This is a genomic window from Nonomuraea glycinis, assembly GCF_014646515.1.
GTDB classification, from domain to species: domain Bacteria; phylum Actinomycetota; class Actinomycetes; order Streptosporangiales; family Streptosporangiaceae; genus Nonomuraea; species Nonomuraea glycinis.
On record NZ_BMNK01000003.1, the window covers coordinates 453,456 to 568,261 of the forward strand.

Annotated in this window: 104 protein-coding genes; 56 read left to right on the plus strand and 48 right to left on the minus strand. The window is 70.0% G+C overall.

Annotation, left to right across the window (positions count from 1 at the left end; all coding sequences use genetic code 11):
- Nucleotides 1-70: 70 nt before the first annotated feature.
- The 5 genes from IEY87_RS11630 to IEY87_RS11650 are packed head-to-tail and all read right to left on the minus strand — an operon-like array spanning nt 71 to nt 4,746.
- Entirely contained in the window at nt 71-1,351 is a 1,281-nt protein-coding gene (locus IEY87_RS11630; RefSeq protein WP_189138561.1) for an ABC transporter substrate-binding protein, read from the minus strand.
- Between the two features lie 5 nt (nt 1,352-1,356).
- Entirely contained in the window at nt 1,357-2,400 is a 1,044-nt protein-coding gene (locus IEY87_RS11635; RefSeq protein ID WP_189138562.1) for a branched-chain amino acid ABC transporter permease, read from the minus strand.
- A complete protein-coding gene (locus IEY87_RS11640; protein WP_189138563.1) occupies nt 2,397-3,278 on the minus strand; it encodes a branched-chain amino acid ABC transporter permease in 882 nt (293 codons plus the stop codon). The genes IEY87_RS11635 and IEY87_RS11640 overlap by 4 nt, the downstream gene beginning before the upstream one ends.
- Before the next feature lie 2 nt (nt 3,279-3,280).
- Entirely contained in the window at nt 3,281-3,991 is a 711-nt protein-coding gene (locus IEY87_RS11645; RefSeq protein WP_189138564.1) for an ABC transporter ATP-binding protein, read from the minus strand.
- Nucleotides 3,988-4,746 (minus strand): ABC transporter ATP-binding protein, encoded by a 759-nt coding sequence (locus IEY87_RS11650; protein ID WP_189138565.1) that lies wholly within the window; start codon nt 4,744-4,746, stop codon nt 3,988-3,990. The genes IEY87_RS11645 and IEY87_RS11650 overlap by 4 nt, the downstream gene beginning before the upstream one ends.
- Before the next feature lie 191 nt (nt 4,747-4,937).
- On the opposite strand from IEY87_RS11650, the gene IEY87_RS11655 reads away from it, so the two are divergent.
- The 6 genes from IEY87_RS11655 (at nt 4,938) to IEY87_RS11680 (ending at nt 12,890) form a co-directional block, all read left to right on the plus strand.
- Entirely contained in the window at nt 4,938-6,266 is a 1,329-nt protein-coding gene (locus IEY87_RS11655) for a PucR family transcriptional regulator (RefSeq protein ID WP_189138566.1), read from the plus strand.
- Nucleotides 6,267-6,306: 40 nt separating this feature from the next.
- Nucleotides 6,307-7,776, plus strand: a complete 1,470-nt coding sequence (locus IEY87_RS11660) for a long-chain-fatty-acid--CoA ligase (RefSeq protein WP_189138567.1) — start codon at nt 6,307-6,309, stop codon at nt 7,774-7,776.
- A 127-nt stretch (nt 7,777-7,903) separates the two neighbouring features.
- Nucleotides 7,904-9,769: a CASTOR/POLLUX-related putative ion channel gene (locus tag IEY87_RS11665; protein ID WP_189138568.1), complete on the plus strand. Its 1,866-nt coding sequence runs from the start codon at nt 7,904-7,906 to the stop codon at nt 9,767-9,769.
- Between the two features lie 45 nt (nt 9,770-9,814).
- Nucleotides 9,815-11,038 (plus strand): acyl-CoA dehydrogenase family protein, encoded by a 1,224-nt coding sequence (locus IEY87_RS11670; protein WP_189138569.1) that lies wholly within the window; start codon nt 9,815-9,817, stop codon nt 11,036-11,038.
- Nucleotides 11,039-11,106: 68 nt separating this feature from the next.
- Nucleotides 11,107-12,210: an AAA family ATPase gene (locus tag IEY87_RS11675; RefSeq protein ID WP_189138570.1), complete on the plus strand. Its 1,104-nt coding sequence runs from the start codon at nt 11,107-11,109 to the stop codon at nt 12,208-12,210.
- A gap of 23 nt (nt 12,211-12,233) precedes the next feature.
- Complete coding sequence (locus IEY87_RS11680; protein WP_225276942.1) at nt 12,234-12,890, plus strand: DUF4276 family protein; 657 nt, start codon at nt 12,234-12,236, stop codon at nt 12,888-12,890.
- Nucleotides 12,891-12,994: 104 nt separating this feature from the next.
- Here the strand turns inward: IEY87_RS11680 and IEY87_RS11685 are convergent, their stop codons facing one another.
- Entirely contained in the window at nt 12,995-14,602 is a 1,608-nt protein-coding gene (locus IEY87_RS11685) for an NsdA family TPR-like regulatory protein (protein ID WP_189138572.1), read from the minus strand.
- A 229-nt stretch (nt 14,603-14,831) separates the two neighbouring features.
- On the opposite strand from IEY87_RS11685, the gene IEY87_RS11690 reads away from it, so the two are divergent.
- Nucleotides 14,832-15,356 carry an ATP-binding protein gene (locus tag IEY87_RS11690; RefSeq protein ID WP_189138573.1) on the plus strand — a complete coding sequence of 175 codons (525 nt, stop codon included), beginning with the start codon at nt 14,832-14,834 and terminating at the stop codon, nt 15,354-15,356.
- 53 nt (nt 15,357-15,409) lie between these two features.
- On the opposite strand, the gene IEY87_RS11695 is transcribed toward IEY87_RS11690, so the two are convergent.
- Complete coding sequence (locus tag IEY87_RS11695; RefSeq protein WP_189138574.1) at nt 15,410-17,608, minus strand: hypothetical protein; 2,199 nt, start codon at nt 17,606-17,608, stop codon at nt 15,410-15,412.
- A gap of 86 nt (nt 17,609-17,694) precedes the next feature.
- On the opposite strand from IEY87_RS11695, the gene IEY87_RS11700 reads away from it, so the two are divergent.
- From IEY87_RS11700 to IEY87_RS11710, 3 genes are read left to right on the plus strand one after another with little or no spacing between them, the layout of a single operon-like run.
- Nucleotides 17,695-18,129 carry a nucleotide triphosphate diphosphatase NUDT15 gene (locus IEY87_RS11700; RefSeq protein ID WP_189138575.1) on the plus strand — a complete coding sequence of 145 codons (435 nt, stop codon included), beginning with the start codon at nt 17,695-17,697 and terminating at the stop codon, nt 18,127-18,129.
- 32 nt (nt 18,130-18,161) lie between these two features.
- On the plus strand, nt 18,162-18,875 hold the full coding sequence (locus IEY87_RS11705) for a hypothetical protein (RefSeq protein ID WP_189138576.1): 714 nt from the start codon (nt 18,162-18,164) through the stop codon (nt 18,873-18,875).
- A gap of 54 nt (nt 18,876-18,929) precedes the next feature.
- Nucleotides 18,930-20,084 carry a macrolide family glycosyltransferase gene (locus IEY87_RS11710; protein ID WP_189138916.1) on the plus strand — a complete coding sequence of 385 codons (1,155 nt, stop codon included), beginning with the start codon at nt 18,930-18,932 and terminating at the stop codon, nt 20,082-20,084.
- Nucleotides 20,085-20,193: 109 nt separating this feature from the next.
- On the opposite strand, the gene IEY87_RS11715 is transcribed toward IEY87_RS11710, so the two are convergent.
- Nucleotides 20,194-21,318, minus strand: a complete 1,125-nt coding sequence (locus IEY87_RS11715) for a hypothetical protein (protein WP_225276943.1) — start codon at nt 21,316-21,318, stop codon at nt 20,194-20,196.
- Between the two features lie 389 nt (nt 21,319-21,707).
- Between IEY87_RS11715 and IEY87_RS11720 the strand changes: the two genes are divergently transcribed.
- Entirely contained in the window at nt 21,708-24,203 is a 2,496-nt protein-coding gene (locus tag IEY87_RS11720) for a glycoside hydrolase family 9 protein (RefSeq protein WP_189138578.1), read from the plus strand.
- Nucleotides 24,204-24,226: 23 nt separating this feature from the next.
- Here the strand turns inward: IEY87_RS11720 and IEY87_RS11725 are convergent, their stop codons facing one another.
- The 4 genes from IEY87_RS11725 to IEY87_RS11740 form a co-directional block, all read right to left on the minus strand.
- Entirely contained in the window at nt 24,227-24,883 is a 657-nt protein-coding gene (locus IEY87_RS11725) for a hypothetical protein (protein WP_189138579.1), read from the minus strand.
- The gene (locus IEY87_RS11730; RefSeq protein WP_189138580.1) at nt 24,880-25,629 is read right to left on the minus strand and encodes a MerR family transcriptional regulator; all 750 of its coding nucleotides are present in this window, start codon (nt 25,627-25,629) and stop codon (nt 24,880-24,882) included. Before IEY87_RS11730 ends, IEY87_RS11725 begins: the two co-directional genes overlap by 4 nt.
- Before the next feature lie 120 nt (nt 25,630-25,749).
- A complete protein-coding gene (locus IEY87_RS11735; RefSeq protein ID WP_189138581.1) occupies nt 25,750-26,388 on the minus strand; it encodes a response regulator in 639 nt (212 codons plus the stop codon).
- Nucleotides 26,385-27,476 (minus strand): sensor histidine kinase, encoded by a 1,092-nt coding sequence (locus IEY87_RS11740; protein WP_189138582.1) that lies wholly within the window; start codon nt 27,474-27,476, stop codon nt 26,385-26,387. Before IEY87_RS11740 ends, IEY87_RS11735 begins: the two co-directional genes overlap by 4 nt.
- Nucleotides 27,477-27,599: 123 nt before the next feature.
- On the opposite strand from IEY87_RS11740, the gene IEY87_RS11745 reads away from it, so the two are divergent.
- Both IEY87_RS11745 and IEY87_RS11750 read left to right on the plus strand, forming a co-directional pair.
- Complete coding sequence (locus IEY87_RS11745; protein WP_189138583.1) at nt 27,600-28,364, plus strand: CPBP family intramembrane glutamic endopeptidase; 765 nt, start codon at nt 27,600-27,602, stop codon at nt 28,362-28,364.
- Between the two features lie 38 nt (nt 28,365-28,402).
- Nucleotides 28,403-28,867: a hypothetical protein gene (locus IEY87_RS11750; RefSeq protein ID WP_189138584.1), complete on the plus strand. Its 465-nt coding sequence runs from the start codon at nt 28,403-28,405 to the stop codon at nt 28,865-28,867.
- Between the two features lie 15 nt (nt 28,868-28,882).
- Here IEY87_RS11750 and IEY87_RS11755 read toward each other — a convergent pair whose 3' ends face one another.
- Both IEY87_RS11755 and IEY87_RS11760 read right to left on the minus strand, forming a co-directional pair.
- Nucleotides 28,883-29,629, minus strand: coding sequence for a class I SAM-dependent methyltransferase (locus tag IEY87_RS11755; RefSeq protein ID WP_189138585.1), 747 nt, complete (start codon nt 29,627-29,629; stop codon nt 28,883-28,885).
- A 92-nt stretch (nt 29,630-29,721) separates the two neighbouring features.
- Complete coding sequence (locus tag IEY87_RS11760; RefSeq protein WP_225276944.1) at nt 29,722-30,447, minus strand: MerR family transcriptional regulator; 726 nt, start codon at nt 30,445-30,447, stop codon at nt 29,722-29,724.
- A 42-nt stretch (nt 30,448-30,489) separates the two neighbouring features.
- On the opposite strand from IEY87_RS11760, the gene IEY87_RS11765 reads away from it, so the two are divergent.
- Entirely contained in the window at nt 30,490-30,981 is a 492-nt protein-coding gene (locus IEY87_RS11765; protein ID WP_189138586.1) for a DUF6194 family protein, read from the plus strand.
- Nucleotides 30,982-31,277: 296 nt separating this feature from the next.
- Nucleotides 31,278-31,679 carry a nuclear transport factor 2 family protein gene (locus tag IEY87_RS11770; RefSeq protein ID WP_189138587.1) on the plus strand — a complete coding sequence of 134 codons (402 nt, stop codon included), beginning with the start codon at nt 31,278-31,280 and terminating at the stop codon, nt 31,677-31,679.
- A gap of 235 nt (nt 31,680-31,914) precedes the next feature.
- On the opposite strand, the gene IEY87_RS11775 is transcribed toward IEY87_RS11770, so the two are convergent.
- The gene (locus IEY87_RS11775) at nt 31,915-33,117 is read right to left on the minus strand and encodes an erythromycin esterase family protein (RefSeq protein WP_189138588.1); all 1,203 of its coding nucleotides are present in this window, start codon (nt 33,115-33,117) and stop codon (nt 31,915-31,917) included.
- 72 nt (nt 33,118-33,189) lie between these two features.
- Nucleotides 33,190-34,266, minus strand: coding sequence for a serine hydrolase domain-containing protein (locus IEY87_RS11780; RefSeq protein ID WP_189138589.1), 1,077 nt, complete (start codon nt 34,264-34,266; stop codon nt 33,190-33,192).
- Between the two features lie 415 nt (nt 34,267-34,681).
- Here IEY87_RS11780 and IEY87_RS11785 point away from each other — a divergent pair, with 415 nt between their 5' ends.
- On the plus strand, nt 34,682-36,301 hold the full coding sequence (locus tag IEY87_RS11785) for an alpha/beta hydrolase (protein ID WP_189138590.1): 1,620 nt from the start codon (nt 34,682-34,684) through the stop codon (nt 36,299-36,301).
- Here IEY87_RS11785 and IEY87_RS11790 read toward each other — a convergent pair.
- Nucleotides 36,236-36,712 (minus strand): hypothetical protein, encoded by a 477-nt coding sequence (locus IEY87_RS11790; RefSeq protein WP_189138591.1) that lies wholly within the window; start codon nt 36,710-36,712, stop codon nt 36,236-36,238. The genes IEY87_RS11785 and IEY87_RS11790 overlap by 66 nt on opposite strands.
- Before the next feature lie 206 nt (nt 36,713-36,918).
- On the opposite strand from IEY87_RS11790, the gene IEY87_RS11795 reads away from it, so the two are divergent.
- A complete protein-coding gene (locus tag IEY87_RS11795; protein ID WP_189138592.1) occupies nt 36,919-37,746 on the plus strand; it encodes a helix-turn-helix domain-containing protein in 828 nt (275 codons plus the stop codon).
- Nucleotides 37,734-37,949 carry a DUF397 domain-containing protein gene (locus IEY87_RS11800; RefSeq protein ID WP_225276945.1) on the plus strand — a complete coding sequence of 72 codons (216 nt, stop codon included), beginning with the start codon at nt 37,734-37,736 and terminating at the stop codon, nt 37,947-37,949. The genes IEY87_RS11795 and IEY87_RS11800 overlap by 13 nt, the downstream gene beginning before the upstream one ends.
- A 61-nt stretch (nt 37,950-38,010) precedes the next feature.
- Here the strand turns inward: IEY87_RS11800 and IEY87_RS11805 are convergent, their stop codons facing one another.
- The 3 genes from IEY87_RS11805 to IEY87_RS11815 form a co-directional block, all read right to left on the minus strand.
- A complete protein-coding gene (locus IEY87_RS11805) occupies nt 38,011-38,337 on the minus strand; it encodes a restriction endonuclease subunit S domain-containing protein (RefSeq protein WP_189138593.1) in 327 nt (108 codons plus the stop codon).
- Between the two features lie 262 nt (nt 38,338-38,599).
- Nucleotides 38,600-39,730 (minus strand): M20 family metallopeptidase, encoded by a 1,131-nt coding sequence (locus tag IEY87_RS11810; RefSeq protein ID WP_189138594.1) that lies wholly within the window; start codon nt 39,728-39,730, stop codon nt 38,600-38,602.
- A 138-nt stretch (nt 39,731-39,868) separates the two neighbouring features.
- Nucleotides 39,869-40,849 carry a helix-turn-helix transcriptional regulator gene (locus IEY87_RS11815; protein ID WP_189138595.1) on the minus strand — a complete coding sequence of 327 codons (981 nt, stop codon included), beginning with the start codon at nt 40,847-40,849 and terminating at the stop codon, nt 39,869-39,871.
- A 91-nt stretch (nt 40,850-40,940) separates the two neighbouring features.
- Between IEY87_RS11815 and IEY87_RS11820 the strand changes: the two genes are divergently transcribed.
- From IEY87_RS11820 to IEY87_RS11830, 3 genes are all read left to right on the plus strand, one after another.
- Entirely contained in the window at nt 40,941-41,339 is a 399-nt protein-coding gene (locus IEY87_RS11820) for a VOC family protein (RefSeq protein ID WP_189138596.1), read from the plus strand.
- Between the two features lie 45 nt (nt 41,340-41,384).
- Nucleotides 41,385-42,095 (plus strand): SIR2 family NAD-dependent protein deacylase, encoded by a 711-nt coding sequence (locus IEY87_RS11825; protein WP_189138597.1) that lies wholly within the window; start codon nt 41,385-41,387, stop codon nt 42,093-42,095.
- Between the two features lie 206 nt (nt 42,096-42,301).
- Nucleotides 42,302-43,318, plus strand: coding sequence for a TerC/Alx family metal homeostasis membrane protein (locus IEY87_RS11830; RefSeq protein WP_189138598.1), 1,017 nt, complete (start codon nt 42,302-42,304; stop codon nt 43,316-43,318).
- Between the two features lie 130 nt (nt 43,319-43,448).
- Here the strand turns inward: IEY87_RS11830 and IEY87_RS11835 are convergent, their stop codons facing one another.
- The 3 genes from IEY87_RS11835 to IEY87_RS11845 form a co-directional block, all read right to left on the minus strand.
- Entirely contained in the window at nt 43,449-44,717 is a 1,269-nt protein-coding gene (locus tag IEY87_RS11835) for a serine hydrolase domain-containing protein (RefSeq protein ID WP_189138599.1), read from the minus strand.
- A gap of 934 nt (nt 44,718-45,651) precedes the next feature.
- On the minus strand, nt 45,652-46,203 hold the full coding sequence (locus IEY87_RS11840) for a DUF1707 SHOCT-like domain-containing protein (RefSeq protein ID WP_225276946.1): 552 nt from the start codon (nt 46,201-46,203) through the stop codon (nt 45,652-45,654).
- A gap of 169 nt (nt 46,204-46,372) precedes the next feature.
- The gene (locus tag IEY87_RS11845; protein WP_189138601.1) at nt 46,373-47,320 is read right to left on the minus strand and encodes a helix-turn-helix domain-containing protein; all 948 of its coding nucleotides are present in this window, start codon (nt 47,318-47,320) and stop codon (nt 46,373-46,375) included.
- A 101-nt stretch (nt 47,321-47,421) separates the two neighbouring features.
- Between IEY87_RS11845 and IEY87_RS11850 the strand changes: the two genes are divergently transcribed.
- Entirely contained in the window at nt 47,422-48,441 is a 1,020-nt protein-coding gene (locus IEY87_RS11850) for a saccharopine dehydrogenase family protein (protein WP_189138602.1), read from the plus strand.
- Between the two features lie 132 nt (nt 48,442-48,573).
- Here IEY87_RS11850 and IEY87_RS47155 read toward each other — a convergent pair whose 3' ends face one another.
- The gene (locus IEY87_RS47155) at nt 48,574-49,068 is read right to left on the minus strand and encodes an ATP-binding protein (protein ID WP_189138919.1); all 495 of its coding nucleotides are present in this window, start codon (nt 49,066-49,068) and stop codon (nt 48,574-48,576) included.
- Nucleotides 49,069-49,267: 199 nt separating this feature from the next.
- On the opposite strand from IEY87_RS47155, the gene IEY87_RS11860 reads away from it, so the two are divergent.
- Nucleotides 49,268-50,614, plus strand: coding sequence for a helix-turn-helix domain-containing protein (locus tag IEY87_RS11860; RefSeq protein WP_189138603.1), 1,347 nt, complete (start codon nt 49,268-49,270; stop codon nt 50,612-50,614).
- A 28-nt stretch (nt 50,615-50,642) separates the two neighbouring features.
- Here the strand turns inward: IEY87_RS11860 and IEY87_RS11865 are convergent, their stop codons facing one another.
- Nucleotides 50,643-51,194: a TetR/AcrR family transcriptional regulator gene (locus tag IEY87_RS11865; RefSeq protein ID WP_189138604.1), complete on the minus strand. Its 552-nt coding sequence runs from the start codon at nt 51,192-51,194 to the stop codon at nt 50,643-50,645.
- 87 nt (nt 51,195-51,281) lie between these two features.
- On the opposite strand from IEY87_RS11865, the gene IEY87_RS11870 reads away from it, so the two are divergent.
- Entirely contained in the window at nt 51,282-51,716 is a 435-nt protein-coding gene (locus IEY87_RS11870; protein WP_225276947.1) for a nuclear transport factor 2 family protein, read from the plus strand.
- Nucleotides 51,717-51,783: 67 nt separating this feature from the next.
- Here IEY87_RS11870 and IEY87_RS11875 read toward each other — a convergent pair whose 3' ends face one another.
- A complete protein-coding gene (locus IEY87_RS11875) occupies nt 51,784-53,469 on the minus strand; it encodes an amidohydrolase (RefSeq protein ID WP_189138605.1) in 1,686 nt (561 codons plus the stop codon).
- Between the two features lie 71 nt (nt 53,470-53,540).
- Nucleotides 53,541-57,095: a DNA polymerase III subunit alpha gene (gene dnaE, locus IEY87_RS11880; RefSeq protein WP_189138606.1), complete on the minus strand. Its 3,555-nt coding sequence runs from the start codon at nt 57,093-57,095 to the stop codon at nt 53,541-53,543.
- A gap of 129 nt (nt 57,096-57,224) precedes the next feature.
- Here dnaE and IEY87_RS11885 point away from each other — a divergent pair, with 129 nt between their 5' ends.
- From IEY87_RS11885 to IEY87_RS11920, 8 genes are all read left to right on the plus strand, one after another.
- Nucleotides 57,225-58,373: an FAD-dependent monooxygenase gene (locus IEY87_RS11885; RefSeq protein ID WP_189138607.1), complete on the plus strand. Its 1,149-nt coding sequence runs from the start codon at nt 57,225-57,227 to the stop codon at nt 58,371-58,373.
- Nucleotides 58,374-58,466: 93 nt separating this feature from the next.
- Nucleotides 58,467-59,108 (plus strand): class I SAM-dependent methyltransferase, encoded by a 642-nt coding sequence (locus IEY87_RS11890; protein WP_189138608.1) that lies wholly within the window; start codon nt 58,467-58,469, stop codon nt 59,106-59,108.
- Nucleotides 59,109-59,375: 267 nt separating this feature from the next.
- A complete protein-coding gene (locus IEY87_RS11895; RefSeq protein WP_189138609.1) occupies nt 59,376-59,771 on the plus strand; it encodes a hypothetical protein in 396 nt (131 codons plus the stop codon).
- A 70-nt stretch (nt 59,772-59,841) separates the two neighbouring features.
- Entirely contained in the window at nt 59,842-60,462 is a 621-nt protein-coding gene (locus tag IEY87_RS11900) for a dihydrofolate reductase family protein (RefSeq protein WP_189138610.1), read from the plus strand.
- Between the two features lie 20 nt (nt 60,463-60,482).
- Nucleotides 60,483-60,818, plus strand: a complete 336-nt coding sequence (locus IEY87_RS11905) for a YciI family protein (RefSeq protein WP_189138611.1) — start codon at nt 60,483-60,485, stop codon at nt 60,816-60,818.
- Complete coding sequence (locus IEY87_RS11910; RefSeq protein WP_189138612.1) at nt 60,815-62,038, plus strand: RNA polymerase sigma factor; 1,224 nt, start codon at nt 60,815-60,817, stop codon at nt 62,036-62,038. Before IEY87_RS11905 ends, IEY87_RS11910 begins: the two co-directional genes overlap by 4 nt.
- A gap of 78 nt (nt 62,039-62,116) precedes the next feature.
- A complete protein-coding gene (locus IEY87_RS11915) occupies nt 62,117-62,761 on the plus strand; it encodes a TetR/AcrR family transcriptional regulator (RefSeq protein ID WP_189138613.1) in 645 nt (214 codons plus the stop codon).
- A 59-nt stretch (nt 62,762-62,820) separates the two neighbouring features.
- A complete protein-coding gene (locus IEY87_RS11920; RefSeq protein WP_225276948.1) occupies nt 62,821-64,710 on the plus strand; it encodes an amino acid transporter in 1,890 nt (629 codons plus the stop codon).
- A gap of 6 nt (nt 64,711-64,716) precedes the next feature.
- Here the strand turns inward: IEY87_RS11920 and IEY87_RS11925 are convergent, their stop codons facing one another.
- Together IEY87_RS11925 and IEY87_RS11930 are read right to left on the minus strand one after the other, a co-directional pair.
- On the minus strand, nt 64,717-65,382 hold the full coding sequence (locus tag IEY87_RS11925) for a response regulator (RefSeq protein ID WP_189138614.1): 666 nt from the start codon (nt 65,380-65,382) through the stop codon (nt 64,717-64,719).
- The gene (locus IEY87_RS11930; RefSeq protein ID WP_189138615.1) at nt 65,379-67,319 is read right to left on the minus strand and encodes a DUF4118 domain-containing protein; all 1,941 of its coding nucleotides are present in this window, start codon (nt 67,317-67,319) and stop codon (nt 65,379-65,381) included. Before IEY87_RS11930 ends, IEY87_RS11925 begins: the two co-directional genes overlap by 4 nt.
- 77 nt (nt 67,320-67,396) lie before the next feature.
- On the opposite strand from IEY87_RS11930, the gene IEY87_RS11935 reads away from it, so the two are divergent.
- From IEY87_RS11935 to IEY87_RS11945, 3 genes are read left to right on the plus strand one after another with little or no spacing between them, the layout of a single operon-like run.
- Nucleotides 67,397-67,930 carry a PadR family transcriptional regulator gene (locus tag IEY87_RS11935; protein WP_189138616.1) on the plus strand — a complete coding sequence of 178 codons (534 nt, stop codon included), beginning with the start codon at nt 67,397-67,399 and terminating at the stop codon, nt 67,928-67,930.
- Nucleotides 67,927-68,667, plus strand: a complete 741-nt coding sequence (locus IEY87_RS11940) for an ABC transporter ATP-binding protein (protein WP_189138617.1) — start codon at nt 67,927-67,929, stop codon at nt 68,665-68,667. Before IEY87_RS11935 ends, IEY87_RS11940 begins: the two co-directional genes overlap by 4 nt.
- Before the next feature lie 6 nt (nt 68,668-68,673).
- Nucleotides 68,674-70,461, plus strand: a complete 1,788-nt coding sequence (locus IEY87_RS11945; protein ID WP_189138618.1) for an FtsX-like permease family protein — start codon at nt 68,674-68,676, stop codon at nt 70,459-70,461.
- A gap of 39 nt (nt 70,462-70,500) precedes the next feature.
- Here IEY87_RS11945 and IEY87_RS11950 read toward each other — a convergent pair whose 3' ends face one another.
- Both IEY87_RS11950 and IEY87_RS11955 read right to left on the minus strand, forming a co-directional pair.
- Nucleotides 70,501-71,523, minus strand: coding sequence for an NADPH:quinone reductase (locus IEY87_RS11950; RefSeq protein WP_189138619.1), 1,023 nt, complete (start codon nt 71,521-71,523; stop codon nt 70,501-70,503).
- Nucleotides 71,524-71,605: 82 nt separating this feature from the next.
- Nucleotides 71,606-72,307: an NADPH-dependent F420 reductase gene (locus IEY87_RS11955; protein WP_189138620.1), complete on the minus strand. Its 702-nt coding sequence runs from the start codon at nt 72,305-72,307 to the stop codon at nt 71,606-71,608.
- Between the two features lie 90 nt (nt 72,308-72,397).
- On the opposite strand from IEY87_RS11955, the gene IEY87_RS11960 reads away from it, so the two are divergent.
- The 3 genes from IEY87_RS11960 (at nt 72,398) to IEY87_RS11970 (ending at nt 78,710) form a co-directional block, all read left to right on the plus strand.
- Nucleotides 72,398-72,946, plus strand: a complete 549-nt coding sequence (locus tag IEY87_RS11960; protein WP_189138621.1) for a TetR/AcrR family transcriptional regulator — start codon at nt 72,398-72,400, stop codon at nt 72,944-72,946.
- A gap of 65 nt (nt 72,947-73,011) precedes the next feature.
- Nucleotides 73,012-73,740, plus strand: a complete 729-nt coding sequence (locus IEY87_RS11965; protein WP_189138622.1) for an AAA family ATPase — start codon at nt 73,012-73,014, stop codon at nt 73,738-73,740.
- A 179-nt stretch (nt 73,741-73,919) separates the two neighbouring features.
- Nucleotides 73,920-78,710: a GH92 family glycosyl hydrolase gene (locus IEY87_RS11970; RefSeq protein ID WP_189138623.1), complete on the plus strand. Its 4,791-nt coding sequence runs from the start codon at nt 73,920-73,922 to the stop codon at nt 78,708-78,710.
- Nucleotides 78,711-78,765: 55 nt separating this feature from the next.
- Here the strand turns inward: IEY87_RS11970 and IEY87_RS11975 are convergent, their stop codons facing one another.
- The 10 genes from IEY87_RS11975 to IEY87_RS12020 form a co-directional block, all read right to left on the minus strand.
- Complete coding sequence (locus IEY87_RS11975) at nt 78,766-79,014, minus strand: MerR family transcriptional regulator (RefSeq protein ID WP_225276994.1); 249 nt, start codon at nt 79,012-79,014, stop codon at nt 78,766-78,768.
- Between the two features lie 586 nt (nt 79,015-79,600).
- On the minus strand, nt 79,601-80,386 hold the full coding sequence (locus IEY87_RS11980; protein WP_189138625.1) for an SGNH/GDSL hydrolase family protein: 786 nt from the start codon (nt 80,384-80,386) through the stop codon (nt 79,601-79,603).
- Nucleotides 80,383-80,958: a PadR family transcriptional regulator gene (locus tag IEY87_RS11985; RefSeq protein ID WP_189138626.1), complete on the minus strand. Its 576-nt coding sequence runs from the start codon at nt 80,956-80,958 to the stop codon at nt 80,383-80,385. The genes IEY87_RS11980 and IEY87_RS11985 overlap by 4 nt, the downstream gene beginning before the upstream one ends.
- Before the next feature lie 261 nt (nt 80,959-81,219).
- Nucleotides 81,220-81,594, minus strand: coding sequence for a hypothetical protein (locus tag IEY87_RS11990; RefSeq protein WP_189138627.1), 375 nt, complete (start codon nt 81,592-81,594; stop codon nt 81,220-81,222).
- A gap of 226 nt (nt 81,595-81,820) precedes the next feature.
- On the minus strand, nt 81,821-82,999 hold the full coding sequence (locus IEY87_RS11995; protein ID WP_225276949.1) for an MFS transporter: 1,179 nt from the start codon (nt 82,997-82,999) through the stop codon (nt 81,821-81,823).
- 72 nt (nt 83,000-83,071) lie between these two features.
- Complete coding sequence (locus IEY87_RS12000; RefSeq protein WP_189138628.1) at nt 83,072-84,166, minus strand: hypothetical protein; 1,095 nt, start codon at nt 84,164-84,166, stop codon at nt 83,072-83,074.
- Complete coding sequence (locus tag IEY87_RS12005; RefSeq protein WP_189138629.1) at nt 84,163-84,669, minus strand: SigE family RNA polymerase sigma factor; 507 nt, start codon at nt 84,667-84,669, stop codon at nt 84,163-84,165. The genes IEY87_RS12000 and IEY87_RS12005 overlap by 4 nt, the downstream gene beginning before the upstream one ends.
- Nucleotides 84,670-84,927: 258 nt before the next feature.
- On the minus strand, nt 84,928-85,686 hold the full coding sequence (locus tag IEY87_RS12010) for a glucose 1-dehydrogenase (RefSeq protein ID WP_189138630.1): 759 nt from the start codon (nt 85,684-85,686) through the stop codon (nt 84,928-84,930).
- Nucleotides 85,687-85,756: 70 nt separating this feature from the next.
- Nucleotides 85,757-86,542 (minus strand): helix-turn-helix transcriptional regulator, encoded by a 786-nt coding sequence (locus IEY87_RS12015; RefSeq protein ID WP_189138631.1) that lies wholly within the window; start codon nt 86,540-86,542, stop codon nt 85,757-85,759.
- Nucleotides 86,539-86,973 carry an Lrp/AsnC family transcriptional regulator gene (locus IEY87_RS12020; RefSeq protein WP_189138632.1) on the minus strand — a complete coding sequence of 145 codons (435 nt, stop codon included), beginning with the start codon at nt 86,971-86,973 and terminating at the stop codon, nt 86,539-86,541. The genes IEY87_RS12015 and IEY87_RS12020 overlap by 4 nt, the downstream gene beginning before the upstream one ends.
- A 141-nt stretch (nt 86,974-87,114) precedes the next feature.
- On the opposite strand from IEY87_RS12020, the gene IEY87_RS12025 reads away from it, so the two are divergent.
- Nucleotides 87,115-88,167, plus strand: coding sequence for a Glu/Leu/Phe/Val dehydrogenase family protein (locus IEY87_RS12025; protein ID WP_189138633.1), 1,053 nt, complete (start codon nt 87,115-87,117; stop codon nt 88,165-88,167).
- Between the two features lie 35 nt (nt 88,168-88,202).
- Here IEY87_RS12025 and IEY87_RS12030 read toward each other — a convergent pair whose 3' ends face one another.
- A complete protein-coding gene (locus IEY87_RS12030; protein WP_189138634.1) occupies nt 88,203-89,510 on the minus strand; it encodes an FG-GAP repeat domain-containing protein in 1,308 nt (435 codons plus the stop codon).
- Between the two features lie 135 nt (nt 89,511-89,645).
- Between IEY87_RS12030 and IEY87_RS12035 the strand changes: the two genes are divergently transcribed.
- From IEY87_RS12035 to IEY87_RS12045, 3 genes are all read left to right on the plus strand, one after another.
- Nucleotides 89,646-90,467 (plus strand): helix-turn-helix domain-containing protein, encoded by an 822-nt coding sequence (locus tag IEY87_RS12035; protein ID WP_189138635.1) that lies wholly within the window; start codon nt 89,646-89,648, stop codon nt 90,465-90,467.
- Between the two features lie 136 nt (nt 90,468-90,603).
- Nucleotides 90,604-92,202, plus strand: coding sequence for an ATP-binding protein (locus IEY87_RS12040; RefSeq protein ID WP_225276950.1), 1,599 nt, complete (start codon nt 90,604-90,606; stop codon nt 92,200-92,202).
- A 154-nt stretch (nt 92,203-92,356) separates the two neighbouring features.
- Nucleotides 92,357-92,734, plus strand: coding sequence for a nuclear transport factor 2 family protein (locus IEY87_RS12045; RefSeq protein ID WP_225276951.1), 378 nt, complete (start codon nt 92,357-92,359; stop codon nt 92,732-92,734).
- Between the two features lie 21 nt (nt 92,735-92,755).
- Here the strand turns inward: IEY87_RS12045 and IEY87_RS12050 are convergent, their stop codons facing one another.
- The gene (locus IEY87_RS12050; RefSeq protein WP_189138637.1) at nt 92,756-94,255 is read right to left on the minus strand and encodes a hypothetical protein; all 1,500 of its coding nucleotides are present in this window, start codon (nt 94,253-94,255) and stop codon (nt 92,756-92,758) included.
- Nucleotides 94,256-94,538: 283 nt separating this feature from the next.
- On the opposite strand from IEY87_RS12050, the gene IEY87_RS47160 reads away from it, so the two are divergent.
- From IEY87_RS47160 to IEY87_RS12100, 10 genes are all read left to right on the plus strand, one after another.
- Complete coding sequence (locus IEY87_RS47160) at nt 94,539-94,814, plus strand: FmdB family zinc ribbon protein (RefSeq protein ID WP_189138638.1); 276 nt, start codon at nt 94,539-94,541, stop codon at nt 94,812-94,814.
- Nucleotides 94,815-94,857: 43 nt separating this feature from the next.
- The gene (locus tag IEY87_RS12060; RefSeq protein ID WP_189138639.1) at nt 94,858-95,520 is read left to right on the plus strand and encodes an AmiS/UreI family transporter; all 663 of its coding nucleotides are present in this window, start codon (nt 94,858-94,860) and stop codon (nt 95,518-95,520) included.
- 62 nt (nt 95,521-95,582) lie between these two features.
- Nucleotides 95,583-96,830: a formamidase gene (gene fmdA, locus IEY87_RS12065; protein ID WP_189138640.1), complete on the plus strand. Its 1,248-nt coding sequence runs from the start codon at nt 95,583-95,585 to the stop codon at nt 96,828-96,830.
- Nucleotides 96,831-97,089: 259 nt separating this feature from the next.
- A complete protein-coding gene (locus IEY87_RS12070) occupies nt 97,090-97,518 on the plus strand; it encodes a hypothetical protein (RefSeq protein WP_189138641.1) in 429 nt (142 codons plus the stop codon).
- Nucleotides 97,519-97,614: 96 nt separating this feature from the next.
- Nucleotides 97,615-98,016, plus strand: a complete 402-nt coding sequence (locus tag IEY87_RS12075) for a hypothetical protein (protein WP_189138642.1) — start codon at nt 97,615-97,617, stop codon at nt 98,014-98,016.
- Between the two features lie 13 nt (nt 98,017-98,029).
- Complete coding sequence (locus IEY87_RS12080) at nt 98,030-98,248, plus strand: helix-turn-helix transcriptional regulator (RefSeq protein WP_189138643.1); 219 nt, start codon at nt 98,030-98,032, stop codon at nt 98,246-98,248.
- A gap of 269 nt (nt 98,249-98,517) precedes the next feature.
- Nucleotides 98,518-99,171, plus strand: a complete 654-nt coding sequence (locus IEY87_RS12085; protein WP_189138644.1) for a sigma-70 family RNA polymerase sigma factor — start codon at nt 98,518-98,520, stop codon at nt 99,169-99,171.
- Nucleotides 99,172-100,721: 1,550 nt separating this feature from the next.
- Nucleotides 100,722-102,518: a putative T7SS-secreted protein gene (locus tag IEY87_RS12090; protein ID WP_189138645.1), complete on the plus strand. Its 1,797-nt coding sequence runs from the start codon at nt 100,722-100,724 to the stop codon at nt 102,516-102,518.
- 166 nt (nt 102,519-102,684) lie between these two features.
- On the plus strand, nt 102,685-102,978 hold the full coding sequence (locus IEY87_RS12095; RefSeq protein ID WP_189138646.1) for a WXG100 family type VII secretion target: 294 nt from the start codon (nt 102,685-102,687) through the stop codon (nt 102,976-102,978).
- A gap of 82 nt (nt 102,979-103,060) precedes the next feature.
- A complete protein-coding gene (locus tag IEY87_RS12100) occupies nt 103,061-107,416 on the plus strand; it encodes a type VII secretion EssC family protein (protein ID WP_225276952.1) in 4,356 nt (1,451 codons plus the stop codon).
- Nucleotides 107,417-107,450: 34 nt separating this feature from the next.
- Here the strand turns inward: IEY87_RS12100 and IEY87_RS12105 are convergent, their stop codons facing one another.
- On the minus strand, nt 107,451-108,065 hold the full coding sequence (locus tag IEY87_RS12105; RefSeq protein ID WP_189138647.1) for a hypothetical protein: 615 nt from the start codon (nt 108,063-108,065) through the stop codon (nt 107,451-107,453).
- The gene (locus IEY87_RS12110; RefSeq protein ID WP_229699326.1) at nt 108,065-108,349 is read right to left on the minus strand and encodes a hypothetical protein; all 285 of its coding nucleotides are present in this window, start codon (nt 108,347-108,349) and stop codon (nt 108,065-108,067) included. Before IEY87_RS12110 ends, IEY87_RS12105 begins: the two co-directional genes overlap by 1 nt.
- A gap of 143 nt (nt 108,350-108,492) precedes the next feature.
- Between IEY87_RS12110 and IEY87_RS12115 the strand changes: the two genes are divergently transcribed.
- The 3 genes from IEY87_RS12115 to IEY87_RS12125 all read left to right on the plus strand — a co-directional run bounded on the left by IEY87_RS12115 (nt 108,493) and on the right by IEY87_RS12125 (nt 111,500).
- Nucleotides 108,493-109,182, plus strand: a complete 690-nt coding sequence (locus tag IEY87_RS12115) for a COG4315 family predicted lipoprotein (RefSeq protein WP_189138649.1) — start codon at nt 108,493-108,495, stop codon at nt 109,180-109,182.
- A 186-nt stretch (nt 109,183-109,368) separates the two neighbouring features.
- A complete protein-coding gene (locus IEY87_RS12120; protein WP_189138650.1) occupies nt 109,369-110,700 on the plus strand; it encodes a GlnX family signal transduction membrane protein in 1,332 nt (443 codons plus the stop codon).
- Nucleotides 110,697-111,500 carry a substrate-binding periplasmic protein gene (locus tag IEY87_RS12125; RefSeq protein WP_189138651.1) on the plus strand — a complete coding sequence of 268 codons (804 nt, stop codon included), beginning with the start codon at nt 110,697-110,699 and terminating at the stop codon, nt 111,498-111,500. The genes IEY87_RS12120 and IEY87_RS12125 overlap by 4 nt, the downstream gene beginning before the upstream one ends.
- Here IEY87_RS12125 and IEY87_RS12130 read toward each other — a convergent pair.
- Together IEY87_RS12130 and IEY87_RS12135 are read right to left on the minus strand one after the other, a co-directional pair.
- The gene (locus tag IEY87_RS12130; RefSeq protein WP_189138652.1) at nt 111,497-112,510 is read right to left on the minus strand and encodes an ABC transporter substrate-binding protein; all 1,014 of its coding nucleotides are present in this window, start codon (nt 112,508-112,510) and stop codon (nt 111,497-111,499) included. The two genes, IEY87_RS12125 and IEY87_RS12130, sit on opposite strands and share 4 nt — an antisense overlap.
- A gap of 123 nt (nt 112,511-112,633) precedes the next feature.
- A complete protein-coding gene (locus tag IEY87_RS12135; RefSeq protein WP_189138653.1) occupies nt 112,634-113,602 on the minus strand; it encodes an NADP-dependent oxidoreductase in 969 nt (322 codons plus the stop codon).
- 89 nt (nt 113,603-113,691) lie between these two features.
- Here IEY87_RS12135 and IEY87_RS12140 point away from each other — a divergent pair, with 89 nt between their 5' ends.
- Nucleotides 113,692-114,291: a TetR/AcrR family transcriptional regulator gene (locus IEY87_RS12140; protein WP_189138654.1), complete on the plus strand. Its 600-nt coding sequence runs from the start codon at nt 113,692-113,694 to the stop codon at nt 114,289-114,291.
- Between the two features lie 78 nt (nt 114,292-114,369).
- Here the strand turns inward: IEY87_RS12140 and IEY87_RS12145 are convergent, their stop codons facing one another.
- The gene (locus tag IEY87_RS12145; protein ID WP_189138655.1) at nt 114,370-114,768 is read right to left on the minus strand and encodes a hypothetical protein; all 399 of its coding nucleotides are present in this window, start codon (nt 114,766-114,768) and stop codon (nt 114,370-114,372) included.
- Nucleotides 114,769-114,806: the final 38 nt, after the last annotated feature.

The window sequence follows — 114,806 nt, forward strand, 5'->3', positions numbered from 1 at the left end:
CTTCGCGGTCGTGACCGTGCGCGGATGCCGTGCTCGGATGCCGCAGCGGGTGCCGGCGGGTTTGTGCTGGTCAGCCGGTGAGGGGGCCGAACTCCTTGCGGGTGTCGATCACCTCGCCGAACAGCTCCCACCGCTCGCCCTTGAACTCCATGAGCTGCATCGACTCGATCGGGAAGCCGTCACCCTGCGCGGTGTCCAGCACCACACCCGGCAGCAGCATGTCGACCTGCACGCCCTTCAGATCGCGCACCGAGTCGCGCAGCCCTTCGCGCGTCGGGCACTTGGCCGCGGCCATCGCCTTGTGGAAGCTGCTCGCCACCGCCCAGCCGAAGGTGTGGTAGGGGACGTCGGCGTCGACACCGGGGGCGTACTGCTGCATCTTCTGCTTGTAGAGCTTCATCTCGGCGTCGTCCGCCCAGGTGGGGTCGAGCGGGTCCTTGTAGTAGGCGGAGGAGACGACGCCCTGCACGTTCTCGAAGCCGACCGGCTTGAGCACGGTGATGGAGGAGGAGACGTTGTTGACGATGTGCAGCGGGTTCCACGTCGTGTTCTTGGCGTCGGCGGCCAGCGCCTGCGAGCCGAACTTCGGGGTGGTGATGTTGAGGAACACCTCGGCCTTCGACCCGGCGAGGTTGCGCATCTGCGGGTCCACGCTGGGGTCGGAGACCTCGTAGCTCTGCTCGGCGGCGATGGTGATCTCGGTGCCCGCGATAGCGTTCTTGAAGCCGCCGAGCAGGTCCTTGCCGAAGTCGTCGTTCTGGTAGAGGACGGCGACCTTGGCCGCGGGCTTCTCCGTCTTGAGATACTGCGCGTAGACGCGGGCCTCGGAGACGTAGTTGGGCTGCCAGCCGATGGTCCACGGGTGCGCCGTGTCCAGGCCCCACTTGGAGGCGCCGGTGGCGACGAAGATCTGCGGCACCTTCCGCTGGGTGGCGTAGTCCCACGTCGCCGTGGTCGACGGCGTGCCCAGCGTCTGGAAGAGCGCGAACACCTGCTCCTGCTCGACCAGCCTGCGCGCCTCCTCGACCGCCTTGGGCGGCTGGTAGCCGTCGTCGCGGACGACGAACTCGACCTTGCGCCCGCCGATGCCGTTCTGCTCGGCGTTGACGTAGTCGAAGTAGGCCTTGATGCCCTTGGGTATGTCGCCGTACGCGGACGCGGGCCCCGACAGCGGATAGATGCCGCCGAGCTTGATGCTCGTGTCCGTGATCCCGGTCGTCTGCTGCCCCTGGCACTCCCCCGCGGCCGCCGTGGACGGTGTGCCGCCGCCGCTCTCCCGCCCCCCGCAGGCCGCCGCGGCGATCACCAGGGTGGCCGTCACGGCCGTACGGCCGATCGCAGATAAACGCATCCCTTTTACCCCTTCCGGAGGGTCTTCTTGAGCGAGTCGGCCGCGCGCCCCGCCAGCCCGGCGAGACCGGTCGGCGCGACGTACATCACCGCGATGATCAGCAGGCCGAAGATGACGCCGGGCGCGGCCTTGTTGACGTCCTGGGAGATGCTCGGCACGAACATCACGAACAGCGCGCCGAACAGCGGGCCGGCCTGCGACCCGAGCCCGCCGACGACGATGCCGGCCAGCAGGGTGATCGAGAGGGTGACCACGAACGAGTCCGGCGAGACGAACCCGATCACCCAGGTGTAGACGCACCCCGCCGCCCCGGCGAACAGCGCGCTCCAGGCGAAGGCGAGCGTCTTGTAGTACGACAGCCGCACGCCCATGACCTCGGCCGCGGCCTCGTTGTCGCGGATGGCGTGCAGGGCGCGCCCCACCCGCGACCGCAGCAGCCCGGCCGCCAGGCCGAACGCGACGAGCGCCACGGCCAGGGCCAGGAAGTACAGCCACTGGTCCTCGGCCAGGCCGGTCCACGCCGGTGGCGCCGGCTTGGGGAGCGTCAGCCCCATGGACCCGCCGGTCACCTCCTCGAACCGCTTGAGCAGCGGCACCAGGAAGATCGCGATGGCCAGGGTGACGAGGGCCAGGTAGAGCCCGCGCAGCCGCATGGCGGGCAGGCCCAGCGCGAGGCCGAGCAGGAACGCCACCCCGGCCGCGATCGGCAGCGTCACCAGGTGCGGCACGTCCCACCGGGCCAGCGGGATCGCGGTGGCGTAGGCGCCGACGGCGAAGAAGGCGCCGTGCCCGAGCGAGATCTGCCCGGCGTGCCCGACGAGCAGGTTCAGCCCGAGCAGCGCCAGCGCGTAGACCAGCACCATGGTGAGCTGGAAGACATGGAACGGAACGAGCTGGAACGGCGCGTACACCGCCGCCAAGAGCAGTAACCCCGCGACCGCCCAGCGCCACCGGGCCACGCCCGCCCGAGCCCGCGGCACCGCGCCCGCCGCCGATCCGCTGCTCACCGTGGCCGTGGATTCGCCCGTGCTCACCGGAGATTCGTTCATGCCCGCTCCACCACCGCTCGCCCGAACAGGCCCTGGGGCCGTAGCAGCAGGACGCCGAGGATGATGACCAGCGGCACCCCCACCTTGAGGTCGGGCCCGACGGCGCTCACGTACGCGCCGGCCAGGGTCTCGGCGACGCCCACGATCAGCCCGCCCACCACCGCCCCGATCGGGCTGTCGAAGCCGCCGAGCGTGGCCGCGGCGAAGGCGTAGATCAGGACGCCGCCCATCATGTTCGGCTCCAGGAACAGCAGCGGGGCCACCAGCACGCCGGAGACCGCGCCGACCGTGGCGGCCAGCCCCCAGCCGAGCGCCAGCGTCCAGCCGACCCGGATGCCCACGAGCCGCGCCGAGTCGGGGTTGGCCGACACCGCCCGCATCCCCAGCCCGATCTTGGTGTGCTGGAAGAGCAGGTACAGCAGCCCCATCACCACCCCGACGACCACGAACACGCCGAGCGTGGAGAAGCCGACGGTGAGCCCGCCGGCCTCGATCGCGCCGCTCGGGAACGGGTTGGGGAAGTCCTTGATGAGGAACGACCAGATCCAGCCCGCCGCCGCGTTGACGAAGATGAACAGCCCCACGGTGACGATCACCACGGTCAGCTCGGGAGCGCCCTCCACCGGCCGGATGATGACGCGTTCGATGAGCATCCCGCCGACGAACGACACCGCCAGGGCCAGCACCAGAGCCAGCCAGAACGGCACGCCGACGGCCATGAACTGCCAGGCGACGTACGCGGAGAACATCGCCAGCTCGCCCTGGGCGAAGTTGACGATCCCGGTGAACCGGTAGATCAGCACGAGGGCCAGGGCGAGGCTGGCGTAGATCGCGCCCGCGCCGAGCCCGACGACGATCTGCTGCAGGAATCCGGCCATCCCTACACCCGGTATCCGAGGTAGGACTGGGCGACCTGCTCGTCCGCCCTGATCCGCGCCGCCGTGCCCGACAGCACGATCCGGCCGGTCTCCAGGACATGCGCCTGCTGGGCGATGCCCAGGGCGAGATGGGCGTTCTGCTCGACGACGACCACGGTGGTGCGCTCCTGTTCGTTGATGGCCCGGACGATGCGGAACAGCTCCCGGGTGACCAGCGGGGCCAGGCCGAGCGACGGCTCGTCCAGCAGGAGCAGCCGGGGCCGCAGCATGAGCGCCCTGCCGAGGGCGAGCATCTGCTGCTCGCCGCCGCTGAGGCTGCCCGCCGCCTGCTTGAGCCGGGGTTTCAGGGCGGGGAAGTAGCCGTAGATCCGGTCCAGGTCGGCGTCCACGCCGGACCGCCGTACATAGGCGCCCAGCCGCAGGTTCTCCTCGACGGTCAGCGGCATGAACGTGCCCCGCCCCTCGGGGACGTGCGCCACCCCTCGCCTGGCGAGCGTGTCCGGCGAGCTGCCGAGCAGCTCGACGCCGTCGAGCCGGACGCTGCCGCGCCCCTTGACCATGCCCGACAGGGCGCGCAGCAGGGTGGTCTTGCCCGCGCCGTTCGGGCCGAGGATGGCGCCGATCTCCCCCTCGCCGACCGTGAAGCTCACGCCGTGCAGGACCTGCGCGCCCCCGTATCCGGCGTGCAGCTCCGACACCACCAGCTCGTTCATACGGCGGTCCCCAGGTAGGCCTCGATGACGCCGGGGTCGCGCTGCACCTCGGCCGGCGGCCCTTCGGCGATCTTCTTGCCGAAGTCCAGGCAGACGATCCGCTCGCAGGTGCTCATCACGAAGCCCATGTGGTGCTCGACCACGACCACGGTCAGGTCGAGCTCGTCGCGCAGGGCCCGCAGGGTGCCGGCGAACTCCGCCACCTCGGCGGAGTTGAGCCCGTTGACCGGCTCGTCGAGCAGCAGCAGCCGCGGCCGCCCGATCAGCGCCCTGGCCAGCTCGACCCGTTTGAGCGTGCCGAACGGCAGCCCGGCGGCCGGGTGGCCGGCGACCTCGGTCAGCGACAGCCGGGCGAGCATGGCGTCCGCCTCGGCGCGCAGCGTCCGCTCCTCCCGGCCGACGCCCGGCAGGCGCAGAGCCGCGGTGAGGAACCCGGACCGGCCCCGGTGGTGCGCGCCGACCAGCACGTTGTCCCGTACGGAGATGCGCGGGAACAGGCCGAGGTTCTGGAAGGTCCTGGCGATGCCGAGGGCCGCGATGGCGTGCGGGGCGACGGCCAGCAGGTCCGCGCCCTCGTACCGGACGCTGCCCTCGTCGGCGGTGTAGCGCCGGGTCAGGCAGTTGAACAGGGTGGTCTTGCCGGCGCCGTTCGGCCCGATGAGCCCCACCATCTCGCCGGGCGCCACGGAGAACCCGACGCCGTCGAGCGCGGTGATGCCTCCGAAACGGACCGTGAGATCGTGTACTTCCAGCATCCGGCCTCCTGAGGCGCTGCGAGCGGAAGAATGTTCTGAAGTTGGGGTCAGCGTAGGATCCGGCCGTCACCGCCCGCATTGGGTACGGTCACCCAACATGTGAGACGAAGGTTGTCCGCCGAGCACAGCCTCTGTCTCGGACCGGTTACAACCTGTTGACCTGTCCGCGACCGGCATGGATCATCCCGGACATGTCCAGTGGTTCCAGCACGGAAACGTTCACTGGTGCGGCGCCCGTACGTGCCGAACGCGCGCGGATCCTCGCCGAGTTGCTCGCGGACCTCGACGGACTGGCGGCCACGGCGGTCGCCACGATGCGCGCCGAGATCCCCGCCTACGCCGCGCGGGAGGAGGCGTTCCTGGCCGACGTGCGCGACCAGGTGGCGCGCCACTACCGCAGCAAGCTCGCCGTGCTGCTCGAAGACAGGACGGTGACCCTGGACGACATCGCCTTCGTCCGCCGGTCGGCGATGCGCCGGGCCCGCGCCGGGCTGGCCCTGGCCGACTACATCAACGCCTTCCGCGTCGGCCAGCAGGTCTTCTGGGAGTCGGTGCTCTCCCGGGCCGGCCACTCCTCCGCCGGGCACGAGGCCGCGCTCGCGCTGGCCGCCCCGCTGATGCGCTACTGCGACTTCGCCAGCACGCACGCCGCGAACGCGTACATGGAATTCCAGCAGTACGCGGCCGCCGAGGCGGTGCGGGAGAGCCGGGACCTGCTGGAGACGCTGCTGGCTGGCACGCTGCCGACGCGCGGGCCGCAGCTGGCGGCGGCGCAGGCGCACGGGCTCGCGCCGGACGCGCGCACCTCGGTGCTGGTGGTCGTCGCGGTCGTGCTGGGGCTGCGCGGCGCCGTGCCCCGGGGCCCCGACCGGGGCGCCGACGCCCGGCACGCGGCCTGCGCGGCGATCGCCAGGACCGGCGGGCACGGCGCGCGGACCCTGTCGGTGGTGCGGCAGTCGGAGATCGTCGCCGTCCCCGTGCTCGGCCAGGGCGGCGACCCCGGCGAGCTGTGCGACCGGCTGCAGGAGCTGCGCGAGACGCTGCTGGCGGAGGGGATCGTGCTGGCGATGGGCATCAGCACGGTCAGCGCGGGCCTCGCCCTGATCCCGCGGGCCTACCAGGAGGCCCGCGCGGTGCTGGACTTCCTGCCGGAGGACGGCGGCGTGGCCGCGCTCCCCCGGATCACCCCGTTCCAGTATCTGGCGCTGCGCGCCGACGACACCGCCCGCCACCTGGTCGATCCCCGGATCACCGCGCTGCTGGACGAGGACCGGGCCCGCGGCGGCGTGCTCACCGCCACCATTCGCGCCTTCGCCGCCGCCGACCTGAACCTGCGCGCCGCCGCCGAGCGGCTGCAGATCCACCCCAACACGGCCCAGTACCGGCTGCGCCGCATCCAGGAGCGGACCGGGCGCAGCCTGCGCCGGATCGACGACCTCGTCGAGCTGCTCGTGGCCATCGCGCTGCAGGACTCGCTGCCCCCAGGCACAATCCGCGGCGGAAAAGACTGGCCACCGTGACCAATGAGGACTCCGGGATGCCGGACGTACGGTCAGTGCCATGAACCTCGCCGACCGGCTCCACTCCTCCGCCGAGCGACTCGGTGAACGGGCGGCGATCACGCTGGACGAAGCGGTGCTCACCTACGGCGCGCTGGAGCTGATGACGGCGCGGATCGCCACCCTGCTGCGCCGGCGCGGCGTCGGCGTCGGCGACCGGGTGGCGGTCATGCTGCCGAACGTCCCCGAGTTCGCCGCCGTCTACTACGGGGTGCTGCGGATCGGGGCCGTGGTGGTCCCGATCGATCCGCTGCTGCGCAAACGCGAGATCGCCTCGTACGTGATGGACTGCGGGGCCAGGCTGCTGATCGCCTGGCACGCGTTCGCGGAGGCCGCCGAGGCGGGGACGGCCGGCACCCGTACCGACTGCTTCTTCGTGGTCCCCGACGAGTTCCGCAGGCTGCTGCGCGGTCTGCCCGCCGAGGCCGGGGTCACCCCGAGGGCCGACGGTGACACGGCGGTCATCCACTACACCGCCGGCACCACCGGCCGGGCCAAGGGCATCGAGCTGACCCACGGCAACCTCGGTGGCAACGCCGCGACCGTGGCCCGCATGCACGCGCTCGGCGTGGACGACGTGGTGCTCGGCGCGCTGCCGCTCTACCACTCCTTCGGGCAGACGTGCTCGCTCAACGCCACCGTGCACGCCGGCGCGCGGCTCACGCTGATGCGCCGCTTCGACGCGAGCCGGGCCCTGGAGGTCATGCGGCGCGACGGCGTCACGGTCTTCCAGGGCGTGCCCACCATGTACATCGCGCTGCTGGACCATCCGGGGGCCTCGGACCTGTCGCTGCTGCGGGTGTGCGTCTCCGGCGGCGCGCCGCTGCCGCTGGACGTGCTGCGCGCCTTCGAGGTCCGCTTCGGCTGCCCGATCGTGGAGGGGTACGGCCTGAGCGAGACCTCCGCGGTGGCCGCCACCAACCGCAGCGGCGACGGCCGCCGGGCGGGCTCGGTCGGCTGGCCGGTCCGGGGCATCGAGATGCGGGTGGTGGACGAGGCCGGCCGCGAGGTGCCGTACGGCGAGATCGGCGAGATCGTCATCCGGGGGCCGAACGTGATGAAGGGCTACTGGAACAACCCGGCCGCGACCGCCGAGGCCATCCGCGACGGCTGGTTCCACACCGGCGACCTCGGCAGGGTGGACGGCGACGGCTTCTTCTTCCTGGTCGACCGCCGCCGCGACGTGATCATCCGGGGTGGGTACACGGTCTATCCGCGCGAGGTGGAGGAGGTGCTGTACGAGCATCCCGCCGTACGGCAGGCGGCGGTCATCGGCGTGCCCCATCCGGAGCTCGGGGAGGAGATCGCGGCCGTGGTGTCCCTGCGGGGGGCGGTCGGGGCCGACGAACTGCGCGCCTTCGTCCGGGAGCGGGTGGCGGCCTACAAGTATCCCCGGCGCATCTCCTTCGCCGACGAGCTGCCGGTCAGCCCGACGGGCAAGATCCTCAAGCGCGCCATCACCGTGCACTGAGGTGCCCGGGTTCTCGGTGAGCCGTCGTTGTAAACGATGGGGAGGAACTGTCGCCGGACGGCCGTAAGATCACCCGAGACAATGTGACATCGGGTCAGATTTCTCCTTACGCGGAGGTATCAAGGAAGTGGCGAAGGTCACGCTCGGTGAGCGGGCGCGTTACTGGTTCGACAACACGATGTCCAGAGGCACCGCGTCGCTGATCGGCTGGCTGGCGGTGGTGTCGCTGGGTCTGATCGTCCTGGTGGCGGCGCTCACGCTGTGGCTGGCGCCCAACGAGCCCGAGGGCGTGGCCCACGCGGGTGAAGTGCTCTGGATCGCGCTCATGCACGCGCTCACCCCGAGCCGAGTGGCCAGCGACAAGGGCTCGGTGGCGTACATGCTCGTGATGTTCGCCGGCTCGCTGGGCGGGTTGTTCATTGTGAGCATGCTCGTCGGTCTGCTGTCGAACGGCTTGAAGCAAAAGGTGGACCGCCTGCGCAGGGGACGGTCGGTGATCGTGGAGTCCGGGCACACGGTGGTGCTCGGCTGGTCCGACCAGGTGTTCACGATCGTGGCCGAACTCGTCAAGGCGAAGGCCAGCCAGAAGGGCTCGGTCATCGCGATCCTGGCCGACCGCGACAAGCTGGCCATGGAGGAGGACATCCGCGAGCACGTCGGCGACCTCGGCAGGACCCGGCTGGTCTGCCGCACCGGACGGCCCACCGAGCCGCACGACCTCGCGCTGCTGAACCTGGCGGCGGCCCACTCCGTCGTCGTGCTCTCGCCCGGGGGCGAGGACCCGGACGCGCACGTCATCAAGATCCTGCTCGCGCTGGCCAAACGCGACGGCGTCCACCCGCCCGTGGTGGTCGGTCTCACCTCCAGCCGCAACGCCGCCGCCGCCCGCCTGGCCGGCGGCCCGGACGTGCACCTGGTCGACTCCGACGACACCGCCTCGCGGCTCATCGTGCAGTCCTCCCGCCAGTCGGGCATGTCCGTCGTCTGCATGGACCTGCTCAACTTCGACGGCGGCGAGATCTACCTGCGCACCCCGAAGAAGCTTGTGGGAGTCACGTACGGGGAGGCGCTGCACGCGTATCAGACCGCCTCCGTGATCGGCCTGCGCCGGCCGTCCGGCGTCGTGCTGAACCCGGCCATGGACACCGTCATCAACGCCGACGACCAGGTCGTCGTCATCGCGCACGACGACTCGCACGTCCGCCTGGCGACCGGCGAGCCGTCCGTGGACGAGTCCGCCATGGTCGCGGCCGGGAAGGCGCCCGCGGAGCCGGAGCGCACGCTGCTGCTCAACTGGAACGGCCGGGCCGAGCAGATCATCCGCTACCTCGACGGCTATGTCGCCCCCGGCTCGGTCCTGGAGATCTCCACCGACCACCCCAAGGCCGGGGCGGACCTCATCGGTCTGCGCAACCTCGTCGTGAACGTCAAGGAGTGCGACACCACCGACAGGTTCGCCCTGGAGTCGCTGGGCGTCGGCCTCTTCCAGCATGTCATCGTGCTGTCCGACGACCGCTTCGAGGCCCGGCACGCCGACACGCGCACGCTCATGACGCTGCTGCAGTTACGCGACATGCAGAGCGTGCTGGGCGAGCACTACTCGATCGTCAGCGAGATGCACGACGAGAGCAACCGCGCCCTGGCCGAGGTCACCGAGGCCGACGACATCGTGATCAGCGACACCGTCATCGGCCTGCTGCTGGCCCAGCTCGCCGAGAACCGGCACCTGGCGGACGTGTTCGGCTATCTCTTCGACTCGCGCGGCTCGGAGATCTACCCACGCCCCGCCGGCGGCTATGTGAAGACGGGCACGCGGGTGTCGTTCTCCACGGTCGTGGAGTCGGCGCGGCGTCAGGGCGAGACGGCCATCGGCTACCGCGACGCCAGCGCCCGCAACGACCCGCCGCACTACGGCATCGTCCTGAACCCCAGTAAAACGGACCCGATCATCCTGGGAGAGCGGGACTCGGTGATCGTCCTCGCCGAACACTGAGCCCGCTCTTGAGGTGGACCCGAAAATACGGATAAAGGGGCATTTATGGCCATCGACTTCACCCTGGCTCCGGAGCATGAGGAGATCCGCCGGCGGGTCCGTACGTTCATCCAGGAGGTGGTGATCCCCGCGAGCGCGGAGCTGAGTGAGGGCGACCGGGAGGGTTATCTGCGCGGCATCTTCGCGCTCCGCGAGCGGGCCAGGGCCGAGGGACTGTGGCTGCCGCACATGCCCGAGGAGTGGGGCGGCATGGGCCTGGGGCACGTGGAGTTGGCCATGGTGCAGTCCGAGGCGGCCAAGACCCGGCTCGGGCCCTGGGTGCTCAACTGCAGCGCCCCCGACGAGGGCAACATGCACACCCTGCTGCACTGGGCGACCGACGAGCAGAAGGAGCGCTATCTGCGCCCCCTGCTGGACGGTGTGCGGATGTCCTGCTTCGCGATGACCGAGCCCGAGGTGGCCGGCTCCGACCCGACCCTCATCCGCACCCAGGCCGTCCAGGACGGCGACGAGTGGGTGATCAACGGCCACAAGTGGTTCATCTCGAACGCCCGCCGCGCCAGTTTCGCCATCCTCATCGCCAAGACCGAGCTCGACGTGCCGGAGGGCGCCCGGGGCGCGAACACCGCCTTCCTCATCGACCTGCCGCAGGAGGGCTGGAACGACGTCCGCGAGGTCGAGACCATGCACGGCTCGACCGGCCACAGCGAGATCGTCATCACCGACCTCCGCGTCCCTGACAGCCAGGTCCTCGGCGGCCGGGGCAACGGCCACCGCCTCGGCCAGTACCGCCTGGGCCCGGCCCGGCTGGCCCACTGCATGCGCTGGATCTCCCAGGCGGAAACGGCCCTGGACATGATGGTCGACCGCGCACTCAACCGCTACAGCCACGGCTCGCTGCTGGCGGAGAAGCAGGGCATCCAATGGCTCATCGCCGACTCCGCCATGGAGCTCTACCAGTGCAAACTCATGGTCCTGCACGCCGCATCCAAAATCGATAAGGGTGAGGACTTCCGCACCGAGGTCTCCATGGCCAAACACTTCGTCGCGAACAGCCTCAACCGCATCATCGACCGCGCCATCCAGGTGCACGGCGCCCTGGGCTACTCCACGGACACGCCACTGGCGAACATGATGCAACACGCCCGCTGGGCCCGCTTCGCCGACGGCGCCGACGAGATCCACCAGATGCGCATCGCCGAACGCACCATAGCCGCCTACCAGGCCACCGGCTCCACCAACGCCGCCACCGGCGGCCTCCCCCTCTGATGCGCTCAACACAGCCGGGACGCCGATTCCGGTGATCGAACAAGGCCGCCTCGATCTAAGCTGGCCTCATGACGCGCCGCAGGCTTCAGTCGATCACGGTCGAGGGATACACCTCGATCCGCTCGGCCCAGGTCGAGTTGCGTGACCTCAACGTCCTGGTCGGCGCCAACGGCGCGGGCAAGAGCAACTTCATCTCCGCCCTCGCCCTGCTGGGCCGCATCGTCGACGGGGAGCTCAACCTCTTCGTCGGCCAGGCCGGCGGGGCCTCCGCCCTGCTGCACGGCGGCCCCAAGGGTGGCGCGCGGATCGCGCTGCGGCTGGACTTCACACCCAACGAGTACGAGGCGACGCTCCTCCCCGCGGCCGGCGACGAGCTGATCTTCGGAGAGGAACGCATCCGGTTTCTCGGCAGAAACCATGCCGAGCCGTACGACGCCTCGTTGGGGCGAGGGCACCGGGAGACCCGGCTGCTGGAGGAGATCAGCAAGCGTGGACAGGCTTCCGTGGCCGGGCACGTGGTGGAGATGCTGCGCGGCTGCCGAGTGTTCCACTTCCACGACACCGGCCCCAGCGCCCCCGTCAAGCAGACCGGATACGCCTCCGACAACCTCGCACTCCACCCCGACGCGGGAAACCTGGCGGCGGTCCTGCTCCGCCTACGGCAAAGTGACACCGCCTCCTACCGGCGCATCGTACGCACCATTCAGCAGGTCACCCCGTTCTTCCGGGACTTCGTACTCGCCGAGGAGAACGGTCGGCTGCGGCTCCGCTGGCAACAGGAAGGCTCCGACGTGGTCTTCCCCGCCGACGCGCTGTCGGACGGAACCTTGCGATTCATCTGCCTGACCACCCTGCTCAGCCTGCCCGACCTGCCCAACTTCGTCGTCCTCGACGAGCCCGAGCTCGGCCTGCACCCCTACGCCATCGTGCAACTCGCCGACATGCTGCGCGCCGCCGCCCACGACAGCCAGGTGCTCATCGCCACCCAGTCGGTCACCCTGATGAACCAGTTCGAACTCGACGACCTCATCGTCGTAGAACGCGCCGAAGGCGCCTCGGTCTTCGACCGCCCCGACCCCGAACGGCTGCGCGACTGGCTGGCCGACTACTCGCTGGGCGAACTATGGGAGAAGAACCTGCTCGGCGGCAGGCCGCAAGCCGAGTCTCGGTGACCCCGATGCGTAGACTCCACATCTTGTGCGAAGGACAGACGGAAGAGACCGTCGCCCGCGAGGTCATCGCCCCCTACCTGCAATGCGCCGACGTTTTCGTCACCCGATCCATCCTCACCACCAAACGCCCGGCAGGTGGCACCTCCTGCAAGGGTGGACTGTCCACCTGGGGCAAGCTCGCCACGGAAATCCGACTGCTCCTGCGTGACTCATCCATCACCACGCTGACAACCCTGCTGGACTACTACGGGCTCCCCTCCGACACTCCCGGAATGGCGACACGCCCGCCTGGTTCCCCGTACGACCGAGTAACCCATGTTGAGCGCGCAATGGGCCAAGCCATCGGAGATCCCCGTTTCCTACCCCACCTGGTCCTCCACGAGATCGAAGCATGGGTGATCCTCGGCCATGAGGCCCTGGGCGAGCTCACCGGGGATGCCGCACTCGCCCATGCCGCCCAAGCGATCGTGACCGACGCTCAGGGAGCCGAACTTGTCAACGACGGAGCCGATACCGCCCCCTCCAAGCGGCTCCTGCGCCTCTATCCGCGCTACCGCAAGACGTCCGACGGCCCACTCGTCATCGCCGAGATCGGCATCGACGCCATCAGAAAAGGCTGTCCCCATGCCGACGCCTGGTTCACCGCCGTCAATACAGGTCTCACGAAGCAGCGGCGATAGGGCAAACCGTAAAGTCATTTCGGAGATATCACACTAAGCGTTGAAACGACCGTTATGGATATGAGTCAAGGCAGATCAACTTAACGCTGCGGGGGGCCACCGGTTTAAGCCCTGATTCCTGGCCCCGCCGGAGTGAGGCCGCAGGATCGTAGAGTCTCGTCCAATTGGCGAACGTAGGTGGTGTTCGTCCAGGGTTCCAGTCGGGCTCGTGCCTGGTTCATTTCGTCGGTGAGCCGGGCCGAGCTGTGCTGCCGGGTGAGATGGGCGGCCTCCGTGAGTTTGGCCGCCGCCTCAGGGATCTCTTTGGCCTGCGCCAAGGCGCGGGCGTATCGGGTGAGCATCATTCCACGACGCCTCTTGAACTTCGGGTCAATCTCAGCCAGCTGGTGCTCGGCCGTCTTTATGACCTGGCCGGGCTGATTCAGCCGAACCAGCAAGGCGGTCCTTCTGGATTTCACCACCGTTGGCGAAACCCAGTACAGGAACTCGCGTTCGTTCTCCTTCGGCGCCCCTGCCGATACAAGCGCGCTTTCATGCGCGCGGGCACTTGCCGCCGTATTGCCCTCGACTGCGCAGGCGAGCGAGAACAGCGTTTCGTGCAGCGGCGCCAGCAGCTTGCTTGGAGACCGGGCGGCCCAGCTCCGAACGGCGAAGGCATGGTCGACGACCGAGGCGATCCGGTGCTGGTCAGCGGCCACCCTGCCGAGCCAGTAGTGCATGTAGGCAATCAATGTTGGATCGCCGAGTTCGAGTGCCGAGCGCAAGCCGTCGTGCAAAGGCCGCTCGGCTGCCGCGTAATCGCGCAGGTCGTAGGTGAGAAAGCCGGCCAGCTGTGACAGTTGCGTGTACGTATCGAGGAGCCGGTCGCGTAGGGTCGGCGCTATCGACTCGCGGGCGAGGAGCTTGCCGACAGCCACCCGCTGTCCACGGATGACGGGTAGCAGCTTGGCGGGGCCGGAAACATCGTCGGCCTGCCGCGCATTCAAGGTCATCTTCTCGAAGGTCCGCACCGTGGCCTCGTCCGTCCGCCAGGTGTTGCGCAGCACTCCGGCAAGACGTTCTTTCTCTTCAAGGGTGAGAATTCGCATCAGGTCGAGTGCTCGGCTTCCACCGAATGCCAGGGCCAGCTCGAAGAGCAGTTCGCGTCGCTTCACGTCGGCCTCCTCGACGTCGATGGCACGCAGCAGCCGCATGCATGACGCCGCGTCCACTGCCGTCCTGCCCACAGACGTACGGTCCGCATCCGTCTTCGCGGTGACACGACTGTCCCAATCGGGCGGCGTGGGCCGATTGACGTCCAAATGGCGGAAGTCCGCATCATCAAGGAGGACACGGTCGGCAGCCTCGTACGAGGTCACGACCGCCTCGGACAACAGGCTCCGGGCCGTGGTTTCGTAGATCTCGGCCAGTACGGCCAGCAGACGGGCGGGCGGTCGGCGGCCCGTCTCCGGCCACCCCTCATAGTCGTACAGGCGTGAATCGCGCAGGGCGGCCGTGCCCGCCGGGTCGGCGTCGTTGACCAGGGCCGCCACGTCGGCTCCCGTGCGGCCGTGCGCCAGCCGATACAGCCGCAACGGGCTCACCTCGTGCGTGAGCGCGAGCACCTCGGCGATCTGGTCCCAGGTGAAACCCTTCTCACGAAGGTGCCTACTCCACGAGCGAGCCCGTAGCAGTGCTCGGTAGCTCTCGCCGGACATCCACACCACCTCCACGCCTGAATCGTCTACTAATAGTAAAGGAATAGTCACGTTCGGCGATGACGATAGGGCTGGGATTTCAGAGGACGGCGGGGCCAGATCATGGACATGGGCGGATTCGGGCAGGTCAGCAGCGATGTCAGGTGGGTGGCCTGTGAGGATCGGGTGGGGATCCACCTGGTGCGGCCGACGGGACAACGTAGAGGCGAGAAGCCGACCCCTACATGTCCACGGAGAGCCACCAGTGCACAACAGCACCGAACGGGCGGACGTACCCCTGCTCATCCCCCGGCAGCGCGACCAGAACCTGAGCACCGACCCGTCCGGCCCGGTCCTGCGCGAGCACATCGACGCGATGATCGACCTGCACCCCGGCGGCCTGACCTGGCGGCGCACCTTCCCCGGCACCCTCGACCAGGTCCCGCACGCCCGCCACTTCACCCGCTACCTGCTGGCCGACTCCGACCACCGCCACGACGCCGAACTGATCGCCGGCGAACTCGCCGCGAACGCCGTCCGGCACACCGCCAGCGGTCGGTCCAAGGGAACGTTCATCGTGGAGGTCACCCGTACGACGGCCACGACCACCATCGCGGTCTACGACTGCGGCTGGGGCGGCGTCCCCCGTTTCGGCAGACTCTTCAGGGCCGACGCGGAGTACGGACGGGGCCTGGCCATAGTCGCCGCGCTCGCCGACCAGTTCGGGTACGAAGGCGACGAGGAGACAGGGCACCAGGTGTGGGCGCGCATGGTCCAGCCCGGCGGCTGATCAGAGGGAAACAGGTGGTGGGCGCGGACCATGCAGGGGACGGCTGACCGAGGTCAGGGGGATTCGCGGGGATGGTGGACGGTGATGGGGGCGCCGCGACCCGGGTAGCTCATGATGAGCAGCCGACGGCCGGCCATCGTCTCGCCCTTCCAGTCGATCCAGGCGGAGTGGACGCGGATCCGGTAGTGGCCCTTGCCGTGCGCGGCCAGGTCGGGGAGCTCGACGTCGGACAGGTAGTCGGCGAGGACGATCCGGCCGTGCGTGCTGCGGTGGCCGACTTCGACGACTTGGGTCCAGCCCTTGGTCTCCACCGGCGGGCGGCGGTCGTAGGTCTCGGTGGTGATGCAGAGCGTCGGCGAGGAGCCGACGAAGAGGGCGAGGTGACCGGGAGCCGAGGCCACCAGGTCCGCGTCGTCGGGGCCGTCCAGCCGGTGATCCTCGAAGGGGTCGTCCTCCGATTCGTAGGCGTGCAGACTCAGCTCCGCCCACTCGGGTTCCATGACCGTCGCCTCAAGAGGCTTGATCCGAGGGCGGTGGGAGGATGCGTCGCACATGCGCTGTTCGTCGGCCTGCCGGGCCTGCTCCGCACGCTCCTCCTCCTCGACCGCCGCCCGCACCGTGGCGGTGGCGTGTGGACAGATGTCGGCCAGAAGAGGAGCCAGGCCGTATCCGAACTCGACGCCGCCGAGGAGGCGGGTCAGCTCGCTCGGGTCATCGATGGTGTAGGCATCACACAGGCGGCGCCCGTACGTGATCAGCACCCTGTCCGGCATCCCCTGCGCGAGCGGCAGGCTCTTCGAGGTACGCACCCCGCACACGAAACGCTCCTCGGCGGTCAGCTCAGGCGGCGGCTCGTACGGGGCGGAGGGGTCCAGGTTCGGCTCGCAGTCGCTCGCCTCCGTCAGCGGGCCGGGCGCGTGGTCTGACGCCGGGACGAGGATCAGCGCCGCGACCGTGGCCGTGCTCACCAACACCTTCGGGTACGTCCTGCGCAGGGCCGGGCGGGCGCCGTACAGGTAGAGCAGCAGCAGGGCCGAGGCGGTGAGAGCGGCGCTGTGCCACAGCGGCGAGATGCCGAAGCCCTCGCCGGTCAGCTCGCGGGGGTGGATCCAGATGTTCTCGTAGTCGGCATCGGACCACGCGGGCGGGGTGGCGGTGGCGATCGTCGCGACGCCCGCCGCGGCGGTCAGGAGCAGAGCGGCGACCGTGCCGAGCACGAGGCGGCGCGTCGGCCGCAGCACCGCGACCAGCACGAGCACGGCGCTGACGCCCAGCCCGACGAGCACGTCCAAGGACAACCAGGTAGTCGCCAGGATGCCGCCGAAGCTCTCCCGGAACCATGCGTCGACCGCCCCCCGAGGCCCGATCCACACGGGCACCCCACGCGCGAGGTTGACCGCGACGGGAAGCAGCGGCAGCAGCACGGCCACGAGCGGCAGCGGCCACCAACGCCACACACCCGCCGTCCTGGCGGGGCGCGCGGGAGCGTCAGGGGATCGGGTGGCGAGCTCGTGAGCGGTGCGCGCCAACCACACCACCTCGAACATCTCCAGCACCCAGGGGAAACCGACGATCACCAGCGGAAGGACGTCGTTGTCCACGCGGACGTAGAAGAACGACGGCCGCAGCAGCAGGCCGATGGTGAGCGCGGCGCCGCACCACACGGTGGCCCTCGCCCAGCGACCGTCTCCGGCCTGGATCACCAAGGTCAACACCAGCCAGACCAGGTACGGAGTCCGCCCCAGACCGGTCAGTGCCTCGTCCACCGGCAAGGGCAGGCCGACCAGGTCGTCAGCGAGCCGGCGCACCGGACCGATCAACCCGGCGATCAGGGCGACGAGCCGCAGCGCGAGGGGCGCCCGGTCGAGCACCCGGAAGAGCAGCACGACCAGGACCACCTGGACCAGGTCGACGGGCACGCCCAGCGAGGACGGCAGCAACTCCAGCCCGAGGGACGCGAACAATGCGATCCGCAGCAAGCGGGCGTCCCACCGCAGCTCGGCCCGCTCGCCGACCGGCCTCCCCCGCAGCAGATGCCACAACGCCCACCCTTGTACGACACCGGCCACGACCAGGGGCAACAGGTTGTACCACTCGACCAGGCGCAGCCGTCTGTCGCTCTGCCGAGTGATGACCGGCACCAGGAACCGAGCGTCGCGGCTCACCCACGCGACCACGGCCGCCACGAGGACCGCGACGACGAATCCCACGGCCACCACGGCGGCGATCCGGCCGAACCTGTAGCGACGCATCAGGCATTTCCTCGCATCTCCAGGCAGGGGGCGCCCCACCCTAGCGAAGATCAAGTCCTACACTGGCGCCGTACGGAGGAGGGTGGATGGGGATCATCGGGGTGGGGGTCGTGCTGACGGACCCGCAGGGGCGGATTCTGCTGGGCGAGCGGATCAAGGCCGGTGAGGAGCCGTCCTGGTGCCTGCCGGGCGGCGCGGTGGAGCCGGGCGAGACCTTCGAGGCCGCCGCCGTACGCGAGCTGGAGGAGGAGACCGGCATCGGGGACGCCGGCCCGCCCCGCGTCACGGCGGTGATCGTCGACCACCCCGGAGGCGTCGTGCGCGTCACCGCAGCCGTGATCATGGACAGCGCGCAGGTCGTCCCGCATCTGGAGGGGTCCGGGCGGGCGCGTGTGACCGAGCCGGAGGTGTTCCGGTCGTGGCGCTGGTTCGCGCCGGACGAGTTGCCCGCGCCGCTGTTCCCCGCGACCGCCCAGGTGCTGGAGGCCGCGCCGGCGACCCGGTACCGGGTGGTGAGCTGAACCGGCCGCTCGCGCCGTACGTCAGTCAGGTCATGACAGTTCGGATATTCGCCGCGCTCGCGCTGGTGGTGGCCTTTCTGACGGTCGGTGGCGTCGGTACGGCGTTCGCCTGCTCCTGCGCTGACCGCACGCCCCAGGAGCAGATGCGGGACGCCGACGCCGTCTTCACCGCGACTGCCGCGAGCGTCCGGGTCGACGAGAAGATGCTGGACGGCGGCCAGGTCACCGCTGCCCTCCACACCGACCATGTCTACAAGGGCGCTTCGAGCCGCGAGATCGAGGTGGTCACCCAGGCGCAGTCAGCCGCCTGTGGCTTCGACTTCGTCGTCGGCAGGCGTTATCTGATCTTCGCCAGGAGCGCCGAGGCCGGCCTGACCACCACGCTCTGCTCGGGCAACAGGGACGTGCCGGCCGGCGACCGGCCCCTGCGCCCTTCGGCGCAGACCGACGGGTTCGCGCCGCTCGAACCCGAGCTGATCACCGCCCTGGGCACCCCACGCCGACCCGACCCCACCCAGCGACCGGACGACACACCGACCGCCACCGCCACCCAGCGGCCGGAAAGCACTCCGACCGCCACCGTACGACCGGACAGCACCCCGGCCGTTGCTCTCCGACCGGACAACACCCCGGCGGGTGAGCAGGGCTCGGGCGGCACGGCGGCCCTGGTCGGTCTGGTCGTGGTGGCGGTCGTGCTGATGACAGGTCTGGCGTGGACGATCAGGAGGTTCCGGCGCGCGGGCTAGAATCGCAGCACCCCGCAGACCCGAAACGAGTGATCCGCCGTGTCCCATATCGCCATGGTGGGCATCCCCGCCATCAGCCATATCCTGCCCAGTCTGGAGATCATCCGGGAGCTGGTGGCGCGCGGCCATCGGGTGACGTACGCCAACGACCCGTTGGTGGCTGACGTGATCACGGCTACCGGTGCCGAGCTGGTTCCGTACACCTCCACGCTGCCGGTCGCCGACCACGACTGGCCGGACGACCCGATCGCCGCGATGAGCGTCTTCCTCGATGACAACATCCAGCGGTACTCCGGCTTGAAGGCCGTGTACGACGACGACCCCGCCGACCTCTACCTGTACGACATCGGCGGGTACGCGGGCCGCGCCCTGGCCGAGTCGCAGGGCAGGCCCGTGGCGCAGCTCTCACCGTCGATGGTGGCCTGGAAAGGCTACGAGGACGAGGTCGCCGCTCAGATATGGGCGTTGCCGGGCGCCTCGGCCTACCGGGCGAGGTTCACCGAGTGGCTCATCCAGGCCGGGGCCACGACCACGGACATGGAGCGCTTCTCCGGTCACCCCCCGCGCTGCCTGGCCACGATCCCCCGGGCGATGCAGCCGCAGGCCGATCAGGTGGATCCGGACGTGGTGACGTTCGTCGGCCCGTGCTTCGGCCCGCGGAACGACCAGGGCGGCTGGACCCGCCCGGCCGATGCGGCGAACGTGCTGCTGATCTCGCTCGGCTCGGCCTACACCCGGCAGCCGGAGTTCTACCGCAACTGCCTGGCCGCGTTCGGCGACCTGCCCGGCTGGCACGTGGTGCTGCAGATCGGCAAGCACACCCCGGTGGCGGAGCTGGGCGACATCCCGGCCAACGTCGAGGTGCACTCCTGGGTGCCGCAGCTCGCGATCCTGGAGCAGGCGGACGCGTTCGTCACGCACGCGGGGATGGGCGGCAGCAGCGAGGGCCTGTTCACCGGCGTGCCGATGATCGCCGTGCCGCAGGGCGTCGACCAGTTCATGAACGCCGATCGCCTGGTGGAGCTGGGCGTGGCCCGCCGGATCGACACCGCCGACGCGACCCCGGAGGCGCTGCGCTCGGCGCTGCTGGAGCTCACCGCCGACCCCGAGGCGGCCCGCCGCTCGGCGCGGCTGCGCGCCGAGGCACGGGCCGAGGGCGGCACCGACCGCGCCGCCGACCTCTTGGAGACCTTCCTCGCGTCACCTTGACCCGGCGCTGAAGGGCCAGGTTCGGGCTTCCGCTGCGCGTCAGATCATCTCGGTGCCGCTCCGGTGGCGGTCCTGCGGCGATGGTCGATGGGGACCGCCACCGAGTGAGCTAGATGAGTTGCCCCGAGCCGATGACGCGGTACTGGTGACCCCGGACCCCCAAGTCCGACATATCACCGCCTGAGCCGCTGTCATCGTGCCAGGTGACGAGGGCGAACTCTCCCTCGCCCTCGCCGAAGGACGTGGCGGCGGCCGTACCGGCGCGTGATTCGGCCGCGGCCTGGCTGACCGCGACCACTGGGCCGACCGATCCCTGGGTGTCCGAGAAGATCTTGACCTTGACGTGCGGGACCGTGGCGAAGGTCTCCGCGCTCTTCTGTACCCAGGCCAGCAGGAACCGTCCACCCGGTAGCGGCGCGAGAGCCGGTGCCGAGCAGTTGACCCCCTGCTCGTCGCTCGCGAACAGCGAGATGTTCGCGAACGTGCCACCGGGCTCGTACACCCGCCATTCCACATCGCTCTTGGCGACGCCGATATCGCTGTCCCCCAGGTCGCGTACGTGCGCGATGACGAACCGTCCGTTGTCGAGAAGGGTGAGTGCCTTCTGGCCGCCGAACCCGGATATGTTCGGCCTGATCTCCCCTGTCACCGGTGACCCCTCAAGGTCGAAGAGGCGCAGGGTGAGACTCCCCCCGCCGGGCGGGAAGGGGTCGCTCCGCCACACGACCACGTAGTTGCCGTCGACCAGTCGCCTCACCAGCGGATCCTGGTGGAACCCCTCGGTGGTGTTGACGGTGAACTCGGAGCCGATCTTCGTACCGCCTGAGCCGAATCGCTGAGCACGGATACGCTGATCCTTGCGCGAGTCAGCCCAGGTGACGAGAAAGCCCCCGTCGATCATGTTGGTGACGGAGGGCCGGTTCTTCGGGTCGATGTCGGTGGTGCTCACCTGGATCTCGGGTCCGGTTCTGTTCGCGCTGGAGTCGAATTTCTGCAGTTTCACCTGCGGTTGCACGCCCGGCGGGTTGAAGGCGGTCTCGATCCACACCACGGCAGGACCCGAACTCGTGAGGGTGACGGCCGGCTTCCCCCGGTTGATGTTCGCTCCCTGGGGCGTCGGCGTGTTGACGACGAACTCTTGTCCGGTCACCGGGCCGTTCGCTCGAACGACACGGCCTTTGATGGTGGCGTCGCTGGTGTCAGCCCACACCACGAAGTACCTCGAACTCTGCATCGCCGCGACTGCGGGCTGCATCTGAGCGCTTATCGTTGTCGTGTTCACCAGGAGCTCGGTCATCTCTCCCCCTCCTGAGCCTGGGGTGCCGCACCGAACCCCGCCAGTCCGGCGGGAAGTCCTCCGCGGGCACCTTCAACATCCATGGTTTCGCCACATAGCGCCGACGGCGAGGGGGACGACGGCGGGACGCGCCGATCTTTGTCCAGTTTTGGCGAGTCGTGAGCGACCCCTTTGAAGCCTCGTGGCTGTCCTGACAGCCGAGGTATGCGCTGAAAGTTTCATCCGGTAGCCCCAGGCCCGCACCTCGGCGTGGGAAGGCGTCGTTGACGGCACATCTATGGCGGCGGAAGATCCCGGGAGCGCTCCTAACCCCCCCGAGGATCTCCATGACCGGACGCCTGGCCGCGGCAGCGGCTCTTCTCCTGACGATCGCTCTCGCCCCCGCCCCGGCCCACGCCGACGAGGGCCCGGAGCAGATCGTGAACGGCACCTTCGACACCGGCACCGCCCCCTGGTGGGGCACCGGCAACCTGACGCTGGAGGTCGACGACGGCCGCCTGTGCGCCGACGTCCCCGGTGGCACGGTCAACCCGTGGGACGCCATCATCGGCCAGAACGACCTGCCGCTGGTCGAGGGCGAGACGTACGGCTACGCGTTCGCCGCCTCGGCCGGTTCGGCCAAGGTTGTCAGGGCTCTCGTCCAGCTTCCCGTCGATCCGTACACGCAGTATCTGGCGGCCAGTCCCGAATTGAGCGTGTCGGGCAACGCCTACTCCTACACCTTCACCGCCCCCGTCTCGCTGCCCGACGCCCAGGTCGTCTTCCAACTGGGCGGCAGCGCCGAGCCGTGGCGGTTCTGCGTGGACGACGTGTCGCTGAAGGGCGGCGCCGAGCCGGAGGTCTACGAGCCCGACACCGGCCCGCGCGTACGCGTCAACATGGTCGGCTACCTCCCCTCGGGCCCCAAGAGCGCGACGGTGGTCACCGGCGAGAGCGCCGTGCTGGAGTGGCGGCTCAGGAACGCGAACGGCACGACCGTCGCCAAGGGGAAGACCGAGCCCGCGGGCCAGGACACCAGCTCCGGGCAGCAGGTCCAGACGATCGACTTCGGCTCCTACCGCAAGCCGGGCACCGGCTACACGCTCGTGGCCGACGGCGAGACCAGCCGGCCCTTCGACATCGCCGCCGGCCTGTACGACGAGCTGCGGGTGGACGCGCTGAAGTTCTACTACACCCAGCGCAGCGGCCTCGAGATCCTGGACCGGCTCAGACCCGGCTACGCCCGGCCCGCCGGCCACCTGGGCGCGCCGCCCAACCAGGGCGACACGAGCGTCCCGTGCCAGCCCGGTGTCTGTGACTACCGGCTGGACGTCCGTGGCGGCTGGTACGACGCCGGCGATCACGGCAAGTACGTGGTCAACGGCGGCATCTCGGCTTACCAGCTGATGGCGCTGTACGAGCGTGACCGGGCCGCCTTCGGCGACGGCACGCTGCGCATCCCGGAAAGCGGCAACGGCGTGCCCGACGTGCTGGACGAGGCCCGCTGGGAGCAGCGGTTCCTGCTGAGCATGCAGGTCCCCCCGGGCAAGCCGCTCGCCGGGATGGCCCATCACAAGATCCACGATGCCACCTGGACCGGGCTGCCGCTGCTGCCGCACCTGGACGCGCAGCCCCGCGAGCTGCACCCGCCGTCCACCGCCGCCACGCTGAACCTGGCCGCCACCGCCGCCCAGGCGGCCCGGCTGTACGCGCCGTACGACGCCGTCTTCGCCGCCACGAACCTCCAGGCCGCGCGCCGCGCCTGGGCCGCCGCGAAGGCGAACCCCGCCCGCTACGCCGACCCGAACGACGGCGTGGGCGGCGGCGCCTACTCCGACAACGACGTCACCGACGAGTTCTACTGGGCGGCGGCGGAGCTGTTCATCACCACGGGCGAGCGGGAGTTCAAGGACTACGTGCTCGCCTCGCCGCACCACACCGGCGACATCTGGCGTCAGCGCGGCTTCGACTGGGGCAACACCGCCCAGCTCGGCCGCCTGGACCTGGCGACCGTGCCCAACGCCCTGCCGGGCCGGCAGCGCGTCCGCGCGTCGGTGGCCGAGGGCGCCGACAAGTATCTCGCCGTCCTGCGGGCGCACCCGTACGGGATTCCGTACGACCCGCCGGACTACGACTGGGGCTCCAACAACCTGATCCTGAACAACATGGTCGTCCTGGCCACCGCGTACGACACGACCGGCGAGGAGAAATACCGTGCGGCCGTACGGGAGGGCATGGACTACCTGCTCGGCCGCAACGCGCTCAACCAGTCCTACGTCACCGGCTACGGCGAGGTCGCCAGCCACAACCAGCACAGCCGCTGGTACGCCCACCAGCTCGACCCCGCCCTGCCCAACCCGCCGCGCGGCACGCTGTCAGGCGGCCCCAACTCCGCCATCCAGGACCCGGTCGCGCAGCGGCTGCTGCAGGGCTGCAAGCCGCAGTTCTGCTACATCGACGACATCGAGTCCTGGTCCACCAACGAGCTGACCATCAACTGGAACTCGCCGCTGGCCTGGATCTCGTCCTTCCTGGCCGACCGGGCCGGGCACGGCTCCTGCACGGTCCGCTACACCGGGCACGGCCACACCGGCCAGCTCTCGATCAAGAACACCGGCAAGCAGGCGATCAACGGCTGGAGCCTGCGCTGGGCGTTCCCGGCCACCCAGCGGGTCCGCGACGCCTGGGGCGCGAAGGTCACCCAGTCGGGCCCGGCGGTCAAGGCCGAGAACCTGCACGGCAACCGTACGATCAAGCCGGGTCATACGGTGACGTTCGGCTTCACCAGCACGCCGGGGACGGCTCCCGAGGTCTTCCACCTGAACGGAGACCGCTGCGCCTGACACCCGCGCGGAGCGCCCGCCCTTCAGGGGCGGGCGCCCGCTTCGGACGCGGCGCCTGTCGTACGGCGGGGGCCGCCGGAGGGATCCACCGCCAAGGCGGACTGCGCCACGGCGGGCGCGTCGGCGAAGAAACGCACCGTGCGGACCTCGGCCCGCCGGCCCAACGGGCGCACGATCGTGATCGGCTCCGACAGCTCCACCACCATGTTCACCTGCGACGACACCACCACGGTCAGCCGGTCGTCCACCACGCCGACCAGCCCCGACTCGTTGTAGCTGCGCACCACCCGCACGGCGGTGATCAGCTCACGCGGGATGCGTACGTCCAGGAACGCGCCGTACCGGATCCGCAACTCCCCGGCGGTGACGACGTGCGGGCGGGTGACGCAGGCGGCCACGACCGCGAACCCGATGAGCAGCCCGTACACGTCCAGCACGAGCACCGGAAGGCGCACCCACGCCGACACGGCCATCGCCCGCAGCAGCAACTCCACCGCCACCGTCTCGACGGCCATCATGCCCAGCATGATCATCATCGTCGCGGACTGAGCGCGTGAGTAGGTCACCTCGATGGCGCCGGGCGGCACGCCGTCACGACGGCGCAGCACCCACAGCCCCAGGCTCCGCATGCCCTTCGCGTCGAAACCGACGATCCTGCGCACCTGCTCGGGCAGTCTCACATCTTCTCCTTGAGTACGGCCACCATCAGCCTGAACACCTCGGCCTGGGCGGGCGACAAGTCCTCGTACATGGCGGCCATCCACGGCGCACCCTCTTCGGGCAGATTGCCGAGCAGCTCCTTGACCATCTCCTCGGGAAGGTGATCGGCCAGGTCCGTGGCGAGTTCGGCGACCCTGGGATCTCCTGGCTCGGCGTCGGTGAGCTCGTCCAGCCGCTCGTACAGCACGTGCCCGCGCTCGACCATCCCGGGCTCGGCGAGCGGCCGCAGCAGCTCCACCACCCGCTCCTGCTCGTCCGCCTCCGCCACGGTGCCCATCAGGGTCAGCATCTGCCGATCCATCTCGGCGAACCTCGACCCGCCGGCGGACAGGTCATGCAGCACCGCGGCCAGCTCAGGAGACGCCACCGCGTCCCCGCTCAGATCCGGCTCGGCCAGCAGCCCCGCCAACCTGGCCCGGCGCACGCCGATCTCCTCCTGCTGCCGCGCCAGATCCGCGTCCAGCTCCACGAGCACCTCGCGCAGGTCCTTGCCTTGGTCGTCGGCCAGCACGTCACGGATCTCGTCCAGCGACAACCCCACCTCGGCCAGCCGCCGCACCCGCGCCAGCAGCACCGCGTCACGCAGCCGATATGCGCGGTAGCCGTTGGGCAGCCGTACAGGCTCGGGCAGCAGCCCCAGGTGGTGGTAGTGGCGCACGGTCCGAGTCGACACCCCGGCCAGCGCGGCAAGCTCGCCGATTCGCATGCCCTCATTAAAAACGTTGACGCTACGTCAAGGTCAACCGCCGCACCTGGAGGGTGCGCAGGCACATCCCCGTAGGCCGGTTACCGGCCCGTCAGGCGCATGCCCCCTATGAAAACGGTGCTATCGGCCCGTCAGGCGCAGGGCCAGTTGGGTGCGGTCGCGCAGGCCCAGCTTGCGCAGCATGCTGGAGACGTGGTTCTTCACCGTCCCCTCGGTGATGAACAGCCGGGCGGCGATCTCCCGGTTGGCGGCGCCGGCGGCCACCATCCGCGCCACGTCGAGCTCCCGGGCCGACAGAAGCTCCTGGCCGGGGAACGCGCCGCCGCCCACCGGCTCCCGGCGGAGGTCGGCGACCAGCCGGGCGGCGACCGGGTTGCTCAGCACGGTCTCGCCGCGGCTCGCCTGCCGGATGGCCGTGACCAGTTCGTCGGGTGAGCAGTCCTTGAGCAGGTAACCGGCGGCGCCGCCGCGCAGCGCGCCGAAGATGTAGTCGTCCTCGTCGAAGGTGCTGAGCACGATCGCCGCCACCGAAGGATGCTCGACCGTCAGGCGGGTGATCAGCTCCACGCCGTCCATCCGGGGCATCCGGGCGTCCACGAGAGCCACGTCGGGGCGGACCTCGGCCACCACCGCCAGCGCGGCCACCCCGTCGGCGGCCTCCCCCACGACCTCGATGCCCTCCTCGATCTCCAGCAGCTTGCGCAGGCCCTGCCGCATCAGCTCCTGATCGTCGACCAGCAGCACCCGGACCGCGCTCACGACGGCAGCTCCGCGCGCAACTCGAAGCCCCTAGCCGCGTTTCCGCTGGTGAGATCGCCGCCGAGCGCCTTGACCCGGTCGGCCAGCGAGCTCAGCCCGAACCCGTGGGCCTGATCATCGGCACGGCCCTTGCCGTCGTCGGCGACCACGAGCACGACCTTCCCCTTCTCGAACGCCAGCGTGCCGCGTACGGACTCGCCTTCGGCGTGCCGGAGGGCATTGGTGAGCCCTTCCTGCAGCACACGGTAGAGCACCAGTTCGGCGTCGGCCTCCAGCGGGCGTTCGGTCCCCGTCACCTCGAAGGCGACCCTGACGCCGGTGCCGGTGAAGGAGTCCGCCAGCCGCTGCAGCGCGGCACTGCCCAGGTGACCGTTGAGGGCGAGCGGGCGCAGCGCGCGCACCCAGCGGCGGGCGTCGGCCAGCGCCGCGATCGTGAGCTCCTTGGCCTGGTGCACTTCCGCCCAGGCGGCGGCGGGCCGGCTGTCGCGGAAGCGCTCGGCGTTCTCCAGCCCCACCTTGATCACGGTCAGGTGGTGGCCGATCGAGTCGTGCATCTCCGCCGCCATCCTGGCGCGCTCCTCGGCGACGGTCAGCTCCCGCACCCGTTCGGCGAGGTGCCGGGCCCGCAGCACCGCCGACGCCATCCCCATGGAGAAGGCGGCCAGCACGGCGGTGACCCCCGTCTCGATCAGCGCCTGAACGATCGTCCTGCCATAGAACAAGGGCATGGCAACGACCGTGATCACACCGAACACGGCGAGAATGGCGGTGGCGACCCGCATGCCGTACACGAAGGCGAGGTTGGCCACTCCGATGAGCAGCAGGGGCATGTGTGTGCCGGCCGCCCCGGTGAGCCCCAGCACGAGCGTGCCCGTCAGGAAAGCGGGGCCCACCAGCCGACGACCACGGTGGGGCTGCCACGGCATCACCGGCCAGAGCCCGCACAGCAGCACCACGTCGGCGAAGAACAGGGCCCGGGCCCCCGCGTCGCTGGGCATCGCCAGGTTGGCCGCGACCGTGGCGCCGAGCACCAGCCAGAACACCACGCTGAGGAGAGCCGGACGGTCGGGATCACGCAACCACGCCATGCGACAAACCTACGATCCCACCGAAGGCCCGACATCCCGCCCAAGTCACCATGACCTCGGTCATGGTCATCTCTATCTCCGGCCCGATGTGCGGCGGACCCGTGTGTTCATAGCGTGCCTGGCATGAGAACCCTCTGGGCCGTCCACCTGGTCGTCGTCGTCATGTTCGCGCAGATCTTCATCGGCTCCACCCTCGCCTTACTGCTCCTCGGCCAGGCGAATCCGCTGCGGGAGCCGCTCGGCGCGGTCGGCGTCACACTCACCGCGCTCCTGCTCGTCCACCTCGTCCGCCGATTCCTCGACCGGCGGCCGTGGTCGGCCCTGGGCTGGCGGAACCCGTCACACGTCCTGCTCGGCGTGCTCGCGGGCGCTGTGCCCGTGCTCGTCGCGAGCGGGCTCTCCCTCGCCGCAGGCGCGTCCACCTGGGTGCCGGTCGACGCCTCCGCCTATGTCTGGCTGCCGCTGGCCGCCGTGGTCGTCCTGCTCGGCCAGGCGTTCCCGGAGGAACTGCTCTGGCGCGGCCACCTCGTCGACACCCTGTCGGTACGACTGTCGCCACGGGCAGTCGTGATCATCAGCTCGGCCGGATTCGGCGTCCTGCACATCTTCTCCCAGAGCCCGGCGAGCACCCTCGTGGAAAAGCTGCTCTACGTGGTCATGGCCGTCGCGCTCGGCTTCGCGTGCACGGCGGCGCGGATCCGCGGCGGCGGGCTCTGGATGGCAGTGGGCGTGCACTGGGGCTTCCACCTGGGCATGCGACTGCTCCCCCTCGAACCGGCGCACTTCAGCGTCACCCTCGTGCTCCTGATCATCACCCTCACCCTGGCCGGAGCCGTACTGCTGAGGGGCCGGCGCGAGCCGGCGCTCGCGGGCCGTCCAGGCGAGTAGGCTGATCTTGATCTTCCGCGACGGCGAAGGAGCCCCCGATGACCGCCGACCCGACGATGGCCCGGATCGGCCAGGGCGTGGAGTTGCATCATCAGCAAGGCCGGCGTGAGGCCGCTCGTGAGTTGTTCGCGCAGATCTGGGATGACATCGGCGGCGAGCAGGGCGACCCGCTGCATGTGTGCGTCCTCGCTCACTCGATGGCCGACGTGCAGGACGACGTGCACCAGGAGCTGATGTGGGACCAGCGGGCGCTCGCCGCCGTCGGCCTGATCACCGATGAGCGGGTGGCCCAGGCCGGGGTGCCGCTCTCGGTGGCCGGCCTCTATCCGTCATTGCACCTGAACCTGAGCGAGTGCTACCGCAAGCTGGGCGATCTCGACCGCGCCCGCGAACACCTCCAGCACGCACGGGACGGGCTCGGCGCACTCGGCGACGACGAGTACGGTCAGCTCATCAGGAACGGCCTGGAGCAGGTGGCCGAACAGTTGGACGCCGCCACCTGACCGCGGCCCGGCGGCTCAGTCCTGTTTCACCAGCGCGATCAGGGTGTAGACGGGGTCGGGGCGGGGGTGGTCCTGGTCGGGCAGGTCGCCCAGCCGGCTGCCGAGCTCGGCGAGGGTCGCGGCGTCCATCCGGCGGCCCCACGGGCTCTTGGGGATCACCTCACGCCACGAGCGAGGGCTGCGGCCCTGCCCGAGCCCGGCGAACGTCGTACGGCCCGACATCGTGAGCCCCAACCCCGAGCCCACCCCCAGCACCCGGTCGAGCGCGTCGCTCTGTGGCGGGGTGTGCGCGTCCCGCACCGGGCCGAGCAGCGCCGCGACGTCGCCGCCGGTGTGGTAGGCGGCGTGGTTCTTGTCGACGGTGGTGAGGAGCCTCCCGCCCGGCCGCAGCGCCCGCGCCGCCTGCGCGAGGACGGCGGCGGAGTCGGCCTGGTCCAGCAGGTGGAGTAACCAGATCATGGTGACCGCGTCGGCCGACCCGTCCAAGAGGGGCAGCCGGGCCGCCGCGTCACCGCAGACCACGCCGCCCGGCAGCCGGGCGGCCGCCATTCTCGCCATCCCGGCCGACCGGTCGATCCCGGCCACCCGCCGGCCCGGCCGCCGTAGCCGGGCGGTGACGATCCCCGTGCCGCACGCCACGTCCACCACCACCCGCGCCTGCCGGGGCAGCAACTCCTCGACCGCCTCCGCCGCCGCCTCGGCGCGGGCGTCCCCGCCTCGCGTCGCGTCGTAGCGGGCGGCCTCACGGTCGTAGTCGAGCATGGTCAACCGCCTTTCACCCATCCAGAGCGTACGGCCACCAAGCCCGGCAGTCGTCGGCCGGCAGGTCGTCGGCTTCTGGCAGGCCGGTCCGGTCAACGTGCCAGCAGGTCGGCGAGGTCGGTGCCGGCTCGGAGCAGCGCTTCGGATCGGTTCGCGACTGCTCGGAGGCGGTTCTGGAGCGCGGCGCGGGCGTCGTCGGTGCCGCTGATCGTGCGCAGGGATCTCATCACCGCCTGTACCGCGGGGATGGGGTAGCCGCCGGCGCGCAGTGCGGCGACGATGCGCGCTTCCCGGATCGCCGCGAGCGGGTAGCGCCGTGTGTTGAGCCCGGCGGTGCGTTCGGGGGCGACGAGCCCTTGTTGCTCCCAGAAGCGGAGCGTGGAGGCGCGCACCCCGATCGCGTTCGCCAGCTCCGAGATGCCCATCGCATCGGCGGGCGTAGGCGCCGCGTCGTGGGAGTCCTCCGCGACGATGCCGTCGAGCGCCTGGAGGGCCACGATGCTGTCCTCGCGGGACCGAGCCAGTGCGACGTGCAGGGCGACGATCCGGGCGATCGCCTGGTCGTACGGGAGAGCCTGCGCTTCTCGCATCGTGCCGCGCGCCACGACCGGGCCGACGGCGATCGCGAGATTGCGGTAAGCGCGCAAGGCCGTGACGTGCTCGGAGCCGAAGCGACGGTATCCATTGGGTTGCCGGAGGGCGGGAGGTATGACGGCGAGGCGTTCGAGGTCGCGAATCTGCTGGACGGAATAGCCGGAGGCCGCGGCCAGACCGCTCGTCGTATACGCCTGAGGCGCGGACCCGATGGTCGCTGCCACGATGCCAACCCTCCATAAGCACTTCAAGCTCACACTTGAACCATGGCTATGGAGCAGATTCTCACAGAGCTCAGAACGTACGTCGGCGTGCTGGAGCTCGCACCCCGACCAGGAAGCGAGCACCCCGAGATCTCCTGGGGGGACTTCTTCTTCTACTACGCCCCGGATGGCGAGGTGCCGCGGAACAGGCAGCCCTACGCGACGATCGTCACGAAGGACTACCCGGATGACGTCGGATCGCGCCTCGACGCGCCCGACCGGTGGCGCCTGAACATCCACGTCGGGTCACAGCTCTTCACCGACCTCCTCGGCTACCCGCCCGAGTCGATCGAGGAATCGACCGTCGACTTCAGCGAGCCGGACACGTTCCTCCCGCACCCGCTCTACGGCGCGTACGGCTGGGTCGCGGTGGTGAACCCGGGCCCACGCACCACGCCTCGCGCGCTGGCGGCGCTCCACGAAGCGCACCTCGCCGATCAGCGCCGCGTCGAGCGCCGCCGACCTCGGGGCGACGCCGTCCCCGCCCACGACTGATGAGCCCCGGCGGCCATGGCAACGCGCCGCTGACCATACAGGGCCCTCGACAACCAGCGCCGGGCCTTGACTACCCGGCCTTGCGGGATGGGTAGGCTAGGGCCCGCGGTTCCGGCACGTTGGCCTCATGAGGCTTAGGGCTCCCCGCATCACCCGCCTCCCGCGAGTGGCCAACCGCCGCCGCAGGAGGGAGCTTGAGGCTCAGGCCCACATCTGAGCGCGTGAGCCTGGCTTCAGACTGACGACGCGCAGGCATGTGCGAGCCCACACCAGACCTGACGGCGAAGGGAAGAACCATGACGATCGACCAGAACAAGGCTTCCGTCAAGAAACTGGTCGAAGGCCTAGGAACGAACGGCAGTCCCGAGGCCTTTGACCTTCTTCACGAGAATGCAGTATGGACCGTCATGACTGACGCTGCCACTTTCCCGGTCTCCGGCGACATGTCGAAGCCCGCGTTCATCGAACATATGAAGAGATTTCACGACTCTCTTCCCAGCGGTATACACATGTCAGTGACCAGTGTGATTGCAGATGAAGCCAATGCGTCAGTGGAGGCGACGTCGAACGCACTCCTCGTTAACGGAAAGAGCCTCAATCAGGTATATCACTTCGCATTCGAACTAGTGGACGGCAAGATTGTCGCAGCACGCGAATACATCGATACGGCCCGCGCCCTCTCCGCGTTTTCCGGGTGAGTGATCTGTTGGCGACTCGACACAGGCGTGTTTGAGAAGATCGCCTCGTCCGGGGTCAGTTCCCGGACGAAGACCTCGGGCTGTCGCGGCACGCCCACTGGGGTGCCCCGATCTTTCCGGACACGGACGCTCGGACATGTGACGAGCGGCGACCGTACGGGGCGGTCGGCGCGCACACGGCAAGGCCGGGGATACAGGAGCGAGCGGCCGCGCTGCCGATGATCGCTGAGGGCGGCTAACGTCGCGGGGAGTCCTTGATCCACACGATCCCGTCGGTGTCAGCCAGGTGGGCCGGATCCAGGGGGAAGTAGCCGTACCAGGAGGACACGCGGGGAGCGGGCGGCGGGTCGCCGAGGGCGGCGGCCAGCCGATGGGCGTCGAGGAGGTAGCGGTCCTCCGGGAGCGCGTACAGGAGCCCTTCGAGGGTGTCCGGGGGCGGGGTGTCCACTCCCTGGTGGCGGATCGTGCCGAGGGCCGTGGCCAGGAAGGCGTACTCCTCGCCCAGGCGGGCGCTCACGATCGCGCCGGCGCTCCACCACTCCAGCGGCAGGTCGCCCAGCCGCCACGTGCTCTTGTCCCGCTGGAGATGGGCGTTGTGTGCGTAGACAAGCGCCGGGCCCCATTCGGCGATGGCTACGAGGTTGTCGGCCATCATCGAGTCCCTCAGGTTCATCAGCCATGTCATGCGGCTCAGTGACGTGTCGGCCATCCAGTAGTGATAGCGCAACAGGCCGGTCGCGGTGCGCCCGTACAGGCGGGCCCGGTCCCAATCGTCCCGTGAGGAGGCCGCGATCAGATGCGGCGTCTGTGCGTCGAGCAGCGCCACCAGATCGTCGGCGAGCAGCCGCAACTCCCTGGCCTCGGCCGACCGCCCCACGGACCGGGACGGGTCCATCGTCGTGGCGGGATCGGTCCACCGGTCGTCGTCGCCGAGCAGGCGGTCGAGCGTCTCGGCGGCGCAGGGGAGCAGGTCCGCGTCGCCCCAGGCCGCGAGGTAGCCGTGCAGTGCGGTGATGGCCTGCCGGGGGCTCTCGGGGCCGGTCATCTCCAGCGGCCCGTCGAATCCGGCGAAGCGCACCTGCTCGGACGCGGGCCGGCCGTCGTTGTACGCGCGCATCCAGCGTACGAGCTCGCGGTTGGCCGCGGACGCGCTCAACCCGTGGCTGAAGCCGCGCTCCATGACCTCGTCCAGGGTGCCCGCGCCCGAGGTGACGTAGTCGTCCACGACGAGGCCCTTCAGGCAGTCGCTCTCGATCGCGATCGACCGGTAGCCCTCCTGCTCGACGAGCTGCCGGAAGAGGTCGTTCCGTACTTCGAGCAGGATGTCCTCCCCGTGGGTGGGCTCGCCCAGGGCGAGCAGCCGTGGGCGAGCGGGGAGCAGCCGCATGACGGTGGCGGCCTCGACGGCATGGGCGGTGTCTTTTATACCAGTTGTCATACCTTAAAGAATATCGTTCACTTAAAAGGTTGAACCTTTACCGCTATATCTCCAGGCAATTCGCGTAAAACCTTAAAAAGCCTCGCACATGGCTGCGTCGAAAGTGTCGAGCAGCCGCTTGCGCTGTGTCTCCGTGGCGACCGAGCCGGTGACGTAGACGGTCGCCGCCCGCCCGGCCCGATTCCGCCCGGACAGCGCCGACACACCGGGCACATCGCCGCCGTGCATCCAGACCTCGCCGCAACTCAGCCGAGCCCGCACGACCCCCAGCCCGTAGCGCGCCTTGGCCGGCCACCCCGGCTCACCGACCCGTACGGCATCAGCGGTCATCTTCTTGACCGGCACCCCCCGCCAGAACCGGTTCAGGTCGTCCGGCGTGGACACCAGCCCACCACTGGCCCCGAACTCGTACCCCGGCAGCCGGGTGAGATCGACGACCCCGCCCTTCGGGTCGGCCGGGCTGACGCCGTACGTGTGCGCGTGCTCACCGCGCAGCCCCATCTCGCCTCTGCGCGGCCAGTACGTGTCCCGCATCCGCAACGGCTTGAGCACCAGCTCCCGGGAGACCTGCCGGAAGTCCTTCCCGGTCACCTCGTTGATGATCATGCCCAGCACCAGATAGTTGGTGTTGGAGTAGGCGAATCGCCCGGCAGCCGTCGGCTTGAGCCCGAGCGCGAGCTTGAGATAGTCCTGCCCCGGCTTCGACCAGTCGGCCACCTCGATGAAGTCGGGCAGTCCACTGGTCTGCCGCAGCAGGTCCCGTACCGTGATCTTCCGCCCGTCGATCGCCGCCCCCGCGCCCTTCCCCCGCACCACCTTGGGCAGATACCGCTCGACCGGCGCACCCAGCTTGATCTGACCCCGCTCGGCCAGCCGCAGCACCGTCGCCGCGATGATCGGCTTGCTCAAACTCGCCACCCGGAAACTCGCGTCCGGCCCGACCATCGCCCTCCCGGTCCCCCGCTCAGCGGTGCCGGACACCACGGTCACACCGTCACTGGTACGCGCCAGCGCCCCCGCCACACCGCCCTCCCCTGTGAGCCGATCCAGCCGCTTCTCCAGCCCGGGACCGGCGGCGGCGAGCGCCGGAGTCAGGGGGGCGAGTGCCAGCGCGCCGACGACAACGGCGGCCACGAACCTACGAGCCATGAGACGTCCTTAAAGATCGGAATATGTCTCCCATGACTCTGTCGTCGGGGACCTCGAAAGACAGTCACGCCAGCACCGCTCCCGCCCGGGGGCTGCCCCTACCTGCCTTCAGGGAGACGAGCAGAGCGGGTGCCGGCGCCTTCTACCTGTGCAACTGGCACGCCGAGAGGCGCCGTCGCGGGGAACCCGCATTGAAGCGGTGGCGGATGGGGCTTGAGTCTCAAGTTGCTTGATATCCCATAGTGGCGGTGGGGACGGCAACGAGCCGGACCAACTCGTCTCGATGAGCGCGAGCGATCACCGTACCCTTTCGCCCGCCCGCGTCAGGAATGAAGAGATGAGATTCGCGAAGCGTCCCGGCAGTCCCTTTTCTCTGGCATTGAGAAAACATCTGCCCTTTTACCAGGAGGTACGAGTGCGATTAAGTCCGCGATCAAGGCTGACGGCGTTCATCGCCGCGGCGATGATGGCCACCGTGGCGGCGGGCTCGCCGGCACCGGCCGGACCTCGGATCGGCGCACCGGAACCGGCGGTGGCCGAGGCTCCGGTCTGGGGCGAGTGCCCGCCGGCGGAGCCCGGTGTCTCGCGCGATCCACGCCAGCGGTGCGGGACGCTGCGGGTGCCGCTGGACTACCGCGCCCCGCGCGGGCGGAGCATCGAGATCGCGATCTCCCGGATCGGCACGGCGAAATCCGGGTCGCGCCGCGGGATCCTGCTGTCCAATCCGGGCGGCCCGGGGAGAAGCGGCCTGGACATGCCCAGCCGGCTGGCGGCCAGGCTGCCGGCCAAGGTCCTGGAGCAGTACGACCTGATCGGCTTCGATCCGCGAGGGGTCGGCCACAGCACCCCGGTCACCTGTGGGCTCGACCCCACGGCGCTGACCACGCTGCTGATGCCCTACCCGGCCCCGGGCGGCGGCATCGAGCGCAACCTCACCTTCGCCCGGGACACCGCGGCCGCGTGCGCCGAGCACTCCGGCGACCTGCTCCCGTTCATCACCACGGCCAACACGGTCCGGGACATGGACCGCATCCGAGCCGCGCTCGGTGAGCGGAAACTCTCCTACTTCGGCATCTCGTACGGCACCTATCTGGGAACCGTCTACATCTCGCTGTTCCCGGAGCGCGGCGATCGGATCGTGCTGGACAGCGCCGTCGATCCGGGTCTGGTGTGGCGGGGCATGTGGCGGACCTGGAACGAGTCGGTCGCGACGCGGCTGCCCGACTTCCTCCGCTTCGCCGCCGAGCGGGACTCCGTCTACCGCCTCGGCGCGACACCGCAGGAGGTACGGCGCACCTACGACCGGATGACCACGGCCCTGGACGAGCGGCCCTTGTCGGATCCGAGCGGTCCCGTACTCGACGGGAACCTGCTGCGCGAGATCACTCGGGGGTTTCTCAACCACGACGATGCCTTTCCGCTCCTGGCCGAGCTCTGGCAGGGGCTGGAGGCCGTCCCGTCAGAGCCCGCCGCGGACACTGACATCCTCGCGCGACTGAACCAGCTGCTGTCTGCCGGTGGTACCTCCGCCGTGGCGGCAGAGGTATCGGCGGACAACGTCTTCGCCGCTATGTACGCGGTGGTCTGCGGTGACGTCGCCTGGCCGCGCGACGTGGCGCTGTACGCCCGGCAGGTCGCCGCCGACCAGCGGGCGTGGCCCGCGACGGCCGGCATGCCGTCGAACCTCTGGCCATGCGTGGCCTGGCCCACCCGGCCGGTGGAGCCGCCGGTGAAGGTCACCGGCCACGGACCGCGCAACGTGCTGATCCTGCAGAACACCCGCGATCCGGCCACACCCCTGGTGAGCGCACGCGGCCTGCGCGCCGTACTCGACCGGCGGGCCGCCATGATCACGGTCGACCAGGGCGGGCACGGCGTCGTGGGGCTGGGCAGCTGCGCCGACAAGGCGATGAACACCTTCCTGGCCACCGGCGCGCTGCCCGGACGGGACCGCTTCTGCCCGGCCCCGTCACCGGCCGGCACCACCGCTCACTCCCCTATCCTGCCCTCCAGCGTCTCTGGGGGGCCGCTGTAGAGCCGGAGCCGCGTCCAAGGAGATCTTGTACGCGAGGAGTACGTCGACGCAGATCGGATCCAGGTTCTCGGGCCGCATCACCTTCGGCTCCGGATCCAGGGCCGGGAGCGTGACCAGGTAGGAGCCGGAGCGCCCGCCCACGACCACTTCGCCGAGCACCTGCCGGTCATGGCCGAAGAGGACGAGGACAGGCTCTTCGTAGTCGGGCAGCCCCGGCAGCATGTGCCCCTTTCCGGATTTTTCATATCCGAGAACGAGACGGATGTGCGTTTCCACCCGGGAGCGAACTCCGACGGCCCGCAGGTGATCCCGGAGGCGTGCGAGAGATTCCTGATGTTGAATAACGATGTCGAGCGATAGACACCCTTTAGTCGATTTGACGGCACTGGATGCCTTTTCTTTCCTGACCACTGCCCACCTCCGTCATTAGCGGACACAGATCTTTTCGATCTTGTGTTTCCTGATCGCCACTGTCTCGTTACCATCTGCCTTCAGAGTGCCACTTTCAGCTACGTTGTTGAGGGAGACAGGAACGACAGTCCCAGCACAAATCAGCACAGCTGTCCGTAACTTCTGTGCTCCCATGTGCTGACGATCACCTCGGAGGGAGGCGCTGAATGACTGATCTGGATTCCGCCCCGAACGCCGATCCCCTCGTCGAATTCGGGCGCGAATTGCGCACACTTCGCATCGAAAAGGGCTTGACCCTGGAAAAGCTCGCGGACAGGATCGGGTTCTCAGAAAGCCTGGTGGGCTCTGTCGAACGGGCGACCCGGACCCCGAGCGACGACTTCACCAAGCGCTGCGAAGAGGCGCTGGGGCTCAAGCCCCGGCATCTCTCCAAACTGTTGCCGGCCAGTCGGCGCTTGCCCATGTTCCGCACGCTCGTCCCCTGGATGGACATCGAGCGGCAGGCGCGGGAGCTGTGGACTTGGGAGCCCTTGGTGGTGCCCGGCCTGCTTCAAACCGAGGGCTACGCGCGGGCGATCCTCGCGGCTAAGCCCGGCTCAAAGAAAGAGCGGGTGGACGAGGCGGTCCAAGCACGCATGGCACGTCAGGCCATCTTCCGCCGAGACGAACCGCCGGGCCTCTGGGCAGTTCTGGACGAAGGCATCCTGTATCGCCCGGTGGGCAGCGAAAGCGTCACCCGCGACCAGCTGGCCCATCTGATCGAGATGAGCCAGAGCCGCTGGATAACCATCCAAATCCTTCCCTTCAGCGCCCTGTCAACGCTAGGCCTGCTGGGCGGTTTCGTTATCGCGATAACAAGAGATATGCGCGACGCAGCTTTTGTCGACTCACCTGTGATAGGTCGGATCTGGGACCAACAACCGGAAGTGGAGGTGCTCAAATACAAATACCAGGTTGTTCGCTCTGAGGCGCTCCCGCAGAGCCTCTCACTCGAAAAGATAAAAAAGAGGTTGGAGCAGAAATGGACATGTTAATGCGTGAGGAGATCAGGACCGCCGCATGGCGGAAGTCCTCGCTCTCGGGCGACACAGGAAACTGCGTCGAGGTCGCGCCGCTGAGCGGCGGCCGGGTCGCCCTGAGGGACAGCAAGGACGCGAACAGCCCTGTCCTGGTGTTCACCGAGGCGGAATGGTCCGCCTTCAGGGGCGGCATGCGTCTCGGCGAGTTCGACTTCTGACACCGACCGGGAGGTCCCCGCACTCGCGGGGGCCTCTCTCGCAGGAACGTGACGCCCGCCGTCAGGGAGTGCGCAGCGCTCCCGACGCGAGCTCGGCGGGCCCGGCCCGCACCAGCTCCGCCGCCTGCCGCGAGGCCCGCGCCACAGCCCTCTCGAAGAGCTCCAACCGCTGGAACGCCTCCCCCAATTGGCGCTGCTCTGCCACGGACAGCCGGGGAATCTCCACCCGCCGGATGTCCGCACGGGACGTCCCACTCTGCCCACGGGCAGGCCCCGAAGCACCGGAGATCCGCAGAAAGCCCGCCAGACAGGCAGGATCGACCTGCTCAGGATCGGCCCGGAAGAGATACAGCCCCGGCCCGAGCACAGCTCCGCCCCGGTCGATCACGCCAAGATCGTGGAGTTTCCTGCGCGACCGCGCTCCGCGCCCGGCGCGAATCGGAGACCTACCGCCACCCGCCGATCGCACCGAGATACGAGCAGACTCAGATGCTGGACATCCTGATCGATCCAGGGCCGCCTGCCAGATGCCGCCTGACCGACAGCTTGAGCTCTGGGGCTCTTTCATTGTTGGCCCCGAGGAACGCCACATGTTCCGGGTCGTCCTCCGAGCCGGTCCCGGGTCGCGCCGTCATCGCGGCGGAGCGTTGTCACCAGAGCATGAAGGGCAGTGCGGCGAAGACGCGTGCGGCGTCGACGAGCTCGCTGACGCTGATCCGTTCGTCGGTCTGATGCATCAGGCCGACGTCCCCCGGTCCGAAGATGACCGTCGGGACGCCGGTCGGCGGCTGCAGCACCGAGGCGTCGGTGAAGAAGCTGACGCCGCCGAGCTCCGGGCGGCGTCCCAGCACCGCCTCCGCCGCGCCCTGAACCGCGGTGACAAGCGCGTCATCGGGTGACGTGGTGACGGGCGCCCGGTCGTAGGTCAGCTCGACCGTGGCCTTGAGCGCCGGGTCGCGGCGGGCAGCGTCCGCCAGCACGGCCTCGAAGCGCGCGGCCAACTCCCGATGATCCTGCCCGGGAACCGTTCTGATGTCGAAGTCCACGGTGCAGGCGTCGGGCACCACGTTGACCGCGCTGCCCCCGCTGATCACGGTGGCCGCGGACGTGGAGCCGGTGAGCAGCGGATGCGGCGGGCCGGAAACGTCGACCGCGGCCAGCTCCGGCAGTACCCGCGCCATGTTCAGGATCGCGTTGACGCCCAGGTCGGGACGCGAAGCGTGCGCGCCCGCGCCGTGGACGACCACCCGCAGCCGGGCACAGCCCTTGTGCGCGACGACGACCCGCAGCCCGGTGGGCTCCCCCACGACCATCCAGGCGGCCTCCGCCATGCCACCGGTGGCCAGCAGGTGCCGCGCCCCCGCGCAGTCGACCTCCTCACCGACCAGCGCGCACAGCACGACATCGCCGGGCGGCCGGACGCCGGACCGGGTTATCGCGATCAACCCGGACAGCATCGCCGCGAGGCCGCCCTTCATGTCCACCGAGCCGCGCCCCCACAGCAGCCCGTCGGCCACCTCCGCGCCGAACGGGTCCCGCGTCCAGGGCGCCGATCCGACCGCGACCGTGTCCAGATGTCCGCAGTACAGGAAGGTGCGTGGATCGGCCCCGGATCCCGGCAGGCGGACGGTGACGTTGGTCCGCCCGGCCGCGACCTCGTCCGTCGTCACCCGCAGGCCCGCGCCGCCGGCCGCCTCCGCCAGCACCCGCGCGACCTGTGCTTCGTTGCCGGGCGGATTGCACGACGCGACCCGGACAAGCTGCTGGGCGAGGCGCACCACCGCATCACCGTCGACAGCCGCCGCAGGGCCTGTGCGAGCGGACTTCGCGTCCGGAGAATCAGGGACGGCCACAGCGGCGATCATACAGACCCGCCCGTCTCACCCCCAGCCCGTGGCACGCCCCGGCGGACGGCTCCGTCAGGTCTGGTGGGCGGCGTTGGTGAGCCGGTCGGCGAGGGCGAGGACGCGGTCCCGGAGTTCGTCCGGCCGCTCGATGACGAACGGCCGGTCGAGTGCCGCGAGCAGGGCGGGCAACCAGTCGAGCCGCTCCGCTCGCAATTCGACCCGGCGCCAGCGCTCGGCGTGTGGATCCGTGCCTTCCGCGGGACCAAGATCCGCCAGGCTCGCCGGGAGCCGGGTGCGGATCTGCTCGACCGTCCCGTGGATGCGCAGGGTCACTTCGTACCGGTACGCGGCGCCGGCGAGCCCCGACAGGACGCGCTCTGCCGGGTCGAGCCCGGCGGGCGGCTCGAATGCGCCTGGCAGGGTCCTCGCGTCCGCGATGCGGTCGAGCCGGAAGGTCCGATCCTCGCCGATCCCGGGATCGGCGCCCGTGACGTACCACCGGCCCGAGTGCGTGACGATCCCGTACGGGTGCAGCGTGCGTTCGCTGCGTCGGCCGTCGCGGGAGGTGTACCTGATCGAGACCGGCCGGCGATGGCGTACCGCGTCGGCGATGGTGAGCAGGACCCCGGTCTCCGGGGTGGCGAACTCGCCAGGTGGAGCCGTGAAGGCGAGGGATTCGAGGACGGTGTCGAGCCGGCGGGCGAGCGGTTCGGGCAGCACTCTGCGGATCTTGGCCGCCGCCGTCTCGCTCGCCGTGTCCGTCGCCGTCAGCAGTCCGGCCCGGCGGCCGGCAAGGAGGCCGAGCAGCACGGCGAGCGCCTCGTCATCGTTGAGCATGAGCGGAGGCAGGCGGTAGCCGGGGGCGAGCCGGTACCCGCCGTAGCGGCCACGCACCGACTCGACGGGCACGTCGAGGTCCACCAGGTGGTCCACGTACCGCCGCACGGTGCGCCCGTCGACGCCGAGCCTGTCGGCGAGTTCGGCCACCGTCCGGATGCCGCCCGACTGCAGAAGCTCCAGGAGGGTGAGCACGCGGCCAGTAGGTCGAGCCATATGCGGAGCTTAATGGTGATACCGGACCGATTCTGTCCACTATCTCCTCTAGCGTGCGAGGTGCACGACCACCCGAACCTAGGAGATCGCCATGAACCTCGTCTCGATCCGCGTCATCACCGACGACGTCGCGCGCCTCGTCGACTTCTACGAGCGCGTCACCGGAGTGCGCGCGGACTGGTCCACCGAGGACTTCGCCGAGCTCCGGACCACCAGCGGCACCCTCGCGATCGGCAGCACCCGGACCGTGGCGCTGTTCGCGCCCGACTCCGCCCGCGCGGCCGACAACAAGACCGTGATCGTCGAATTCCTCGTCGACGACGTGGACGGCGTGCACCGCGACCTGACCGGCTTCGTCACCGACTTCGTGGCCGAGCCCACCACGATGCCCTGGGGCAACCGGTCGCTCCTGTTCCGCGACCCCGACGGCAACCTCGTCAACGTCTTCACCCCTGTCACCCCGGCGGCCATCGCGAAGTTCGCCCGCTGACGACAGCGCAGCCCGCCTCGACGGGACAGGTCACAATGGGCGGTGATGATTACCGTCCTGACCGGAGCCGGCATCTCCACTGACTCCGGCATCCCCGACTTCCGCGGCCCCTCCGGCCTGTGGCGGAACGACCCGGACCACGAGAAGCTCGTCACCATCGACTACTACCTGGCCGACCCCGAAATCCGCCGCCGTTCCTGGCAGTTCCGCCGCGACAGCCCCGCCAGGACCGCCGCCCCGAACGCCGCCCACCTGGCCCTGGTCGAGCTGGAGCGGGCCGGCCTGCTGGACCGCCTGGTCACCCAGAACATCGACGGCCTGCACCAGAAGGCCGGCTCCAGCCCCGAGCGGGTGCTGGAGCTGCACGGCAACATGTCCGGTGTGCTGTGCGTGCGGTGCGGCGCCCGTTCCACCCTGGCGGAGGCGCTGGAGCGGATCGACGCGGGCGAGCCGGATCCCGCCTGCCAGGAGTGCGGCGGGATCCTCAAGACGACCACGGTCATGTTCGGCGAGTCCCTGCCCGAGCGGGTCGTCGCCGAGGCGGTCGAGGCCACCCAGAGGTGCCGGCTGTTCATCGCCATCGGCACCTCCTTGCAGGTGCAGCCCGCCGCCTCACTGGCGGGCCTGGCGGTCAGGTCCGGCGCGCGACTCGTCATCGTGAACGCCGAACCGACCCCGTACGACGACTTCGCCCACGAGCTGATCCGCGACCCGATCGGCGAGGCCGTCCCTCACCTCGTGGCGCGGCTCTCTTGAAGTCCTTCAGAGAAGATCAGCAGGACGCCTCACACGGCCGGTCGACCCCGGGCTGGACCCCTCCGGCACACTCGCCTACTCTGTGAGGTCGAGGGGAGTACTTCCCAAGCGCTGACCCGGTCAATACGGACGAATCCTCGGCCTCGGGCAGCCACCCACGGTGGGTGAAGGAGACCTCGGACGACTTGTGCGTTCGAGGAGGTTCGATGCCCGCACCCACCATTCTGCTGTCGGCTGCCCAGATCGAGACGATCGGTACGGCGCCACTGTGGACGATCACCATCACCGGTCTCGTCCTGCTACTGGTTCTGGACTTCTCCCTGACCCACCGCCCGCACAAGGTCCGCATGCGCGAGGCCATCGGCTGGTCGGTCTTCTACCTGGCCCTTCCCCTGCTCTTCGCCGTGTACGTGTGGTACGCGTTCGGGGCCGGCGTCGCGGTCGAGTTCGCCACCGGGTACGTCGTGGAGAAGTCGCTGTCGGTCGACAACCTCTTCGTGTTCATGCTGCTGCTGACAGCGTTCGCCGTGCCGCACGAGCTGGCCCAGCGAGTGCTGCTGTACGGGATCGTCGGGGCGCTGGTGCTGCGGGCGATCTTCATCGCGCTCGGCGCAGCCGTGCTGCAGAGCGGCACCTGGGCGTTCCTGCTGTTCGGCGGCATCCTCATCGTCACCGCGTGGCGGATCCTGCGCAGTGCGGCACACGGCGAGGAACAGCAGGTCGACATCTCCTCCATGCGGTCGATCCGGCTGCTGCGCCGGTTCACGCCCGTCACCGGCGCCTACCACGGCTCCCGCCTGACGGTCCGCGAGGGCGGCCGACGCGCGCTGACACCCCTGGCACTCGCGATCGTCGCCGTGTTCGCCACCGACATCGTGTTCGCCGTCGACTCCGTCCCCGCCGTGTACGGCGTCACCGAGGACCCGTTCATCGTCTTCGTCACCAACGCTTTCGCCCTGCTCGGCCTGCGCGCGCTGTACTTCGTGCTGCAAGGTGTCCTGGCGAAACTGCGCCACCTGAACCACGGGCTCGGCATCATCCTCGGCTTCATCGGGGTCAAGCTCGTCCTGCATTGGGCTCACGGCATCTGGCCGGCCATACCGGAGATCCCCACGCTGCTCTCACTCGGCGTCATCATCGCCACCCTGACCACGGTCACGATTACCAGCGTGCACGCCAACCGCCGCGACGCCCGCCGCGTCCCCGCCGCACCCCCACAATGATCACGAGTACGGTTCGCCGGTCGATCCCGGGCCTGCGACCGCTGGACGTCCTCCTACTTCGGGTAGAGCACGTCCAGCGCCTGGCGGCCGCCGCGAGAGCCGCGCTTCTTGCGGTTGGCTGCCTGGTCGCTCACCGCTTGACCAGCACCTTGTCCGTCGGGACGGGGGTGAACGGGAGTGAGCGCGCCGTCTTGGCCTCGGCCGTGTCTGGGCCGCAGAGCGCGAGCAGGAGATGGGGCACGAGCGCGTCGTCGATGGGGCTGGGCTCGAAATTGCCGTTCTCGTCGAGGCGCTGATACTTGGTCAGGTTGAACCCGAAGGAGAGCTGGCGGCTACCGTCCGGGCTGGACAGCGACTGTGTGGCCATCCCGAAGACGGCGCCGTCATGCCCCCAGAACCGGCCGCAGGAGGGTATGTCGACGTAGTAGAGGCCGAGCCCGTAGTTCATCGCCCCGCCGCCGACCGCCACCGGCACGGTCGTCTGCATCTGGGCCAGTTGCTCGGCGCCGATGAGCTTGCCGGTCAGCAGCGCCCGGTAGAACCGGTTGAGGTCGTCCATGGTCGACACCACGGCCCCCGCCGTGCTCGCCCACGACATGTTGTAGACGCTGTAGTCGCGTGGCGGGTCGATGAAGCCGAGCCAGGACTCGTACGCCTTGGAGTGCGGGCCCGGGATGTGCGGCGTGCTGGGGAACGAGGTGTGGTGCAGCCCCGCCTTGCGGATCACGTTGCGGGTGACGTACGTCTCGGCCTTGATGCCCGTGACCTTCTCCAGCAGGAGGCCGGCGACGATGTAGTTGGTGTTGGAGTAGGAGCCCGGCGCGATCCCCGGGGTCCCCGTGGGCGTGGCGGCCAGTCCGAGCTCCACCAGCTTCTCCGGTTTGATCGTACGGAAGCGCTGGTCGTCGAGACTGGCCGTCGAGCCCTCCAGCAGCGACGGGAACGCCCCGCCGATGTAGTCGCCGATGTGGCTGGTGTGGTTGAGCAGCATCCGTACGGTGATCTGCCGGCCGCGCTCCCCCGGGATCAGTTCGGGCAGGTAGCGGGCCACCGGCGCGTCGAGCTCGATGGTCCCGCGCTCCACCTGCTGGAGGATGGCGACCGAGACGAAGGTCTTGGTGATGCTGCCGACCCGATGGCGCATCTGTGCGTGCACCGGCCGGCGGGTCTCGACGTCGGCCACCCCGGCCGCCCCGTCCCATTCGCGCCGCCCATCGCGCACCTCGGCGTAGATGCCGTACATGCCGGCCTCGTGGATCGCGTCGAGGGAGTCCTGCAGCGCCCGCCGATCGAGGCCCGGACCGCGCTCGGCGGAGGCGGCCCCGGCCGGCGCCAGCGTGCCCGCGACCAGCACCATGCTTAACCCGGCCCCGGCGAACAGCCGCTTCACCATGGTCATCCTTACCTCCAAGGTCGACAGATGGTCATGGTCAGCTTGCTGGATCGGGCCCGAGGCGACCAGTCGGCTGAGTCATCGACCCGGCATGATCCCTGTCATACCGATCCGATGACACGGGCGACTGGTCACATCGATGTAGGTGGGGTGGCCGTGCTGCTCAAGGTCATGAGGTGCGGCAGGTTGCGGAGCGGTGGTGTCTCACAGGCGGATGGTCGGATCCCGCCCGGCCGTCGCCGGCAGCCGCCCGTCCGGCGAGAAGTCCAGCAGGTCGACGGACCGGGAATGCCCGCCCGTGACAGGGCCTAGCTCACGGGCCGTGATGGAGTCGTAGAGCCGGTCCGGCTCACGCTGCTGAGGTACGGGTCCTCGTTCAACCCGTCGCCCAGATAGCGGCCGCCGTGGCCGAACTGGGTAACGGACGCGTCGACCTGGGCAGGCACGCCGGCGGTGTCAGCCCGAGCCGAGTGAGCCGCATGTCGCGTTCGGGGGCACCGGTCTCACTCGACGGTTCAGGACAGCCAAATCTGACGCGACCCGGGCTGCACACGATCCAACACAGTCAAGATCATCTCGTATTCGCGGGAGCGGTTGAACGCCAGGATCTCGAGATACCGGCGCTTGCGCTGCTGCTCCTGGTGAACACCTGATCGAGCAGGCTCTCCAGGAGCAGTTCGTCCTTCGTCCGCGCCCGGCCTGCGTAGCCGGTGACAGGTGGGGAACGCGTGAACTTGACGACAGTAGGGGGAGACCCATCCAGAGCGCCGCCTTGCTGCGGCTGCTCCTGGACGGGTGAAACCCATCTGACGTTCCGCTTCGGTGGCTTGAATCGGCCGGTCATGGGTTCGGCTTGAGGTGCCGGGACAGGATGTCCATGCGCTCGGCGGCCATGCCGTCCTTCCGTGGCCGCCCCCCGGCTCACCTCCGCAAGAGATCCTCAACGTCCCTCGGCGCGGCGCCGTACTCGGCGTTCCCAGCTGTTCGGGTGGCGGATGACCACGCCCGCGGCGCCGCCGTCGCCGGTGAGGCGGACCCGCGGCGTGCCGGGGAGCCGCTCTGATGTGGTCTTGTCCTTGAAGCCGCCGAGGCCCGGATTCATCTCCGTGGTCTCCGCCACCCACCCGTCGGGGATGATGATCGTCACACCGGCCATCTGCCCGTACGCCTCTATCGCGATCTCGGGCAGTCGGCATTTGGTCTGGGTGAAGTCGATCTTGGCGCCGCCCATGCCGCCGTACACGGTGATGCGCGCAGGCACCCGCCAGTGGCCGGTCCGCGCCGCGCCATTGATGCCTCCCTTGAGGACCAGCGGCTCCGCTGGAATCTCTTGCGGCAGATCGGCGGTGAGGTGCTCCAGGTCGGCGTAGGTCTTGGCGTTCAGCGCCCGATCCAGCCGCACCTCCAGCTCGCTGAAGTCGATGCGCCCCTCGGCCGCCGCGGTGTTCAGCCGCTCCACCACCGCTTCACGCTCGTCATGCGAAACACGCACCTGACCAGAGCTGGAAGGGGTCGGTTGCTGGTTTGCGTCCATCGCGTTCGCTTTCAGGCTAGAGGGTTCCCGGAGATCTGCACCATACGCTCCCATAACGGAAATTATGTGGGGTCCTGAGCGACCATGCTCCGCGAAGCGGGTCTCTTTCATAAGTGAGCCGCTCTCGTCAGTTCTGGCCGGGGCGGGTTCGCGAGCGGAAGGTACGGCGGTAGGTGTCCGGAGGCACGCCGACCGTGCGGTTGAAGTGCCGGCGCAGTGTCGTGGCGGTGCCCATGCCGGTGGCCGCCGCGATGGTGTCGACGCCGTCGTCGGTGGTCTCCAGCAACTCCTGGGCGTGGCGGATCCGCTGGGTCAGCAGCCATTGCAGCGGGGTGGTGCCGGTCACCGACCTGAAGTGCCGGCCCAGGTTGCGCGAGCTCATCCGCGCCCGGCGGGCCATGTCCTCCACCGTCAGCGGATGGTCCAGCCGTTCGATCACCCAGGGGAACAGCTCGGCGAGTGGGTGGTTGTCCGGGGCCGGCACCGGGGTGGTGACGAACTGGGCTTGGCCGCCGTCCCGGTGCGGCGGCACGACCAGGCGGCGGGCGACCGCGTTGGCGATCGAGGAGCCGTGGTCAAGGCGGACCAGATGCAGGCACAGGTCCATGGCCGCGGCCTTGCCGGCGGAGGTGAGCACGCTGCCGTTGTCCACGTACAGGACATCCGGGTCCACCTTCACCTGGGGATAGCGGTCGGCCAGGGCTCGGGTGTGCGCCCAGTGGGTGGTCGCGCGCTTCCCGTCCAGCAGGCCGGCGGCGGCCAGCACGAACGCGCCCGTGCAGAGCGAGGCCACGCGTGCGCCGGCCTCGTGGGCCGCACGCACCGCGTCGACCAGGTCGGTGGGCGGGTCCACGTCGATGTCGGCCCAGCCCGGGACGATCACGGTGTGGGCGCGCGAGAGGTGGTCGAGGCCATGGTCGGGCTCCAGCCGGAACCGGCCGGCTCGCACGGCACCCGGCCCGCAGACGACGACGTCGTACCAGGGGTCGGCCACGCCGGCCTCGAAGACCTCGTACGCCATGGACAGCTCGAAGTGCAGCATCCCGTCGGTGACGGCCAGCGCGACAGTACTCATGTCCGGAATTGTACGGGCAATGGCGTTCCGGACACTCGTCGGGAGCCTCGGCCCTTGCCAGGATGTTCACGACAGCAGGTCAGGTGAGCAGGAGAGTAACCATGGGACCAGTGACGGTTTTCGGCGCGTACGGGCACACCGGGCGCTTTGTGGTGGCACAGCTCCAGGAGCGCGGGTTCGTCCCCATCCTGTCGGGGCGCGACGCCGACAAGCTGAAGGCGCTGGAGTCCGAATCCGGGCTGGAGGCCCGCCCGGCGTCGGTCGATGACCCCGCCTCGCTCGACCGCGCACTGGCCGGCGCGGCGGCCGTGATCAACTGTGCCGGACCTTTCGCCACGACGGCCGCCCCCGCGATCGAGGCGGCACTACGCGCCGGGATCCCGTACGTGGACGTGGCGGCTGAGATCGAGGCCAACGTCGACACGTTCACGCACTTCGCGGAGCGCGCCCGGGCCGCGGGAGCGGTGATCGTCCCGGCGATGGCCTTCTACGGCGGCCTCGGCGACCTGCTGACCACCGCCGCGATGGGCGACTGGACGGCGGCCGACGAGGCGCACATCGCGTACGGGCTGAGCAGTTGGCACCCCACCGCCGGGACGCGGATCGCGGGCGCGGTCTCCCGGCAGCGGCGGGACGGCCGGCGCGTCCGGTACACGAACGGCCGGCTGGAATACCGCCATGACGGCCCGCCGACCCTGGAGTGGCCCTTCCCCGACCCGATGGGGCCCCGGGCCGTCATCGGGGAGTTCACCATGGCTGACGTCGTCACCGTTCCCAGCCACCTGTCCATCCCCGAAGTGACCACCTACATGACGGCCGAGGCGGCCAGGGACCTCTCGGCCTCCGACACACCGGAGCCGGCCCCGGCCGACGAACTGGGGCGGTCGGATCAGACCTTCCTCGTCGACGTCGTCGTGCGTTCCGATGGCAGCGAGCGGCGCGCCGTAGCGAGGGGGCGGGACATCTACGCCGTCACCGCGCCGCTCGTGGTGGAAGCGGTCGACCGCATCCTCACCGGACGCACCAGGACGGTCGGCGTCACCTCCGCCGGCAAGATCTTCGACGCACCCGACTTCCTCCGCGCGCTGTCTCCGCACATCTCCCTGGACCTGCCTTCATAACAGCACGTTCGTCCCAGAACGGAGCGAGAGCACATCGATCACCCCGCCGCTTCGTCAAGGGTGCGGCCCCTGCCCCTGACGGGGGTCGGGCAAGGGCAGCGCTCGGTGCGACTCGGGCAACTTCTCACGGGCTCAAGGGCTCGGCCAGTCGCGGGTACAGAGGTCTGTTCGAGAAGCTGCCCGCACGCATTCCGTACGAGTCATCACCTCAACCCACGTGCACCCGCACTCGCCATTTCGCCGAAAACCCCACCCTTTCCCCAACTCGTCCAACAACCAGAGACCCCGTCCATCCGTACGGTCGCAATCGGGCCTACTGACATGCGGCACGCCCTGCGCCCCTTCATCGGTCACCTCTAGACGCACCAGCCCGACGTCAATTTCAAAGACCTCCACCAGTACGCGCCCGCCCGCATGACGCGATCTCGTATGCAGCACCGCATTCGACACCATTTCCGACAGCAACAACACCGCGTCCTCTGCGTCGTCGTGCCCCGCATCCGCGAGAGCCTTCCTCACCTCCCGCCGCGCAACGGCAACCGACTGAGGCTTTCCGGGCAGCGAGAGTTTCGCCAGCGGCCGTCCACTCACAGCGCCGTCTCCGGGAGTGGGTGCAACGTGGCCCATGGACGCCTTGCGCGCAGGAATGCTCACCTCATCGCCCTTCCTGTTGAGACGGCCGGTAGGAAATCCGTGCGATCACTTACCCTCGGGTTTACGCTCCGAGTAACCGTCAGTACGGATGGTGACCTCCATCTCCATCGCCTGCCCAGAGGGCCGGCGTTGCTCGAAGAAGCAACACCACAAGCGAGGGAGCCGGTGCGCGATGAACGACCCACTCACGACCTCCGCCGCGTACGCCTTCGGGCCCGTGCTGCGCCAGCTCCGCACGCAGGCCGGACTGTCCCTGCGCGAACTCGCCAAGATCACTTACTACGATCACACCCGCATCGCCCGCGCTGAGCAGGGCGAGTGGCTCGCGCCGCTCGACCGGGTCCAGGACCTCGACGACGCGCTCGGCGCCGGCGGCCTCCTCGTCGCCCTGCGCCGGGGCGACGGACCTGCCACGCCCGCGATGACCGCCTCCGGCAGCTACGAGAGCGAACCCGTCATCCTGGACATGCCAACCCAGGATGGGAAACTGGTGCAGGTGACGATCTCGCGACGGGCCTTCGCCCAGCTACTCGCCTCGGGTGCGCTGTCGGCCGTCCTGCCCTACCTCGCCGACCCTGATCAGGCCCAGCGCGTCTCCCGCGCCATCACGCAACCCACCCGCGTCGACGACCAGGTGATCGACTACTTCCAGCGGGTGCTGACCGAGCACTACACCGCCGACAAGATGCTCGGCCCCCGCCACCTGCTGCGGCCGGTGCTGGCCCAGATCGAAGTCCTCGACGAGCTACGCCGGGGCGCCACCAGCCACGCCGACCCACTCCTGCGGACGCTGGCCGCCTACGGCGAGATGGCAGGCTGGCTGCACCAGGACCTGGGAGAGAGCGGCGAAGCGATGGACTGGACGCGGCGCGCGGCCGAGTGGGCGGCCTGCGCCGGCGACACCCAGATGGCCGCCTACCTGCTCGTACGGCAGAGCAACATCGCGGTCGCCACGGAGGATTACGCGGCTGTCGTTCAACTCGCCGCCGCCGCGCGTCGGCATTCCGCTGAGCTCGACCCCAAGCTCGTCGCCCTGGCCGCGCAGCAACAAGCCCGCGGTCTGGCCATGCTCGGCCGGCACCGACCCGCGTTCGACCTCCTCGACCAGGCGGCCGACCTCCTCCGCGACCACCCGCACGTCACCCACCCGAACACCCCCGTCTACCTGCACCACTACGACCTCGAAACCCTCCAGGAGCAGTCCGCGGCCTGCCACAGAGCCGCCGGGCACGCCGACACGGCCATCACCATCCTCGAAAAGCGGATCGCCAAGCTGCCCGCCAACCTCACCCGCGACCGCGGGCACCTGACCGCCAAACTGGCCGTCGCCGTCACTCAGTCACCCCAGCCGGACCCGGCCAGGGCCGCGCACCTCGGCCACGAGGCACTCACCGTCGCCCGGCAGACCGGCTCCGTACGCATCCAGCGCGAGCTGCGTACGTTGGACGCCGGGCTACGGGAGCGGTGGCCGGAGGAGAGCCACACTCGCGCCTTCCACGAAGCATTCGTCGGCGTCTAACCGCATTGGGCACCTGTTTCACCAGGGTTCAGAGGCGTAGGCCGTCGAGGAGCCGGGCGACGGTGCGGTGACGGAGATCGGGCGCCCATCCAGCGGCCAGTGCGCCGTGGCAGGCGGCGGTGAGCAGGGCGATGACCTCATCGAGCTTCACGTCGGCGCGGACCGTACCCGCCTCCCGTGCCCGTACCAGCAGGGTGTCGAGAGCCTTGCCGAGACCCGCGACCTGGCGGTCGACGCCCACGTCCATCCCGCCGACGGCGAGCAGATGCACCACAGTGCGGGCGCCGACCGCGTGCTCGACGACTTCGGCGAAGAACGTGAGCAGCGCGGTGGGGTCGCCCTCGGCAGCAAGTGTCTCGGCCCGGGTGGCGAGTCGGTCCTGCAGGTCCTTCATGATCGCAGCGAGCAGGTCGGCCTTGGTGGGAAAGTGCCGGAAAACGGTGCCGACGGCGACGCCCGCACAGCGTGCGACCTCCTCTGTCGATGCGGACGTGCCGTGCCGGTCGAAGACCTCGACGGCGGCGGCGAGGATGCGGGTCCGATTGCGGCGGGCATCGGCACGGAGGGGCGGCTCAGACATGGTGAACTCCGGGCATTGACAACATGAGTGGCGACTCATAATTTGAGCCGCAGGATAGTGAGTGACAACTCATGTTAGGAGTTCACGGTGACCGAAGTCGACCGAGGAGCGTTGACAGGGCCACGCGAGGCGTTCGAACGATTCCGGGAACACCTGCTGACGGGGACAGCGGCCGGGCTGGAGACGCTCCTCGCCGACGATGGCGTGGTCGAGACCCCGTTCGCCCCGCCCGGTGCGCCCCGGCGGACCGAGGGACGGGAGGCGTTCGCCGCGAGAGCCGTGCCGCAGCGGGAGGCGCTCCGGGAACGCATCCGGTTCACGGCCGTGCGCGATGTGGTTGTCCACGAGACGGCCGACCCGCAGGTCGCCGTCGTCGAGTACGAGGTGGAGGCGGTCCGCGAGGCCGATGGCCTGCGTGCCGCCGCACCGTTCGCGGTGGTGGTGCGGGTCCGGGGCGGGCGCGTCACACTGTGGCGCGAGTACCAGAATCCCGTGGCGATGGCCCTGCTCGCGGCGGAGTGACCGACCGGTCCTGGCCCTGGTGCGCCGAGGTGGACCCGTACCGGGTCCCGCTCGTTGGATCCTGGGGTCAGTGGCGGGTCAGGTCGCCGGAGTCGTAGACGATCGTGCCGCCCACCGTGGTGAGGATCGGTTTGATGCGTTTGAGGTCCTCGTCGCCGGCCGTGCGGTAGTCGCGGTTCAGGACGACGAGGTCGCCGAGTTTGCCGTTCTCGATCGTGCCGAGTCTGTCCTCCATATTGAGAAACCAGGCGTTCTCCCGCGTGTACAGCCGTACCGCCTCGTCCCTGGTGATCTGCTGACCGTCGTTGACGAGGGCGCCCAGCGCGTTGCGGCCGGTGACGGCGTAGTAGACGCCGTACCAGGGGTTGAGCGGGGCGATGTGCACGCCGTCGAGGTGGATGCCGGCCTTGATGCCGTGGTCGAGGATGGTACGGAAGGGCGCGCCCGCCGCCGGGCCGCCGCCCGCGACATAGCTGTACGCCCCGCACTGTACGGCGCCGCCGAGCGCCTGCAGCCGGTCGAGCAGCGCGGTGGTGACCACCGGCACATGGTCGATGCGCCAGCGCAGGCCGGTGATGTCGTGCTGGGCGTTCACCGCCTCGTATCCGGCGATCTCGGCCTCCAGCGCGGCCAGGCTCAGCGCCCGGTTGGTGTTGCGCCAGCCCGCCTGCGCGATCAGCTGCTGGGCCTTGGCCCAGACCGGGCCGCTGCCGTCGCCGGGGGCGCCCCACTCGCCGATGCCGCCGGTCATCATCAGGTCGTCGCCGAAGAGCTGGAACTGGTTGTTCAGCCGCTGGGTGAGCTCGGGCAGGTCGGGGTCGTTCTGGTTGTGCAGGAAGTTGGTCTGCAACCGGATGAAGGTACGGTCCTCCCGGTGCAGGGCGAGCCAGGAGTCATACATCCGGTAGTGGTCGAAGTTGGACAGGAACTGGCCGGGGGCGGGCGGCCCGAGCGAGGGGAAGCCGACATGGTCCTGCACGCTGGTGATGCCGACGCTCGCCGCGTAGGCCATGGCGTCGAGAGTGCTGCGCTTCCTGTCCTCGAAGGTCTGGGTCAGGCGGACGTTGTACAGCGCGGCCGTGGCGTTCGCCCCGGCGGCGATCGAGCCGTCCGCGCCGACGACCGACGGCACCTCCGCCGCCTCCAGCACCGCCTTGCCCGGGGTGTTCGTCACGGCCGGGCCGGTGAACCCCTGGAACAGCAGCACCGGGCGGTCCGGCACGGCGGCGTCGAGCTCGGCCAGGGTGGGCAGGCGGCGCTCGGCGAACATGTTCGGGTGCCAGCCGCCCATCGCGGTGACGAACCGGCCTTCCGGCACGCCCCGGCGGCGGGCCGCGAGCAACCGCTGGATCCCGGCGATGTTCCCCGCGTTCTCGATCACCACGTGGTAGCCGGGGCGGATGGCCAGGCTGACGAAGTGCACGTGCGGCTCGATCATGCCGGGGATCACGGTGTGGCCGCGCAGGTCGATCACCTTCGCGTCCCGGGAGACCAACTGCTTCAGCCGCCCGAGGCTCAGCCCGGCGCCCACGATGCGTCCCTGCGCGACGGCGACGCCGGAGACGGTGCGGTCGCGGTCGTCGAAGGTGCGGATCTTGCCGTTGTGGAGGACGAGATCCCCCTGAGGCACAGTCCGAGAAGTCGGAGTCGAAGCCGAAGCCGCCTCCGCCGCGCCGGGGGCGGCGATCGCGCCGCCGATCGCCACCGCACCGGTGCCCAGGACACTGCGCCGGGAAACGAGCCGTCGATCCATGCGGGCCGCCCTTCATTGAAACTTCGACTATCCGCCGGAAGATCGTCGATGACAAGAGGGCGGCCCCTGGTTCAGAGTGCGATCGCCTCCGAGCCGAAAAGCTGCTTGATGTCGGCGGCGAAGCTCGGCTCGGGGTTGACCTGGAACTCCGGCAGGGCGAGCACGATGGTGTTGCCGGCGATGCGCCTCAGGTTGATCAGCAGCGGCACCTGTCCCTGGTGCAGCTTCAGCACGTTGCGGAGCTCCTCGATGACCTGCGGGTTGATGCGTTCCTCACGCAGTTTCAGAGTGACGGGGTGCCCGGCGTCGCTGGTGATGCCGGACACGTCGATCGGGGTCAGGTCCTGGGCGAAGACCGAGATGGCGCCGTCCCGGTTGTTGATCTGCCCGTGCACCGACACCACGGCGTCCTTGCGCAGCTCGGGACCGTACAGCTCGTGGCTCTTGGGGAAGAACAGGCACTCCACCGCCGCGTCCATGTCCTCGACGGTGACGATCGCCCACACGTTGCCGGCCTTGTTGACCCGCTTGTCCACGTTGGCGATCATGCCGCAGACGGTGACGTCACCGCGGTCGTCGCGGCCGCTGTCGAGCAGGTCGGCGATCGCGGTGTCCCGGTTGCGGGCCAGCAGCCGCTCCGCGCCGGCGAGCGGGTGGTCGGAGACGTACAGGCCGAGCATCTCCCGTTCGAAGTCGAGCTTGGTCTTCTTGTCCCATTCCATGTCCGGGATGGCGACGGTGAACGCCGTGTCCTCGTCGGCGTCGTCCGCGCCGCCGAACAGGGAGTCCTGGCCGTGGGCCTCGTTCTTCTTGATGTCGATGACCGACTCGACCGCCTGCTCGTGGATCATGAGCAGGCCCTTGCGCGGATGTTCGAGCGAGTCGAACGCGCCCGCCTTGATCAGCGACTCGATGACCCGCTTGTTGCAGACGGGCAGGGGCACCTTGCCGAGGAAGTCGTCGAAGTCGGTGTAGCGGCCCTTCTCCTTGCGGGCCTTGACGACGCCTTCGACGACGTTCGCGCCCACGTTGCGGACCGCGCCGAGGCCGAAGCGCACCTTGTCGTCGCCGACCGCGACGAAGTCGAGCTGGGACTCGTTGACGTCCGGCGCGAGCACCTGAATACCCATTTTTCGGCATTCGGCCAGGTAGATGGCGGCCTTGTCCTTGTCGTCCCCGACCGAGGTGAGCAGGGCCGCCATGTACTCGGCCGGGTAGTTGGCCTTGAGGTAGGCGGTCCAGTAGGCGACCAGTCCGTAGCCGGCGGTGTGCGACTTGTTGAACGCGTAACCGGAGAACGGCAGCATGACGTCCCACAGCGCCTGGATCGACTCGTCGGAGTAGCCGTTGGCGCGCATACCGGCGGAGAACTTGCCCCACTCGGCGTCCAGGACCTCCTTCTTCTTCTTGCCCATGGCCCGGCGCAGCATGTCGGCGCCGCCCAGGGTGTAGCCCGCGAGCTCACGGGCGACGGCCATGATCTGCTCCTGGTAGACGAGCAGGTGGAAGGTGGTGCCCAGGATCGGCTCCAGCGCTTCCTTGAGCTCCGGGTGGATGGGCTCGATGTCCTGGCGGGCGTTCTTGCGGTGCGCGTAGTTGGTGTGCGCGTTGGCCGCCATCGGTCCCGGCCGGTAGAGGGCGAGCACGGCCGCGATGTCCTCGAACCGGGTGGGCTCCATCAGCTTGAGCAGCTGGCGCATGGGGCCGCCGTCGAGCTGGAACACGCCGAGCGTGTCACCGCGGGCCATGAGCTGGTAAGTGGTCGCGTCGTCGAGGGGCAGCGTCAGGGTGTCGAGCTTGATGCCCCGGTTCTGTTCGATGATCTTGATGGCGTGGTCGATGATGCCCAGGTTCCGCAGACCCAGGAAGTCCATCTTGACCAGGCCCATGTCCTCGCAGGACGGGTAGTCGAACCCGGTGATGATCACGCCGTCCTTGTCCCGCCGGTGCATCGGGATCAGGTCCAGCAGCGGCGCCGACGACAGGATGACCGCGGCCGCGTGCACGCCGGTGCCGCGGATCAGGCCTTCGATGCCGCGCCCGGTGTCGATGACCTTGTGCACGTCCGGGTCGTTCTCGTACAGGGCCCGGATCTCGCCGCCCTCGTTGTAGCGGGGGTGGTCCTCGTTGAACATGTCCGCGAGCGGGACGCCCTTGCCCATGACGTCCGGCGGCATCGCCTTGGTGATCTTGTCACCGACCGCGAACGGGTAGCCGAGGATCCGCGACGCGTCCTTGACGGCGGCCTTCGCCTTGATCGTGCCGAACGTGTTGACCTGCGCGGTGTACTCATTGCCGTACTTCTCGGTGACGTAGGCCACCATGCGGTCGCGCTGGCGGTCGTCGAAGTCCAGGTCGATGTCCGGCGGGTTGATCCGCTCGGGGTTGAGGAACCGCTCGAACAGCAGCCCGTGCTCCAGCGGGCACAGCTCGGTGATGCGGGTCGCGTACGCCACGATCGACCCGGTGGCACTGCCACGGCCCGGCCCCACCGCGATGCCGTTGTCACGCGCGTACTGGCAGATGTCGGCCACGACCAGGAAGTAGGAGGAGAACCCCATCGGGCCGATGACCTTCATCTCGGTCTCGTACCGCTCCAGCACCTCGGCCGGGACCGGGGTGCCGTAGCGCAGCTCCAGGCCGCGCTCCACCTCCTTGCGCAGCCACGACTCCTGCGTCTCCCCCTCCGGCACGTCGGGGTAGTCCGGCATCCGGTTCACCTCGCCGAACACCTCGGTGTAGTCGCCGACCATCTCGGCCACCAGCAGCGTGTTGTCGCACGCCTCCGGCAGCTCGGTGAACAGGGCGTACATCTCGTCGGCGCTCTTGAGGTAGTAACCCGAGCCGTTGAACCGGAAGCGGTTGGGGTCGTCCTTGTTCTTGCCCACGCCGACGCACAGGAGGCTGTCGTGCGCGTCGGCCTGGTCCTCGGTCACGTAGTGGCTGTCGTTGGTGACCAGGAGGGGGATGCTGAGCTGCTTGGCCAGCCGGAGCAGATCCGCCCGGACCTCCCGCTCGATGTCGATGCCGTGGTCCATCAGCTCCAGGAAGTAGTTCTCCTTGCCGAAGATCTCCTGGTATTCGCCGGCGACCCGGACCGCCTCGTCGTACTGGCCGAGCCGCAGCCGCGTCTGCACCGCGCCGGAGGGACAGCCGGTGGTGGCGATGATCCCGGACGCGTGCTGCGCGACCAGCTCCTGGTCCATCCGGGGCTTTGAGTAATATCCCTCGAACGACGCCAAAGACGACAGGCGGAACAGGTTGCGCAAGCCGTCGGCGTCCTTGGCCCACATGGTCATGTGGGTGAACCGGCCGCCGCCCGAGACGTCCTTCCCGCCTTCGCCGTCCGCCACCCCGGTCTCCGCGCGCCGGCCCCAGAAGACCGGTTTCTTCACGAACCGGTTCTCCGGCGCGACGTACGCCTCGATCCCGATGATCGGCTTGACCGGGCTGCCCTTCGCCACCTTCTGGAACTCGTACGCACCGAACATGTTGCCGTGATCCGACATCGCGATCGCCGGCATCTCCAGCCGCTCGGCCTCCTTGAACAGCGGCTTCATCTTGGCCGCGCCGTCCAGCATGCTGTATTCGGTGTGTACGTGCAGATGCACGAAGGACTTGCTCACCTGGTCCCCTAACGCTCGCCTTGGCCAGACTTACCGCAGGAGCCTATTCCGTCCCATGCACCCCGCCGCACCTTCTCCCGACCACCATGTGCTACATGTTGATTACGTTAAGTCACATAAGGGGGAGATGTGAAGATCAACTGTGTCGGCGGAGGGCCCGCCAGCCTGTACTTCTCGATCCTGATGAAGCGGATGAACCCGTCCCACGACATCACCGTCTACGAGCGCAACCCCGCCGGATCCACGTTCGGCTGGGGGGTGACCTACTGGCAGGCGCTGATCGACTATCTGCGGAGCGCCGACCCGGAGTCCGGGAACGCCATCAGCGAGAGCTCGGTCCGCTGGCAGGACTGGGTCACGCACGTCCACGACCGCGTGACGGTCACGGTCGAGAACGGCGCCGAGGGGTTCGGCGTCGGCCGCCAGCGGCTGCTCGACATCTTCGCCGAGCGGGCCCGCGCGCTCGGCGTACAGCTGGAGTTCGATTGCGAGATCCTCGCCGAGGACGAGCTGACCGACGCCGACCTGGTCGTGGCCGGCGACGGCGTCAACAGTGTGCTGCGGGAGCGGCACGCCGACCACTTCGGCACCGAGGTGACGGTCGGCCGGCACCCCTACCTCTGGCTGGGCACCACCAAGGTCTTCGACGCCTTCACCTTCGCCTTCCGCGAGACCGAGCACGGCTGGATCTGGTGTTACGGCTACGGCTTCAGCCCGGAGCAGAGCACCGTCGTCGTCGAGTGCTCCCCCGAGACGTGGCAGGGGTTCGGGTTCGACGGGACGAACGAGGCCGACTGCCTGAGCATGCTGGAGAAGCTGTTCGCCGACGTGCTGGACGGGCACCCGCTGATCGGCCGCACGCGGGCCGACGGCAGCGCGCGCTGGGAGCACTTCCCCACCCTGACCAACAACCGGACGTGGCACCGGGGCAACCTCGTCCTGCTCGGGGACGCCGCGCACACCACGCACTACTCCATCGGCTCGGGCACCGGCCTCGCCCTCGGGGACGCCGCCGTCCTGGCCGAGGAGTTGCATCGGAACACGGAGCTCGAGCCCGCCCTGGCCCGCTACGAGAAGACCCGCCGATCCGAGATCCGGTCCGCGCAGCGGTCGGCCCGGCACAGCGCCCAGTGGTTCGAGAAGCTCCCGCGCTACATCGACCGGCCGCCGGAGCAGCTGATGGAGCTGCTCGGGCAGCGGCACTCCGGGCTGCTCGCACATCTGCCGCCGGGGCTGTACTACCGGATCTGGCAGGTGGTCGGGCGGTTCAGCCACTGAACCCGGAGATTGCCGGATTCGGTCGTTGACCTGGACATCCCGTACGCACATCATTCGTTGGTGGAACACGCCGGACGAGAAGGGAAGCCCACCATGAGCACGGGCAAGCTCCTGCAGCACCACACCGAGCACGCCGACTCCGGCAGGACGCTCAATCATCCGCGCGCCTACGAGATCGCCTCGGCCATCGCCTTCGCCGGGGCCCGCCGCTACACCTTCACCCGCCTGGCGGCCCTGGCCAGGCCGCGAGCCGGTGACCGCATCCTGGACGTAGGCTGCGGCACCGGCTACCTGACGCGGGTGCTCGCGCCGGTGGTGACGCCTTCCGGGCACGTGACGGGCCTGGACCCCTCCCCCGCCATGATCGAGTACGCGCTCCGCCGCGCACCCGGCAACTGTGACTTCACGGTCGGCAGGGGCCAGGCCCTGCCGTTCCCGGACGGCTCCTTCGACACGGTCGTCTCCAGCCTGGCGCTGCACCACCTCCCCGCCGGCGACCGGCTGGAGGCGGTCCGGGAGATGCTCCGCGTGCTGCGGCCGGGCGGGCGGCTGCTCGTCGCCGACCTCAGGCCGCCGGCGAACGCGCTGGCCCGGCGGCTGGGCGAGCTGCTCATCCGGCATCACGGCCACGACGTGCTCGGCACGCTCGTCCCCGACGCCGGTTTCCGCGTCGAGGCCGAGGGAGAGCTGCCGCCCCGGCTGCGCTACGTCCAGGCCGTACGACCCGAGGGGTAGGTGACCGTGTGAGCTCCGCCGTCTCGGGTAGCGATGAGCGTTACTGTGCGCCTGAGCGCTGACCAGTGACAACAGCGGTTCACGTACAATGATCAGGCCTTGTCCATCGGCGGCGCGCGGCCAAGCACGGGCGTCGCGGGAGGCGGGTGTGGTCATGATTCCCCCTGACGTCGCACGGGGTTAGGCTCGGGCCACGCCGAACTGGGCCCGAAGGGAACCATCATCGCCAGCGACTCATATCCGCCGTTCGGGGACGCGCCGCGTCCGATGCGCCGCCGTGTCACCGAAGCGGCGATCCTCAACGCCCAGAGCTCGGCGGACGTCGTCAAGTGGACCTGCTCGCACGGCCAGCACGCCGGCAACGGCTGCATCACCTGCTACGAAGCCTCCGCCACCGCCGATCCGGAGCTGCCCCTGTGGGAGGTCGCGGCGTGGTTCACCACCACGCGGCCGATCCCGATCAGGGCGCTGCAGGACGTGCACCGCCACGGCCGCCGGTTCGCGCTGGACCAGCCGTCGACGCCGCTGGTCTACGTCCTGAGCGGGCACGTGCGGGCGGCGCTGAGCGCGGAGGCGGTGGCGGGCGTGGTCGGGTTCCTGCTGCAGAACCGGCACATCGTCGACGACTTCACCATGACGGAGATCCGCGCCTCCCATTCGTGACGGCTGTCGATTGTGGCCGGTCTCGTTCGCCGTAGTCAGTGAAGGCATCACCGACTGACAAGGAATGATCATGCGGAAACTGATGGTGACCACGTTCATGTCCCTGGACGGCGTCGTACAGGGACCGGGCGGCCCGGACGAGGACCGTACGGGCGGGTTCGAGCACGGCGGCTGGGCGGTGCCGCACATGAACGAGGAGCTCATCCAGCGGATGGCCGCGCTGACCGCCAGAGCCGGGGCGCTCCTGCTCGGGCGCGCGACCTACGAGGGCTTCGCCGCCACCTGGCCGCTGGCCGGCCCCGAGGACCCGATCGGGGCGCGGATGAACGGCCTGCGCAAGTACGTCGCCTCCCGCACCCTGGACACGGTGACCTGGCAGAACTCGACGCTGCTCACCGGCGACGTCGTCGAGGCGGTCGGCGAGCTCAAGCGGGGCGAGGGCGGCGAGATCCAGGTGCACGGCAGTGGGGAGCTGATCCAGACGCTCATCGAGCACGACCTCGTGGACGAGTTCCACCTGCTGGTCTTCCCGGTGCTCCTCGGCTCGGGCAAACGACTCTTCAGGACCGGTACGGCCGGGCTCGACCTGCTCGACAGCACGACGTCGAGCTCGGGCGTGGTCGTGAGCACGTACGCGAGGAGTGGCAAGGTGGGCTACGGCGAGCTCGGCCCCGAGACCGGCAACTGGTGATCGAGCAGAGGGGAGCGGCCATGCCGCAGTACGCGATTCTGATCTACGAGAAGGAGACGCCCGGCGGGGTGGCCGACATCCCGCCCGAGGTCATGGCGGCCAACCTCAGCGCCGGCGAGAAGATCGCCGCGATGGGCGTCCGGGTCGTCCACGAGCAGGCGCTGGAGCCCAGCGCGACCACGCGGACGATCCACAAGGACGGCCTGGTCACCGACGGCCCGTTCCTGGAGAGCAAGGAGGTGATCGCCGGGTTCTTCGTGGTGGAGGCCGCGGACCTGGAGACGGCGGTCGCCGTCGGCCGGCTGCTGCCGATCATGGATGGCGCCGTGGAAGTGCGGCCGCTGCTGGCCGGATGACCTCCGCCCAGCAGGCGGTGGCCGAGGCGCACCGTCACGAGTGGGCCAGGTTGCTCGCCGTGACGGTGCGCGTCACCCGTGACCTGGACCTGGCCGAGGAGTGCGTCCAGGACGCGTACGCCGCCGCGCTCGCCTCCTGGACGCGCGACGGCGTGCCCGCCAGGCCGGGCGCCTGGCTGACCACCGCCGCCCGGCACAACGCGCTGGACGCCCTGCGCCGGGCCAGGACGCTGCGCTCGAAGCTGCACCTGCTAGTGGAGCCGGACGTCGCCGCCGAGCCGGGGTCCCATGACGACCGGCTGCGGCTGGTCTTCCTGTGCTGTCACCCGGCGCTGGCCATCGAGGCGCAGGTCGCGCTCACCCTGCGGCTGGTCTGCGGGGTGAGCGTGCCGGACATCGCGCGCGCGTTCCTGGTCTCCGAGCCGACCATGGCGGCCCGGATCACCCGGGCCAAGAAGAAGATCATGGCGGCCCGGATCCCGTTCAGGATGCCGGCTCCCGCCGAGTTGCCGGACCGGCTGGACGCCGCGCTCACCGCGATCCACCTGCTCTTCACCACCGGTCACACCGCGCCGGCGGGACCCGCGCTGACCAGGGACGACCTGGCCGCGTACGCGCTGGACCTGGCCCGGCTGCTCCGCGACCTGATGCCGGCCGAGCGGGAGGTACGCGGGCTGCTCGCGCTGCTGCTGGCCGGCCATGCCCGCCGGGCCGGCCGCGCCGCCGCGGACGGGCGTCTGCTGCTCCTGGCGGAGCAGGACCGTTCGGCCTGGGACCAGGAGGCGATCGCCGAGGCGGACGAGCTGGTCGTGGCCGCGCTGCGTGGCGGCGCGCCGGGCCGGTTCGCCCTCCAGGCCGCTATCGCGACGCTGCACGCCACCGCTCCCACTTACGCCGACACCGACTGGGCGCAGATCCTGGTGCTCTACGACGAGTTGCTGAAGGTCTGGCCGTCGCCGGTGGTGGCGCTCAACCGGGCGGTGGCGCTCGCCATGGTCAGCGGGCCGGCGGCCGCCCTGGCCGACGTCGAGGCGCTGGAGCGGGACGGGCGGCTCGCCACCTACCGCTACCTGCCGGCGATCAGGGCCGACCTGCTGCGCCGCTCGGGCCGCCGGGCCGAGGCCGCCGAGGCGTACGAGCGGGCGATCGCGCTGGCCGGCAACGACGCCGAACGCGCCTTCCTCGCCGAGCGTCTCACCGAGACGCGGCGGCCGATTTGAGCTGGGCATGCGCAATCTTGAACCCTTCTCCCAGGGTGGCCGCCGAAACCGGAGGTGGCGCGAACGTACGTTTTCACCATGGCTTCTTCGGACCGCGAGCACGTCCTTCAGGTCGCGTACAAGCTGTTCGCCGCGCTCGGTTACGACGCCACCTCGACCTCGCAGATCGCCGAAGCGGCCGGCGTGCAGCCGGCCGTCATCGAGGAGTTCTTCGGCGGCCGGCGGGAGCTCTACATCGCCGTCATGCGGCACGCCTACGATCTGGAGCGCGCGTCGCTGCACGCGGTGCTGGACGAGCTCCGCGAAGCGGAGAGCCTGGACGTCGCGGCGGCGATCCACCGCCTCATCGACAACCAGCTCGACTTCGTCGCCGTCCACCCCGACGCCTACGCGCTGCGGACACACCGGTGGTTGTCGGACGCCATGGACGTGGCGGAGGTGGAGACGCGCTACCTCCAGCCTCTCTACCAGAGCATCCTGGACCTGTTCCAGCCCGCCGTGGCGGCCGGGCAACTGACCGGGGACACGGACCTGCAGTACGTCATGTACATGTGCACCTGGTGCATCCACGGCTTCGCGCTCGGCGGCGTGCCGCACGACGAAGGCGTGCCCAAGACCTACACCGACGAGCGGGAGTGGCGGCGCTTCCGGCTCCGGCTCCACCAGATGGTGCACCGCGCCCTGCTGCTCCCCGGCGACTACTCCCCCGCTGAGCCATATTGACGTTTTCTTGATGCCCTGATCATGCGGGGTATGTCCTTGTCGTCATTAGTGTCCTTGGGGTGATCGATGCAGGAGTGCGGGTTCGCACCTGGATGCTGAAGGGTTTGCAGCGGCCGGAGACCCAGGCCGCCGGGCCGGACCACCGGCACAGCTGGTGGCAGGTGATGTGCCTGACCGGCGTGGACTACTTCTCCACCCTGGGCTACCAGCCGGGCATCGCCGCGCTGGCCGCCGGCGCCCTCAGCCCGGTCGCGACCCTGCTGCTGGTGGCGCTCACCCTGTTCGGCGCGCTGCCGACCTACCGGGCGGTGGCCAGGGAGAGCCCGAACGGGCTGGGCTCGCTGTCGATGCTGGAGCGGCTGCTGCCCGGCTGGCGCGGCAAGCTGCTGGTGCTGTTCCTGCTCGGGTTCGTGGCCACGGCGTTCATCGTCACCATCACCCTGTCCGCCGCCGACGCCACCGCGCACATCCTGCACAACCCGTTCGTGCCGCACTCCTGGGCGCACTGGCAGGTGCCGGTGACGCTGGTGCTGATCGCCGCGCTCGGCGGGGTGTTCCTCGTCGGGTTCAGCGAGGCGATCTCCATCGCCGTCGTGCTGGTCGGCGTCTACCTGCTGCTCAACCTCGTCGTGCTCACCACGGCGATCCTGCACGTGCTGGCCGAGCCGGAACGGGTGACCGACTGGCGAGGCGTGCTCGCCGCCGACTACGCCAGCCCCCTCGCCATGGTGGCGGTCTCCCTGTACGTCATGCCCAAGCTCGCCCTCGGCCTGTCCGGCTTCGAGACGGGCGTCGCGGTGATGCCCCTGGTCAAGGGCGATATCGAGGTACGGATCAAGGGCGCGCGCAAGCTGCTGACCACGGCCGCGCTGATCATGAGCCTCTTCCTGATCACGTCGAGCCTCGCCACCACGGTGCTGATCCCCGCCGAGGAGTTCGCCGAGGGCGGGGCGGCCAACGGGCGGGCGCTCGCCTACCTGGCCCACGAGTACCTCGGCGACTGGTTCGGCACCGCCTACGACCTGTCCACGATCGGCATCCTGTGGTTCGCCGGGGCCTCCGCGCTGGCCGGGCTGCTCAACATCGTGCCGCGCTACCTGCCCCGGTACGGCATGGCGCCGGACTGGTCACGCGCCGCCCGGCCGATGGTGCTGGTGTTCACCGGCGTCTCCGTCCTCATCACGCTGTTCTTCGACGCGGAGGTGGAGGTGCAGGGCGGGGCCTACGCCACCGGCGTGCTGGCCCTGATCCTCTCGGCGGCGGTCGCCGTGACCCTGTCCGCCTGGATCGGCGGCCGGCACCGCGCCGCGTCCTTCTTCGCGTTCGTCACGCTGATCTTCGGCTACGCCACGGTCGCCAACATCATCGAGCGCCCCGACGGCCTGGTCATCGCTCTGCTGTTCGTGCTCGCCATCGTGCTGATCTCGCTGATCTCCCGCGCGACCCGGTCCACCGAGCTGCGCGTCACCCGTGTCACCCTCGACGACCAGGCCCGCCGCTTCCTCGACGAGGTCGGCGAGATCTACCTCATCGCCAACGAGCCGAACGAGCGCACCGGCAAGGAGTACGTCGACAAGATGCGTGAGGCGTGGGAGCTGCACCGCCTGCGCACCAGCGAGGGCCCGATCTTCCTGGAGGTCACCATCCCCGACGCGTCCGAGTTCGCCGGCGAGCTGCACGTCGTGGGCGAGGAGCGGCACGGCTTCAGGATCATGCGGACGCAGAGCTCCACGGTCGCCAACGCCATCGCCGCCCTGCTGCTGCACCTGCGTGACGAGGCGGGCAGAACGCCGCATGTCTACTTTCACTGGGCGGCCGAGGGCAACCCGATCGGCGCGCTGCTGCGCTATCTCGTCTTCGGCGGCGGCGACATCCCGCCGCTCACCCGGGAGGTGCTCCGCCAGGCCGAGCCCGACCCCGGCCGCCGCCCTGTCGTGCACGTCGGCTGACCGGGCTCAGGGCTTGAACCGGTAGCCCATGCCCGGCTCGGTGATGAGGTGCACCGGGTGCGCCGGGTCGCGCTCCAGCTTGCGGCGCAGCTGGGCGAGGTACTGGCGCAGGTAGTGGAACTCCTTGACGTACTTCACGCCCCACACCTCCGACAGCAGCCGCCGCTGGCCGATCAGCTTGCCGGGGTTGCGGAGCAGGATCTCCAGGATGTGCCATTCGGTCGGGGTGAGCCGCACCCCGCCGGAGACCGTCTTCGTCGTCAGGTCCACCTCGTGGTCACCGATCCGGACCGGCGCCAGGTCCTCCTCCTGGCTCGTCCGGCGGGAGACGGCGCGGACGCGGGCCAGCAACTCGTCGATGCCGAAGGGCTTGGTGACGTAGTCGTCCGCGCCCGCGTCCAGCGCCTCGACCTTGTCGGCGTTGCCGGCCCGGCCCGACAGCACGATGATCGGCGTACTCGTCCAGCCGCGCAGCCCGTGGATGACGTCCATGCCGTCCAGATCGGGCAGGCCAAGGTCAAGGATGACCAGGTCCGGGTGCCATTCGGCGGCCTTGTGCAGGGCGCCGGCGCCGTCGGCGGCCACCGCGACGTCGTACTGCCGGGCGGCGAGGTTGATCCGCAGCGTGCTCAGCAGCTGAGGCTCGTCGTCCACGACGAGAATGCGGGTCATGACGCCACGCTCAACGTGAGGATCATGGTGAGGCCTCCCCCTGGTGTCCGATCGGGCATGAGCGTGCCGCCCATCGCCTCGGCCAGCCCCCGGGACAAGGCCAGCCCGAGCCCGACCCCCGCATGGTTGTCACGGTCGCCGAACCGCTGGAAGGGCAGGAAGACCTGCTCGTACGCCTCTGGCGGGATGCCGGGGCCGCGATCCGCGACGCGCACCTCCACCTGTGCGGCGTGCCGGCTCGCGGTGACGAGCACCTTCTCCCCCGGCGGACTGTAGCGGACCGCGTTGGCCATCAGATTGGCCAGCACCCGCTCCAGCAGCGCCGGGTCGGCCAGCACCTCGGGCAGCTCGGCGCCGACGGCGGACTCGACGCGGTCCCGCGACCGGTCCAGGTCGTCGACGGCTCCCGGCAGGACGTCCGCCAGCGAGGTCGGCTGCAGGTCGACCCCCAGCACCCCCGCCTGCAGCCGGCTCATGTCGAGCAGGTTGACCACCAGGCGCTCCAGCTTGGCCAGCGACTGCCGGGCCGCGCCGAGCAGCTCGGCACGGTCCTGCCCGGACCAGGCGATGCCGGGCTCGGCCAGGCTGTCCACGGCGGCCTTGGCCGAGGCGAGCGGGGTGCGCAGGTCGTGGCTGACGGCGGCGAGCAGGGCGGTGCGCATCCGGTCGGCGGCGGCCAGCGGCCTGGCTTGCTCGGCCTCCCGCGCCAGGCGCTCGTGCCGCAGCGCCACCGCCGCCTCGGTGGCGAACGCCTCCAGCACCCGCCGGTCGGCCGCGGCCGACGGCCTGCCGCGCGCCGTGAGGACGAGCTGCTCGTCGATCACCACGACGGTGTCGGCGGCGGCCGGGCAGGTCGCGGGCGGGCCGCCGGAGGTGGCGACGATCCGCCAGCGCCCCGGCTCGGCCAGGTCGTCCGGGCTCGGCTCGGCCAGGTCGTCCGGGCTCGGCTCGGCCAGGTCGTCCGGGCTCGGCTCGGCCAGGTCGTCGGGGCTCGGCTCGGCGCGCCGCTCCAGCAGCGTCACCGAGGTCAGCCCGAACGTCTCCCGCATCCGCGCGAGCAGCGACGACACGGCCGCCTCGCCGCGCAGCACGTGGCCCGCCAGGGTGGACAGCAGCTCGGCCTCGGCGGTGGCCCGGGCGGCCTCCCGGGTGCGGCGGGCCGCGATGTCCACGATCACGCTGACCGCCACCGCCACCAGGACGAACACGACCAGCGCCAGGATGTTCTCCGGATCGGCGATGGCGAGGAGGCCCACCGGCGGCGTGAAGAGCAGGTTGAGCAGCAGCGACGCCCCGACCGCCGCCGTGAGCGCCGGCCACATGCCGCCGGTCAGCGCGACGCCGACGACCGCGAACAGCAGCAGCAACATCTCACTGGAGGGCGCCAGGTCCCCCTTGGCCGGCAGCAGCACGGCCGTCAGCGCCGGGATCCCGGCCACCGCCATCACCCACCCGGCCGACCGGCGGCCGGGGGTCAGCGCCGTCCGCCCGTGCGACCACCGCGGGCGGCCCCTGCTCGCCTCCTCGTGCGTGACCATGTGCACGTCGATCGAGCCGGACAGCGCGATGATGGTGACCCCGACGCCACGCGACATGATCTGCGCGAACCGTCCTCTGCGTGAGGCGCCCAGCACCAGCTGGGTGGCGTTCACTCCACGGGCGAAGTCGATCAGCGCACGCGGGACGTCCTCGCCGACGACGTGATGGTAGGACCCGCCCAGGCTCTCCACCAGGGCCCGCAGGCGGGCGAGGCCGGGCGCGTCGGCGTCGGCGGGGGTCACATGCACGGCGAGCAGGTCGGCGTCCTGGTTCCGGGCGGCGATGCGAGCGGCCCGCCGGACCAGCGTGTCGCCTTCGGGGCCGCCCGTGAGGGCGACGACGACCCGCTCACGCGCCTCCCAGGTGTCCTCGGCGCGGTAGTGGTCGGCCTCGCTCATACGCCAAGGCTACGGGCAGCGTTTTGACACCCCCCATAGGCAACCGCTATCTATTAGCTAACCGTTAGGGGGATGCGATGCAGGACGCGGTGCTGGCGATGCTCGCCAAAGAGCCGACACACGGGTACGACCTGCACGCTCGCCTGCGGCGCAGTCTCGGCCCGCTGGGCGAAGCGATGAACCGCGGCCAGATCTACGTGACCTTGGCGCGACTGGAAAAGGCGGGACTCGTCGTCTGCGAGCGCGCGGACGGTCTTCCGGAGCGGCCCGAGCGCAAGGTCTACGCGCTGACGCCGGCCGGGCAGCAGCGGGTGGCGGCCTGGCTGGCCGAGGTCGGCTGGCCGAAACCGGACCTGGCGGAGTTCCATCTCAAGCTCACCGCCGCCGCGGCGGCCCGGCTGGCCGACCCGGTGGAGCTGGTGGCGGCGCAGCGCCGTGAGCTGCTGCGCCGCTTGGGTGAGGCGCAGCGGGCGGCGCTGGCCGAGCCGGCGGGGTCGGGCGCCGGCCTGCTGCTGGAAGGGGTCGTGCTGCGGTTGCAGGCGGACCTGCGCTGGCTGGATGCCTGTGAGCGGGCCTGGTCCAAGATCGATGACGAAGTCGAGGGCGAATGAACGTGTCGAGTGCCGTGGTCCGGGCCTTCGGCCTGGCGAAGACGCATGGTCAGGGGCAGAGCCGGGTCCACGCGGTGGACGAGGTCGACCTGGAGGTGCCGCAGGGGCAGACGCTGGCGGTGATGGGGCCCAGCGGCTGCGGGAAATCCACGCTGCTGCACCTGCTGGGCGGCCTGGAGCGGCCCACCGGCGGGGAGGTGTGGGTGGCCGGGCGGCGGATCGACACGCTGAGCGAGCGGGCCCTGGCGCGCCTGCGACGTCAGTCGGTGGGGTTCATCTTCCAGGCCTTCCACCTGGTGGAGGAGTTATCGGCGGCCGACAACGTTGAGCTGCCCGCGCTGCTGGCCGGGCGTTCGCGCCGCCAGGCCAGGCGGCGCGCGAGCCTGCTGCTGGAACGGGTCGGGCTCGCCGACCGGGCCCGGCATCTGCCGTCGCAGCTGTCCGGCGGGCAGCGTCAGCGGATCGCCATCGCCCGCGCGCTGGCCAACGAGCCGCTGGTCGTCCTGGCCGACGAGCCGACCGGCAACCTCGACACCTCGGCCACCCTCGACGTCCTGAGGATCTTCGAGGACCTGCGCGCCGCGGGTCAGACCCTCGTGGTCGTCACCCACGACGAGCGGGTCGCGGCCACCGCGGACCGGCTGATCGCGATGCGCGACGGGATGTTCGTCGACGACACCCGGCTGGCCGGCTCCCACCCGCGCGGGCTCGGCGGGCTGATCGGGCTGGAGGGCTGACCGACCATGGGACGCCTCGTCCTCATCGCCCGCCTCGTCCTGGCCGACCTCCGACGGCACCCGGCCCAGGCCGCGATGCTCGTCGTCGCGGTGACCGCCGCCACCGCCACCTTCACCCTGGGCCTGTCCCTGAGCGGGGCGAGCCAGGCACTGTACGAGCAGACCCGCGCGGCCACCGCCGGGCCGGACATGGTGGCGCTCACCCCTGGCTCCGACCCGGCCGTGACCTCTGCGCTCACCTCGCTGGCGGACGCTCCCGAAGTGGTCGCCCACCATGGCCCCTATCGCATCGTCTACGCCGACCTCACCGCACGCGGCCGCACCTCCAACGTGGTGGTGCACGGCTTCGCCGAGACGCCCGGCGCGGTCAACCGCCCGCTGCTGACCTCGGGCCACTGGGTACGCTCCGGCGGCACGGTCCTCGAACGCGGTTTCGCCACCGCGCTGGGCGTCGGCGTCGGCGACCGCGTCACCATCGCCGGCCGGTCGTACCCCGTCGTCGGGATCGCCGTGACCGCGGCCACCTCCATCTACCCCGGAGCGGCGCAGATCGGCCCGTACGGCGGGGGCAGCGACTACAGCGGCCTGGCCTGGATGACCCGATCGGATGCCCGGACCCTGGCGTCGTCCCACGAGCTGCCGGTGACCATGGCCCTGGACCTCAAGCTGCGCGACCCCGCCGCCACCGAGTCCTTCCACGACGCCCACCGCGACTCCGCCGTCAGGATCAACCTCCACTCCTGGCAGTTCACCGCCCAGCAGGACCTGGTCATCCTCAGGAACAGCCGGCCGATCCTGGTCGTCGGCAGCTGGCTGCTCAGCTTCCTGGCCATCACCGGAGTGGCCGCGCTGGCAGCCGGACGCGCCGCGGCGCGGACCCGCCGGGCCGGACTGCTCAAGGCCGTCGGCGCCACCCCGGGTCTGATCGGCACCGTCCTGCTCACCGAATACCTGGCGCTGGCGCTGGCCGGCGACGCGCTGGGGCTGGTGATCGCCCGCCTGACCGCGCCCGCCCTCGCCGGCCCTACCACCGGCCGGATCGGCGACGCGGCCGGGCCGAGCGCCGCCACGGTCGCGGCGGCGACCGCCCTCGCCGTGGCCGTGGCGGTGCTGTCCACGCTGCGTCCCACGCTGCGCGCCCTACGCACGGCGACCGTCACGGCGCTGACCGCCACCGCGCACCGGCCCCGTCACCGCCCCCGGCTCACCGCGCTGTCCGCACTGCTGCCCACGCCGCTGCTGCTCGGGCTGCGCCTGACCGCCCGCGGGCCGGGCCGCGCCGTGCTGCAGGCGTGCTCCACCGCCACCACGGTGATCGCGCTCGTCGCCCTGCTGACCCTCTACGCCCAGCCGGAGAGGGGCTACGGCCTGAACGGCTCCTCTGTCCTGCCCAACCTGCGCGGCGAGCACGACCGGCAACTGATGCTCGCCGTCACCGTCCTGCTGATCGCGCTCGCCATCGTGAACACCATCACGTTCACCTGGACCACTGCCATGGAAGCCCGGGCGAACATGGCCATCGCGCGTACGCTCGGCGCCACCCCCGGACAGATCGCCGCCGGGCTGTCCCTCGCCCAGCTCCTGCCCAGCCTGCCCGGTGCCGTCATCGGCGTCCCGCTGGGCAGCGGTCTGCTCGCGCTCTTCGCCGCCGGCAACGCCGCGGAAACCCCGTCCGCCTGGCTGCTCGGCGCCGCACTCACGACCGTCCTGGCGACGGCGGCACTCACCGCCCTGCCCGCCCGCCTGGCGGCCCGCCAACCCGTGGCGCAGGCCCTCAGCGCCGAAACAGCGTGAGAAGTGGCCGTGCCTGCCGAGGTCCACGCGCCGCCGCCGTCACGCAGTGGGGTCGACGATCACCTTGCCCACGGCACCGTTCTGCGCGGCGAGGTGCGCCGCGGCGGTCTCGGCCAGCGGGAAGCGGATCACCGGCAGCCCGTGCTCCTCGCCCACGCCCATCGCGCCGTCCAGCACCGCCGCCGTGACGTCGTCGGCCGCGCCCGCCATCCGCGCCATCCGCTCGTCGGTGGACAAGGCCAGGAGAAAGTGGAACCGGGTGTCGAGCCCGATGTTCTGCAGGATGTTCAGCTCCACCTTGGGGTTGTCGTCGTTGTAGACCGCGATCGTGCCGCTGTTCTTGAGCACCGCCAGGTCGACGTCGAGGTTCTCCGCCACGGCGACCTCGACGACGACGTCCACGCCGTCCTGCGCCACCGCGCGGATCTCGGCCACCGGGTCGCCCTCGCGGTAGTTGACCACATGGTGCGCGCCGGCCGCAGTGGCCAGTGCCGCCTTCTCCGGCCCGCTGACCGTGGTGATCACGGTCGCGCCGGCCCAGCGGGCGAGCTGGATCGTGGCGTGCCCGACCGCGCCCGCGCCGCCGGTGACCAGCACGGTAAAGCCGTCCAGCGCCTTGGGAGCCAGACGCCGCGGGGCGCCCTCGGCGACGGTGAGCGCCCGGTGCGCGGTGAGCGCGGGTATTCCGAGCGCTGCGCCCACCTCGAACGACGCGTTCTCCGGCAGTGGCCACACCTTGGACGTGGGCAGGACCGTGAGCTCCTGGGCGGTGCCGGTGTTGTAGCCGAGCCCCGCCGACATCACCCACACCCGGTCGCCGGGCGCGAACGTCTCGACGCCCGGACCGACCGCGTCGATCACGCCGCCGGCGTCATGGTGCGGGGTCACCTCGAGATAGGGCATCGGCCACTCGGAGCTGGAGGGTGCCCTCCAGTCGGTCGGGTTGACGCCGGAGGCGTGGATGCGGATGCGGACCTCGCCGGGTCCGGGCTCGGGCACGTCACGCTCGATGAGCTTCAGGACGGAGGGATCACCGATCTCGCGGTACACGATGGCTTTCATCTTCATCTCCATGATGGCGTGACAGTGGCCGGGCGGTCTCCTCAGGAGTCGTCCGCCTCGATGGCGAACGAGAAGCCGTGGTTCAGGCGTTCGGGCGTTGGGCCGCCGCCAGCGCCGCGCGGATCGTCTCGGCGCTCGTCGGCCCGCCGGGGTCCTCCGCGGTCTTGTTCTGCGGGTCCTTGAAATACAACCCGACGTAGGCCGGGGTGTCGCGCTGGAAGCGCCAGCTGTCGGCGAGAGATCCGGTGTCGAGGGCGTCGAAGCCGATCAGGTCGAGCAGCTGGGTGGCGGCGGCCTTCGCGTCCGTCGCGTCGCCGGCGATCGGCAGGACCGAACGATCGGGTGAGCCCGCCGGGCGGGCCAGTGAGGTCAGGTGGTTGACCCAGATGTTGTTGAACGCCTTGACGATCTTGCTGTCCGGCAGGTGCCGCTGGAGCAGCTCGCTGGTCGTGACCTCTTCAGCGTCCAGTTCCGCGATCGAGCCGTCGCGGTCGGGATAGTAGTTGGCCGTGTCGAGGACGACCTTGCCGGCCAGTGGCGCCACCGGGACCTGGCGGTAGTTCTTCAACGGGATGGTGACCACGACCCAGTCCCCGGCGGCCGCCGCTTCCGCCGGGGTGGCGGCGCGAGCCTGTGGTCCCAGCTCCGCGACCAGGTCGGCGAGGGTTTCCGGGCCGCGGGAGTTGCTGAGGACGACGTTGAGGCCGGCGTCGACGGCGAGGCGGGCGAGGGCGCCGCCGATCTTTCCGCTGCCGATGAGTCCGAGGGTGGGCTGGTGTGACATGGCTGGACCTCCTAGAATCGGGACGGGCGTCCCGGTTGCTCTGAAATATACGGGATGGTCGTCCCGTTTGTCGATAGAGGGGTGTGGATCATGTCGGACGAACGCGCGCCGCGGGCCGACGCGCGACGTAACCGGGCACGCGTGCTGGAGGTGGCGGCCGAGGTGTTCGCCACCGAGGGCCTTTCCGTGCCCGTACACGAGATCGCCCGCCGCGCCGGGGTCGGCACCGGCACGGTGAGCCGCCACTTCCCGACGAAGGAAGATCTCCTCATCGCGATCATGTCCACCCGGCTGGTGAAGCTCACCGCCGAAGCCGACGAACTCGCCCGCCACGAAGATCCCGCCACCGCCTTCTTCGCCCTCTTCACCTCCCTGGTACGAGCGGGGGCGGCCGACTGCGGGCTGGCCGAGCTGGCCGGCACCGACCGCCGGCTGGACGCCATCGGCGAACGCGCCGGCGCCGACCTGTGCGGCCGCCTGCACGAACTGCTCGCCGCCGCCCAGAAATCGGGTGACGTGCGCGCCGATGTCGGCTACGCCGACATCAGGGCACTGATGTCGGCGTGCATGGCCAGGAAGGAAGACCCGCTGGAACCGATCCTCGCCGTCGTCACCGACGGACTGCGCAAGAGGTCCTGACAGACAGATCAGCGGACGTGGGCGTACACTCATCGGCTGCTGGATGAGGCGGAAAGGCGGTAACGGTGCTGTTGACCCGGCTGGAGGCTCTTCGTCTGCCCAGCGGCTGGTCCGGCGCTCTGCCTCCGGTGCGTCATCTGGTCGAGCATGGGCTGGCCCTCACCCGCCCGGTCACCTTCCTGGTGGGTGAGAACGGGTCGGGGAAGTCGACCTTGGTCGAGGCCATCGCCGATGTGTGCGGCATCAACTCCGAGGGCGGCAAGGCAGGGACCAAATACTCCTCGACCGGCGAGCGCACCCCGCTCGGCGAGGTTCTTGACGCTGAGCTCACCACGACGGGACTGCGCCTCCTCCATGGTCCTCGCACCCGGCGGCGCGCGTTCTTCTTCCGCGCCGAAACGCTGTTCAACCTCGGACGGAACGTTTCCGGGATGCACGGATTCTGGGAAGACGATCTTACGGAGCAGTCTCACGGCGAGGGGTTCTTCACCGTTCTGGAACGCATGGTGTCCGGGCCGGGGCTCTATCTGATGGACGAGCCCGAGGCCGCGCTGTCGTTCCAGTCGTGCGTGCGACTGGTCGCCCTCATGAATCGCGTCGCGGGCGAGGGCGGCCAGATCGTCTGTGCCACCCATTCGCCGATCCTCGCAAGTCTGCCAGGTGCTCAGATCATCGAACTGGGCGAGGACGGCATGCACCCGGCGGAGTGGGAGAACCTCCAGTTGGTCGACCACTGGCGCCGGTTCATGGCCAAGCCGGACTTCTACCTGCGGTACGCCTTGGACGCCGATTGAGGCAGGGACGTCGGTCTCACACCGTCGTGCGGTGCGCCGTGACGGGGCCCTTGACAAGGTGCTGCGGGTTTGAAAACTTCCTTTACAGATCATTCGTTGACAACGTTGTCATAAGCCTGCCCCCCAGCCGCCTTCGTGATGCTGCTCACCTGGCTGAACGCACGAGAGGTCCCCCCACCATGAAGCACCCTCCCCCACGAGCTCTCCTGACCGCGCTCTTATCCGCCGTCGTCGCCCTGGCCCTCGCCGCCCCCGCGACCGCCGCGCTGACCAGCGGGGCGGGGCCGGATCCGGTCCCCAACCCCGGCCCGTCCGGCACCCCCTCCCCCGGCCCGTCCCACAGCCCGCTTCCCGACCCGAGACAGACCGAGGAGGCCCCCTCGGTGGCGGCTGAGCAGCGCGCGGCGCAGGACGGGCAGGCGCTGGCGCGGGACGAGGGCGCCGCCTTCCTGTCCTCCTTCGAGACCGGAGACCCGCAGCCGACCTGGACCGACACGGTTGAGACCAACGCGCGGGGCGTCAAGAAGGCCGCGAACGTCACCGGCGTCATGATCGGCGGCATCGAGGGCAGCATCTCCGACCAGATCACCCGGATCGACGTCAGCGGCGAGTACGCGGCCAACGGTGAGGTGAAGGAGCACCTGGCCGACACCGACGCGAACACCAAGTGGCTGGTGTTCACCGGCACGGCCTGGGCGCAGTACGCCCTGGTCGCCCCGGTCGTGGTCAAGCACTACGCGCTGACCTCCGCCGACGACGTGCCCCAGCGCGACCCCCGCGACTGGCAGCTCCAGGGCTCGCAGGACGGCCAGAGCTGGACCACCCTGGACACCCGGACCGGCGAGACGTTCACCGAGCGCCACCAGCGCAAGGAGTACCGCTTCGACAACACCACCGCCTACGCCCACTACCGGCTGAACATCACTCGCATCGGCAGCGGCTCCACCCTGCAGCTGGCCGAGTGGGAGCTGTCGGACGGCCAGGGCCCCCGGCCGCCGAGCGACATGCGCAGCCGGCTGAGCGACGGGCCGCCGAGCGGTGGTTACGTCTCCAAGCCGCGCTCCGGCTTCTCCGGCTCCAAGGCCTTCAAGTACGAGGGCAGCACCACCGAGAAGACCGGCGGCCACTCCACCAACAAGGTCTTCGAGGTGGACATCCCGGTCACCTCCGGGATGGAGCTGTCGTACGTGCTCTTCCCCCAGTTCACCGCGGCCGACCTGCGCTACCCCAGCACGTACGCCTCGGTGGACCTGGCCTTCAGCGACGGCACCTACCTCAGCGACCTCAAGGCCGTCGACCAGCACGGGGTCCGGCTGACGCCCCGCGCGCAGGGCGAGTCCAAGACCCTGTACGTGGACCAGTGGAACTACAAGCACGCCGAGATCGGCAAGGTCGCCAAGGGCAAGCGGATCAGCCGCATCCTGGTGGCCTACGACTCCGCCGAGGGAGAGGCCGGGTTCCGCGGCTGGGTGGACGACATCAAGCTCGTCGCCGAGCGCAAGCGGCAGCCGTACGAGGGCCGTAGGACGCGCGGCGACGAGCGGCCGTCGCAGCATGTGATCACCACCCGGGGCACCCACTCCACGGGCGGGTTCTCGCGCGGGAACAACTTCCCGGCCACCGCCGTGCCGCACGGGTTCAACTTCTGGACGCCGATGACCAACGCCGAGGCGACGAACTGGCTGTACGAGTACCACCGCGACAACAACGCGGCCAACCTGCCCCGGATCGAGGCGTTCACCGCCAGCCACGAGCCCAGCCCGTGGATGGGCGACCGGCAGACGTTCCAGTTCATGCCGTCGGCGGCCGAAGGGGTGCCGGACCCGGCCCGGGCCGCCCGCGCGCTGCCCTTCCGGCACGAGCGGGAGGTCGCGCAGCCGCACCTGTACGGGGTCACCTTCGACAACGGGCTGAAGACCGAGATCGCGCCGGCGGATCACGCGGCGCTGGCCCGCTTCACCTTCCCCGGCTCCTCCGCCAAGCTGATCTTCGACAACGTCGACGACAGCGGCGGCCTGACCCTGGACACCGCCGGCGGCGTGGTGACGGGCTACTCCGACGTGCGCAGCGACCTGTCCAACGGCGCCAGCCGGATGTTCTACTACGCCGTCTTCGACCGTCCCGTCACCGGCGGCGGCAAGCTGACCGGCCAGGGCCGCGACAACGTGCTGGGCTACCTGGCCTTCGACGCCGGGCAGGCGCGCACGGTCACCATGCGGATCGCGTCCTCGCTGATCAGCGTCGAGCAGGCCAGGAAGAACCTGGAGCTGGAGATCAGCGCCTCCGACACGCTGGAGAAGGTCAGCGAGCGGGCGGCCGGCGCCTGGGACGCCAAGCTGGGCGTCATCGAGGTCGAGGGGGCGAGCAAGGACCAGTTGGTCACGCTCTACTCCAACCTGTACCGGCTGTTCCTGTATCCCAACTCCGGCTTCGAGAACACCGGCACCAAGAACGCGCCGGTGTACAAGCACGCCGTGCAGTCGGCCACCAGCACCCCGCCCAGCACCCCCACCGAGACGGGGGCGAAGATCGCGGACGGAAAGGTGTACGTCAACAACGGCTTCTGGGACACCTACCGCACCACCTGGCCCGCGTACGCGCTGCTCACCCCCAAGGCGGCCGGCGAGATGGTCGACGGCTTCGTCCGGCAGTACGAGGACGGCGGCTGGATCGCGCGCTGGTCGTCGCCGGGGTACGCCGATCTGATGGTCGGCACCAGCTCCGACGTCGCCTTCGCCGACGCCCACCTGAAGGGGATCAAGGGCTTCGACGCCGCGACCGCCTACCAGGCCGCGCTCAAGAACGCCACGGTCACCCCGACCACCCGCCACGTGGGCCGCAAGGGCCTGTCCACCTCCGCCTTCCTCGGCTACACGAGCATCGAGTCGACCGGCGAGGCGATGTCGTGGGCGATGGACGGCTACATCAACGACTTCGGCATCGCGAACATGGCCAAGTCGCTGGCCGAGCGCGCCAAGGGCGCGCAGCGCGCCCGCTACCTGGAGGAGCACGAGTACTTCCGCAACCGGGCGCTCAACTACGTGCACATGTACGACCCGGCGGTCCGCTTCTTCCAGGGCCGCAACGCCGACGGCTCCTTCCGTAACAGGCCGGGCGCCTACGACCCGCGCACCTGGGGCTTCGACTACACCGAGACCAACGGCTGGAACATGGCCTTCCACGTCCCGCAGGACGGCCGCGGCCTGGCCAACCTGTACGGCGGCGCGGACAAACTGGCCGACAAACTGGACGCCTTCTTCGCCACCCCGGAGACGGCGACGTTCCCCGGCTCGTACACCGGGGTCATCCACGAGATGCGCGAGGCCCGCGACGTCCGGATGGGACAGTACGGGCACAGCAACCAGCCCTCGCACCACATCCCGTACATGTACAACTTCACCGGACAGCCGTGGAAGACCCAGGCCAGGGTCCGCGAGGCGCTGTCGCGGCTGTACGTGGGCAGCGAGATCGGCCAGGGCTACCCGGGCGACGAGGACAACGGCGAGATGTCGGCCTGGCAGGTCTTCGGCGCGCTGGGCTTCTACCCGCTGCAGATGGGCAGCCCCACCTACGCGATCGGCTCCCCGCTGTTCACCAAGGCCACGATCCGGCTGGAGAACGGCAAGAAGCTGGTGATCAAGGCCAACGGCAACAGCGACCGCAACGTCTACGTGCAGGGGCTCAAGGTCAACGGCAGGTCGTACGACAAGACGTACCTCCCCCACGACCTGATCGCGAACGGCGGCGAGCTGGTGTTCGCGATGGGGCCGAAGCCGTCGCGCTGGGGCACCGGCAGGGACGCCGCGCCGCCGTCGATCACCGACGGCGACCGGATCGCCGAGCCGCTGCGTGACGTGACCGGGCCGGGGCGCGGCACCGCGACCGGGTTCGGCGGCGCCGACGTGAGCGCGCTGTTCGACAACGACTCGACCACCCAGGCGACGCTGCCCGAGTGGGTCCAGTACACCTTCCCCGAGGCCGAACAGGCGAGCTTCTACACCCTCACCTCCGGCGCCGGCGAGCTCGCCGGGAACCCGACCGGCTGGGTGCTGGAGGGCCTCACCAGGGGCAACGTGTGGAAGGCGATCGACAAGCGGACGGAGGAGAGCTTCCAGTGGGCGCGGCAGACCCGCCCCTTCAAGATCCACAGCCCTGGTGCGTACGAGCAGTACCGGATCAGGTTCACCGGCGGCACATCCCCGATCTCGCCGACCTCGCTGGCCGAGATCGAGCTGCTGACGCATGAGCCGCCCGCCACCTCGTCGCTGCTCATCGAGTCCGCCGCGGTCTTCGGCGGGGCCGGTGAGACCGTGACGCTCCTGGTGACGGTGGCGAACCACGACACCCGGCCCGCCTCCGGGCGGCTGACCGCGACCGCACCGCAGGGCTGGACCGTCCAGCCCGCCTCCGCCGCCTTCGGACCCATCGCGCCGGGTGAGTCCCGACGCGTGCAGTTCCGGGTGACGGTGCCGGCGACGGTGAGTCCCGGCAGCCATCCGATCCAGCTCACCTCCGGGTCGGCGAGCGGGCGGGCGCCAGTGACGGTGCTCGGCGACACCGTGCAGTTCACGCCCGGCACCCCGGCCGAGGCGCCCTGGCTGCTGGAGGCGGGCGCGTCCCAGCTCGACGGCGAGGTGCACGACGGACGGGCCAGGTTCACCGACGGCGACAGCCACGCCACCTACCGGTTCGCGCTGCCGGCCGAGGTGACCGGGGGGTCGCTGACGCTGGACATCGGCAACCAGTTCCTGGTCCAGGTCTCGGCCGACAACCAGACCTGGCGGACCGTCCTGCAAGAGGACGCCAACGTGCGCGACCTGTCCAACCGCCAGGAGCGCACGCTCGACCTCGCCGAACTGCGCGGTGCGGCCGGGACGTTCTACCTGCGCATCAAGGACAGCCAGCCGCAGGACGGCTGGGGTGCGTGGCTGGCCAGAGTACGGCTGGAGCTGCGCCGCCAGGCGGGCTGAGCCGGTGTGAGATCGTGAGCCGGTGTCCTGCGTGACAGGGCACCGGCCACCCTCGTCAGCGGTCTCGGGCCTCGTTGATGCGCAGCGCCTCGGCGAGCTGGTCTTCCAAGATGATGATCCGGCAGGCGGCTTCCACGGGCGTGCCCTGGTCGACGAGCTCCCGGGCTCGGGCCGCGAGACGGAGCTGGTAGCGAGAGTAGCGACGGTGACCGCCGCCGGAACGGAGCGGCTCGATCAGCTTGGCGGCGCCCAGAGCTCGCAGGAACGTGGGAGTGACCTGGAGCATCTCCGCGGCCGTGCCCATGCTGTAGGCGGGGTAATCCTCGTCGTCGAACCGGTCTTCGGCACTGACCGCGGTGCCGGCGGGAGCGTGCCTGTCGCCGCCGGCTGCTGAGCGGGTTTGCGCCATAGATGCCTTTCTTCACGCGAACAGGGGGCCCCGGCGTGCGCCGGGGCCCCGAAGAGGTTCAAACACCATCTATCGGCCAGTTGGCCGACTTACCATCTTCCGCGTCCGCCGTACTCAGCGGTGTCGCGGGATCTTGGATGCGTAACCGTAGACCACCGTCCTATCTGTGGAGCTGCGGTGCCCGCGCGGCGAAACTCGGCCGGCGAGCGACACTGATGGCGTTCAACGCTCCCTTCTTCGTATCTGCTGAAACCGCTGTCCAACTTCACCTTCGGCAGCGCGTCCACGGTCTGGGCCCCTTGCCACTGCGCTGGCCCTTCTCGTCCGACCTTCTGCCTAAACTTCCGTCTTTTTCGGGCAGTTCGTCGTGGTGCTTCATCTTGCTGCCCGTTGTGTTCCTTGCGATGTGAGAAACAATAGCCCCCTCAGCCACCAATGTCTACTCCCGCCACTGCAGATTTTCGACGCCGGCTACGGCGGTCTACTTCTCGTCGCCGTGAAGCAGCACCGGGCCGAGGTCGGGGCGCTTGGCGGTGCGGCCGTCGCCGGAGGATCTGCCCCTGATGCGGCGGTAGATCCACGGGCCCGCGAAGCCGGCGATCCAGCGGACCTCTGTTCCCGTGCTGCGCAGGCGGCCCGGCGGCGCGACCGGATCGAGCGGAGCCGACCAGGCGTCGTCGCTGCCCGGCAGCCCGAGGGCGTGCGCGAAGGCGGCGGCGATCCGGGCGTGTCCCAGGGGGCTGGCGTGCAGGCGGTCCGAGCTCCACATCCTGGCGTCGGTGGCGAAGGCGTGCGGGAAGGTGTCGACCACGGTGACGTCATGGCGGGCGGCAGCCTCGCGGATGTGCGCGTTGAGCGCGAGGACCCGGGGCAGCAGCGGCCGGGCCAAAGGCGCGATCTTCCCGATATCCGGAAATGTCACTGTAAGGACGTACGCGCCCGCTCCGGTGAGCGCGGCGAACATCTCCTCCAGGCTCGCGGCCACCGCGCGGGCGTCGAAGCCGGGCCTGATCAGGTCGTTCATCCCGGCTATCACCGTGGCCAGGTCCGGCCGTAACCGCAGCGCGGGCGCGAGCTGCTCGGCGAGGACCTGCGAGGCGAGCCGTCCTCGTACGCTCAGGTTGGCGTAGTGCAGCTCTGGGGACGCCGCGGCCAGGTGCTCGGCGAGGCGGTCGGCCAGCCCCCGGTAGCCACGGATCTCGTCGCCGTCACCGAGACCTTCAGTCTGGCTGTCGCCCAGCGCGACGTACCGGCTGTAGGGGGTCATCGCGTCTCCTCGCGGTGGCTCGTCGTACGGGAGCGGAGCAGGGCGGCGGTGGTCAGGCACCAGTCGCGCATCTCCCGCTCCAGGCGGCATCCGGCCAGATAGGTCAGGTACGGGCCGACCCGGGGGGACGTGCGGAGGAACTCCTCCTCGGCCAGGTCGCCGCGCAGCCCGAGCATGCCCCGCTCGAACAGGGCCAGCTTGGCGGACGCCTCGACGGCCCGATCGTCGAGCTGGGCCAGCACAGGGGCCGGGTCGAGCTGGTCGACGGCCTGGACCTTCACCATCAGGTCGTCGCGCATCGACAGCGGCTTGGACGCGGTGGCGGCGAAAGCGGCCAGCTCGTCCCGGCCCGCCTCGGTGACCGTGAAGATCCGCTTGTTCGGCCGGTCGAGCTGGATGACCTGCTCACCGGCGATCATCCCGGCCTGCTCCAGCTTCGCCAGCTCGGTGTAGAGCTGCTGCGGGGAGGCGTACCAGAAGTTGGACACGCCTACGTCGAAGATCTTGGCGAGCTGGTAGCCGGAGAATCCACCGTCCAGCATCGCCGCCAGTACCGCATGCCGTAATGCCATGGATCGGACTATCTGCTCAATTTCTTGATTAGTCAAGAAATTGAGCCAGCTGCATGCACCGGCAGGGCCGACCGATCCGACCGAGAAGCCCACATAGGGGTGCGGGACACCCGAGGAGGCGCCCCGCACTCACTGTCCTTGCGGAGGGACACGGTGCATCAGGTCACGGACGCGACCGATCGATGCCGCCTCCCCGCGGTCCCCGGGCTCATCGGGCCCCGCTGAAGATCCTCGAGACCGTCAGAAGCGCTTGCCGGAACTCTAGGGTCCCGTGAAGCATTTCGTGGACACTTGCCTGCCGGTCTTCTGGTCCACGCACTTCTCGCAGACGCGCTTCGGGTTGGTCGCGGTCGGCGCCGGGGCTGTCGAGCATTCGAGCTCCACCGGCCCCCGGTTCTTCTGCTCGCAGTACTGGCGCTTCCATCCGCCACCCTTCTTCTGCTTGCAGTAGAAACATCGCCTGTTGTCCTCCTGCATCCACCTGCACGGCGCGCTCGTGGATGCGCAGTGGCTGAGCGAGGTGGACGTCGCGGACGCGCTGATGGCGTGGACCTGCGCGTCCTGCGCCTGCGAAGCCGCCGAAGGGACGAGGGCAGTAGCCACAAGGGCGCTGATGGCCCATGCTTCTTTGAGCATGAAATCCTCCCGCTGCTCGTTTCCTCCTTTCATCGTGCCTCGCCACAATGGAAGAACGTCAAGACTTATGACAGGATAATTTATCGGCTGCCGAATGCGGCTGTGATGTTTGAAACATTTCGCAGATATCTGTTTGCGCATCCGGCCACCACCTGGAAATACGTTTTTACTTTCCAGCCATTCTTCTTTTCATCTCCCACGGCCGCTGTTGACCACGGCCTGAAGCTCACGCCGCACTCGGGCCGATCAGCCGTCCAACGCTCACCGAGGCGGCGGCGAGGACCAGGCAGGCGCCCGCCAGGCAAGCCCACAGCCCTTGCGCCCCCAGCCGTTCCAGGAGTTGGGTGCCCGCGAGCGGCGCGGCCACCGTGGCGAAGCCCCAACTGGTCCCGAACACGGCGAGGTAGCGCCCCCGGGCGTCCGGCGGCGCGATCCCGGCGACGACGGCGTAGGCGCGGCCCATGATGAGCAGGTCACCGACGCTCCACACCACGGTCGCCACCGCCAGAGCGGGCAGGACAGGGGCGAGCGCGTAACCGGCCAGGCCGGCCGCCATAAACGCGGCGCCCGCCGCCAGACCCGCGGCCGGGGGTAACGCGGCCACCGGTCTCAGCCGGAGGAGCGGCTGTCCGGCGATGATGGTGAGGGCCGAGACGGTGAAGAGGAGTCCCGCGTCCGCCGCCCGCAGACCGTACTCAGGAAGGGTGAGCGGAAGCAGAATCATGATCACCATGTAGATGAGGGCGAGGAGCGTGCCGCAGCCGAGCATGGCGAGGAGCGCGGGGTCTCGCCAGGCCGAGGACGAGGTGACCGACGTCGCCCGGCCGCGCCGGGGGCCGTCCGGGGGGACGACGAGGCCGATGATGACCGCGCACGCCAGGCACGTCAGCGCGTCGACGACGAACAGCCACCGCAGGTCCCACCGCCCCACGCTCGCCGCGATCAACCCGGCTCCCATGCCCGCCGCCGCCAGCGCGGCGTTCAGCAGGCTGTAGGCCCTCGTCCGGTCGGCTGCGGGCACGTCGTCCGCGATCATCGCCTGGCTCGGCGGCTCGTACAGCTCGAAGACCAGCCCCAGCAGGACCGCGAACACGGCGATCACCGGCAGCGAGCCGGCGGCGGCGATGCCGAGCTGGGCGACCGCGCAGCCGGTGAGCCCCAGCAGGATCGTGCGCCGCCGCCCCAGCCGATCGGCCAGATAACCGCCGAACAGCCGGGAGGGCACGGTCGCCAGGCCGAAGGCGGCGGAGACCAGCCCGGCCGTGGCGGCGCTCACCCCGAAGTCGGTGCTGATCAGGACCGTCAGGAAGGAGAGCGAGAACGCCCCCAGCCGGTTGACCGCCCGCGCCACGATGAGCAGCCGGATGCCCTTGGGCAGGCGCTCACGGGGCGCGAGTGTGTGCATGAGCTGATCTCCATGACCGACGGGGATGTCGGCCACGAACCTACGGTGACGCACCGACAGTTATCGCAGGCATCAGCTGACCCCGGGCAGGACCGTGGCATGCTTCCGGGCCGGCCCGAGGTCGGCCCAGCGGCGAGCCTTTCCGGTGGTGACGTCGAGGGCATAGGAGTGACCCCCGCTCCGGCCGCTGACGACGACCGTGACCTCCTTCCGGCTCAGCCAGATGCCGGTGCCGTCGATCCCGCTGCCCTTAGGCAGTCCACCGATGGACACCTTGCGCAGGGTTCGCCCGGTCTTGACGTCGAGCAGGGTGAGCCTGCGCTTATTGAGCTCCGCGAACTCGACCGCCGCCACCGTACGGCCGTCGGGGGCGATCTCGCTGAACATGATGAAGGTGCCGTCGAAACGCACCGGCTTGCCGCCACCGGTGACCGGCATCAGCCACAGATCGGTCTTGCGGTAGCGGATCAGCTCGGCGGCGCCGTCCTTGATGCTGATCACTTCGTACCTGCCGGGGATCGACACCGTCCTGCCGGTGCGCACGTCGACGAGCAGGCCCGGCTCCTTGCTGCCCTCCCGCGGGTCGAACGCCAGGTAGCGGCCGTCGTCGGAGAGCGCCAGCATCGAGCCGGCGCCGATTCGGTCCTCCTCCACCTTGACGGGAGAGGTCACCTCGGCGCCGCCGACCAGGTCCCGGACCACGTGCGCCTGGGCGGCGCGGCTGTAGTAGGCGAGCATGCGCCCGTCCCGGCTGATCGCGACCGGCACCCGCGGATCATCGCGGGAGGAGGTGAGCGCCTGCGGCACCCCGTACGTCCTGCCGCTCCGGGTGACCACTCGCCACTCCACGGCGCCGCAGTCGACTCTCTTCGTCTTCTTGCCGACCTCGCACGGCGTCAGGTACGCCCGGCTGATCGCGCCCACCTTGCCGTCGGGCAGATCGGGCACCGCCGCCGCCTCCGTGGCCGGATCGGCGCCACGCGGCAGGACCACCGCCCCGGCCGCCACCGTCACCACCAGCGCCGCCGCGGTCGTCACGGCGGCGACGCCGGTCAGCGCCAGCCTTGTACGCCGCCTCCTCCGGTGGCCCGCGATGGCGGCATCGGCCAGACTCACCAGCGGAGCCTCTTCCGCCAGGCCCGCCAGGGCGCTGCGCAGCCTCGTCATCGGGTGACCTCCTCCATACGCACATCCACCAGTTCGGGCGCCAGCATCCGCAGCCGAGCCAGCGCGTGATGGGTCTGACTCTTGACGTTGCCGATCGAGCACCCCAGCACCTCGGCCGTCTGAGCCTCGGTGAGGTCCTCCCAGAAGCGCAGCACGATCATGGCGCGCTGCTTACAGGTCAGCTTGGCCAGCACCCGCCGCAGCACGATCCGATCCAGCGTGGCGTCGTCGTACGACATGCCGGAATCAGGCGGATCGGCGCTCGGCAACTCGGGACGCGAGCGGCGCTTCCAGGCGATGTACTGGTTGACCAGCGCCTTGCGGGTGTACGCCTCGGGGTTGCCCCCTTTGGACAGCTTGGGCCAGTGCCCGACCACCTTGGCCAGCACACTCTGCAGCAGGTCCTCAGCGAGATGGGCGTCCCCGGTGAGGAGGTACGCGGTGCGCATCAGCGATTGCTGGCGGGCCAGCACGAACTCGCGGAAGCCGTCGTGACGATCCAATGTGTCTCCTCTCACCCGTTGCCAACGCGACCGGCCGGGCAGAAGGTTGCACACCTTTTGATCACGCGACAGAAGGCGAAGACTTCCTCACAGGCTTCACGTACGCGGGGCAGGTCCGACATAACGGATCGCCTTGCGAGCGGCGACCGGCGTCACGCGGCCGGCCCAATCGAACGCCGCATTCTGATCGCCGGCCGGAATTTCGCTGGTGAAACACGCGGGAACCGCCTCAGAACCTGGTCGTACGGGTGACGGCCCTCAAGCGCCGGCCGCGACCAGGCCGCCGTCGATGATCAGGTCCTGCCCGTTGACGTACGACGCCTCATCGGAGGCGAGGTAGGCCACCGCGTCGGCGACGTCGTCGGCGGTTCCGATGCGCGCGGCGGCCACTCTGGCGACGACCGCGGCCTGCGCCTCGGCGGTGATGTTGTCGTGGAACATCGCGGTCTCGATGTAGCCGGGGCTCACGGAATTGACCCGGATTCTCCTGGGCGCCAGGTCGGCCGCGAAGGTGTGCGCCAGGTTGTGCACCGCGGCCTTGGTCGCCGCGTACACGGAGGCGCCCGGCAGACCGTGGTGCAGCGTCCACGACGCGTTGATCACGATCGCCGCGTGGTCGGACAGCAGCGGGAGACTCTTCTGGAGGGTGAAGAACACGCCCTTGAAGTTGATGTCCACCATGTGGTCGAACCCGGCCTCGGTGATCTCGCCGACCGGCTGGAACGAGGCGATGCCCGCGTTGGCGAAGACCACGTCCAGCCGTCCGTGCCGGTCTCGGATCGCGGTCATCAGCGCGTCCAGGTCGGGCAGGCTCGCCACGTCACCGCGTACCGTCAGCACGCGGTCCCCGCCGTCCAGAGCCTTGCCGGCGGCGTCCAACCGGGCCTGGTCGCGCCCGGTGATGACCACCTGGGCGCCCTCGGCGAGCAACCTCCGGGCGGTGGCCAGGCCCATGCCGCTCGTGCCGCCGGTGATGAGTGCGATCTTGTCGTCGAATCGGGAGAGAGTGCGCGTCATGGGGCTCAGCCTGCCGACTCACGGGTGGCGCGGCCAGAGTGCACTTAACCTGTGACCCGCAGCACCAGGCTCAGCGCGGGTTGTACAGCTCCAGATACCAGCCCGGGTTGTCCACCACGGCCAGGGTCGTCATGTCGAAGAACAGGTCACCGGCGTCGGGATGGCGCACCGCCTTCACCGCCTGGCCAGGGACGCCCACCTCGTGGCGTGCCCACAGCTCGGCGAACTCGGGACTCAGCACGTTCAGTTCGTCGACCACCCGGCCGAACTCCGGGTCGTCGGGAGCGCGCGCCGCATCGGCGCGGAAGGCGGCGACGACGGACGGCGCGACCGACTCCCAGTGCACGTGCATGCCGCGGTATCGGGCATTGGTGAAGAACGAGATCAGGCAGTTGTGGTCGGCGTCGCCGAAGCCGAACACCGTCCGCGCCGCGTCGTTGACCGCGAGCAGATTCCAGGACCGGTCCCGCAGCAGTGCGGGCCGGGGCGTCCACGCGTCGAGCAGCCGCCGCAACTCCGGGGTGACCTCGGCATCGCGGGCCGCGCCGGCCGGTGGCGGGTTGAGACCTGCCAGCACGTAGAGGTGCGCACGCTCGGGCTCGCTCAGCCGCAGCGCCCGGCTGATCGCGTCGAGCACCTCGGCCGAGACGTTGATGCCGCGCCCCTGCTCCAGCCAGGTGTACCAGGACACGCCGACGCCGGCCAGCGCCGCGACCTCCTCCCGCCGCAGTCCGGGTGTCCGCCGCCGGCCCACTGCCACCATGCCGACGTCGCCGGGCGTGAGCCGCGCCCGGCGGGTGCGCAGGAAATCGCTGAGCTGCTCGCGGCGCCGCCGCACCGCAGGGGTGGGGCTCATGGGGCGAGGCGGTCGACGAGGCTGTTGAGCAGGACCAGTGCCCGGGTTCGCTGGACCATCGGGTGGCGGCGCAGGTCGAGCAGCAGGGACTCCAGGTGGTCGGTGCCGTCCACCCGGACCAGCATGACCACGTCGCTGTCGCCCGCGGCCGTGAACGCCATCCGCACCTCCGGCCGCGTCCCGAAGACTCGCGCCGCGTCCTGGCTCTGAGCGTCCCCGACACAGAACAACTCCACCAGCGCGTGCATCTTGGCCGGGCCGGGCTCCTGGACGATCGCGGTGTAGCCACGGATGACCCCGTCCCGCTCCAGGCGGGTGATCCGCCGCTTCACGGCGGGCACCGACAGCGAGACCACCGTTGCGATCTTGGTCATGCTGGCCCGCCCGTCGAGCACCAGCTGGTCAAGAATCTGACGATCGATGGCATCCACGATTAAGAAATTAACACTAGTCGCAATATTCGTAGCTGTTGCTTGCACATCCGGCCGCCGTAGCGTTTGTCGTAGCTCACGTGAACGGACCTTTGGAGATATGCGATGCAAACCCGTTCCGACGTCATGAGGGAGGCCGCAGTGCTGGAACATGAGGAGGTCGTGATCCGGACCGGCGTCCGTTCCGGCCTGCCGATCATCATCGCGGTGCACTCCACCGCCCTCGGGGACGCGGTGGGCGGCTGCCGGATGTGGCCGTACCCGGACTGGGGTGCGGGTCTGGCGGACGCGCTCGCCCTGTCGGCGGCCATGACGTTGAAGTGCGCGGCGGCCGGGCTCGACTTCGGCGGGGGGAAGTCCGTCATCGTGCTGCCGCCGGGCACGGCGTCGCGCGACGTGGACCGCCGGGCCGCCCTGCTGGACTTCGGCGACGCCGTGCAGGGCTTCGGCGGGCGTTACCACGGCGGCGAGGACGTCGGCACCAGCGCCGAGGACATGTGGGTCGCCCGCGAGCGCACCCCCTGGGTGCACTGCCTGCCGGTCCACCACGGCGGCAGCGGCGAGCCGTCTGAGCTGACCGCGGTAGGCACGTTCGCCGCCATCGAGGCGACCTGGCGGCACCTCGCCGGGACCTCGTCCCTGGCCGGGCGGCGGATCTCGATCGTCGGCCTGGGGCAGGTCGGCGGCCGGCTCGCGGGGCTGCTGGCCGAAGCGGGGGCCGAGCTGACCGTCGCCGACCTCGACCCCGGCCGCGAGGAGCTGGCCCGGACACTCGGCGCGCGCTGGGTGGACGCGGACACGGCGCTCACCGCCGAAGCGGACATCCTGGTGCCGGCCGCGCTCGGCGGGATGCTGACCGGCTCACTCGTGCCGCGGCTGCGCTGCGCCGCCGTGGTCGGCCCGGCGAACAACCAGCTTGCCTCCCCCTCGGTGGCCGGTGAACTCGCCCGGCGCGGGATCGTGTGGGCGCCCGACTTCGTGGTGAACGCGGGCGGCGTCATCCACGGCACGATCATCGACATGGGCGGTGGCACCCCCGACGAGGCACGGAACGCGACCCTCCGGATCGGCGACCGGCTGACCGCCATCTACGGCGAGGCCACGGCGGCGGGGATCGTGCCGTACGAGGCGGCGATCCGGCTGGCGCGCCGGCGCATCACCGACGCCGCCGCGCTCCGCCAAGCGGCAGGCTGACCTTATAGGCGCTCCGCCAAGCGGCAGGCTGACCCCTACAGGTCGAACCGGCTCAGCACCTTCCTGCCGTCCGTGACGATGACCTCGTAGTCGTCGACCTTGTAGTTGTCGCGGGTGGCCAGGGCGAGCTCGTCGTCGCCGTCGCCGTCGTAGTCCCCCGCCGCCAGCGGCGCGGCCCCGCCCACCCCGGCGATCCCGCCACCGGCGCGCAGACCGCCCGTGCCGCCCCAGAAGACGCGGATCGGACGGCGTGCCCCGCCGAAGGCGAGGTCGTCGCGGCCGTCCCCGTTGAAGTCACCGGCGACCGCCTGGCCCGCGGTGCCGGTGAACTCGTGGGTACGGCCATCCCCGTAATAGACGGTCAACGTCTTGTCGACCGAAGGAGCCTCGGTCTCGTATCCGGGCTCGTCGTTGCGGCTGCCGTCGTCGCCGACGGCCACGTCCCTGGTGCCGTCGCCGTCGAAGTCGCCGAACGCGGCCGCCATCCCCTTGTTCAGCCTGCGCCCCTCCTTGGCCAGGCCGCCGGGCCCGGCGTCGAGCAGCCAGCCGGAGGTCTGCTCCCCGTCGTCGCCCTGGTAGACGATCAGCCCGGTCGCCCGCCGCCCGTCGATCCGGTCCACGGTCATCCGCCAGAAGTTCGAGCCGGTCGGCGACGGCTGGACGCTCTCGCGGGCGGCGACTCCCGCGCGGGTGAAGGGGCCGTACAGGATCGTCAGGCTTGTGTCGTTCTGGCCGCTGGGGGTGGACATCGCCACGTCTGCGGCGCCGTCGCCGTTGAAGTCGCCCGCGACCGTACGGTACGACGCCACGTCGCTCTGGCCGGGCAGCGGGATCGGGGTCGGGGGCAGGCCGGTGTCGATGCCGCGCCGGCCGCCCCAGAAGATGTGCGGACGCATGCGCTCGGCGTCGCTCGCCCGGCCGTAGCCGAGGATGTCGCCGAAGCCGTCGCCGTCGAGGTCGGCCCGGACGCCCACGTCGATCAACCAGGACCAGAACGTCTTCGACGGGACGACCGTCCGCCCGCGCCGGTCCAGGCCCTGGGCGGAGCCATGGACGATCACGAGGTCGTGCACGTCCACGCGGGGAAGGTCGACTTCGACGACCAGGTCCGCGCGACCGTCGCCGTTGACGTCGTCGGCCCGCGCCGCAGCGGCACGAGCCGCGCCCGAGGAACGGGCGACGGACGCGGAAGCCTCGGGCGCGGCCGTCGGGCCGGCGACGGACGCGGAACCCGTGGGCGTGGCCGAGGAGGCGGCCTGGCGCTCAGGCTGCGGCCCACCACCACATCCCGCCAGCAAGCCCGGCAAAGCCAGCCAGATCATCATTCTACGCAGGTCAGGCACGGCACCTAGTGTGCCCGCCTCCCCGGGGTCATGGCTCTGGTTCACGGACCGGAAGTTCGATCAGCGCCTGTGAGGTCGACCAGGCGGCTCATCGGGATCGGATCCGGAAGAAGCAGGTGGGGCAGAATGGGGTTCATGCTGGAGCATGGTTCCCTGGCGACTTTGTTGCGAGCGTGGCGGGAGCGGGCGGACCCTGTCGCGGCCGGTCTCGGCGGAGGGGAACGGCGGCGGGCCAAGGGGCTGCGCCGCGAGGAGCTGGCGGAGCTCGCCGGGGTGTCGGTCGACTACATCAAGCGCCTTGAGCAGGGTCGCGGCCATCCGTCCGCCGGGGTGGTGAACTCCTTGTCCCGCGCGCTGGGACTGGATCGCGCGGACTACGAGTACCTGTGCGCGGTCGCGGGACACGCTCCCGCTGACGGGCTGGTGCCACGCCACGTCGGTCCCGGGCCACGACGCCTGCTCGAGCGGCTGGACGGCGTGCCGGTGTGCCTGTGTGATGCCGCGTGGACGGTGCTCGCCTGGAATCCGGCCTGGGCGGCGCTGCAATGCGGACCGTCGACGGGGCATCGGTGGGACCGCAACGTGGCATGGCGTGCCTTCACCGAGATTCCCGGGCCGACACGGCGGACGCCCGAGCGGCGGGCGAGGTTCGCATCGACGCTGGTGGCCGATCTCCGTGCTGCCCTGCTGCGCTATCCGGCCGATGACCAGGTGGCGGCGCTGGTCGGTGACCTCAGGCGGGCGAGCGGGACCTTCGCCGAGCTCTGGGAGAGCGGGTCTACAGCCCGGTATCACGATGACCAGGTGACCATCGATCATCCGGTGGTGGGCGAGTTCACCGCCGACTGCGACCTGCTCACCTTCCGCGATGGCGATCTGCGGGCCATCGTCTTCACGGCCGAAGCCGGCTCGGGCGATGCCGGGCGCCTCCGCGACGCCGCCCTGCCGGCACCGTGAGCCGAAGCAGGTACAGGTTGGCCACGACCACTCGGCGGCGCACCACCCGTGGCAGAGCTTCACCGGGCGGGATCGGGTGCGGGGCGGATCAGCGTACCAAGTGACTGACACGGCGACTCGATGACATTATGTGATCGTGATCCCACCCAGAGCGAGGTTCTTCAACACCGCCGGCCCGTGCGACCCTCAACGCCACTACATGCTGCCCCCTACGCCGCGGCTTCCCAGGGCACGAGCACTGATCGACATGGATCGCTATTTCGTGGTTCACGCGCCCCGGCAGACCGGCAAGACGACAGGTCTGCGCACCCTGGCGTCCGAGTTGACGGCCGAGGGGGACGTCGCAGCCCTGGCGTTCTCCTGCGAACGAGCCAAGGTGGCCCGCGACGACGTCGGCTGGGGGGAGTCGATGCTGCTGGACTCGATCCGTGCGGCCGCCGAGCGATCGGGCTGGCCGGAAGAACTGCTGCCCCCGGATCCCTGGCCGCAGGCCACACCGGGCAGCCGAATCGACGTCGCGCTGAGCGACTGGTGCCGTCGCAGCCCGCGCCGGGTGGTGCTGTTCTTCGACGAGATCGACGCCTTGCAGGGCGACAGCCTGGTCAGCTTCCTCTGCCAGCTCAGAGACGGCCACAACGCCCGGCCCGACGGGCACCCGTTCCCCACGTCCGTGATTCTGTGCGGACTGCGCGACGTCCGCGACTACAAGATCGCCGTAGGCGCCGATCCGGGCCGGTGCAATCCCACCAGCCCGTTCAACATCGTCTCCGAATCGCTGCGTCTGGGTGACTTCACCACCGACGAGATCGCCGAGCTGTACGACCAGCACACGCAGGCCACCGGCCAGGAGTTCACCAAGGACGCGGTGGACCGGGCGTTCGAGCTGACGCAGGGACAACCGTGGCTGGTCAACGCCCTCGCCTACGAGATCACCTTCGAGATGGGCGTGACCGGCGACATCACCGCAGGGCAGGTGGATACGGCCAAGGAGCGGTTGATCCGGGGGCGCGCCACCCACCTCGACGCGCTGGTGGCCCGGCTGCACGAACCCCGGGTCAAGCGGGTGATCGAACCGATCGTGGCCGGGTCGCTCCCCGAGGTCGACCTCACCTTCTCCGACGCGCTGTCGTACGTCCGCGACCTGGGCCTGATCAAAGAAAGACCTCCGCTGGAGGTGGCGAACCCGATCTATCGGGAGGTCATCCTGCGGATGCTGGGCGATCCGGCGGAACAGTACGTGATGGCCGATCCGTACAGTTTCGTCCTGCCGGACGGCCGGTTCGACCTGCCGCGCCTCCTGCAGGAGTTCGTCGTGTTCTGGCGCGAGCACGGCGAATACCTCATCCGCCAGGAGGGCTACCACGAGGCCGCCTGCCAGATCATCCTCATGGCCTTCCTGCACCGGCTGGTCAACGGCGGCGGCCAACTCGACCGCGAGTACGCCGCCGGCACCAAACGCCTGGACGTGCTGATCCGCTGGCCCCACACCGGCCCAGAAGGCGAACGGCTGACGCAACGCGAGGCCATGGAACTGAAGGTCTGGCAGGCCGGCAGGAACGACCCGCTGCCCGACGGTCTCGCCCAGCTCGACGGGTATTTGGACCGGCTCACCCTCTCCACCGGCGTGCTCGTCATCTTCGACCGGCGCCCCGAAGCCCCGGCCTGGAACGAACGCGGCGGTTTCGAGCAGACGACCACCCCGTCCGGCCGCCAGGTCACCGTCCTGCGCGCATAGTACGGACGCTCAGCACTTCCAGCGCACTGACGATCAGCGCGTCGCCCTGCCGGCACTGTGAGCCGAAGGGGGCACAGGTTGGGCCACGACTGCTTGGCGGTGGGCTGTCATGGTTGACGATCGTCACGTCGACCATGACCACGGGGAGAGAAGCGTGCACGCTACCGAGATTCTGGCCCGGATGGAAAGGGCTATTAACGAGCACGACCTGGACGCGCTGGCCGACTGTTTCGCCGAGGACTACCGTTGTGAGGTGCCGCACCACCCGCAGCTGAGCTTCGTCGGGCGGGATCGGGTGCGGGCCAATTGGACCGGCCTGTTCGCGCATGTCCCGGACATGAAGGCGACCGTCCTGCAGTCGGTGGTGGACGGCGACCAAGTGTGGAGCGAGTGGGAGCTCAGCGGCAAGACCCGGGACGGAGACGATCATCTGGCCTGCGGGGTGGCCATCCTGCGCGCCCACGAGGGCCGTTTCATCTTCAGCAGGTTTTATCTGGACAAGGTAGACACCGCTGACCCAGGTGTTTCCTGAACTACGAGGGCGTCCCGCCCGTCAGCGCGGGACGTACGCGGACCACTGTCCCGGCCGGACGTCCGGCAGGTGCCGTCGCTCCCAGGTCAGGAGGAACGGTGCGGGAACCGGGCGGCCCCGGTCGACGGCGACGACCTGTTGTCCCGCGGCCGCGGCGTCGCGTACCGGCGCGGGCAGGTCGCTCTGCCCCGGCCAGGTCAGGACGGTGTGCCCTGCGCAGCCCATCCGGTAGGCGATCTTCACCGCCTGCTCGCCGTACACCAGGCACGGAGGACGGACGCCCAGCCCCTCCAGCGCCCTCGCGACCAGGGCGTCGCCCTCTCGCTTGGCCAGCCGGGGGGCGACGATCGCGCCCAAGGTCCCGGCCTGCAGGGTCAGGTGCGCGAGGAAACCCGCGGTGACCAGGCAGGCGACGGCCCACCTCGGGGCTCTCCCCCGCGTGCGCCCCAGCAGCCCGACCGCGCCGTGCGCGATGGGGAAGGCCAGCAGCGCGTACGTGGGCAGCAGGAAGCGGGGGGCCGCGTACCCGACCAGGAAGATGTACGGCGCCGCCAGCGACCCGGCGACCACGGCCGGCAGCAGGGAGTCGGCCCGGCGGGATGCGTACAGGCCGAGCAGGACGAGGACCGGGATCGCGCTCCACCACAGCACCCAGGACGGCTCGGCGGGACCGCAGTCCCCGGGCGGCCGGCAGAGGAGCGGGCCGTTCAGCGCCTGGGCATGGTCGGGCAGGGAGAAGTGCAGGCCGGTCTCGTTGGCGGCGCCGGCGGCGTGCCAGCGGGCGAGCAGACCGCCGAACCGCACGTACGCCTCGACGATCCAGTCCGCCCAGCCGACGACGAGGCCGGCGACCAGGGCGAGCAGCACCGAGAGCCGCCGCCGTCCCGGCCAGGCCAGGGCGAGCGCCAGCGGCAGGACGAGCCACAGGCTGTCGGGAGGCCGCAGCAGAGCCACCGCCGCCACGCACACCGCCAGCCCCACCAGAGCGCCGCGACCCCCGTCCGGCCCCGCCGCGCCACCGCGACCCCCGTCCGGCGGCACCACGTCAGCGCGACCGCCGTCCGGTCGTGTGCAGCGCAGGAAGAACCCGACGGCGGCCACCGCGCCGAGCGCCACCCACAGGTTCGGCATGACCTCGTTGCCGTAGAACAGCGTCAGCCACAGCGACCCGAACAGCAGCGCGGCCAGCGGCACCACGGCTCCGGAACGCAGCCGCAGCCAGGTCCCGAACGACCCGTACAGCGCGAGCGCCGACAGCAGGCACAGGTACACCCGCAGGACGTCCGTCGAGGACGTCACCATCGTCACCGGCGCGACGATCAGGGTGATCCCACGGGCGCGAGGCGCGATGAACTCGGCCGCGGGCACCCGGGGATCGACCTGGCTGACGTAGACCGTTTCGTCCCATCCCAGCCCCATGCCGGGGCCCACCGCGACCAGCTGGACCAGCCCGTAACAGGCGGCCACCAGCATCAGCAGCGCCCGCCAGGGGTCGGCCCGCACCCACCTCGACACTCCCATGGGTGACCTTGTTAGCGCCGGACGCCGTGCGGGCGCGGGGACTTGCCTCAAGGGATGCGAAGTGATGACGAGGCGAAGCCCGATGGCCGCGTCAGTCCCTAAAATTACGGCCACATCTTCCCGCGTGCGGGATCAGTTCTGGCCGCGCATCCGCCGTGTTCGACGGGTTTCCCGCCCGCCCATGGCCCTGACAGACAGTTTGACATGACGACAACCCCAGGAGTGTGCTGAAGGTGTGGCTCTTATCGCCGCACGTCAGTGACGGGATCTTCTTGGGGACGCCATGGCGACGTACGCGTATCGCTGTCCGGACTGTGGGCCGTTCGAGGTGCGCCTGCCGATAGGGACCGCTGAGGCGGTCGCTGACTGCCCGGCGTGCCGCTCGCCGGCGCGTCGCGTCTTCACCGCGCCGAGCCTCGCGCGGCTGTCCCCGGCGATGTCCGCCGCGCTGACCCGCGCGGAAAAGAGTCAGGAAGCACCCGAGGTGGTCACGCGTGCCCCCGAGCGGCGGTGGCGAACACCGCAGCACCCGGCGCTGTCGCGCCTGCCTCGGCCTTGAGCGAACCCCACCGCCCGTCGCGGGCGCGAGGAGGTGTGTGTCCATGGGGGCCGTCGGACTCCTGTACGTGGGCGCGGTGCTTTTCATCAATGGCCTGATGCTCCTGGGAAAGGTCGAAGCACGCGCGGCAGGGATCTTCAATCTCTTCGTCGGAGCCCTGCAAGTGATCACCCCGACCCTGCTGATCGTCTTCAACCCCGGCGACCCGGCCACGCTCCTGAACGCGTCGGGGCTCTACCTCTTCGGGTTCACCTATCTTTATGTGGGGATCAATCTGCTCGGCGGATTCGACTCCACCGGGGTCGGCTATTTCTCGCTCTTCGTGGCCATCATGGCGCTCGGATATTCCTACGCCAACTTCCAGCTCCTCGGCGATCCGGCCTTCGGAGTCATCTGGCTCTACTGGTCCTTCCTGTGGGCGCTCTTCTTCGTCCTGCTCGGTTTGAAGAACACGCGGATCACCCGGTACACCGGCTGGGTCGCGGCCATCCAGGGCTGGGTCACGGCGGCGATCCCGGCATTCCTGACGCTCACCGGATATTGGGTCAGCGGCACCCTGACCGCGATCGTTCTCGCCGTATTCGGCGTGGTGGTGTTCGCCGTGCTGTGGCCGCTGACGAGAGGCGGGGAGCCGGCCGGCGAAACGTCGGGAACGCAGGAGCCGACCAGGCTGGAGGAGCGCACCCATCGCTTCCGCCGCACATGAGGGGGTGAGGCGACGACAACGACCGCGAAAGGAGCCATCGACACAGGAGGGGGAGAGCCGTCATGCCGAAAGTAGTTTTCAGCGTCGACCAGTCGAAGCCGATGAAGGATCAGGCGACCCCGGGGCACAACCGCTGGCACCCGGACGTTCCCGTGGCGGAAATGGTACGGCCCGGCGAGGAGTTCCGGGTCGAATGCCGTGAGTGGACGGACGCCCAGATAGGCAACAACGATTCCGCGAACGACGTACGGGATGTCGATCTGAGTTACGCGCACATGCTGAGCGGGCCCATCGGCGTCGAAGGAGCCGAGCCAGGAGACCTCCTCATCGTCGACATCCTCGACCTCGGCGCGGTGCCGCAGCAGGCCGGGGACGCACCAGGACAGGGCTGGGGCTATACCGGCATCTTCGCCAAGCAGAACGGCGGCGGATTCCTGACCGACTACTTCCCCGACTCGTACAAGGCGATCTGGGATTTCCACGGTCAGGTCGCGACCTCTCGTCACCTGCCGGGAGTCCGGTACACCGGAATCACCCACCCGGGTCTTTTCGGGACCGCTCCGTCGGCCGCATTGCTGAGCTCCTGGAACCGCCGGGAGCAGGCGCTCATCGACACCGACCCGCAACGCGTACCGCCGCTCGGCCTGCCACCGATGCCCGAGCACACGCTGGCCGGCACCGCGAGCGGCGACATGGCGCAGCAGATCGCCGCTGAGGGAGCACGCACCGTGCCCGCGCGGGAGAACGGCGGCAACCACGACATCAAGAACTTCACCCGCGGCGCCCGGGTCTTCTACCCGGTCCACGTCCGTGACGCCAAACTCTCCGGAGGCGATCTGCACTTCAGCCAGGGCGACGGGGAAATCACCTTCTGCGGCGCCATCGAGATGGGTGGCTACATCGATTTCCACGTCGATCTCATCAAGGGCGGCATGGAGAAGTACGGCGTCACCACCAACCCGCTCTTCATGCCGGGAAACGTGGAGCCGCGATACTCCGAGTTCCTCTCGTTCATCGGGATCTCGGTGGACCATGACACCGACACCAACTACTACCTCGACGCGACGGTGGCCTACCGCAGGGCCTGCCTCAACGCCGTCGAATATCTCAAGAGGTGGGGCTACAGCGGGGAACAGGCCTATCTGCTCCTCGGCTCGGCGCCGATCGAAGGGCGGGTCAGCGGGATCGTCGACATTCCCAACGCCTGCTGCTCGCTCTACCTGCCCACCGCGATCTTCGACTTCGACGTACGTCCGAACATGGAAGGGCCCGTGCGGCAGGACCGTGGGATGTGCGCGGTGACGAGTTGAGGGGAGAGCGCCGGGGCGTCCACGGCGGGCCCGCTCGGGCCCGCCGTTCATCATGAATCGGCAAATTTCACTTAAAGTCTCGCTCGATGCCGATTTATCGCTACAAGACTCTACAGCAGCGTAGATACGGACTTTTTCCGCCACTTCGCTAAGCATGACCATGGTCGACCCGCGCCGAAATGCGGGTAAAAATCACGCTATCCTTCGGACAACCGCGAGCGCGGCCGTGAGCCGCGCCTGCCGTTCGAAAGGTTGATCAATGCAGAACGACGCCGTGTGGGTCCGAGGCGTGACCGGAATCCAGTTGCACCACACCACAAATCTCCAGGACGCCAATCGATTCCTGGCCAATGCGGTGATGGCGCTGCGGGCCGCGCAGGTGCGAACCGGCGACGAGCAGTATTCCGCCCTCGCCGATCAACTGAAGGCCATGGCGCAGGAGGCCGGGGCGCTGGAGAGCCAGGCCCGCGACCGCATGCAGGGGCTGCACGCGTCCGACCCTGAGCGATTCGTCCGCTGCCGCGAGGGGCACGAGCCGTGGCCGGACGAGATCCAGGCGGGCTTCGTCCCCCGCCACACCTGCCGGGACCAGTGCCTCTATCACACCCATGATGTGCTCGATGCCATCATGCAGTGCACCTGTGGACAGCCGCCCTGCCGGGCCTGCGCCATCGGCGGCACGCCCTGACGTCTCCCGGCGTTCACTCTGGCGAAAATGTAAGGTCTGCCTGCCAATAGGTAAAGCAAACTTGACTGTATGGAAGGCAGACTTTACCTTCGTGTCATGGCGAAGCAGCAGGACCAAGTGACGCGCGCGGCCCGCCGCGCCGCCTTCATCGACGGCCTGCCCGTGGCGATCCTGGCCCCCGTGGCCCTGGCGCTGGGCAGCGATCCCGACCAGAGCACCGCCCAGAAGGCCTGGTGGATCGCGGCCACGGCCGTGTTCACCCTCGCCGTGGCCTGGGTCCTGCTGCGGGCGTTCCGGCGCGCGGACGAATACCTGCGCAAGATCCAGCTGGAGAGCATGGCCATCGCCTTCGCGGCCGTCCTCGCGGCGCTGCAGGTGGCCGCCGTGCTCGACGCCGCGGGCGTCGTCCAGCTCCATCAGATCGCGCAGCTGATTCTCATCGGCGGGGTGGCGATCTGGCTGGCGATCGCCGACCTGCGCATCCGCCTGCAGCGATGAAGGCGCCGCGCCCATGAAGAACCGACTACGCGAGCTGCGCGCGGCCCGCCGGTGGAGCCAGGCCGTCCTGGCCGACCGGTGCCAGGTCTCCCGGCAGGCCATCAACGCCATCGAGACCGAGCGGTACGACCCCAGCCTGCCCCTGGCGTTCACCATCGCCGACGTCTTCGGCCTGACCATCGAAGAGATCTTCCTGCCCGACCGGGCGGACACGACGCACGACCCGGTCTGATCCCGAACCCCTCAGACCGGCCCTTCCGGCTGTCGACCGTCCCGGCGGCGCTGCCGAAGCAGGCGCGGGAGGGACCCCTTCGGCCGTAAAGCCCGGCCATATAGGCGATACTGGACGAAAGTGAAGCCTCTCGCTGTGAATTTGATCTTTTTGTAAAGACCAGTTCTGGCAGGGGCTTCCCTCATTCCCGGAGGCAGGAAGCAAAGCCTCCTCAGAGAACTACGCGGCGTGACGATGTGGACCACCGGGAAAGGTTCAGTGAATACTCTATGGACGACGCATGGCGGGACGAATACTTAAGCCTGCTGGTCGCGGAGCACGGGCAGGCCGTCCTGGCATACGTGGTCAAACTGACGAGTGATCGTCATGGGTCCGAGGACATCCTCCAGGAGACGCTGATCCGGGCATGGCAGAACGCGGAGCGGCTCCGCGACGGCGAGGGATCGGTGCGAGGCTGGCTGCTCAAGGTGGCCCGCAACATCGTGATCGACAGGTCCCGCACCGGAGTCGCCCGGTGGGAGTCGCTGGAACCGGCCGACGAGGAGGCCGAGCAGCGAGACCACGCGGACGCCGTGGTGGCCTCCGTGCTCGTGGGAAAGGTGCTCGGCACCCTGTCCGCCGAGCACCGGGACGTGCTCAATCTGGTTTACATGCAGGGCAGGACCGTACGCGAGGCGGCCGAGGCGCTCCGGATCCCCGTCGGCACGGCCAAGTCCCGCAACCACTACGCACGTGACACGCTCCGCAAGGCGCTGGCGCCGGACAAGGCGTCAGCCGATCGCCGGTACGGTGACGTTCACGTCCAGGACGGGGATGGTCATGCTGCCGTCCTTCTCCGCGTGCCAGCGCCAGTGCGCGCCGCTGACCTCCCCGCAGACGAGGCCGGTCCAGCCGAGCCCAGCGGCGTCGCAGACGGCGAGTAGCCGCTCCGTCTCCTGCCACGTCGGAGCATGAGGGACGACGATCAGCCCGCGCAGCGTGCGGGACCGGGCCATCACCTTCAGGGTGCCACCTCCGTCCGGCATGCCGGAGAACGGCGGCGGGGACTGCTGGAGGAGTTCGGCGCCGTCGACCCGCATCGTGCCCGCCGGGAGGGTGACACCCGCGTCGCCCGGTGCGTCCAGAATCGCCACCGGAAGCTCGGGTTGCGTGCGGAGGATGCCGTCCAGCAGGGCATGCAGCGCGTCCCGGGCCACCGTGCCGTCGCCGGTGAGGCTGAGGATCCCGTCGAGCCGGCTCAGGTTCACGAACAGCTGGTCGCCGTCGTCGGAGACACCGGCGCGTACGAGGAAGGCCTGGGTGGGGACGGTCCCCGGGGCCGGGTTCGTGCGGATGGCGGCCATCGGATGCTGGTTCGGCGAAAGGCGCCAGCGGGACGGGCCCACCGCTTCCCACGGAACCGGGGCCTGGGCCTGGGCCGCCGTGGTGGCCAGCAGCGCCGTCACGTCCTCAGGGCCGGCGATGACGGCGTGCACCGAATCCCGCGTCTCCGGCAGCCTCGCCGCGAGGTCGGCCACCGCTCGGGCGGCGCGCATCGGCGTGTCCCTGTCGCCGGCGAAGTCCGCCATCAGAGCGCGCCGGAAGCGGAGCCTGCGCGCGCGCCGTGCCGGATCTCCGAGCCGGTTCAGCACGCGGCCGACCGCGCGGGCGGCGCTGCCCAGCCGGCGTCTGGCCAGCACCGCGGCCGTGAGCAGGCCCAGCAGGATGGCCCCCACCACGGCGAGCACCGCCGCGAGCGGGATGCGCACGGCGTCCGCCGGCGGCTGCGCGGAGGCGTCCCCAGCGGGGGTCTCAGCACCGGTCTCGGCGGGGGGATCGGCGGGGGTCTCAGCGGGGGTCTCGGCCGGGGCGGAGGTGGGCGTGCCGGCGGGAGCGGGGGTGTCACGAGCCAGTTGCACGTCGGGGCCGCTCGCGTCCTTCGGCAGCCGCAGGATCCAACCCGGGCGAAGATCGGCCGGATCGGTGAGGACGCCGCCGTCGCTCTGCGCCTTGCCCTCGTTGAGCGCGAAGATCTCGGCCCACCTGCCCGGGTCGCCCAGCGTGCGCTCCGCGATCGACCGCAGGATCTCCGGAGCGCCGCCGTCCTGCGGCGGCTTGACCACGTACACCTTCGTGAGGGTCTCGCCGTCCGCCGGGGGCGGGCTCGCCGACGCGGGCGGCAGGGCCCAGAACAGGGCGCACACCATCGACAGCACAGCGACGGCCACGCGCGAGCTCCACCGCCGCTGGACGGCGTACCCACCGCTCCGCATCATCGCCCCACTACCTCTCTCAGCCGCCGGCCACGCCTGTCACCTGAGTGACCGCCGGGAACGAGCGTTCCGAACCTTGACATGTCTCACCCGGCACACGAGATCGCGACCGAAAAGGTTCGGTACGACGCCAAACGGAATTTCGGTGAACCCTTTATCCCGATGATCTCGTGTAGTGGTTGGCCACAGTATGCGGGCGACGAACGGCAGACGGAGGCGACGTGGCGCGGCGGCACACCTCAGGCTTCGAGGTCATCGGCATGTCGCAGGACCCCACGCCGGGCGATCCGGACGGCATCAGGCTGCTCGCGACCCGCTACGCGGCGATAGGCGACCAGGCCGCCATCGCCTTCGGCATCCTCGGTCAGGGGGGAGCCGTCGAGCAGGGCAAGGGCGAAGCCATGGACAAACTGCGCGAGGCGCTGGAGAGCCTGCCCGACAAGCTGTCGAAGACCGCGGAGTCCTTCCAGGCCGCCGTACGCGCCTACAACACCTACGCCACGCAGTTGGAAGACGCGCAGGGCCAGGTGGACACTGCCATGGACAACGCGCTGGCGGTCGCCGCCACGGCGACGCGTACGCTGCCGGAGCTTCCGGCCGATGCCACCGGCGAGCAGCGCGACGCGGCCCGTGGGCAGCAGAACGACATCGACGCGGCACAGTCGGCCCTGAGCGCCGCCAGGAGGATGGCCGAAGACGCCCGCAGCCTGCGTGAGCAGGCATCCGCACGTACGTCGGCCGACCTAGACGCCGCCGCGGCCAACGCCATCCCCGAGCGAAACTTCTTCCAGAAGATCGGGGACTTCTTCAAGGACTTCCCGTTCGTCCAGATCATCATCAATGCCCTCGTGGCCATTGTGTCGATCTTCTTCCCGGTGATCGGGCTGGCCCTGGGGGCCCTGGTCTTCGTCCTGACCCAGGTGGTTCTCGGGCAGAACGGCGAGATCCGATTAGGTGACTTACTTCTCGGCATCGTCACGCTCATCCCCGGAGTCGCGCTCTTCAAGCTGGGCGGAAACGCCGTGGGCGGGATCGGCAGGGCGTTGCCCAGCCTGGGCCGGCTGTTCGGCAAGGCGGGCGGATTCTTCACCACCGCGGCCGGCAAGATCTCCAGCATCAAGGACACGCTGAAGAACTTCAGAGTGGTCTCCGTCGTGCTGGACAACAGGGCGGGCCGGGCGAGCGTCGCCGCCGTCGGCGACTTCGCCGCCCGCGTCGGCGAGGAAGCCGTGGTACGGAAGCTCAACGGCGACGAGATCACCGCGAAGAACCTGCTCCTGGGGGCGGCGGTGGGCGGCGCGCTGACCGGCGGTGGCGCGTTCTTCAGCGGCATCAAGAAGGGCAGCACGCTCGACAAGGTCGGGGACAGCACCGGAATCAACAAGGTCAAGGAATCCGTGGAGGGCAACGAGCTCCTGGGGAGAGGCGCCGACCTGGCCACGAACCTCGGCAAAGAGGGAATCGTCGCCGGTTCGAAGGTCGGCGTGGCGGTCAGCGAGGGATCGAGCCTCAACGAGGCCCTGCTGCACGAGGGGCAGAACCTGCTGGCGGGCACCCCGGGCTCCGGCGGCGCGAGGCAACTGGCCGACGGAATCCCCAACAAGGGCTCCCTCCCCAGCGGTACGACCCCCTCCCCCGGCTCCGGAGGCCCGACCACTGGAGGCCCAGCCACGGGGGGCCCATCCACCCCAGACTCATCGACCCCGGGCTCGAGTAAGCCGTCCGATCCGGCCCCGGTTGCCACCACACCGGCCCCCACCACACCGGCTCCCACCGCGCCGGTTGGCTCCACACCGGCTCCATCCACACCGGCTGCCGCCGTGCCGTCGACGGGGACTTCCCCCGCACCGGATCCGGCTGTCCCGTCCACGGTGACCACGCCCGCGCCGGCCGCGAACGTCTCGCCGTCGGGAAACTCGGCCGCGTCCGATCCCGATGCGCCGGCGACTCCGTCGCAGCCCCCGGGGCCGGCGGACACGAGCGGGACGCAAGGGAAGCCCGCCGGTGGATCACCCTGATCACCGTGCCGTACGCCACCGGCAGCGGAAACCGACGTCCCGGGATGCGCCACCGTCACGGTAGGCCCCGGGTTGGCGAGTCGCGCGCTCACCGACAGCAAGCGCTCGTGTCACCGGGCGGACGTCGACCGACGCCCGCCGTTCCTGAAAGAGCAAGGAGAGTTCCATGCCCGATTTCGCCGTCAATTCCGATGAGACCGCGTCGACGTCCGCCGCCCTGCTCAACGATTTCGCCGAGCTCCAGGACAAGCTCACCCAGGTGCGCAGCAAGGTGGAGGCCCTGCTCGCCCAGGGATACCGCACCCCGGCGGCGCAGCAGAAGTTCCAGCCGTTCTTCGATGAGTTCTCCAAGGGGTTCGAGCAGGTGAACGAGGGCCTGCAGGGGATCGGCCAGTACGTCAAGGCCGTCGGCGACGCCTTCCAGCAGGCGGACGAGCAGCTCGGCTCCAACCTGGGCTGACCCCGACCGTGGCCGGTCGCCGGCCACCGCCTCCGCGTGCCGACCTCACGGCCGCGCATCTCATCACCGCCTGGAGGGAACCGTGCGGATAAATGTCAGCGTCCGTGACGCACACACCGAGCCGACGGCCGTAGTCGTCGACGCCGAGCCGTCCACCAGCGTCGGGCACTTCGCCGCGGAGCTGGCGCGCGTCCTGGTGCCCGCCGGCCGCGCGGAGGCGGTCCCGCCGCTCTACCTCGGCCAGGAGCCTCTGGACGGCGAGACGACCCTGTACGCCGCGGGCGTGCGGGACGGTGTCGACCTGGGGCTCGGCGTTCCGCTGCCGGCGGAGGAGGTGTCCGAGGGGTCGGTGGAGCTGCGGATCGTCAGCGGCCCCGGCGCGGGGACCATCTACCAGCTGCCACCCGGCCACTACGACATCGGGAGCGGACCGGCCTGCCGGGTGCGCCTGGGCGACGGCACCCCGGAAGAGGCGGCCCGCATCGTCGTACGGGTGGACGCCACGGTCCTGCTCACCCCTGTGGACGGCGCGCAGCTGGACGGTGAGGTGCTGTCCGGAGCGGCCGACTGGCCGGAGGGCAGCCAGCTGGACGTGGGCGGCAACCTCCTGGAGCTGTCCACCACGATGCCCGCGCGGGCCCCGCTGACCCGGGCGGCGGACGGTCTGGGGCTGGAGTTCAACCGCCCGCCCCGGTTCGTGCCCGCTTCCTCGGCCCTGAAGTTCCGGCTGCCGACGGAGCCCGCGAAGCCGGAGAAGCGCGCCATCCCGCTGCTGCCGATTCTGCTGGTGCCCGTGGCCGGGGCCATCGTGGCGATCCTCGTGACGGGACGGTGGTCGTTCATCTTCCTCGCCCTGATCTCCCCCCTCGGCGCGCTGCTGACCCAGTTCGGCGGCCGCAAGCAGAACCAGGTGAGCTACCAGGAGCGGCTCAAGGAACACCAGGTGGCCCTGGAGCGGGTGCGCGCGGACGTCACCACGGCCGTACTGATGGAGCAGCACAACCGGCGGCTGTCCTTTCCCGATCCGGCGTCGCTGCTCCGGATGGCCTCGCAGCCGTCGGAGCGGCTGTGGGAGCGGCGCTGGCGGGACACGGACTTCCTCGACGTGCGCGTCGGCACGGCGGATGTGGCGTCGTCGATCACCGTTGAGGACCCGGCGCTCGACGAGCACCGGAGGAAGACCACGCCCGACCTGATCGAAGTGCCGGTCCCGGTGTCCATCAGGAGCAGCGGCGTGGTCGGGGTGGCCGGGGAGGGCGCCGCGACGCTGGCCAGCTGGATGGTGGCCCAGGCGGCGGTGCTGCACAACCCGGCGGACCTGCGGATCTGCGTGCTGACGTCCGCCGATGGCGAGCGGGCGTGGTCCTGGACCCGCTGGCTGCCGCACGCGCAGGCGCAGAGCGAGGACGCGTACCTGTTCATCGGCACCACGGCGGAGTCGGTGGCCCGGCGGGTGGGTGAGCTGGGCCAGCTGGTGGCCAGCCGGCTCGCGCTGGGCGGCAAGGCGCCGCGCGGCGGGGTCGCCGGCATGCCGGACATCCTGGTCGTCATCGAGAACGCCCGCCGGGTGCGGTCGCTGCCGGGTGTGGTGGCACTGCTGCGCGAGGGGCCGTCGGTCGGCGTCTACACGATCTGCCTGGAACGGGAGGAAAGGCTGCTCCCGGAGGAGTGCGGCGCGGTCGTGGCGCCCGGCGTGGGCGGCCTGGACGTGCGGGTGAGCGGCGCCGCGCTGATGACGGGCGTACGTCCTGACTCCCCCCGCGCGGACTGGTACGAGCAGGTGTCCCGCTCGCTGGCCCCCTTGCGCGGCGTCGGCGACTCCGAGGACGCCGCGCTGCCCAAGGCCGTGCGGCTGCTGGACATCCTGGGCGTCGAGCCGCCCACCCCCGAGGTGATCACCGCCGGCTGGGCGGTGTCGGGACGCAGCACCCGGGCCGTGCTGGGCACCGGATACGACGGCGACTTCGCGGTCGACCTGGTCCGGGACGGTCCGCACGCCCTGATCGCCGGCACGACGGGCTCGGGCAAGTCCGAGCTGCTCCAGACGCTGGTGGCCACGCTCGCGGTCGCGAACCGGCCGGACGAGATGACCTTCGTCCTGGTGGACTACAAGGGCGGTAGCGCCTTCGCCGAGTGCGCGGACCTGCCGCACACGGTCGGCCTGGTGACCGACCTGGACACGCACCTGGTCGAGCGGGCGCTGATCTCCCTGGGGGCCGAGCTCCGGCGCCGCGAGCACCTGCTGGCCGTGGCCGGCGCCAAGGACCTCGTGGACTACCAGGACAAGCGGAACCGGGGGGCGGCCCTGGGGCCGTTGCCGCGCCTGCTGCTCGTCATCGACGAGTTCGCCTCGATGGTGCGCGAACTGCCCAACTTCGTCGCCGGCCTGGTCAACATCGCCCAGCGAGGCCGTTCCCTGGGCATCCATCTGGTGCTCGCCACCCAGCGGCCGTCGGGCGCGGTGACCGGCGACATCCGCGCCAACACGAACCTGCGGATCGCCCTGCGCACCACCGACACCAACGAGAGCCGCGACATCATCGACGCCCCGGACGCCGGCGAGATCTCCTCAAGTGCGCCCGGACGGGCGTACGCGCGGCTGGGGCCCAGCGCCCTGCTGCCCTTCCAGGCCGGCCGGGTCGGCGGCAGGCGGCCCGCGGAGCGCGCGGAGACCTCGGTCGTCACTCCGGTGAGCGTCATGGAGGTGGGCTGGAAGGAGGTCGGCGGCCCGATCATTCGCCGCATCGAGCACGGCGGCGGGCCGAGCCAGGGCGCCGTCACCGACCTGGCCGTCCTGGCCGGGGCCGTCGCGAGGGCCGCCGAGAGCGCGGGCATCGGCCGCCAGCCCAGCCCGTGGCTGCCGGCGCTGCCGGAGCTGGTCCAGGTGTCGGAGCTGCGGGCGGCGGACGGGTCCGGTCCCGTCGGCTACGGCCTGGTGGACCTGCCCGCCGAGCAGAGCCGCGAGGAGCTCACCTTCGACCTGGACCGTTCGGGCCATCTGCACATCATCGGCTCCCAGCGCACCGGCCGGTCGCAGGCCCTGCGCACCCTGGCGGCCGCCTTGTCCCAGGCGCACAGCGTCGAGGACTTCCACCTGTACGCCATCGACTGCGGCAACGGCGCGCTGAACGCCCTGACCTCGCTCCCGCACTGCGGCGCCGTCGTCGACCGCAACCAGGTGGAGCGGCTCGGCCGGCTGCTCGACCGGCTGGGCGCGGAGCTGGCCGCGCGGCAGGCGCTTCTCGGCGGGCGCGGCGTGGCCGACCTGGCCGAGCTGCGCGGATTGCTCCCACCCGGCGAGAGGCCGCCGCACCTCATGCTGATGGTCGACCGGTTCGAGGTGTTCGAGAGGGAGTTCGCCACCTTCGACAACGGCAGCTACCTGGAGCGGATGCTCCGCCTGATGCGGGACGGCGCCGGTGTCGGCATCCATCTCGTGCTCGCCGGCGACCGCGTGCTCGGCTCCGGCCGCTTCGCCGGGACCACCGAGGACAAGATCGTCCTGCGGATGAACGACCGTACCGACTACTCCGCGGTCGGCCTCAACGCGCGGGACGTTCCCGAGGAGCTGCCTCCGGGCCGCGGCATCCGGGCGCGGGACATGAGCGAGGTGCAGATCGCCGTGCTCGGCCGCGATGTCTCCGGAGGCGGGCAGGCAATCGTCCTGACCGGGCTCGGCAAGGCGCTGACCACGCGGGAGAGCGGCGTGCCGGCCGACCGGCGGCCGATGCGCCTGGACGTACTGCCCGATCGGATCTCCTACGCCGACGCCCGCGCGCTGCGTGGCCCGGGCGAGGCCGTGCCCATGCGGCCGATCGTCGGGGTCTCCGGCGACACGCTCGCGCTCGTCGGCCCGGACCTGACCGAGGTGCCGACCTTCGTGGTGGCGGGCCCGCCCCGGTCGGGCCGCAGCACGGCGCTGGCCGCCATCGCCCGGTCCCTGCTGGAGGCGGGGACGGGACTGCTCGTGCTCGCGCCGCGCCGCTCACCCCTGCGGGACCTGGCCGGGCTCCCCGGCGTCTCCGGCGTCATCACGGACCCGGACGTCGGTCAGGGCGACTTCCGGGAGGCGCTGCGGAAGATCCCCGAGGACACCGGCGTCGTGCTCATCGACGATGCCGAGCTGCTGATGCAGTCCGAGATCAGCCCGGACCTGGTGGCGCTCACCAGGGGCGCGGCGGGTAACGGCTGGGGGCTGGTCGCCGGGGGCAACGCCGAGGCGATGTCTCTCGGGCTGGCCGGCTGGATCGGGCAGGTCAAGCGCAACCGGACGGGGCTGCTGCTCTCCCCGCAGAGCATCACCGAGGGTGAGCTGCTGGGCGTACGGCTTTCGCGCGGCGTCATCGGCCAGGCGCCTCAGCTGGGCCGGGGCTATCTGCATCTGGGTGACGGCACGCTGCGGACGGTCCAGGTTCCGGAGACGCGGATCGAGGGATGAGGCCGGTGGGGGCCCGCCGGGCCCCCACCACGGGTCACGTCCCTGCCGCGGGTGCCGTCACGAGGCGGAACGTCGACGTGATCGCGTCGAACAGGTCGTACGCCTGCTCCGCGAGCGGCAGGTTCGGGGTCGCGCAGGTCACGATCAGGTAGTTCCCCTGCTCCCCGGGCAGCGGGACGATCGTGTGCATGGTGAGCATGCGGATGCGGATGTCGTCCATCAGCTGGGCTTCCTCGGTCCCCGTGATGCGCGCGACGGTGCCGATGTCCGGCAACTCCACCGCGGTGACCGTACGGTCGGCCGGCTGCGCCGACTCCCCGTCACCCGTCCGGGACAGCTGCTCGGAGAGCACCGGCAACGTCAGCTCCTGGCCCGCCGGGGCGGAGACGGCGAAGACCATGCAGTGCCCCATGAACAGTCCGTCGTCGTACATGGTCGCCGTGCCCGCCGCGTACAGGGCGCCCTGCCGGCGGGCGGCACGGGTGATCTCCCTGGCCTTGCGGAAATAGTCGTTGACCTCCGCGCGCAGGCGGGTCTCGTGCACCTCGGCCAGCGCCGCCTGGCGCATCGCGGCCAACGCCTCACCGGAGAGGTCGAAGTCCGTCCAACTGCTGGGCACGTTCAGGACGAAGCCGGTCGCGCCCGTCATCAGCCGTTGTCCAGACTGGCCGCGGCCTTGTCGTCGGTGTCCTGCATCACGGTGCGGATCTGGTCGACGGCTTTCCTGATCTCCTCACACTGGCGCTTCAACTGGATGCGCCCGTCCGACCATCTGCCCTCGAAGTTGTTGGCCGCGTCGATCAGCGGATAGCCCAGAACGGCGTTCAGATCCACACCGCCCGCCGCGGTGTCGATGTTGTCCAGCACCACGGTGAGTGATCGTGACACTTCATCCAGTGCATCACCCGGTACGAATATGTCGCTCATGTTCACTCCAGGGAGACGTCCGTAGAAGAGGAACCGGTCCTCCGCTGGAACACGGAGGCGCACGCGCAGGGGTTCACGCGAAAACCGGATCGGCCGGGGGGTGGCGAACTCCGATGAACCGCGCGTCGGTGCGCGATCGTGTGTAGAGCGTGACCTTCAATCGGAACAAGTCCCTGGTCCGCGCCCGCGCGAACCGGGTCGTCCTTTCTGTCGCCTGCGCCGTCGGCGTGCTCGGGGCGTCGGCCTGCGGCAAATCCATCGTCATCACCGACGCGGAGCCCGCCGCCCCCGCGCCCGCCTCGTCGGCACCCCCCTCGTCGGCGCCCGCGTCCTCGGCCCCGGCCACCTCCGCCCCGCCCGCTTCGCCCGCCGGCAACACCGGCCTGCAACTCGTCGGCGGATCGGCCGCGGAGAACGGCCTCTCCGGCAACGGCGGAACACCGGTGGGCGTGCAACCGCAGCCGAAACCGGCGAAGTGGGTGCAGTTGTCAGCCGTGTCCGCCCCGGCGGTGGGCACGTACCTGGTCGACGTGAACCAGTCCGCGCTCTACCGCTTCGACAGCGACAGCGTCGACGTGACCCGCTGCATCGGCGAGTGCGCGGTCAACTGGCCGCCCGTCACCATCAAGGAGCAGGGCAAGGTCTACGTCACCCATGGGATCGAGCCGTCCGCCATCGGCGCGATCCAGCGTCCGGACGGGATCGTGCAACTGACCGCGGGAGGCTGGCCGATCTACCGCTTCTCCGGGGACGCGAAGCCCGGCGACCTCAACGGTCAGGGCAAGGACGGTGTCTGGTTCGCGGTCGGCCCGACCGGGGACAAGGCAAAGCCGTCCTGATCGCGGAGCTCGTCCGGATCGCCGAGCCCGTCCGGATCGCCGAGCCCGTCCGGCCCGGCCGCCGCTGTCGGAAACTCCTCTTGCGGACCTGCCGCGCCCGCGGTCATGCTCGACTTCCCAGCACGAGTCGATCCCGGGAGGCGCGGTGCGTGCCCACGATCCCAGCGCCTCCCCCGGGAACAGGCCATGACGGTGACGGCGACGCCTCCGGTCCGGCGGCGCAAGGAGTCGGTCCCCGGGCGGCTGCGGGCGCTGGCCGGGCTGTCCGTCCTGGCGCTGGCGCTGCTGCTGGCCGCGATCCTGGCCGGCGCGGCGAGCACGGGCTCCAGCCTGCGCACCATCGGGCATGAAGCCGGGCCGCAGGTGCTCGCCACCGCGGGCCTGTACCGGCAGATGTCGGAGATGGACGCGCTGATGGCCGAGACCCTGCTGCTGGGCAGAGAGTACGGCCCGCAGCAGCAGGCCGACCTGACCACCTACGACCAGCGACGGCTGGAGATCTCCGAGGGTCTGCTCAGAACCTACCGGCTGGCCCTGGACAACCCGGTCGAGCAACGTACGGTCGAGTCGCTGATCGAGGGCCTGGGCCGCTACGAACGGCTGGCCGCCCACGCCCGGCTGCTGGACGTGCAGTCCGGCCACACCGCGGGACAGCCGCCCGACCACGTGGTCAGGGCTTACCAGCAGGCCACCGACCTCATGCACCGCGAGCTTCTCCCCCAGGCCTACAACCTGACCCTGGAGACCGGGACGATCGTCAGGCGCGCGCATGACGCCGAGCGCTCGGCCACCTCGCTGGCCCGCGTCGCCGTCGTCGGCACCGGCCTGCTCGCACTGGGCTGCCTGCTGGCCCTGCAGATCTACCTGACCCGCAGATTCCGCCGGATCTTCGCCCCGGCCCTGGTGGTCGCCACCGTGCTCGCCACCGCCGCACTGGTGACCGGCACGGCCCTGCTCGACCGGCAGGGCCAGGCGCTGACCGAGGCCAAGCGCCGCGGGTTCGACTCGGTGCTCACCCTGACCAGGGCCCGCGCGATCAGCAAGAGCATGTACGGGGACCAGAGCCGCTACCTGCTCGACCGCTTCCGCAAGGACACCTACGAGCACACCTTCCTGGACAAGTCCCGGACGGTCGCGGCCGTCGAGTCCACGAGCCTGCCCGACTACCAGAGCAAGCTGCGCGCCGACTTCCAGGGCCTGCTCGGCGGCGTGACGGGCCGGGACCGGGACCGCCTCTTCACCGTCTACCAGGGCTTCCAGCAGGCCGACGCGCGGATGAGGACCCTGCCGGCCGAGGCGGCGATCAAGTTCTGGGACGGCGAGCTCACCCAGGCGTACGAGAGCTACGACAAGGTGCTGGAGGAGCTGATCCGGCGGCACGAGTCCGACTTCGAGCGTGCCATCGACGGCGGCGACGGAGCCCTGGAGACGCTGTGGCGGTCGATCCCCGCCGGGCTGGCCGCCGGCGCCCTGCTCATCCTGGTCGGCGTCCTGCCACGACTCAGGGAGTACCGGTGAGGAAACTGCTGATCTGCCTGATCCTACTGCTCACCGCCTGCGGCACCGCGCGGCCACCGTCCCTCATGGACGACGACGAGGTGGCCGTCGTCGCCATCCGCTCCGACGTCCCGCTGATCAGCTTCAAGGGGCCGGACGGCTCGTACGACGGCTTCAACATCGACGTGGCCGAGGATCTGCTCTCCCGGCTGGGCAAGCGGATCCGCTGGCTGGAGATCACGGCCGGCGACCAGCTCACCGTGCTCACCGACGGGCGGGCCGACCTGGTCTTCGCCCACATGTCGGTCACCCCGGAGCGGAAGAAGGTGATCGACTTCGCCGGGCCGTACCACATCGACTTCCAGGACATCGCCGTACGACCGGCCGACAAGGACGCCGTCCACGACGTCCGCGACCTGGCGGGCCGCAAGATCTGCCTGGTGCGCGGCACGAACATCGCCCAGCGGATCGTCGAGGAGCGCCGGGTCAAGGCGATCCCCGTCGAGGCGCCCGACTACAACGTCTGCCTGGACATGATCAAGAACGGCACGATCGACGCCATCTCCACCAACAGCCAGATCCTGGCCGGGCTGCTCACCAAGCCGGGCGTCGACCTGCACCTGGTCGGCGCGACGTTCAACGAGCAACGCACGTCGATCGGCGTGCGCAAGGGCGACGTCGACGGCTGCGAGGAGCTCAACCGGGCCATCACCGAGATGTACCAGGACGGCACCGCGCACATGTTGCTGGACAAGTGGTTCGGCAGGTCGGGCATCGACCTGTCGGTGGTCGCGGTCCCGCAGTTCGAGGGCTGCTCCTAGCCGGGCGGACCGGCGATCTCCGCGCCGAACCTGCCGACGAGCGCCTGCTTGGCGCGCCCGGCGACCTCCACGTCGTAGGGGACCAGCTTGACCGTCGCCGGGTCGGCCGCCTTGGAGTGCGCCGGCACCCCGGTGTTGGTGGGCAGGGCGTAGAACTGGACCAGCGGCCCCAGCCGCTGGGACGCCCCGCTCAGCGCCCAGTCGACGTACCTGCGCGCGCTGCCGGGGTTGTGCGCCCCGGCCAGCACGGCCAGCCCGCCGAGCTCGTACCCGGTGCCCTCCCGCGGGAAGGTCACCTCCAGGTTCGGGTAGCCCTGCTCCTGGGCGGCGACGCAGTCATGGGAGAAGACGACGCCGACCGCCGCCTCCCCCTTGGCCGCCTGCACGGCGGCCGCGCTGCCGGAGGAGTTGTACCTCAGCACGTTCGGGTGCAGGTCGCGCAGGTAGCCGAGCGCCGCCTCCTGATCGCCGCCATTGAGCTCCACGTGCGTCCACAGCGTCGTGTACGCCGTTCCGGAGGTGGCCGGATGGGCGAGGGCGACGCCGCCGCCGCGCAGCCGCCTGTCCAGCAGCTCCCGCCAGGAGCGGATCGGCTTCATCCCTCTCTTGGCCAGCTCCTTGGTGTTGTTGCAGAAGGCCAGCACCCCGGCGTAGATCCCGCTCCAGGCATGCTCCCGATCGGCCCATTCCGTCCGGATCTCCCCGGACTTCGCCGAGGCGTACGGCTCCAGCAGCCCTTGACTCTTGGCCGCCACATAGGAGTCGGCCGGCCCGCCATGCCAGACGTCGAACTCCTGCCGCGCCCTGGCCGCCTTGATCCGCTCCAGCGCCTCACCACTGGAGAGCCGGACGAAGTCGGCCTCCACCCCCGTGGCGTCGGAGAACCGCTTGACCATCATCGCGCACCATCGCTCGCTCGCGCCGCAGGCGACCGTGATCTTGTCCCGCCGCGCTGTCGAGCAGCCCGCCACCAGCAGGATCGCTGCCAGTGCGATGGCCAACGGCCTCATCGCCCCTCCAAGGGGTACGCCGACGTCCCGCCCGAGTGTCGCCCCCCATTCGACACTCGGCTCCGGGCCTCACGCAACCGATCTCCGCAACGGTTCCCTAGGTCCGTACGGGAAGGGACAGGATCACATGGTCACGACGATTTTGCCGATGGTGTGCTCACGGACGAAGTCCACGCATGCCTGGACGCCTTGGTCGAGGGTGTGACGGCCGCCGATCGTGGCCGGGAGCCGGCCGTCGGCGGCGAGTTCACCGACTTCCCGCATGCCGCCATACGTGGCGTCCAGGTCGAGCACATACCGCAGGTCCACGTCGTCGCGGCCGATCGACTCCTGCGAAGGAGCCGGGTAGGTGATGGTGAGCAGGCGGCCCCCGGAGCGGATGGCCTTGGCGAGGCCGGCCAGACGGTCGCCGGGCAGCACGAGGTTGAACGCGGCGTCGACGCCGCCGGGATAACCCGCTTCGTCGTACCCGATGACCTCGTCGGCCCCGAGATCGCGCAGGACGTCGGCGTCCGCGGTGGCGCCGGTCGCGATCACCCGCGCCCCGGCCGCGGCGACCAGGGGAACCACCGCCGTGCCCACACCGCCGCTCGCGCCGACGACGAGGACGGTCTCGTCCGGCTTCAGCCGGGCTATCCCGGCCAGCGACAGCGCGGTCAGGCCGGCGGTCGCCAGCGCCGCCGCGTCCTCTGCCGAGACGGCCGGGGGCCGGTGCGCGATCAGCGGAGTGTCGGCCTCGAACACCGCGTACTCGGCCAGCGAGCCGGTGCCGAGCGAGGGCCGCGTCGGACTGGCTATCGCGCGCAGGGCCCTGGGCACGGCCTCGCCGAAGATCTCGTCCCCCACCTGGAAGGCGGTCACGCCCGGTCCGACCTCGGTGACGGTTCCGGCGAAGTCGTTGCCGGGCACGTACGGGAACGCCAGGGGCGCCTGCGCGTGGAAAGCGCCGCCGGCCAGGCGGATGTCGGTGGGGTTGAGCGCGGCGGCGGAGATCCGCACCTGGATCTGCCCCGGCCCTGGTCTCGGCACCGGGATGTCCGCCACCACGAACTGTTCCGGCGGACCGTAGCCGTTCACGACGACTGCCTTCATGTACTCCTCCAAAAACGGACCGAGCGGTCATCTTACGGTCAGAACCGTAGCCACAAACGGACCGCGCGGTCAAGTTGTAGCCTTACGGGGTGACCTCGCCTCCTCGGCTCCGCGCCGACGCCGCACGGAACCGGCAACTGCTGCTCGCCGCGGCGGCCGAGGAGTTCGCCGAGCGAGGGCTGGAAGCATCGGTCGCCGACATCGCCCGCCGCGCCGGAGTCGGGAAAGGAACGGTGTTCCGCCACTTCCCCACCAAGGACGACCTGATCGCCGCGGTCGTCCAGGAGCGGATCACCCCGCTCATCGCGGCAGGCGAGCGCCTGCTCGACGCGGCGGACGCGGGCGCGGCGCTGCTGGAGTTCCTCGCCATGGCGGCGCAGCAGCAACAACAACTCGACCTGTCGTTCCTCCAAGGAGCCGACCGGCTCGCGCCCGACGCGGCCCAGACCCAGGAACGCCTGTTCCGCGTCGTCCACGCGCTCGTGGACCGGGCCCGCGACCACGACGCGGTACGGCCCGACGTCACCGGCACGGACGTCATCCTGCTGATGTGCGCGCCGAACCATGTGGTCACCTACCTGCCGGACCCCCCGCCCGACCTGTGGCGGCGCTACCTGGCGATCATCTTCGACGGCCTGCGCCCACAAGGCGCCCACCCGCTGCCCCACCCACCTCCCCGTTCGATGTGACGGCAGCGCGCCCACCACGGCCTGACCATCCAGAAACGCGGCTCACCAACGGGCGGGAGAATCACCCCCTGCCGACCGTCAGTAGCAGCGCAGGTCCATACCGGGTTCGTGAAATCCGTCGAAGAACTCGACGATGACGGCCGTGTACCCGTCCTGCCCCGATCCGCTCACGCCGACGTGAACGGTGCCGGCGAGCGCGCGGCCCGCGACGCCCTCGATCGCGGCGGACTCGTAATAACGCGTGATCTCAGGGCCGGACAGCTTGGTGCGCAGCGACATCCGTACCAGATAGTCGCAGTGATTGCTGTTGCCCGACTGCAGGCCCACGGTGCCCTGCACGCCATGATCGCCCCGCTCCGTGTCAGGCGGCAGCGGGTGCGCGCTCACCCGCTCCTCCAGACCGGCCAGTGCGGCGTCATTGCGCCACTCGGGGACCTTGAACAGCAGGACGACGGCGCAGACAACGCCAAGGAGCACCAGACATAAAAGGAACGGCAACCTGCTCCGCCGCCTGG

Coding starts and splice junctions, on each gene's coding strand:
- IEY87_RS12135 (WP_189138653.1), bottom strand. CDS start 113,602: ATGAAGGCAGTCGTCGTGAACGGCTACGGTCCGCCGGAACAGTTCGTG.
- IEY87_RS11700 (WP_189138575.1), top strand. CDS start 17,695: ATGGGGATCATCGGGGTGGGGGTCGTGCTGACGGACCCGCAGGGGCGG.
- IEY87_RS11850 (WP_189138602.1), top strand. CDS start 47,422: ATGGGACCAGTGACGGTTTTCGGCGCGTACGGGCACACCGGGCGCTTT.
- IEY87_RS11990 (WP_189138627.1), bottom strand. CDS start 81,594: ATGCTCAAAGAAGCATGGGCCATCAGCGCCCTTGTGGCTACTGCCCTC.
- IEY87_RS11875 (WP_189138605.1), bottom strand. CDS start 53,469: ATGGATCGACGGCTCGTTTCCCGGCGCAGTGTCCTGGGCACCGGTGCG.
- IEY87_RS11730 (WP_189138580.1), bottom strand. CDS start 25,629: ATGCGAATCGGCGAGCTTGCCGCGCTGGCCGGGGTGTCGACTCGGACC.
- IEY87_RS11935 (WP_189138616.1), top strand. CDS start 67,397: ATGCAGGACGCGGTGCTGGCGATGCTCGCCAAAGAGCCGACACACGGG.
- IEY87_RS11985 (WP_189138626.1), bottom strand. CDS start 80,958: ATGGCATTACGGCATGCGGTACTGGCGGCGATGCTGGACGGTGGATTC.
- IEY87_RS12105 (WP_189138647.1), bottom strand. CDS start 108,065: ATGACGGGCGCGACCGGCTTCGTCCTGAACGTGCCCAGCAGTTGGACG.
- IEY87_RS11825 (WP_189138597.1), top strand. CDS start 41,385: ATGATTACCGTCCTGACCGGAGCCGGCATCTCCACTGACTCCGGCATC.
- IEY87_RS11630 (WP_189138561.1), bottom strand. CDS start 1,351: ATGCGTTTATCTGCGATCGGCCGTACGGCCGTGACGGCCACCCTGGTG.
- IEY87_RS11815 (WP_189138595.1), bottom strand. CDS start 40,849: ATGGCTCGACCTACTGGCCGCGTGCTCACCCTCCTGGAGCTTCTGCAG.
- IEY87_RS11705 (WP_189138576.1), top strand. CDS start 18,162: ATGACAGTTCGGATATTCGCCGCGCTCGCGCTGGTGGTGGCCTTTCTG.
- IEY87_RS11740 (WP_189138582.1), bottom strand. CDS start 27,476: ATGGCGTGGTTGCGTGATCCCGACCGTCCGGCTCTCCTCAGCGTGGTG.
- IEY87_RS12050 (WP_189138637.1), bottom strand. CDS start 94,255: ATGGGAGTGTCGAGGTGGGTGCGGGCCGACCCCTGGCGGGCGCTGCTG.
- IEY87_RS11635 (WP_189138562.1), bottom strand. CDS start 2,400: ATGAACGAATCTCCGGTGAGCACGGGCGAATCCACGGCCACGGTGAGC.
- IEY87_RS11670 (WP_189138569.1), top strand. CDS start 9,815: ATGGCCATCGACTTCACCCTGGCTCCGGAGCATGAGGAGATCCGCCGG.
- IEY87_RS11975 (WP_225276994.1), bottom strand. CDS start 79,014: ATGGGCACGGCCGCGGAGATGCTCCAGGTCACTCCCACGTTCCTGCGA.
- IEY87_RS11955 (WP_189138620.1), bottom strand. CDS start 72,307: ATGTCACACCAGCCCACCCTCGGACTCATCGGCAGCGGAAAGATCGGC.
- IEY87_RS11835 (WP_189138599.1), bottom strand. CDS start 44,717: ATGACCATGGTGAAGCGGCTGTTCGCCGGGGCCGGGTTAAGCATGGTG.
- IEY87_RS11675 (WP_189138570.1), top strand. CDS start 11,107: ATGACGCGCCGCAGGCTTCAGTCGATCACGGTCGAGGGATACACCTCG.
- IEY87_RS11775 (WP_189138588.1), bottom strand. CDS start 33,117: ATGACAACTGGTATAAAAGACACCGCCCATGCCGTCGAGGCCGCCACC.
- IEY87_RS11890 (WP_189138608.1), top strand. CDS start 58,467: ATGAGCACGGGCAAGCTCCTGCAGCACCACACCGAGCACGCCGACTCC.
- IEY87_RS11905 (WP_189138611.1), top strand. CDS start 60,483: ATGCCGCAGTACGCGATTCTGATCTACGAGAAGGAGACGCCCGGCGGG.
- IEY87_RS12015 (WP_189138631.1), bottom strand. CDS start 86,542: ATGAGCCCCACCCCTGCGGTGCGGCGGCGCCGCGAGCAGCTCAGCGAT.
- IEY87_RS47155 (WP_189138919.1), bottom strand. CDS start 49,068: ATGGGCCACGTTGCACCCACTCCCGGAGACGGCGCTGTGAGTGGACGG.
- IEY87_RS11980 (WP_189138625.1), bottom strand. CDS start 80,386: ATGACCCCCTACAGCCGGTACGTCGCGCTGGGCGACAGCCAGACTGAA.
- IEY87_RS11910 (WP_189138612.1), top strand. CDS start 60,815: ATGACCTCCGCCCAGCAGGCGGTGGCCGAGGCGCACCGTCACGAGTGG.
- IEY87_RS12070 (WP_189138641.1), top strand. CDS start 97,090: ATGCAGAACGACGCCGTGTGGGTCCGAGGCGTGACCGGAATCCAGTTG.
- IEY87_RS12120 (WP_189138650.1), top strand. CDS start 109,369: ATGACGGTGACGGCGACGCCTCCGGTCCGGCGGCGCAAGGAGTCGGTC.
- IEY87_RS12085 (WP_189138644.1), top strand. CDS start 98,518: ATGGACGACGCATGGCGGGACGAATACTTAAGCCTGCTGGTCGCGGAG.
- IEY87_RS11895 (WP_189138609.1), top strand. CDS start 59,376: ATGCGCCGCCGTGTCACCGAAGCGGCGATCCTCAACGCCCAGAGCTCG.
- IEY87_RS12080 (WP_189138643.1), top strand. CDS start 98,030: ATGAAGAACCGACTACGCGAGCTGCGCGCGGCCCGCCGGTGGAGCCAG.
- IEY87_RS12035 (WP_189138635.1), top strand. CDS start 89,646: ATGCTGGAGCATGGTTCCCTGGCGACTTTGTTGCGAGCGTGGCGGGAG.
- IEY87_RS11865 (WP_189138604.1), bottom strand. CDS start 51,194: ATGTCTGAGCCGCCCCTCCGTGCCGATGCCCGCCGCAATCGGACCCGC.
- IEY87_RS11795 (WP_189138592.1), top strand. CDS start 36,919: ATGACTGATCTGGATTCCGCCCCGAACGCCGATCCCCTCGTCGAATTC.
- IEY87_RS11915 (WP_189138613.1), top strand. CDS start 62,117: ATGGCTTCTTCGGACCGCGAGCACGTCCTTCAGGTCGCGTACAAGCTG.
- IEY87_RS11800 (WP_225276945.1), top strand. CDS start 37,734: ATGGACATGTTAATGCGTGAGGAGATCAGGACCGCCGCATGGCGGAAG.
- IEY87_RS11845 (WP_189138601.1), bottom strand. CDS start 47,320: ATGAGTACTGTCGCGCTGGCCGTCACCGACGGGATGCTGCACTTCGAG.
- IEY87_RS11640 (WP_189138563.1), bottom strand. CDS start 3,278: ATGGCCGGATTCCTGCAGCAGATCGTCGTCGGGCTCGGCGCGGGCGCG.
- IEY87_RS12000 (WP_189138628.1), bottom strand. CDS start 84,166: ATGACGAGGCTGCGCAGCGCCCTGGCGGGCCTGGCGGAAGAGGCTCCG.
- IEY87_RS11710 (WP_189138916.1), top strand. CDS start 18,930: ATGGTGGGCATCCCCGCCATCAGCCATATCCTGCCCAGTCTGGAGATC.
- IEY87_RS11650 (WP_189138565.1), bottom strand. CDS start 4,746: ATGCTGGAAGTACACGATCTCACGGTCCGTTTCGGAGGCATCACCGCG.
- IEY87_RS11780 (WP_189138589.1), bottom strand. CDS start 34,266: ATGGCTCGTAGGTTCGTGGCCGCCGTTGTCGTCGGCGCGCTGGCACTC.
- IEY87_RS12130 (WP_189138652.1), bottom strand. CDS start 112,510: ATGAGGCCGTTGGCCATCGCACTGGCAGCGATCCTGCTGGTGGCGGGC.
- IEY87_RS12075 (WP_189138642.1), top strand. CDS start 97,615: ATGGCGAAGCAGCAGGACCAAGTGACGCGCGCGGCCCGCCGCGCCGCC.
- IEY87_RS11925 (WP_189138614.1), bottom strand. CDS start 65,382: ATGACCCGCATTCTCGTCGTGGACGACGAGCCTCAGCTGCTGAGCACG.
- fmdA (WP_189138640.1), top strand. CDS start 95,583: ATGCCGAAAGTAGTTTTCAGCGTCGACCAGTCGAAGCCGATGAAGGAT.
- IEY87_RS12060 (WP_189138639.1), top strand. CDS start 94,858: ATGGGGGCCGTCGGACTCCTGTACGTGGGCGCGGTGCTTTTCATCAAT.
- IEY87_RS11695 (WP_189138574.1), bottom strand. CDS start 17,608: ATGCGTCGCTACAGGTTCGGCCGGATCGCCGCCGTGGTGGCCGTGGGA.
- IEY87_RS11820 (WP_189138596.1), top strand. CDS start 40,941: ATGAACCTCGTCTCGATCCGCGTCATCACCGACGACGTCGCGCGCCTC.
- IEY87_RS11940 (WP_189138617.1), top strand. CDS start 67,927: ATGAACGTGTCGAGTGCCGTGGTCCGGGCCTTCGGCCTGGCGAAGACG.
- IEY87_RS11720 (WP_189138578.1), top strand. CDS start 21,708: ATGACCGGACGCCTGGCCGCGGCAGCGGCTCTTCTCCTGACGATCGCT.
- IEY87_RS11950 (WP_189138619.1), bottom strand. CDS start 71,523: ATGAAAGCCATCGTGTACCGCGAGATCGGTGATCCCTCCGTCCTGAAG.
- IEY87_RS11995 (WP_225276949.1), bottom strand. CDS start 82,999: ATGCACACACTCGCGCCCCGTGAGCGCCTGCCCAAGGGCATCCGGCTG.
- IEY87_RS11860 (WP_189138603.1), top strand. CDS start 49,268: ATGAACGACCCACTCACGACCTCCGCCGCGTACGCCTTCGGGCCCGTG.
- IEY87_RS11945 (WP_189138618.1), top strand. CDS start 68,674: ATGGGACGCCTCGTCCTCATCGCCCGCCTCGTCCTGGCCGACCTCCGA.
- IEY87_RS11750 (WP_189138584.1), top strand. CDS start 28,403: ATGACCGCCGACCCGACGATGGCCCGGATCGGCCAGGGCGTGGAGTTG.
- IEY87_RS11655 (WP_189138566.1), top strand. CDS start 4,938: ATGTCCAGTGGTTCCAGCACGGAAACGTTCACTGGTGCGGCGCCCGTA.
- IEY87_RS11645 (WP_189138564.1), bottom strand. CDS start 3,991: ATGAACGAGCTGGTGGTGTCGGAGCTGCACGCCGGATACGGGGGCGCG.
- IEY87_RS11755 (WP_189138585.1), bottom strand. CDS start 29,629: ATGCTCGACTACGACCGTGAGGCCGCCCGCTACGACGCGACGCGAGGC.
- IEY87_RS11930 (WP_189138615.1), bottom strand. CDS start 67,319: ATGAGCGAGGCCGACCACTACCGCGCCGAGGACACCTGGGAGGCGCGT.
- IEY87_RS47160 (WP_189138638.1), top strand. CDS start 94,539: ATGGCGACGTACGCGTATCGCTGTCCGGACTGTGGGCCGTTCGAGGTG.
- IEY87_RS11770 (WP_189138587.1), top strand. CDS start 31,278: ATGACGATCGACCAGAACAAGGCTTCCGTCAAGAAACTGGTCGAAGGC.
- IEY87_RS12095 (WP_189138646.1), top strand. CDS start 102,685: ATGCCCGATTTCGCCGTCAATTCCGATGAGACCGCGTCGACGTCCGCC.
- IEY87_RS11900 (WP_189138610.1), top strand. CDS start 59,842: ATGCGGAAACTGATGGTGACCACGTTCATGTCCCTGGACGGCGTCGTA.
- IEY87_RS12010 (WP_189138630.1), bottom strand. CDS start 85,686: ATGACGCGCACTCTCTCCCGATTCGACGACAAGATCGCACTCATCACC.
- IEY87_RS11715 (WP_225276943.1), bottom strand. CDS start 21,318: ATGCAGAGTTCGAGGTACTTCGTGGTGTGGGCTGACACCAGCGACGCC.
- IEY87_RS11660 (WP_189138567.1), top strand. CDS start 6,307: ATGAACCTCGCCGACCGGCTCCACTCCTCCGCCGAGCGACTCGGTGAA.
- IEY87_RS11960 (WP_189138621.1), top strand. CDS start 72,398: ATGTCGGACGAACGCGCGCCGCGGGCCGACGCGCGACGTAACCGGGCA.
- IEY87_RS11970 (WP_189138623.1), top strand. CDS start 73,920: ATGAAGCACCCTCCCCCACGAGCTCTCCTGACCGCGCTCTTATCCGCC.
- IEY87_RS11830 (WP_189138598.1), top strand. CDS start 42,302: ATGCCCGCACCCACCATTCTGCTGTCGGCTGCCCAGATCGAGACGATC.
- IEY87_RS11745 (WP_189138583.1), top strand. CDS start 27,600: ATGAGAACCCTCTGGGCCGTCCACCTGGTCGTCGTCGTCATGTTCGCG.
- IEY87_RS11765 (WP_189138586.1), top strand. CDS start 30,490: ATGGCTATGGAGCAGATTCTCACAGAGCTCAGAACGTACGTCGGCGTG.